Source organism: Enterococcus sp. M190262 (assembly GCF_005843965.1).
In the GTDB taxonomy this organism is placed as follows: domain Bacteria; phylum Bacillota; class Bacilli; order Lactobacillales; family Enterococcaceae; genus Enterococcus_D; species Enterococcus_D gallinarum.
This window is the reverse complement of sequence record NZ_CP040461.1, coordinates 3,217,058-3,332,400: the sequence shown is the minus strand read 5'-3', so window position 1 is coordinate 3,332,400 and position 115,343 is coordinate 3,217,058. Positions and strand designations below refer to the sequence as shown.

Annotated in this window: 94 protein-coding genes, 1 pseudogene and 1 riboswitch (1 of these 96 cut by a window edge); of the genes and pseudogenes, 72 read left to right on the top strand and 23 right to left on the bottom strand. The window is 41.5% G+C overall.

All coding sequences use genetic code 11. The annotated features are described in order from the left end of the window. Positions 1 to 247 precede the first annotated feature (247 nt). The 4 genes from FE005_RS15650 (at position 248) to FE005_RS15635 (ending at position 4,125) form a co-directional block, all read left to right on the top strand. A complete protein-coding gene (locus FE005_RS15650) occupies positions 248 to 1,573 on the top strand; it encodes an ABC transporter substrate-binding protein (protein ID WP_060813992.1) in 1,326 nt (441 codons plus the stop codon). Positions 1,574 to 1,695: 122 nt separating this feature from the next. After that, a complete protein-coding gene (locus tag FE005_RS15645) occupies positions 1,696 to 2,607 on the top strand; it encodes a carbohydrate ABC transporter permease (RefSeq protein WP_003125918.1) in 912 nt (303 codons plus the stop codon). Positions 2,608 to 2,647: 40 nt separating this feature from the next. Further along, the gene (locus FE005_RS15640; RefSeq protein WP_021150133.1) at positions 2,648 to 3,505 is read left to right on the top strand and encodes a carbohydrate ABC transporter permease; all 858 of its coding nucleotides are present in this window, start codon (positions 2,648 to 2,650) and stop codon (positions 3,503 to 3,505) included. Continuing rightward, on the top strand, positions 3,502 to 4,125 hold the full coding sequence (locus FE005_RS15635; RefSeq protein ID WP_081131503.1) for a DUF624 domain-containing protein: 624 nt from the start codon (positions 3,502 to 3,504) through the stop codon (positions 4,123 to 4,125). Before FE005_RS15640 ends, FE005_RS15635 begins: the two co-directional genes overlap by 4 nt. 104 nt (positions 4,126 to 4,229) lie before the next feature. On the opposite strand, the gene FE005_RS15630 is transcribed toward FE005_RS15635, so the two are convergent. Further along, complete coding sequence (locus FE005_RS15630; protein ID WP_138372172.1) at positions 4,230 to 5,414, bottom strand: amidohydrolase; 1,185 nt, start codon at positions 5,412 to 5,414, stop codon at positions 4,230 to 4,232. Between the two features lie 164 nt (positions 5,415 to 5,578). Between FE005_RS15630 and FE005_RS15625 the strand changes: the two genes are divergently transcribed. The 5 genes from FE005_RS15625 to FE005_RS15605 all read left to right on the top strand — a co-directional run bounded on the left by FE005_RS15625 (position 5,579) and on the right by FE005_RS15605 (position 12,876). Continuing rightward, the gene (locus FE005_RS15625) at positions 5,579 to 6,616 is read left to right on the top strand and encodes a LacI family DNA-binding transcriptional regulator (RefSeq protein WP_103299445.1); all 1,038 of its coding nucleotides are present in this window, start codon (positions 5,579 to 5,581) and stop codon (positions 6,614 to 6,616) included. A gap of 97 nt (positions 6,617 to 6,713) precedes the next feature. Continuing rightward, entirely contained in the window at positions 6,714 to 8,051 is a 1,338-nt protein-coding gene (locus FE005_RS15620) for a PTS sugar transporter subunit IIC (protein WP_003125924.1), read from the top strand. Between the two features lie 52 nt (positions 8,052 to 8,103). Continuing rightward, entirely contained in the window at positions 8,104 to 8,586 is a 483-nt protein-coding gene (locus tag FE005_RS15615) for a hypothetical protein (protein WP_137264333.1), read from the top strand. Beyond that, entirely contained in the window at positions 8,583 to 10,811 is a 2,229-nt protein-coding gene (locus FE005_RS15610) for an alpha-galactosidase (RefSeq protein WP_081131499.1), read from the top strand. The genes FE005_RS15615 and FE005_RS15610 overlap by 4 nt, the downstream gene beginning before the upstream one ends. Before the next feature lie 4 nt (positions 10,812 to 10,815). Continuing rightward, on the top strand, positions 10,816 to 12,876 hold the full coding sequence (locus FE005_RS15605) for a beta-galactosidase (RefSeq protein ID WP_138372171.1): 2,061 nt from the start codon (positions 10,816 to 10,818) through the stop codon (positions 12,874 to 12,876). 26 nt (positions 12,877 to 12,902) lie between these two features. On the opposite strand, the gene FE005_RS15600 is transcribed toward FE005_RS15605, so the two are convergent. Continuing rightward, entirely contained in the window at positions 12,903 to 13,730 is an 828-nt protein-coding gene (locus tag FE005_RS15600) for an NAD(P)H-hydrate dehydratase (protein WP_138372170.1), read from the bottom strand. A 170-nt stretch (positions 13,731 to 13,900) separates the two neighbouring features. On the opposite strand from FE005_RS15600, the gene pepV reads away from it, so the two are divergent. Then, complete coding sequence (pepV, locus tag FE005_RS15595) at positions 13,901 to 15,325, top strand: dipeptidase PepV (RefSeq protein ID WP_005470858.1); 1,425 nt, start codon at positions 13,901 to 13,903, stop codon at positions 15,323 to 15,325. A gap of 100 nt (positions 15,326 to 15,425) precedes the next feature. On the opposite strand, the gene FE005_RS15590 is transcribed toward pepV, so the two are convergent. After that, on the bottom strand, positions 15,426 to 16,160 hold the full coding sequence (locus FE005_RS15590) for an NADPH-dependent oxidoreductase (RefSeq protein ID WP_138372169.1): 735 nt from the start codon (positions 16,158 to 16,160) through the stop codon (positions 15,426 to 15,428). A 348-nt stretch (positions 16,161 to 16,508) separates the two neighbouring features. On the opposite strand from FE005_RS15590, the gene FE005_RS15585 reads away from it, so the two are divergent. After that, positions 16,509 to 19,166, top strand: coding sequence for a cation-translocating P-type ATPase (locus FE005_RS15585; RefSeq protein ID WP_138372233.1), 2,658 nt, complete (start codon positions 16,509 to 16,511; stop codon positions 19,164 to 19,166). Positions 19,167 to 19,262: 96 nt separating this feature from the next. Here the strand turns inward: FE005_RS15585 and FE005_RS15580 are convergent, their stop codons facing one another. From FE005_RS15580 to FE005_RS15565, 4 genes are read right to left on the bottom strand one after another with little or no spacing between them, the layout of a single operon-like run. Beyond that, a complete protein-coding gene (locus FE005_RS15580) occupies positions 19,263 to 21,416 on the bottom strand; it encodes a transglutaminaseTgpA domain-containing protein (RefSeq protein ID WP_138372168.1) in 2,154 nt (717 codons plus the stop codon). After that, entirely contained in the window at positions 21,413 to 22,441 is a 1,029-nt protein-coding gene (locus tag FE005_RS15575; protein WP_138372167.1) for a DUF58 domain-containing protein, read from the bottom strand. Before FE005_RS15575 ends, FE005_RS15580 begins: the two co-directional genes overlap by 4 nt. Continuing rightward, positions 22,441 to 23,379 (bottom strand): MoxR family ATPase, encoded by a 939-nt coding sequence (locus tag FE005_RS15570; RefSeq protein WP_003125938.1) that lies wholly within the window; start codon positions 23,377 to 23,379, stop codon positions 22,441 to 22,443. Before FE005_RS15570 ends, FE005_RS15575 begins: the two co-directional genes overlap by 1 nt. A gap of 58 nt (positions 23,380 to 23,437) precedes the next feature. Beyond that, on the bottom strand, positions 23,438 to 25,282 hold the full coding sequence (locus FE005_RS15565; RefSeq protein ID WP_138372166.1) for an FAD/NAD(P)-binding protein: 1,845 nt from the start codon (positions 25,280 to 25,282) through the stop codon (positions 23,438 to 23,440). 292 nt (positions 25,283 to 25,574) lie between these two features. Here FE005_RS15565 and FE005_RS15560 point away from each other — a divergent pair, with 292 nt between their 5' ends. Next, the gene (locus tag FE005_RS15560) at positions 25,575 to 25,955 is read left to right on the top strand and encodes a VOC family protein (protein ID WP_003125943.1); all 381 of its coding nucleotides are present in this window, start codon (positions 25,575 to 25,577) and stop codon (positions 25,953 to 25,955) included. Positions 25,956 to 26,064: 109 nt separating this feature from the next. Here FE005_RS15560 and FE005_RS15555 read toward each other — a convergent pair whose 3' ends face one another. Beyond that, complete coding sequence (locus FE005_RS15555; RefSeq protein ID WP_003125946.1) at positions 26,065 to 27,060, bottom strand: ROK family protein; 996 nt, start codon at positions 27,058 to 27,060, stop codon at positions 26,065 to 26,067. Between the two features lie 166 nt (positions 27,061 to 27,226). Here FE005_RS15555 and FE005_RS15550 point away from each other — a divergent pair, with 166 nt between their 5' ends. After that, positions 27,227 to 28,036: an HAD-IIB family hydrolase gene (locus FE005_RS15550; protein ID WP_138372165.1), complete on the top strand. Its 810-nt coding sequence runs from the start codon at positions 27,227 to 27,229 to the stop codon at positions 28,034 to 28,036. A gap of 10 nt (positions 28,037 to 28,046) precedes the next feature. Here FE005_RS15550 and FE005_RS16890 read toward each other — a convergent pair whose 3' ends face one another. The 3 genes from FE005_RS16890 to FE005_RS15540 all read right to left on the bottom strand — a co-directional run bounded on the left by FE005_RS16890 (position 28,047) and on the right by FE005_RS15540 (position 31,562). After that, complete coding sequence (locus FE005_RS16890) at positions 28,047 to 28,217, bottom strand: hypothetical protein (protein WP_156247947.1); 171 nt, start codon at positions 28,215 to 28,217, stop codon at positions 28,047 to 28,049. 78 nt (positions 28,218 to 28,295) lie between these two features. Continuing rightward, positions 28,296 to 30,473: a GH92 family glycosyl hydrolase gene (locus FE005_RS15545; protein WP_113849474.1), complete on the bottom strand. Its 2,178-nt coding sequence runs from the start codon at positions 30,471 to 30,473 to the stop codon at positions 28,296 to 28,298. 18 nt (positions 30,474 to 30,491) lie between these two features. After that, entirely contained in the window at positions 30,492 to 31,562 is a 1,071-nt protein-coding gene (locus FE005_RS15540; protein WP_103299463.1) for a substrate-binding domain-containing protein, read from the bottom strand. A gap of 155 nt (positions 31,563 to 31,717) precedes the next feature. On the opposite strand from FE005_RS15540, the gene FE005_RS15535 reads away from it, so the two are divergent. The 15 genes from FE005_RS15535 (at position 31,718) to FE005_RS17160 (ending at position 51,675) form a co-directional block, all read left to right on the top strand. Next, positions 31,718 to 33,007, top strand: coding sequence for a glycoside hydrolase family 125 protein (locus tag FE005_RS15535; protein ID WP_081131491.1), 1,290 nt, complete (start codon positions 31,718 to 31,720; stop codon positions 33,005 to 33,007). 32 nt (positions 33,008 to 33,039) lie between these two features. Further along, positions 33,040 to 35,724: an alpha-mannosidase gene (locus tag FE005_RS15530; protein ID WP_138372164.1), complete on the top strand. Its 2,685-nt coding sequence runs from the start codon at positions 33,040 to 33,042 to the stop codon at positions 35,722 to 35,724. Between the two features lie 5 nt (positions 35,725 to 35,729). Further along, the gene (locus FE005_RS15525) at positions 35,730 to 36,587 is read left to right on the top strand and encodes an ROK family protein (protein WP_005470873.1); all 858 of its coding nucleotides are present in this window, start codon (positions 35,730 to 35,732) and stop codon (positions 36,585 to 36,587) included. A 249-nt stretch (positions 36,588 to 36,836) separates the two neighbouring features. Next, on the top strand, positions 36,837 to 37,718 hold the full coding sequence (locus tag FE005_RS15520; protein WP_086269301.1) for a sugar ABC transporter permease: 882 nt from the start codon (positions 36,837 to 36,839) through the stop codon (positions 37,716 to 37,718). A 13-nt stretch (positions 37,719 to 37,731) separates the two neighbouring features. After that, entirely contained in the window at positions 37,732 to 38,652 is a 921-nt protein-coding gene (locus FE005_RS15515; protein ID WP_003125954.1) for a carbohydrate ABC transporter permease, read from the top strand. A 22-nt stretch (positions 38,653 to 38,674) separates the two neighbouring features. After that, on the top strand, positions 38,675 to 40,147 hold the full coding sequence (locus FE005_RS15510; protein WP_003125956.1) for an ABC transporter substrate-binding protein: 1,473 nt from the start codon (positions 38,675 to 38,677) through the stop codon (positions 40,145 to 40,147). Positions 40,148 to 40,353: 206 nt separating this feature from the next. Continuing rightward, positions 40,354 to 40,974 (top strand): YesL family protein, encoded by a 621-nt coding sequence (locus tag FE005_RS15505; protein WP_003125957.1) that lies wholly within the window; start codon positions 40,354 to 40,356, stop codon positions 40,972 to 40,974. Continuing rightward, entirely contained in the window at positions 40,967 to 42,712 is a 1,746-nt protein-coding gene (locus tag FE005_RS15500; RefSeq protein WP_138372163.1) for a sensor histidine kinase, read from the top strand. The genes FE005_RS15505 and FE005_RS15500 overlap by 8 nt, the downstream gene beginning before the upstream one ends. Beyond that, positions 42,696 to 44,186 carry a response regulator transcription factor gene (locus FE005_RS15495; protein ID WP_060813966.1) on the top strand — a complete coding sequence of 497 codons (1,491 nt, stop codon included), beginning with the start codon at positions 42,696 to 42,698 and terminating at the stop codon, positions 44,184 to 44,186. The genes FE005_RS15500 and FE005_RS15495 overlap by 17 nt, the downstream gene beginning before the upstream one ends. A gap of 107 nt (positions 44,187 to 44,293) precedes the next feature. Further along, on the top strand, positions 44,294 to 44,878 hold the full coding sequence (locus tag FE005_RS15490) for a YitT family protein (protein WP_003125961.1): 585 nt from the start codon (positions 44,294 to 44,296) through the stop codon (positions 44,876 to 44,878). Positions 44,879 to 45,246: 368 nt separating this feature from the next. Next, positions 45,247 to 46,458, top strand: coding sequence for a sugar MFS transporter (locus tag FE005_RS15485; protein ID WP_029486566.1), 1,212 nt, complete (start codon positions 45,247 to 45,249; stop codon positions 46,456 to 46,458). Between the two features lie 113 nt (positions 46,459 to 46,571). Further along, complete coding sequence (locus tag FE005_RS15480) at positions 46,572 to 47,891, top strand: APC family permease (RefSeq protein ID WP_138372162.1); 1,320 nt, start codon at positions 46,572 to 46,574, stop codon at positions 47,889 to 47,891. Continuing rightward, positions 47,888 to 48,853, top strand: a complete 966-nt coding sequence (locus FE005_RS15475; protein ID WP_096710677.1) for a D-2-hydroxyacid dehydrogenase — start codon at positions 47,888 to 47,890, stop codon at positions 48,851 to 48,853. The genes FE005_RS15480 and FE005_RS15475 overlap by 4 nt, the downstream gene beginning before the upstream one ends. A 340-nt stretch (positions 48,854 to 49,193) precedes the next feature. Then, the gene (locus FE005_RS15470; RefSeq protein ID WP_003125966.1) at positions 49,194 to 49,916 is read left to right on the top strand and encodes a metal ABC transporter ATP-binding protein; all 723 of its coding nucleotides are present in this window, start codon (positions 49,194 to 49,196) and stop codon (positions 49,914 to 49,916) included. Between the two features lies 1 nt (position 49,917). Beyond that, positions 49,918 to 51,675, top strand: coding sequence for a metal ABC transporter solute-binding protein, Zn/Mn family (locus tag FE005_RS17160; protein WP_081131482.1), 1,758 nt, complete (start codon positions 49,918 to 49,920; stop codon positions 51,673 to 51,675). A 66-nt stretch (positions 51,676 to 51,741) separates the two neighbouring features. Here the strand turns inward: FE005_RS17160 and FE005_RS15460 are convergent, their stop codons facing one another. Both FE005_RS15460 and FE005_RS15455 read right to left on the bottom strand, forming a co-directional pair. Next, positions 51,742 to 52,602, bottom strand: coding sequence for a metallophosphoesterase (locus tag FE005_RS15460; RefSeq protein WP_138372161.1), 861 nt, complete (start codon positions 52,600 to 52,602; stop codon positions 51,742 to 51,744). Between the two features lie 360 nt (positions 52,603 to 52,962). Continuing rightward, on the bottom strand, positions 52,963 to 53,643 hold the full coding sequence (locus FE005_RS15455; RefSeq protein WP_103299472.1) for a hypothetical protein: 681 nt from the start codon (positions 53,641 to 53,643) through the stop codon (positions 52,963 to 52,965). 187 nt (positions 53,644 to 53,830) lie between these two features. Between FE005_RS15455 and FE005_RS15450 the strand changes: the two genes are divergently transcribed. The 14 genes from FE005_RS15450 (at position 53,831) to FE005_RS15385 (ending at position 67,840) form a co-directional block, all read left to right on the top strand. After that, entirely contained in the window at positions 53,831 to 54,604 is a 774-nt protein-coding gene (locus FE005_RS15450) for a TatD family hydrolase (protein WP_081131481.1), read from the top strand. Then, positions 54,594 to 55,169, top strand: a complete 576-nt coding sequence (gene rnmV, locus FE005_RS15445; RefSeq protein ID WP_005470883.1) for a ribonuclease M5 — start codon at positions 54,594 to 54,596, stop codon at positions 55,167 to 55,169. The genes FE005_RS15450 and rnmV overlap by 11 nt, the downstream gene beginning before the upstream one ends. Then, positions 55,166 to 56,068, top strand: coding sequence for a 16S rRNA (adenine(1518)-N(6)/adenine(1519)-N(6))-dimethyltransferase RsmA (gene rsmA / locus FE005_RS15440; RefSeq protein ID WP_003125972.1), 903 nt, complete (start codon positions 55,166 to 55,168; stop codon positions 56,066 to 56,068). The genes rnmV and rsmA overlap by 4 nt, the downstream gene beginning before the upstream one ends. A gap of 255 nt (positions 56,069 to 56,323) precedes the next feature. After that, the gene (locus FE005_RS15435; protein WP_003125974.1) at positions 56,324 to 56,938 is read left to right on the top strand and encodes a hypothetical protein; all 615 of its coding nucleotides are present in this window, start codon (positions 56,324 to 56,326) and stop codon (positions 56,936 to 56,938) included. 212 nt (positions 56,939 to 57,150) lie between these two features. After that, positions 57,151 to 57,924 carry a C39 family peptidase gene (locus FE005_RS15430; RefSeq protein WP_138372160.1) on the top strand — a complete coding sequence of 258 codons (774 nt, stop codon included), beginning with the start codon at positions 57,151 to 57,153 and terminating at the stop codon, positions 57,922 to 57,924. 618 nt (positions 57,925 to 58,542) lie between these two features. Then, positions 58,543 to 59,496 (top strand): homoserine O-succinyltransferase, encoded by a 954-nt coding sequence (metA, locus tag FE005_RS15425; protein ID WP_138372159.1) that lies wholly within the window; start codon positions 58,543 to 58,545, stop codon positions 59,494 to 59,496. 321 nt (positions 59,497 to 59,817) lie between these two features. Continuing rightward, entirely contained in the window at positions 59,818 to 60,909 is a 1,092-nt protein-coding gene (locus FE005_RS15420) for an aminotransferase class I/II-fold pyridoxal phosphate-dependent enzyme (RefSeq protein WP_103299479.1), read from the top strand. Positions 60,910 to 61,175: 266 nt separating this feature from the next. Further along, positions 61,176 to 61,991, top strand: a complete 816-nt coding sequence (locus FE005_RS15415) for a MetQ/NlpA family ABC transporter substrate-binding protein (protein WP_103299481.1) — start codon at positions 61,176 to 61,178, stop codon at positions 61,989 to 61,991. A 15-nt stretch (positions 61,992 to 62,006) separates the two neighbouring features. After that, positions 62,007 to 63,587, top strand: coding sequence for an ABC transporter substrate-binding protein (locus FE005_RS15410; RefSeq protein WP_081131475.1), 1,581 nt, complete (start codon positions 62,007 to 62,009; stop codon positions 63,585 to 63,587). 310 nt (positions 63,588 to 63,897) lie between these two features. After that, on the top strand, positions 63,898 to 64,860 hold the full coding sequence (locus FE005_RS15405) for an ABC transporter permease (RefSeq protein WP_005470889.1): 963 nt from the start codon (positions 63,898 to 63,900) through the stop codon (positions 64,858 to 64,860). Next, a complete protein-coding gene (locus FE005_RS15400) occupies positions 64,857 to 65,687 on the top strand; it encodes an ABC transporter permease (RefSeq protein WP_003125985.1) in 831 nt (276 codons plus the stop codon). Before FE005_RS15405 ends, FE005_RS15400 begins: the two co-directional genes overlap by 4 nt. 5 nt (positions 65,688 to 65,692) lie before the next feature. After that, positions 65,693 to 66,565 (top strand): ABC transporter ATP-binding protein, encoded by an 873-nt coding sequence (locus tag FE005_RS15395; protein WP_103299485.1) that lies wholly within the window; start codon positions 65,693 to 65,695, stop codon positions 66,563 to 66,565. Then, on the top strand, positions 66,562 to 67,458 hold the full coding sequence (locus tag FE005_RS15390; protein ID WP_103299487.1) for an ATP-binding cassette domain-containing protein: 897 nt from the start codon (positions 66,562 to 66,564) through the stop codon (positions 67,456 to 67,458). Before FE005_RS15395 ends, FE005_RS15390 begins: the two co-directional genes overlap by 4 nt. Further along, a complete protein-coding gene (locus FE005_RS15385; RefSeq protein ID WP_060813947.1) occupies positions 67,448 to 67,840 on the top strand; it encodes an OsmC family protein in 393 nt (130 codons plus the stop codon). Before FE005_RS15390 ends, FE005_RS15385 begins: the two co-directional genes overlap by 11 nt. Positions 67,841 to 67,908: 68 nt before the next feature. Here the strand turns inward: FE005_RS15385 and FE005_RS15380 are convergent, their stop codons facing one another. After that, positions 67,909 to 68,565, bottom strand: a complete 657-nt coding sequence (locus tag FE005_RS15380; protein ID WP_003125990.1) for a Crp/Fnr family transcriptional regulator — start codon at positions 68,563 to 68,565, stop codon at positions 67,909 to 67,911. Between the two features lie 258 nt (positions 68,566 to 68,823). Between FE005_RS15380 and FE005_RS15375 the strand changes: the two genes are divergently transcribed. The 4 genes from FE005_RS15375 (at position 68,824) to FE005_RS15360 (ending at position 72,425) form a co-directional block, all read left to right on the top strand. Further along, positions 68,824 to 70,047, top strand: a complete 1,224-nt coding sequence (locus FE005_RS15375; protein WP_103299824.1) for an MFS transporter — start codon at positions 68,824 to 68,826, stop codon at positions 70,045 to 70,047. A gap of 20 nt (positions 70,048 to 70,067) precedes the next feature. Beyond that, complete coding sequence (locus FE005_RS15370; RefSeq protein ID WP_003125992.1) at positions 70,068 to 70,250, top strand: hypothetical protein; 183 nt, start codon at positions 70,068 to 70,070, stop codon at positions 70,248 to 70,250. Between the two features lie 182 nt (positions 70,251 to 70,432). Further along, positions 70,433 to 70,531, top strand: a riboswitch (THF riboswitch). A 26-nt stretch (positions 70,532 to 70,557) separates the two neighbouring features. Beyond that, on the top strand, positions 70,558 to 71,088 hold the full coding sequence (locus FE005_RS15365; RefSeq protein ID WP_029486579.1) for a folate family ECF transporter S component: 531 nt from the start codon (positions 70,558 to 70,560) through the stop codon (positions 71,086 to 71,088). A gap of 152 nt (positions 71,089 to 71,240) precedes the next feature. After that, positions 71,241 to 72,425 (top strand): glycoside hydrolase family 3 N-terminal domain-containing protein, encoded by a 1,185-nt coding sequence (locus FE005_RS15360; protein ID WP_103299491.1) that lies wholly within the window; start codon positions 71,241 to 71,243, stop codon positions 72,423 to 72,425. 106 nt (positions 72,426 to 72,531) lie between these two features. Here the strand turns inward: FE005_RS15360 and FE005_RS15355 are convergent, their stop codons facing one another. Both FE005_RS15355 and FE005_RS15350 read right to left on the bottom strand, forming a co-directional pair. Continuing rightward, entirely contained in the window at positions 72,532 to 73,419 is an 888-nt protein-coding gene (locus tag FE005_RS15355) for an Rgg/GadR/MutR family transcriptional regulator (RefSeq protein WP_103299493.1), read from the bottom strand. Between the two features lie 457 nt (positions 73,420 to 73,876). Next, the gene (locus FE005_RS15350; RefSeq protein ID WP_254696990.1) at positions 73,877 to 75,358 is read right to left on the bottom strand and encodes a helix-turn-helix domain-containing protein; all 1,482 of its coding nucleotides are present in this window, start codon (positions 75,356 to 75,358) and stop codon (positions 73,877 to 73,879) included. Between the two features lie 776 nt (positions 75,359 to 76,134). Between FE005_RS15350 and FE005_RS15345 the strand changes: the two genes are divergently transcribed. After that, positions 76,135 to 77,181, top strand: coding sequence for a hypothetical protein (locus FE005_RS15345; protein WP_138372157.1), 1,047 nt, complete (start codon positions 76,135 to 76,137; stop codon positions 77,179 to 77,181). Positions 77,182 to 77,431: 250 nt separating this feature from the next. Here FE005_RS15345 and FE005_RS15340 read toward each other — a convergent pair whose 3' ends face one another. Then, complete coding sequence (locus tag FE005_RS15340) at positions 77,432 to 79,117, bottom strand: histidine kinase (protein ID WP_138372156.1); 1,686 nt, start codon at positions 79,115 to 79,117, stop codon at positions 77,432 to 77,434. Beyond that, positions 79,114 to 80,631, bottom strand: coding sequence for a response regulator (locus tag FE005_RS15335; RefSeq protein WP_138372155.1), 1,518 nt, complete (start codon positions 80,629 to 80,631; stop codon positions 79,114 to 79,116). Before FE005_RS15335 ends, FE005_RS15340 begins: the two co-directional genes overlap by 4 nt. Before the next feature lie 168 nt (positions 80,632 to 80,799). On the opposite strand from FE005_RS15335, the gene FE005_RS15330 reads away from it, so the two are divergent. The 6 genes and pseudogenes from FE005_RS15330 (at position 80,800) to FE005_RS15305 (ending at position 87,004) form a co-directional block, all read left to right on the top strand. Further along, positions 80,800 to 82,086 (top strand): ABC transporter substrate-binding protein, encoded by a 1,287-nt coding sequence (locus tag FE005_RS15330; protein ID WP_138372154.1) that lies wholly within the window; start codon positions 80,800 to 80,802, stop codon positions 82,084 to 82,086. A 154-nt stretch (positions 82,087 to 82,240) separates the two neighbouring features. Beyond that, positions 82,241 to 83,116, top strand: coding sequence for a carbohydrate ABC transporter permease (locus tag FE005_RS15325; RefSeq protein ID WP_138372153.1), 876 nt, complete (start codon positions 82,241 to 82,243; stop codon positions 83,114 to 83,116). Further along, the gene (locus tag FE005_RS15320) at positions 83,113 to 83,934 is read left to right on the top strand and encodes a carbohydrate ABC transporter permease (RefSeq protein ID WP_138372152.1); all 822 of its coding nucleotides are present in this window, start codon (positions 83,113 to 83,115) and stop codon (positions 83,932 to 83,934) included. Before FE005_RS15325 ends, FE005_RS15320 begins: the two co-directional genes overlap by 4 nt. Before the next feature lie 25 nt (positions 83,935 to 83,959). Continuing rightward, positions 83,960 to 86,149, top strand: coding sequence for an alpha-galactosidase (locus tag FE005_RS15315; RefSeq protein WP_138372151.1), 2,190 nt, complete (start codon positions 83,960 to 83,962; stop codon positions 86,147 to 86,149). A gap of 355 nt (positions 86,150 to 86,504) precedes the next feature. After that, a pseudogene (locus FE005_RS15310) lies at positions 86,505 to 86,732 on the top strand ((4Fe-4S)-binding protein). Continuing rightward, a complete protein-coding gene (locus FE005_RS15305) occupies positions 86,732 to 87,004 on the top strand; it encodes a GNAT family N-acetyltransferase (protein ID WP_003126008.1) in 273 nt (90 codons plus the stop codon). Before FE005_RS15310 ends, FE005_RS15305 begins: the two are co-directional and overlap by 1 nt. A 78-nt stretch (positions 87,005 to 87,082) precedes the next feature. On the opposite strand, the gene FE005_RS15300 is transcribed toward FE005_RS15305, so the two are convergent. Both FE005_RS15300 and FE005_RS15295 read right to left on the bottom strand, forming a co-directional pair. Beyond that, entirely contained in the window at positions 87,083 to 88,837 is a 1,755-nt protein-coding gene (locus tag FE005_RS15300; protein WP_138372150.1) for an ABC transporter ATP-binding protein, read from the bottom strand. Beyond that, positions 88,834 to 90,558, bottom strand: a complete 1,725-nt coding sequence (locus FE005_RS15295) for an ABC transporter ATP-binding protein (protein ID WP_138372149.1) — start codon at positions 90,556 to 90,558, stop codon at positions 88,834 to 88,836. The genes FE005_RS15300 and FE005_RS15295 overlap by 4 nt, the downstream gene beginning before the upstream one ends. 414 nt (positions 90,559 to 90,972) lie before the next feature. Between FE005_RS15295 and FE005_RS15290 the strand changes: the two genes are divergently transcribed. The 13 genes from FE005_RS15290 (at position 90,973) to FE005_RS15230 (ending at position 106,222) form a co-directional block, all read left to right on the top strand. Further along, positions 90,973 to 92,034, top strand: a complete 1,062-nt coding sequence (locus FE005_RS15290; protein ID WP_081131461.1) for an LCP family protein — start codon at positions 90,973 to 90,975, stop codon at positions 92,032 to 92,034. A 559-nt stretch (positions 92,035 to 92,593) separates the two neighbouring features. Next, on the top strand, positions 92,594 to 94,006 hold the full coding sequence (gene arcD, locus FE005_RS15285; protein ID WP_135172042.1) for an arginine-ornithine antiporter: 1,413 nt from the start codon (positions 92,594 to 92,596) through the stop codon (positions 94,004 to 94,006). A gap of 11 nt (positions 94,007 to 94,017) precedes the next feature. Then, positions 94,018 to 95,133: an aminotransferase gene (locus FE005_RS15280; RefSeq protein WP_138372148.1), complete on the top strand. Its 1,116-nt coding sequence runs from the start codon at positions 94,018 to 94,020 to the stop codon at positions 95,131 to 95,133. A gap of 42 nt (positions 95,134 to 95,175) precedes the next feature. After that, positions 95,176 to 96,399 (top strand): arginine deiminase, encoded by a 1,224-nt coding sequence (arcA, locus tag FE005_RS15275; RefSeq protein WP_138372147.1) that lies wholly within the window; start codon positions 95,176 to 95,178, stop codon positions 96,397 to 96,399. A 51-nt stretch (positions 96,400 to 96,450) separates the two neighbouring features. Continuing rightward, positions 96,451 to 97,473 carry an ornithine carbamoyltransferase gene (gene argF / locus FE005_RS15270; RefSeq protein WP_171917423.1) on the top strand — a complete coding sequence of 341 codons (1,023 nt, stop codon included), beginning with the start codon at positions 96,451 to 96,453 and terminating at the stop codon, positions 97,471 to 97,473. 16 nt (positions 97,474 to 97,489) lie between these two features. Next, the gene (arcC, locus tag FE005_RS15265) at positions 97,490 to 98,425 is read left to right on the top strand and encodes a carbamate kinase (protein WP_003126017.1); all 936 of its coding nucleotides are present in this window, start codon (positions 97,490 to 97,492) and stop codon (positions 98,423 to 98,425) included. Between the two features lie 23 nt (positions 98,426 to 98,448). Next, positions 98,449 to 99,138, top strand: a complete 690-nt coding sequence (locus FE005_RS15260; RefSeq protein WP_230320935.1) for a Crp/Fnr family transcriptional regulator — start codon at positions 98,449 to 98,451, stop codon at positions 99,136 to 99,138. A gap of 184 nt (positions 99,139 to 99,322) precedes the next feature. Beyond that, positions 99,323 to 99,784, top strand: coding sequence for an arginine repressor (locus FE005_RS15255; RefSeq protein ID WP_225585845.1), 462 nt, complete (start codon positions 99,323 to 99,325; stop codon positions 99,782 to 99,784). 346 nt (positions 99,785 to 100,130) lie between these two features. Then, complete coding sequence (locus FE005_RS15250) at positions 100,131 to 101,075, top strand: cation diffusion facilitator family transporter (RefSeq protein ID WP_138372146.1); 945 nt, start codon at positions 100,131 to 100,133, stop codon at positions 101,073 to 101,075. 809 nt (positions 101,076 to 101,884) lie between these two features. Continuing rightward, entirely contained in the window at positions 101,885 to 104,539 is a 2,655-nt protein-coding gene (locus FE005_RS15245) for an HAD-IC family P-type ATPase (RefSeq protein WP_138372145.1), read from the top strand. A gap of 144 nt (positions 104,540 to 104,683) precedes the next feature. Next, entirely contained in the window at positions 104,684 to 105,085 is a 402-nt protein-coding gene (locus FE005_RS15240) for a MarR family winged helix-turn-helix transcriptional regulator (RefSeq protein ID WP_081131456.1), read from the top strand. A 14-nt stretch (positions 105,086 to 105,099) separates the two neighbouring features. After that, positions 105,100 to 105,738, top strand: coding sequence for a nitroreductase family protein (locus tag FE005_RS15235; protein WP_034704225.1), 639 nt, complete (start codon positions 105,100 to 105,102; stop codon positions 105,736 to 105,738). Positions 105,739 to 105,862: 124 nt separating this feature from the next. Then, positions 105,863 to 106,222 (top strand): DUF1304 domain-containing protein, encoded by a 360-nt coding sequence (locus tag FE005_RS15230; RefSeq protein ID WP_005470923.1) that lies wholly within the window; start codon positions 105,863 to 105,865, stop codon positions 106,220 to 106,222. Positions 106,223 to 106,403: 181 nt separating this feature from the next. Here FE005_RS15230 and FE005_RS15225 read toward each other — a convergent pair whose 3' ends face one another. Further along, complete coding sequence (locus FE005_RS15225) at positions 106,404 to 107,006, bottom strand: ECF transporter S component (protein WP_138372144.1); 603 nt, start codon at positions 107,004 to 107,006, stop codon at positions 106,404 to 106,406. A gap of 103 nt (positions 107,007 to 107,109) precedes the next feature. On the opposite strand from FE005_RS15225, the gene FE005_RS15220 reads away from it, so the two are divergent. From FE005_RS15220 to FE005_RS15210, 3 genes are all read left to right on the top strand, one after another. Continuing rightward, positions 107,110 to 107,706, top strand: a complete 597-nt coding sequence (locus FE005_RS15220) for a TetR/AcrR family transcriptional regulator (protein WP_003126028.1) — start codon at positions 107,110 to 107,112, stop codon at positions 107,704 to 107,706. 401 nt (positions 107,707 to 108,107) lie between these two features. Then, a complete protein-coding gene (locus FE005_RS15215; protein WP_138372143.1) occupies positions 108,108 to 109,472 on the top strand; it encodes an NlpC/P60 family protein in 1,365 nt (454 codons plus the stop codon). A 92-nt stretch (positions 109,473 to 109,564) separates the two neighbouring features. Further along, positions 109,565 to 111,169, top strand: coding sequence for a glucosaminidase domain-containing protein (locus tag FE005_RS15210; protein ID WP_138372142.1), 1,605 nt, complete (start codon positions 109,565 to 109,567; stop codon positions 111,167 to 111,169). Between the two features lie 214 nt (positions 111,170 to 111,383). Here the strand turns inward: FE005_RS15210 and FE005_RS15205 are convergent, their stop codons facing one another. Further along, complete coding sequence (locus tag FE005_RS15205; protein WP_138372141.1) at positions 111,384 to 112,007, bottom strand: hypothetical protein; 624 nt, start codon at positions 112,005 to 112,007, stop codon at positions 111,384 to 111,386. A gap of 392 nt (positions 112,008 to 112,399) precedes the next feature. On the opposite strand from FE005_RS15205, the gene FE005_RS15200 reads away from it, so the two are divergent. The 3 genes from FE005_RS15200 (at position 112,400) to FE005_RS15190 (ending at position 115,073) form a co-directional block, all read left to right on the top strand. Then, positions 112,400 to 112,762, top strand: coding sequence for a hypothetical protein (locus FE005_RS15200; protein WP_005470943.1), 363 nt, complete (start codon positions 112,400 to 112,402; stop codon positions 112,760 to 112,762). A 143-nt stretch (positions 112,763 to 112,905) separates the two neighbouring features. Then, a complete protein-coding gene (locus tag FE005_RS15195) occupies positions 112,906 to 113,676 on the top strand; it encodes a membrane protein (RefSeq protein WP_005470945.1) in 771 nt (256 codons plus the stop codon). Positions 113,677 to 113,879: 203 nt separating this feature from the next. Then, positions 113,880 to 115,073 carry a 3D domain-containing protein gene (locus tag FE005_RS15190; protein ID WP_029486609.1) on the top strand — a complete coding sequence of 398 codons (1,194 nt, stop codon included), beginning with the start codon at positions 113,880 to 113,882 and terminating at the stop codon, positions 115,071 to 115,073. A 106-nt stretch (positions 115,074 to 115,179) separates the two neighbouring features. On the opposite strand, the gene FE005_RS15185 is transcribed toward FE005_RS15190, so the two are convergent. After that, on the bottom strand, positions 115,180 to 115,343 hold the final stretch of the coding sequence (locus FE005_RS15185) for an L-lactate dehydrogenase (RefSeq protein ID WP_138372140.1). 769 nt of this gene lie beyond the right edge of the window; the window shows 164 of its 933 coding nt (coding positions 770-933); its start codon lies beyond the right edge, outside the window; its stop codon occupies positions 115,180 to 115,182.

Below are 115,343 nucleotides of genomic sequence, written 5' to 3'. Positions count from 1 at the left end.
TTGTTCTTTCTTAAGTGATAAAAAAATGAAAAAAGAGAACAATAGCTTAAGAAAAATCCTCTAAAACTATCATGCCTGAAAATAAATAAGATTTCAAAGAAAACGCTCCAAAAAATCTCCGGCTATGAAATTCGTTATTTTTTTTGATAAAAAAACAATGCTTATTGTTTGCTCATTACTAAGAGTCATGATACTTTAAAATTACAACATTATAAAATAATGATAAAAATGAAAGCAGGGATAAAAGATGAAAAAGGCACTATCAATAGGGTTGTTGCTGTTTTCGACCGCATTGGTGACAGCGGCTTGCGGCAGTAATTCGGAAGACAAAAATACTGACGCATCGGGAAAACAGACAAGTGATGGGAAAATAACATTAGATTTTTGGTCTTTTTGGGGATCGGGGGCTCGCCAAGAAGTCATCGAAGAGATCATCGACGATTTTAATCAGTCACAAGATGAAATCGAAGTGAAATATAGTTACCAGCCTTGGGGAGATATTTGGACGAAGTCTCTCTCGGCAATCACTGCAGGAAATCCACCGGATGTTATTGTTCAAGACATCAATTCAGTCGCGCAGCGTGCAGAAGCACAGCAAGCAACGAACTTGAGCGAGTACGTTAAAGATGGCATGTCTGATGAATTTTATCCTCAATTATGGGATACGGTAGAATATGAAGGAGACCCTTATGCAATTCCTTTCAATACCGATACCCAAGTGATTTTTTATAACAAACAAATTTTCAAAGAAGCAGGGATCAGTGAAGATCAGTTACCCCAAACATGGGACGAACTTGAAACTGTTGCACACAAATTAGATGTCAAAAAAGGCGATGATTTTGAGCGTATCGGATTCTATCCTTTATGGAACCTTGGCGCGGATGTTTGGGCATTGAACGCTGATAACGGTGTTAGTTGGTTTGACAAAGATGAAAAGGTTTCGATTGACACAGAAAATAAAGTGGAGGCTCTGGATTGGATTCTTGATTGGCAAGATTATTATGGGCAAGATACGATCAATCGTTTAGAAGCTGAGTTTGGCTCCGGTGTAGCAGATCCATTTATTTCTGGTTTGGTGGCCATGCGGGCACAGAATATCAATTATTACTCTAGCTTGATGGAAAATGCGCCAGATGACTTTGATTTTGGCGTCATCCAGATTCCAGAAAAAGAAAAAGGTTCTGGTCACTGGTCATGGGGAGGCGGCTTTGTCTTAGAAGTTCCTCAAGGAGCCAAAAATCCCGAAGCGTCCTACAAGTTTATCGAGTATCTTTCAACCCCAGAAGTTCAAGAAAAATTTGGTGAAAAGAGCTTTGATATTATGGCTAACCGAACAGCAAATGAAAATCTTGTCAAAAATGATCATTTAGATGAAAAAGGTCAAATGATCTATCAAATGGCGGATGAGAATTTTGCTAATACAGTAATCACTCCGGTACCATTGGATGCACCAGATTTCAGCAGTTTAGTCAATGAACAAATTGATCAAATTCTGCTAGGGAATAAAAAACCAGCAGAAGGATTAGCAGATGCTCAAAAAGCAGTGGAAGATCTTGTAGAACAAAATAAATAATAGATTGAGATAGGGAGTTGCGGCTAGCCGCATTCCCTTTTCTATCGTTACTGTTCTCATTGCATCATTGCTATTTTGCTGAAAAAAGATGGCAGAAAACACTTTACTAAAGGAGGGGAATTATGAAAAAGAAACGATCGAGAAGCAAAAGACAAGATGCCCTCTGGGGATATTTGTTTGTAGCGCCGTTTTTGATTGGTTTCATGGTGTTCATGCTGGGCCCTATGTTATTCTCGTTTATCGGCAGCTTTACGGATTACAATCTAACGTCAAAAATGAATTTTATTGGTTTTGGAAACTTCAAACGAATGTTTACGCAAGATGCACTTTTTTGGAAATCACTTTATAATACAATTTATTTTGTACTCTTTAATGTCCCACTGACGACCTTGTTCAGTGTCTTTCTAGCTACATTATTGAATCAAAAGATTAGAGGAATCAGCTTTTTTCGGACGACTTTTTATTTGCCAGCGATTTTATCCGGTGTGGCAGTATATGTGTTATGGATGCAACTGCTGTCGCCTTCCGCTGGTTTGATTAATACTTTTTTAAGCTGGTTCAACATCAAAGGTCCGGCCTGGCTGTTTGATCCTGAATGGACCAAACCGGCATTGATCCTAATGAAAATTTGGAGCTCTGGGGGGGCGATGCTGCTGTACTTGGCGACATTGCAGAACATCCCCGGAACGCTTTATGAATCAGCAGAGATCGATGGTGCTGGTATGTGGGCTAAGTTTAAACATATTACGATTCCATTGATTACACCAATTATTTTTTATGATGTCATTACGTCGACAATCGGTTCTTTCCAAATCTTCCAAGAAGCCTATGTTATGACGAAAAACGGCACTGGTGGACCTGCCAATTCGCTCTTGTTCTATAATCTCCATATGTGGAACAAAGCGTTTGTAGCTTTTGATATGGGGTATGCAATGGCGATGTCGATGATCCTTTTCTTAATCGTATTAGTCTTAACATTTATCAATCTGAAATTAGCTCCTCGTTGGGTCCACTATGCAGGAGGACAAAACTGATGGCTTCAACAAAGTACACTATCTCAGGAGGGCTGACTGTATGCAGATGTACAAAATAAAGAGCAATTCTCAACAGCAGCGGATCAAAAAGTTAACGAGTTATTTAGTGATGACTGTGATTGGCATCGTTCTGATTATTCCGTTGCTGTGGATGGTATTCACCTCATTAAAGCCAATGGAAGAGATCGTCCGTTATCCACCAACGTTTTTTCCAGAAGAAATCAATTTCTCAAATTATCTTGATACGATCAATGCGTTTCCTTTTTGGCAATATGCAAAGAACACCTTGTTTATCACGGTGTTAGTTGTGTTCGGCAACGTGCTTTCAAACTCATTTATCGCTTATGGATTTGCCAAGTTGGATTTTCCAGGGAAAAACCTGATTTTTTCTCTGGTCCTTTCAACAATGATGATTCCAGGATTTGTGACAATGATTCCACAATACGTGCTGTTTTCTAAAATTGGCTGGGTAGGGACGTATCTGCCGCTGATCATTCCCTCATTTTTTGGGAATGCCTTCAATATCTTTCTGATGCGGCAATTTTACTTGTCAATCAACAATGAACTGATTGAAGCGGCAAAAATGGATGGCGCCAATCATCTATATATCTGGAGCCATCTGATGATTCCTTTAACCAAACCTGCACTGATCACGATTGCCATCAATTCATTCAATGGTGCTTGGAATGACTTCTTAGGACCATTGCTGTATATTCAAAATCAAGAAAAATATACACTCCAAATCGGTTTGCAAGTTTTCCAAAATCAATCAACGACACAGTGGAACTATTTGATGGCGGGTGCAACACTGGTCTTATTACCAACGATCCTATTATTCTTTTTTGCACAACGCTACTTTATTGAGGGAATGGATCTGACGGGAGGAACCAAAGGATGAGAAAGATAGAGCCGCAGCGTTTATTCAATGGTCTGATCACTTGGATCAATTGGATGCCTAAATTGATTCTTCTACAATTTTTGTGGTTGGTTTGCTCAATGCCTTTTTTTACAGTGGCAACAGCGACAAGAAGTATGATTGCGGCGATTAAGCAGATCAAAGACACTCAAGAGAGGGCAGAACAAGAGAAAACGACGACGATTTTCTTTACGAAATTTTCTGAGCTGTGGCAACTGAATAAAAAGAAAGATATTGTATTCAGCTTTTATAGTCTTTTTCTTTTGATTGATCATTCCATTCTTAGTCGATTTCCACAACCGCTTTTTCAAGTCATGGCCACGATGCTGATCGTGATCTTCATGATCTGTAGCTTGATTTTTTTCTATCAGACGCTTTTAATGGGCGAAAAGAAGCAGCAAGTCAGCTTCTTTTATGCTTTTTATCAAGCCGGTCGCTCACCTAAACGAGTGTTGCTCCATCTTTTTTGGACGATTACGCTATTGTTGTTTTTTGGCTTCTTCGGTCCGGCGTACTTATTTTTGGTGGGAATGAGTGGTTGTTGTTTGATTCAGTTAATTATCTGTCCTGCTTCGATTACTTCAATCCAGATCTCTCATTAAAAAGAGTAGACATAAGTTGAGACAAAACGATACGATACCCTGCATGATGGGGACCGCCGTTTTGGGAACTTATGACTACTCTTTTTAACTGCATTGATTAGGAGCTAATCCATTAAATAAGCAATTGTAGCGGTACCGACCGCTTTGGCTGCAATCAAGAGACAGTCTTCATTCATCATGAAATCAGGACTGTGGTGAGGATGATTGAGATGATCTTCTGTCATACAACCGATATAAAAGAAAAGACTAGGTCGTTCTTGTGCATAGTAGGCGAAGTCTTCAGAGGGATCTTGAGGACCGCAATCAAAGATCTCCTTCACTTCAGGTAAGTGAGCTTCTTTGAGGGAATCAATCACTTGTAGTGTAAAAGCTGGATCATTATAAAGAACCGGATAATTGTCATCATATTCAAGACTGGTTTCGACCGCAAAAGTTTGTGCTAGACCATCTGCCATTCGCTGGATCTGTTGGTGAATCGTTTGACGAGTGGTTTCTTTCATCACACGAACATCTCCCTTTAGGGTCACAGTCTCTTTGATTGCATTAAAGGAACCACTCCCGTCAAAAGAACCAATCGTTAGACTTGCTGTGTCAAAAGGATCGATCCGACGAGAAACGATCGTCTGTAGTTGAGTAACGAAATAACTGCCTGCTACGATGGCATCATTTGCTAGTTGCGGCATGGAAGCATGACCACCTTTGCCACGAATGGTCAAAGTGAAATTTGCCCGTCCAGTTTGGGTTTCGCCAGAGTGGTAGCCAATCTTGCCTGTTTCCATTGAAGACATCACATGGACGCCAAGTACATGATCAATATCTGTTAAACAACCGTCGGCAATCATGCCTTTGGCACCGCCAGGAGATACTTCTTCAGCTGGTTGGTGGATGATGCGGATGCTTCCTTTTAACTGGTCTTTTAAGGTAATCAAATTCTTAGCCAAAACCATTAAATAGGCTGTATGCCCATCATGACCACAAGCATGCATCACACCAGGAACCTGAGATCGAAAAGGCAGCTGATTGTCTTCTTCTACAGCCAGAGCATCAAAGTCGGCCCGTAAAGCCAGCCGTTTTCCAGGTTGCTCACCGATGATATCAACGATCAGGCCATAGCCTTCGCCACATTCTGTGATTTGGCAGTCTAGTTTTTCATAGTAGGTTTTGATATAAGCGGCGGTTGCTTTTTCCTGAAATGAAAGCTCTGGGTGTTGATGCAAGTGCCGCCGAATCGCAATCATTTCCCCTTCGTCTTTTTCCAATTGCTGCATAAGTGTTGTTGTGATATTCATCTGAATCCCTCCTATTTCTACTTTTATCATACACGAAGCAACTATTTTTCTGCACGCGATAACCTAACCTGTTTTCTTGCGTAACAAGTAGGGATTGACAAAATCGCTGTTTCTCTCTATTCTTAAAAAGAGATTTAGTAAACAGTAAACAGCGGGGTGGCAGAATGGCAAGTATGAGGGATATTGCAAAATTGGCAGGGGTTTCCGTCGCAAGTGTGTCGCGAATCTTAAACAATGATGAAACATTTAGTATCAACGAAAATACCCGCAAACGGGTGATCGAGATTGCCAACCAGCTGAATTATTCTAAAGACAAGAGCTTGTCGAGTTCGCGAGAAGCTGGCGATAAAAATACGATAGCAATCATTACACGGCATAACAGTGAATCGGAGCGTAATGATCCTTATTTTATGATGATTCGTAACGGAATAGAGAAAGAGGCAGCCAAATGGCGTTTAAAAACGGTTCGTGTCTTCTCGATGCGAGACCAAGACAAAGATCTGACTCAACTGGCAAAGTATGGTGCTGTCATCATCATTGGGGAAATGACACAAGAGGCATTGCAAGAAATCAGCCGGTACAATCAACATATTATTTTGGTAGATAATTATAGTGAAAACGACGCCTATGATTGCATACAAACTGATTTTGCTCGAAAGACCCATCAAATTTTGGATATCTTAAAAGCAAAAGGACATGAGAACATAGCATTTATTGGTGGTGTTTCCAGTCGGGTAACGATCACAGGAGAAGTCGTTTATGATGAACAAGAAATTCGTGCAGAGAATTACAAAAATTGGATGCTGATGAACAAGCTGGAAGAATACAGTCATGTTTTTCAAGGAAAATGGTCTCCAGAGACTGGATTAGCTTTTGGCAGAAAAATCGCCGAGATGACCCCACGGCCGACAGCCATCATCGTTGCTAGTGATCCCATGGCAGTGGGGGTCTATAAAGCATTAAATGAACACGGATTGAAGATCCCAGAAGATATATCAGTGGTTAGTTTTGATGATATTCAAATGGCCCAGTTTATGACACCAGCGCTTTCTTCAGTCAAAATGAAAGCGGAAGAAATGGGTCAAATGAGTGTAGAGCTGGCGAAAAACAAATTATTGGGCGTTCGAACAATGCCAGTCCGAGTGATTTGTAAAAGTGAATTGATATTAAGAGAATCGATTGCCGATAAAAAAAGATCATGAAAAATGATCTTTTTTTATTTTAGAGTTGTGTAAACATTAACTAAACGATTATACTGATTGTAGTAAACGTTTACAGACAAATTAAAGGAGATTAGTTATGAAATTTATTGATAAATTAGCAGAGAAGATGGTTCCTTTTGCCCAAATCATTGCCAATAATAAGTATTTATTGAGTCTGCGTGATGGCTTTATGGTTGCTTTTCCCGCGACAATGTTTGCTTCAATCATGATCATTATTCAAAATTTACCCGCTACCTTTGGCTTATCTGAGAAACTGCCCGCAGGACTGATGACCTTTTTGAATGATTTCTTTGGTCCTATCGGGAACGCAACCATGAGTATCACAGCGATTTTTGTTGTTTTCGGGATCGGCTATCAATTGGCAGGAAAATATGGCCAGCCAAAACTTTTTGCCGGAGCAATCTCATTGTCCTCTTTCTTAATGCTTTTGCCCTACGGTTCTTCCGATGACCTGGGAACAGTGATTCCCCTTTCAAAATTAGGTGCGGAAGGGATGTTCGTTGGGATCATCACAGCGATTATCGCTACACAAATTTATTGCAAGATCAGTGCTTCTGGGTTAACGATCAAAATGCCTGAATCGGTTCCGCCGATGATCGCTGAGTCTTTCCTTGCTATCATTCCAGGTGCTGCGCCATTGTTTTTATTTAATTTGATCCGTTACTTGTTTACATTCACGTCATGGGGCAATGCGGTCGACTTTGTCTACGAAATCTTACAGAAACCATTAATGGGCTTGGGGGGCACGTTGCCTGCAGTCTTGATTGCCGTTTTATTTACTCAATTCTTCTGGTGGTTTGGGATCCATGGCACACTGGTTGTTAACGCCGTGATTGATCCGATCATGAATGCATTGGCGATTGAAAACTACGAAGCCTATAAAGCAGGTGCAGAACAACTGCCTCATATCATCAATACAACCTTCATGGGCGTTTTTGTAAACCAAGGAATGCAATTAGGGATCTCGATTACGATGGCATTTTTTATTGCTCGTTCGATTCGGATGAAGAAGCTGATGAAGACAGTCATTGCACCATCTGTTTTCAATGTGTCAGAGCCAATGACATTCGGGTTGCCGATCGTATTGAACCCGATTGCTTTTGTTCCGTGGATTTTGGCCCCGCTTGCTAGTACGACGATTTCTTATTTTGCAATCGCTGCTGGTCTTGTGCCTCGCCCAATCGGAGCAACGGTAGTCTGGACGACACCGGTCTTCTTATCTGGCTGGCTGGGAACTGGCTCTGTAGCAGGTGCCATTCTACAATTGGTAACTGTTGCTGTGATGACATTGATTTGGGTGCCATTCCTAATCGTGATGGATCGTGGCTATTTGAAAGAAGAAAAAGAAGAGCTAGCCAAAGAAGCGCTCGCACAAACTGGCCCTGCCATCGACGAAAGAATCAAAGAAAGCTAAGCTTAGTATTCCGTTCTGTCAGCATGGCAACTGAAAAAATGGAGGATCGAAGATGCGAACAGATACATTGACCTATACTTATCAGATGCGTACAACGCCGGAACGATTCTATCAAGTGATGATTGCGCAACAAGCGGCATTCTTTCGCTCAAAAGGAGCAGAAGAACCTTTCGGCGAGAACAGTCAAATTGATTTGATGATTCGCACAAAATCAGCGGCCACGCTGGTGCCAGCGGTGATGAAAGTCAAAAAAATCGCGCAAGATGAGATTGCTTTGATAACAGCCTATGAACAAGGAAAAATCTGTCAAAGGTATCGCTTTGTTCCTAGTGGAGCAGAAAAGATTGAGGTTACGTATTCAGAACAGAATTCTTTTGATCGTTCCCGCAATACGTATAGTTTCATGCTGGCAGCATTATTCTATAAGTTCTTTTTTAACAAAGGGGTCAAAAAACGCATGCAGTATTTGGAAACTGCATGCCAGAAATATAATGAAATAGACGAGAATAAAGTTGAAATTAGAGGAAAAAAATGATTGAGATAATAACCGATACGATTTTTCATTTATACAATGAAAAGATTAGTTATGTGATGCATGTTTTACCAAATCGACAATTAGGTCATCTGTACTTTGGTCCATCTTTGGGGCATTTGAGTGCCAATGACATGGACTATTTAACCAAAAAAGAAAATAAATCTGCCGGCACGGTCAAATTTTTTGAAAATGATGGCCTGTTTACGTTAGCAGATCGCTTTCAAGAGTTGCCAACCTATGGTTCTTCTGACTTTCGAGAAGGAGCCGTTACTATTTTTGCAGAAGACGTGCCTTTGTATGTGGATTTTAAAGTCGCAGAAGTCGAAACTTTCGCAGGAAAGGAACGAGAGCTGGCCAAACCGGCGAGTTTTGCCGAAAAAACAGAAAGCCAAAGCCTGCGAATAATGTTGATCGATGAGCAGCGGCAATTGAAAATGGAAATCACCTACACTATTTTTGCTGGTTTAGGCACGATTGCGCGCAATCAGCGGATCACCAATCTTGGCGCTGAGAAAAAACAACTTTCTTCGTTGATGAGCGGGGTACTGGAATTAAGAAATCAGCAATTTGAATTTGTTCACCTTTCTGGTGCTTGGCTAAAGGAACGCCAAATCAAAGCCACACCATTGACGCAAGGAACCTTTCGAGTGGGGTCTTTAAAAGGGGCCTCTGGGCATCAGCACAATCCCTTCGTGGCACTGAAGGCTGCCAATGCCACCAATGATCAGGGACGTGTCTATGGAGCAAATCTGATTTATTCAGGGAATTTTCTCGCTCAAGTCGAGATGGATGAGTGGGACAATGTCCGCTTGATGCTGGGGATTCATCCCGAACAGTTTTCTTGGACATTGCAGCAAGATGCAGTCTTTGAAGCCCCAGAATGTATTTTGACATTTACCGATGAAGGGTTGAATGGGTTAGGGCAAGAGTCTGCTGCGTTTATTGAAAAGCACGTGATTGCCCCTTATTGGCAAAAACGGCCGCGGCCGATCGTCTTCAATAATTGGGAAGCAACTTATTTTGATTTTGACCAAGAGAAATTAGTAGCATTAGCAGCAGAAAGTCAGGCATTAGGAATGGAATGCTTCGTCTTAGATGATGGCTGGTTTGGTAAAAGAGACAACGATCGCAGTTCTTTAGGGGACTGGGTACCAGATCCAGCGAAATTTCCTAATGGCATCGGTCATTTTGCAAAACAAATCCACGATCTAGGGTTGCAGTTAGGCGTTTGGTTTGAACCGGAAATGGTCTCTCCTGACAGCCAGCTTTATCAAAAACATCCCGATTGGGTGGTCCGACATCCTTATGAACGCATCTCTGTGGGGCGCGGCCAGTATGTCTTAGATTTTGCCAATCCGGCAGTCGTGGAGGCGATCTTTGCTGCGATCAAAAAAGTCATCGTCGAAACGGATCTTGATTATATCAAGTGGGACATGAATCGGAATATCACAGAAGCTTATTCACCTTATTTAGCAGATGAAGGGATTCCCCAAACAGAATTCTTTCATCGCTATATTTTAGGGGTCTATGCCCTTTATCAGAAAATATTAACAGAATTTCCGGAGATTTTGATCGAAGGCTGTGCTGGCGGCGGCGGTCGTTATGATTTAGGGATCTTGTTTTACAGTCCTCAGATTTGGCCGAGTGACGACAGCGATGCCGTGGAACGACTACAAATTCAAACCGGCACATTACTTGGCTATCCGATGTCTTCATTCAGCAATCATGTCTCCGCTTGTCCCAATCATCAAGTGGGGCGCAATACGTCACTGGCATTTCGGCAATCGGTGGCTATGTTTGGCCCATTAGGCTACGAGTTGGATCTTTTCAGTTTATCAGCAGCTGAAAAACAAGCAATCAAAGAACAAATCATTTTCTATAAAGCTCATCGACAACTTCTGACTTATGGCGCCTTCTATCGGATGACCGATTTGAGCCAAAAAAATGAAGTTGTATGGGGAGTCTCTCATCAAGAGGAAGCACTGATTGCCTATTTTCGGATTCTTGCTGAAGCAAATCCTGCAGCGGAAGCTTTTATACCGGTACCGTTCATTGATCCGGATCGAAGCTATCTGCTGGAGAATGAGCAGTTGTCTGGCAAGGTTCTGAAGCAAATTGGACTGCGCAAACCGTACTTATTCAATGCTGTCAATCACCAAACGGCGCAAGTAACAGGAGATTTCCAGTCATTTGTTTATCAAATCAAAGCAATCAAAAAGGAGTAAAAAGATGACGAATTATTTCTTTGATCAGCGGTTCCTGCATGGTGGGGACTATAATCCCGATCAGTGGCTTGATTATCCGGAAATCCTAAAGAAGGATTTGGCGTATATGCAAAAAGCCCACGTCAATACGGTCACACTTGGGGTGTTTGCTTGGAGTGCTTTGGAGCCAACAGAAGGGGTCTATCAGTTTGACTGGCTTGATGAACAGTTTGATGCGATCCATGCTATGGGGGGCAATGTCATTTTGGCTACCCCCAGCGGTGGTCGTCCCCAGTGGTTGAGTCAGAAATATTCGGAAGTCAATCGCACCAATGCGTATGGACAAAAACATACCCATGGCTTTCGCCATAATCATTGCTATTCTTCACCAATCTATCGCGAAAAAGTGCGGCAAATCAACACAAAATTAGCTGAACGCTATGGCGACCATCCGGCACTAGCCATGTGGCACATTTCCAATGAGTATTCAGGGGAATGTTTTTGCGAATACTGCCAAGAAAAATGGCGTGACTGGTTAAAGAAAAAGTACAAAAACCTAGAAGCATTGAATCATGCGTGGTGGATGAGTTTCTGGGGCAATCGCTATTCCGATTGGGAACAAGTCTTGCCACCATCACCTTTAGGAGAACATAAAGTTCATGGGATGGATCTGGATTGGAAACGATTCGTCACTGATCAGACCATTGATTTTTATTTGAATGAGATTGTCCCTATTCGGGAACGAACCCCTGATATCCCGGTAACGACGAATTTTATGGCGGAAGGTCATGCCACACAGGATTTCATTCCTCTGGAAGGAATCGACTATGGCAAGTTTTCTCAGTATGTGGATGTGGTTAGTTGGGATAGTTATCCCGATTGGAACAATCGCTTTGAAGCAATCGCTACAACCGCTATGAAGTCTGCCTATGTCCATGATCAGTATTGGTCTTTGAAGAAACAACCCTTTTTAGTTATGGAATGTACCCCAAGTTATGTCAATTGGCACCAATACAACAAATCGAAGCGCCCCGGGGTCCATGTTTTAAGTAGTATGCAGCAGTTAGCTCATGGGTCAGATAGTACCTTGTATTTCCAGTGGCGCCAATCTCGTGGCAATTCGGAGAAATTTCATGGCGCCGTTGTCAGTCATGATGATTCCACAAACAATCGAGTGTTTAAAGAAGTTGCTGAATATGGCGCTCGTCTCGAAAAAATCAGTGAAATCAAAGGAACCACTCGCAAGAAAGAAGTGGCGATTCTCTTTGACTGGGAAAGCAATTGGGCGTTGAAGCGCGGGGGAGGATTCGGCCGTCCTACGAGACGTTATCCCCAAACGTTGCAAGAGCATTATCAGGTTTTCTGGGAACAAGACATTCCGGTTGATATTCTGACTCCTGAGCAGGATTTTTCTGATTATCAATTAGTCATTGCGCCAATGCTATATATGATGACAGAAAAAACGATGCTAAAATTAACGAGCTATGTTGAAAAGGGTGGAATACTAGTATCCAGCTATTTCACAGGAATGGTCAATGAAACAGATTTGCTTTATATTGGCGGATTGCCTCAACCATTAAAGGCGCTCTTTGGCATTGAGGTATTAGAGCTTGAAACACTTTTAGAAGACGAACACAATCAGATTGATTTTCAAGATCAGCGATTTGTCACCAAAGACTATTCAGCAATCATTGACGTGTTGGATGCAGAAGTTTTAAGCCATTATCAGACAGATTTCTATCAAGGCACGCCTGCGGTTACGAAGAAGCCATTCGGTGCAGGGTCTTCGTATTATTTGGCTGCCCGAACGAACAGTGATTTCTTAGCTGCTTTTTATCAAAAGTTGATTGAAAAGTTGGGATTGAGAAGAACAGCGATTGCTGAAGCACTTCCTGAGGTGTCGATTCAAACGCGAGTTGGGACGCAACGAGACTATTCATTTATTATGAATTTTTCAGAGGAAGAACAGCATCTAGTATTGAAGCAGCCAGTAACCGATCTGGAAACCAATGGACATCTAGTGGGAGCAATCACGTTGGCACCCTATGAAGTCAGGATCGTATATCACCCCTCTGAAGTACACTAAGAAAAAAGGACCATTCGTTACGCCAATCAGCGCAACGAATGGTCCTTCATAAATGTAGGCAATGCTTCACTAATCTGTGTCGGCAAGACAACATAGTTCTCGGCAGCTAAATGTTCGCCAATCAAACTGTGGAGATAAACCGCTGCGTGGATCGTTTCTTCGGTTCGATCAAATTGTGCCAAAAAACTGGTAATGATCCCGGCTAAGGTATCCCCGGTGCCGCCAGTGGCCATAGCTGGCGTTCCTAATGGGTTTTCGACGATTTCTGTGCCATAAATCTGGGTGCGATGGCTTTTTAAGACCACGATACTGGCTAATTTTTTTTGGAAGGCTGCGTTTTTCTCCGGTGTTTGCTCACTGATCTCAATGCCGCTTAATCGTTGCCACTCCATTTGATGAGGGGTAAATACGACGTGACTGGGGTAAGGAAAAGTCAATGGGTATTTCGCAGCTAAATTGATCGCTGACCCATCAACAACTAGCCATTGATGGCTTTTTTGTGCAGCGACGACTGTTTGCAACAGATTGAAACTGGTTTTGCCTTCACCCATGCCTGGGCCAATCAATAGGACATCCGCAGATTCAGTGACCGTGCTGATAAGCTCAGTCTGGTCCCAAGAGACGAACATCGCTTCTGGCAGTCGCGCATGTAGCGCCGTACGATTGACAGGATCGGAGATCACCGTGGTTAGTCCAGTTCCGCCATAAACACTGGCTTGTGCCGCCATCAAGATTGCGCCTCCGTACTGTTGGTTACCGCCAATCACTACGGCACGGCCAAAGGTTCCTTTGTGACTTTCGACGGGGCGTTTGCGAATCACTGCTGCTAAAATAGTTTGCTCCAGTTGCTTCATACAATGACTCCTTTTCTGCTTCTTTCACTGGGCTCATTTTCTAGAATAAACCTATTGCTTTTATTATACTCGTTTTATGAAAGATATCGTCTGAAAATACACAATTTTTTTTCCTTTTTTCAGCTAAGAGTGTTATCATAAAAGGCGAGAAAAGAATTGGAGGGAATCGTATGACAATCGATTGGAAAAAAGAAGTCGAAGCGCGTAAAGACGATTTGCTAAATGACTTGATTGATCTTTTGAAAGTAAAAAGTGAACGAGAAGATGACAAGGTAACGGCAGATGCTCCGTTTGGACCTGGACCTCGTGATGCCTTGCTGCACATGTTGGCTTATGGGGAACGTGATGGTTTCGCTGTGAAAAATGTCGATAACTATGCTGGACATATCGAATTTGGTGAAGGAGACGAAACATTAGGGATCTTCGGCCACATGGATGTTGTCCCTGCTGGTGACGGTTGGGCGACAGATCCCTACGATCCTGTGATCAAAGACAATAAAATTTATGCTCGCGGATCTTCCGATGATAAAGGTCCTTCAATGGCTGCTTATTACGGAATGAAGATCATTAAAGAGTTGGGCTTGCCATTATCTAAAAAAATCCGCTTTGTCGTAGGATCTGATGAAGAAAGCGGCTGGGGTGATATGGATTACTATTTCGAGCATGAAGAAAAACCTGATTTTGGTTTCTCTCCCGATGCGGAATTCCCAATCATCAATGGCGAAAAAGGGAATGTAACATTAGGGCTTCATTTCCAAGGAAATAACGAAGGTGCTTATCAACTGCAACAATTCACTGCTGGTTTGCGGGAAAACATGGTACCAGGAACTGCGGTTGCAAAATTGACTGCCCCGTCTACAGAAGCTGCATTAGAAATGGAAAAAGCTTTTTTTGATTATGTCGAAGGTCAACCAGTGACTGGCACCATCGAAACAGAAAATGAAGAAGTTACCATTGAACTAGTCGGTAAAGGCGCCCATGGTGCAAGTCCTCAGTCTGGGATCAATGCGGGAACTTTCTTGGCAGTCTTTTTAGACAACTTTGCCTTTGGCGGCGGCGCAAGACAATTTATCCATACGGCGGCAGCTTATGTCCATGAAGATTTTTATGGTGAAAAATTAGGCGTGGCGCATGAAGATGAAAAAATGGGTAAACTAACCATGAATGCTGGTTTGTTTGCTTTTAAAGCTAATCAATCAGGTGTTCAAGCAGACAACTTTATTGCCTTGAATTTCCGCTACCCTCAAGGGGTAACTGCAGAAGGTCTGGAAATCGGCATTGAAAAAACCGTTGGCATGGAAGGCGCAACAGTGACTCGGAACGAGCGCAACATGGAGCCTCACTATGTGCCGATTGATGATCCATTGGTGAAAACATTGCTTGAAGTTTATGAAGAACATACTGGTCAAAAAGGCTATGAACAAATCATTGGCGGTGGCACTTATGGCCGTTTATTAAAACGTGGTGTCGCATATGGGGCGATGTTCCCAGGCTACACAGATACGATGCACCAAGCAAACGAATTTATGAGCTTGGATGATCTATTCAACGCGGCAGTGATTTATGCAGATGCCATCTACCGTTTGGCAAAATAAAACAACTCGAAACACCTCATGAAGAACTTCTTCATGAGGTGTTTTTTTGATGGAGATAGTCTAGCGACCGGTAACAAGGAGCAGGTGCTTGTTTTCGTAGTTACTGTGTCAAAAAGCCTTGCCTTTTCAAAAATTTTTCTACGTCCGGACGGCGAGGTTCTTGGAAAAAGCCAGTCATTTTGGTTTGCCAATCCGTTTTTTGTTGATTGCTTCTCCGATGGGCATAGTAGTCCGCGGTAGTTTCATTGTAGCGAGCAACGAGGTCTTCGGTCAGGGGCTGATAGTGGTCGACGCTTAACACAGCGGATTGCGGTAAGCGAACTTTCGGCTCATTTTTCGTTGCGGGATAACCGATAGTCAACCCAAACAATGGCAGTGTATACGGGGGCAGCTCCGTGAGTTCAGCGATACGGAACAAGTCATTCCGGATTCCGCCAATGTAACAGATTCCCAGACCTTGGGTTTCTGCAAAGGCTGCCATATTTTGAGCAACAATCGTGGTATCTACCACAGCAACTAGAAGGGCTTCCATATTCGACAACCCATCACTAGGCAAATTTGCTTGTTGCAACAATTGATGGTGTTTATATAAATCTGCTACGAACAGATAAAAGACACCCGTCTGTGTGATATAGTGGGGAGCACCGGCGATTTTCTCGATTTCTGCCAATCTTTTAGGATCTTTGATCTCGATGATTGAATAGGCTTGAACGAAATTTGAACTTGAACCGCTTTGTGCTACTTTGACAAGTTGTTGCTTCATTTCTGCTGATAAAGACTTTTTTTGGAAGTCTCTAACCGATGTGTGACTTGTAAAAAAATCAATGGTTTCCATTATTGTTCCTCCTCTGTCACGCTTGTTACGCTGTAGATTAGTGTAACAGAAAAAAGAAGCTTTTTTCAAAAAAATATATCTGAGAAAAGACAAATTTGTGCATAAAGGTTGCTATCTTCAAAAAATTTCGTTATGATGATTCTACATTCTGATAAACCCTTAGGGGAGTAACCAGTGGCTTCGGCTGCGATAATATCAACAGTAAGTAAACTGGCGACAGTTTTCTGGTATTATATGAAATGGTGAGACCTAAGACAAGCATCCACTTGTCTTAGGTCTCTTTTTTTCTAAAAAAGGACTCATGCAAGGGATAGCAACTATGAAGGAGAGAAATCATTGGCAAAAGAAATGTATCAAAAAGAAATCACAGAGGTTATGAACGAGGTAAACAGCAGTCCATCTGGATTGTCCCAGCAAGAAGCGGCAAAGCGCTTAGAAAATGGTTTGAATCAGCTGAAAGAAGCTCCCAAAAAATCAAGTTTGATACTCTTTTTAGAAACCTTCAAAGATGCGATGGTGATCGTTTTGCTGATCGTGGCTATCGTTCAGATGATCATGGGCGCCCATGTTGAATCGATTGTCATTTTTGCTGTTTTGCTACTGAATTCGGTTGTTAGTGTCATCCAAACGAAAAAAGCAGAAGGATCGTTAGATGCATTGAAAAGCCTCTCGGCACCCAATGCAAATGTCATCCGAGATGGAAAGGAACAAACGGTACCGGCAAAAGAATTGGTAGTGGGTGATATCGTTATTCTAGAAGCAGGGGACTATGTACCTGCTGATGGCCGTCTGATTGAAGAAGGGGCATTGAAAGTCGATGAAGGAATGCTGACCGGTGAATCGACACCTGCTGAAAAAGAGCTTGGGGTTATTGACCGCACAGCGCCTATTGGAGACCGCGATAACATGGTCTTTAGTGGAACGATCGTGACTTACGGCCGTGGCCGTTTCATTGTGACTGCCACAGGAAATGTGACAGAAATCGGGCAAGTCGCTGGTTTATTAGAAAACACAGTGGAACACAAGACGCCATTACAACGCGGGCTGGATCGCTTCAGCAAAAAATTGAGCTTGGCGATCCTCGTTCTTTCCTTGATTATTTTAGGTGTCCAAGTTGCTCGGCTATTTTTAGGTGATGGGTCTGGCGATATGACCGCCGATCTAGTCAACGCTTTTATGTTTGCAGTCGCTGTTGCGGTGGCTGCTATTCCTGAAGCACTCCAATCGATCGTTACGATTGTTTTATCGATCGGTACCAAACAAATGGCTCGTCAACATGCGATCATTCGTAAGTTGCCGGCAGTTGAAACACTAGGTTCTACTAGTATCGTTTGTACAGATAAAACAGGAACATTGACCCAAAATAAAATGACGGTCGTTGATTTTTATTTGCCAAATGGACAGACGGGTGAATTTTCTGAGAATCCTTCTGAATGGACATTGCCTGAACGTCGCTTGATCGAGATCAGTGTGCTTGCAAATGATGCGGCAATCAGTCCCGAAGGAGCTAAACTAGGAGATCCCACAGAGATTGCCTTTCTTGATTATACAGAAAAATTGAATCAACCGTATCGTGAGATTCGTCAACAATACCCGCGATTACAAGAATTGCCTTTTGATTCCGATCGGAAACTGATGTCCACATTGCATACCATTGATTCGGAACAACTCCTTTTGACAAAAGGGGGACCGGATATTGTGATCGGAAGAAGTACAAAGGTTCTTATCAATGACGAAATCGTTCCACTGACTGAGGAAATCAAACATCAGTTGCAGCATCAAAATGAAGAATTCTCTAAACGCGCGCTGCGGGTTTTGGCTTTTGCTTATCGTCCACTGACAGTGTCTGAAGACGAAGAGCTGCATTTAGGTCTCGAAGAAGAGTTGATCTTTGTTGGTTTGATGGCGATGATTGATCCCCCTCGGAAGGAAGTCAAGCAAGCCGTGGCAGACGCGAAATCGGCTGGCATCAAAACAGTGATGATCACTGGTGACCACAAAACGACGGCTGTGGCCATTGCTCAGGAGATCGGGATTGCGCAAGAAGGTGACTTAGCATTGACCGGTACAGAGCTTGATGCACTGTCGGAAGAAGAACTGACGAATCAATTGGAGAAAATCACTGTCTACGCCCGCGTCTCTCCTGAGAATAAAATCCGCATTGTGCGAGCATGGCAAGATAAAGGGAAAATCTCTGCTATGACCGGTGATGGCGTAAATGATGCACCAGCATTGAAGCAAGCGGATATCGGGATTGCGATGGGGACCGGAACGGACGTTGCAAAAGATGCAGCAGCAATGGTCTTGACAGATGACAACTTTGCTTCAATTATTCGAGCGGTAGAAGTTGGCCGCAATGTGTTTGATAATATCAAAAAGGCGATTTCTTATCTTTTTGCTGGTAACCTCGGCGCGATTATCGCCATTGTGTTTGCTTTAGTAATGGGCTGGGACAATCCATTTACAGCCTTGCAATTGCTGTTTATCAACTTAGTGAATGATTCGCTTCCTGCTATCGCTTTAGGGATGGAAAAAGCGGAACCAACTATCATGCAAAGAGAACCTAGAAATCCTGATGCTGGCATCTTTTCTGGTAAAACGCTGATCTCAGTTACTTATCGTGGGATCTTGATTGCGGCAGTGGTGATTATAGCGCAATGGATCGGGATGAATCAATCGCCGGAGTTAGGTGTTGCAATGGCATTCTCAACTTTGATCTGGAGCCGTACATTACAAACATTGCCTGCTCGTTCCAATACAGAGACTGCTTGGCAAGCTGGATTGTTTGCGAATAAAATGGTTTGGCTGGCGATCGTGGTTTGTGGTCTGCTTTATAGTGTGACATTGCTACCTGGAATTCGGGAAGTCTTTGCGATTCCAGAAACCTTTACAATGAACCATGTTGGGTTAAGCATAGCTATGGCAGCTGGTGCTGTCTTGATGATGGAAATCACAAAACTGATTATTTTAGCGGTACAATCTCGAGGGAACAACACGAACTCATGATACTTGCGGGAGTGTTTTCGCTAATCAGATGAACAAAATAAGAACCGAAGGCGCAGCATGCAGTACTGCGTCTTCGGTTCTTTTTCTTGCTTTCATTTAATGGACTTGATTGATTTTCTTTAATTGACTGATTTGCTGGGCGACATGAAGAATCAGCTGTTGTTGGCCGTCTATTGGTTTCCCACCGTAAAGATAATCTTCATAGGTTGCCGTCAGTTGGATAAAACTCCCGTGGAAAATAGGATAAACAGCTTCCAATCGGCTGGCGTACTCACTAAGAGGTTCCGAATCAGCATGGAAAAGAACTTTTGCTGCTTGTTTCATCAAGACAGGATAGGCGGTTGGTAATGGTTCGGAGCGAAAGCGAGCAATCAACCAGATGCGAATTCGGAAAAAGTAGCGGCGCAAAAGATACAGTAATCCCAAGAAAACCAAGCATGCGATACCTTGCAGAAAATAACGGATCCATTGCCATGTTTCAGGTGAGAAAAGGTGTTCTTCTGCTGGCGCAACAGTTGCCGTCATTGTTGTGGAACTGCTGGTCTCACTACTGCTGCTGGTAGAAGACTCGCGACTAGAACTGCTCGTTTCAGGTAATACTTCAGAAGAGACAGTTGTTGTTTGCAATTCGGGACGATCAGGATTTTGAAAGTTCGGCGTCGGCTCAAACGGTACCCAGCCAAAACCGGCAAAATAGACTTCCGCCCACGAATGCGCGTTGCGGTTTCTCACGGTAAATGTTGTCAGGCCATTTTCAGTTTGAGCATCTCCTGGCGAAAAACCCTTGACCCAGCGCGCCGGAATATCGAGCGTTCGTAATAATACCACCATCGCAGTCGAGAAATTATCACAATAGCCAACTTTTGATTCAAACAAAAATTGATCGACATAGTCTTGTTCTTCTGCTGGATAGACGGCATCCGTTTTTGAATAACGGAATTCAATTGAATTTTTCAAGTGATTTTCAATAGCTGTGACTTGTTCGAAGATGGTACTTTGATCTTCTGTGATTGAGCGCGCAAGCTGCCGAATCCGTGCAGGAAGGTTCTCTGGTAATTGTGTATAGTCAACAGGAGTATCTGGCTGTTGCAGCGGCAAGGATTGCAATGTTTCAGCGGCATAGTCCGCTGGCTGCCAAGCCAGTGAAACTTCAATCTGTTGTTGCGGCTCCATTAGATCGACTCGTTGAACCGCATCATCCACAATAAATCCAGTGGCTCCTTCTTTAATAGTCAGTTGACTACTTCCATAAGGTAATGGCAAATAATCTCCCTGATTCTGCAAATAAAGCTGGACTGTTTCTTCTTTAAGATAATCTTGTTGATAATTATCATCTGCAATCCGCAGGGAATCAGGCACTGTTCGCAGATCTTCTTCCCGTATCGTATTGATCCAACCCTTGCCAGAATAAAAATCTTTGCTTTCTACTCGCCAATAATGGCGGGTATCTTGTTGGGCTGTAAATAACACGGTATCATCGTCTAATAAAGGACCGCCTAATTGCCGATCATTTTCGCTAAAGCCTGTACGGGACCCGCTAGGTGCACCATGTTCTTCGATAAACTGATAAAAGCCGCGTTGATTCGCTTGTGTGCGTATACCAGTGGTAGCTGCTACCAAGCGATCGCGAATCGCGGTTCTTGGCAGCAGTGTTGCTCCAACCAACAGCAACGAACATAGCAGGGTGAGCCCCAGCCAGAACGACCATTCTCGTACTGTTTTCAGCTGTTGGGTTTTGATCAGGCTGCAAAGAACTCCGCAAAAACACACCCCCAACAAATGCCACGTTAGATTGAAATCATTAAAAATCACGACAGTCAGCAGATAGAGACACATTGCACCGTAGACAATATAAAAATGCTGGATGTAGATCGAGAACACAGCAAACAGAAGAATGCCGGTGACGATAATGGTCACTGCAACAAGTTCAGTGATATAACCAACTTTGCCAGCCAGAATCTCGCTGAGAGCTGTTTGCAAATCATAAAAATATCTTTGGAACCAAGTGAAGGAAAATCCTTCACCATAAGGAAAAAAACGGTAAAGAGTGACAAACCAGCCTACGATGTAAAAAGGCAGACTGTAGCGAAGACGAGGACTTAAAATACTCACGAAGCAAATCAGAAAGGCGTACAGAAGCAACGTAGTTTGGTGCCCCAAGTGGTAGACTGCTAAAAACGGCAGCACCGTCAAAATGATCGCAATGTAAGTCAGAGCTCCGATTATGGCTTTTTTGATCAAAGGATTCATTCAGACACCTCTTTGTTCGACAGTCGTTGGATCAGGTCATGATACGTATAAACTTGCAGCATGTTGCTTGGCGTCAAGGATTCCAGATAGACTTCTAAGGATTGCGAGACAGCCGGTGTGATGATAATCACCTGACGCCCTGAGATTTTGGGCAATGGTTCTGGGACTGTGATAAATGGCTGAATCGCTGCGAAAGCTCCAGCATGGATTTGATAAGGAGAATCCAGGCCCTCGCCGATCAATAGTTGCTGAAAAGGCATCTTTTTAAGCAAGAGATTTTGGAGCGAAAAGAAGATCGCCAATGTGTCTTCAAAAGCAGGGTGAGATTCACCCCAAAACAACAAAGTCAACTCCTGTTGTTGTTCCGTTTCATGTTCTCGATAAATCAGTTCTTGCTGTTTACTGGAGAGCTTCCAGTCAATATGCTTTAATGAATCCCCTTGCTGATAGTTACGGTAGTTTCGAATGGTGAAATTTGATTCCCCGTAAGTATATTTTCGCGGCTTTTTTTCAAAAAGTGTCATCAAGGATAGGACCTCGGGGCGATATTCTGGCAAAATGAGGATTTCTTGTTGGATTTTCATTTGCCGCCTTTTTCTGAAGAATCCCCAAAGTTCCTGGCTTGTGAGGGTCAATGGCAGTCCATTATATGCTCCTCGAGCGGTAGGAAGCCACAGCACCTCTAAGCGGATGGATTCGCCCCGATAAAAAGTGAGCGTCTGTTCCTGATTTTGAAAGAGCAAAGACAGCTTTGGGATTGGCAACAGCGTTGGCCGATACTTGAAAACTTGCAGCGGCAAAGGCGTTTCTTTGTTTATTTGTGTTTGGATCGATTCTTCAAGAGTCACTTGGATTTTATTAAGGGAAGGCAGAATGAATAACAAGTCTGCTAGTACCAATAAAGTAACAAAAAAGAGGAGACTCCAACCTGCTTCATTATTGAAAATGATACAATAGCTTAGTAAAAGAAAATAAGTAACAAAAAATACCAGATATTTTCCGAATAACCGCTGTTTGCTCATCATCAGCGCCTCACTGGTACAGGAACGCGTTGGATCATTTGCTTCATGATCTCAGAGAGACTTTCCTGGCTGGCAGTAATCCCGCCTTTTAATAATAAGCGATGACCAAAAACGGCTGGCAAAATTCGTTGCAAGTCTTGAGGTGTCACATAGGTTCTTCCTTCGGTCAAAGCCAATGCTTTTGCCCCTTTCAAAAAGGCAATGCCGCCACGAGGGCTGATGCCTAAATCAATGGCATTATGGTTGCGGCTAGCTTGGACCAGCTGCAGCGCATAGCGAGCAACTTGATTGTCCACGAAAACTTGATCGACCATTTGTTTCAATGCGGTAACTTCCTGCGAGGTCAATATTGTCTGAATTTGATTGAGGGATTGCTGGCGTTGTCCAATCAGTAAAGCAAGCTCATCTTGAAAAGCAGGGTAGCCAATGTGTAATCGAAACAAAAAACGATCCAGTTGTGCTTCCGGCAAAGGATAGGTTCCTTCATATTCGATTGGGTTTTGAGTCGCCAACACAAAGAAGTGAGGGCTTAGCGCGTAGGTTTGATTATCGATGGTCACGTGATTCTCAGACATTGCTTCCAATAATGCTGCTTGTGTACGAGGTGTTGTCCGATTGATTTCATCTGCTAATAACACAGAAGTAAAGATAGGTCCCGGTCGAAATTCAAATTGCTGGTTTTCTGAATTGAAGATCGATACACCTAAGATATCATTGGGCAAAAGATCTGGGGTAAACTGAACACGCTTATAGTCGCTTTGGATGGCTTTTGCCAATGATTTGACTAGCATCGTTTTCCCTACTCCGGGAATATCTTCAAACAAAACGTGACCACCTGCCAATAATGCCGCCACAGTTAATTGGATCACATCACGTTTTCCTAAAATCACTTTCTCGACTTCATTGATCAACGCATCGATCTTTTGTAGTTCATCTGCCATTTTTCAACCTCCTTGAGCCTTTTCTTTTATTGTATCGGTTTTTATTTGCAATCGCAATTTATTGAAGGCAGCGCCTATCCCCAAGAAGAGAACTAGTCAAGCAATGGGCAGCAATCTGATCTGCTTGTCGTAAATTAAAAGCATTGGTTCCCGGTTGTGCTGTGGCGGCGGTTAGCCAGTGAATGCCTTCTGTTGGGATACCAAAACAGTAAAGTCCTTCTTGAATCTGATCATTTGGATCAAGCAACTGGCTTGTGGCCGGATCAATCGCAATGGCACCTGTGTAAAACGGAGCCTCCTTAGGAATGTATAATTTATGAGGACTGGCAATGCCATCAGCTAGTAAGTGTCTTAACAATGGATTAGCGGTACGACGAATATCCGTCGATTGAATCCGAGCTTCCAATACCTGCTTAGCGGCGTATCGTTGTTGGGGATAGCTGGCTGAATAGGCCACAAAGGTGCCGCTTCCTTCAACGATCATCTTTGGACCAAGAATCGTGACGATATCCGCTTCGATCAGTGCGATCAATTCACGAATGCGCTGAAGCGGGGGGCCAATCGATAAAAAGGCGTTCAATGGAACGAAAGACTGCCAGAATTTTTCTTTTAATGCTTTTGGCGAAAACAATTGCTGATCAAGCATAAAGCGAACCGGATCACGCAAATCTTTTAACAATTCAAACATACTACTGATCGGACTTGTTAAATTTCCTTTGGCCGCTTCTGTAACATCCCAAGTAAGATAGGTCAACAGAAAGTCGCGAACCGATTGGCTTTTTTTTCTTTTGTAAGGATCGAAGATATAGCGCCAGTCCAACCAATTTTGGCGAGGAATTTGGAAGTCTGTCAAAACATCGACGGCGCCATTTTGGCGGACAAATTGTTCAGTAAAAGCCGCTTGATCATCTTCAGACTCTTGAGACAGCCAGCGTTGATAATAAACAAGTTCCATTTCTTTCTGCAAATAAAAGAAAAACTCAGTGGACTGATCTTGACCTTTCGCTTGCCAAGAGCGGAGTCGTTCCGTTGTCAAGAAGCGAGGCAGAATCTGTTCTGTTGGATGCTTCTGATTGGCTCCTCGTGCGTGGTATGGCAAACCTCTTCCTGATCCGGCAATGATTGTTGGTTCATTGCCAGAAGGAATGTAGCGAAGGTGATCAGTACCAATAAAGACACCGCCGCGATCAGTGGTCAAACGGGTGACATAATCAAAGAACGCCAATCCTAGACCTCGGAGAATAACGTGTTCTCCGCCTTTAACTTTATTAAAATCGACATCCGCTGCATTCTGAGGCGGAGAATACAAAAAGCCTTTTTGGCGGGCGAATTCGTTTAATCGATCTTCTTCTTCAGTGAGCGAGACTTGATGATGCCCAACTGCCAGAATCACTCGGTCCGATTGAAGAGAGTGCCTGTCTGTTTTTAGTAAATAGTGCGTTTGTTTCGGTATTAGGCCAATGGCGTTTTCCTGCAAATACGTGAATGTGATGAATGGGGGCAATGTTTCAACCAATTGCTGATAAAACCATTTCTGATACAGCCCGTATAATGCGCGAGAACAATGACCGTCAGGATCCAACTTGTCAATTTCTGATACCAGTGAGGGCTGATTTTTTTTAGCAAAATTCCTACCGTCTTTTTTTGCCCATTCGTAAAGACTGGGACCGGGGTTGATCGGGCCGCCAGTTTCTAGCGTTTCGTCAGTAAAAAGGGTGACTTGACTGGTCACAGAATTGAGTAGCAAACTTTGCGGTTGATTCGTTTGCCAAATAGCGCCTCCAGGGGGATAGGGATCAATCAATGTGAGAGATAGGGACTGCTGATTGATACTTGCTTGAGCAATCAACCTTTCACATAGTGACAGTCCTCGTGGTCCAGCACCGATGATTGCGATGTTCATTTTCATTCCTCCTTCGCAAACTGGAGAATCTTTTTTGATCGATGACTTATTTTCTTTCACTTTAGAGAAATTTTTGAGGAACTGCAACTATTGCGACTGGTTTCAGAAAAACCATTCAAGTAATGGCTTAAAATAAGAGGAAATAAGAAGAAAGAGGATTGCTCTGTGATAGGAATAAAATTGCTGGAAAGAAGAAACTTCGATACAATGAATAAGAGAAGAATTTGGATGTGCATGATTAAAGGACAAGTAAAGTGGATTCTTTTCATAAAAAAGCGAAAAGAGGGATACAATGTTTGTGGAACACATTGCCATTTGGGTTCGTGATCTAGAAAAAATGGCCGAATTTTATGAAACGTATTTTGGTGCCCAACGTTCTGAAAAATATCACAACACCAAGACTGGGTTTCAATCTTATTTTTTGCGTTTTGATTCTGGCAGTCGTATCGAATTAACGACAAAGCAGCATCTTCACCCTGGTGGAACAGATACACTGGGTTACACGCACTTAGCGATGGCTCTGAAAAGCCAAGCGGAAGTGGATGCTTATGCCCAACGTTTTGTTTCAGATGGCTTTCCTCTGCTGAGCGGTCCCCGCACAACAGGGGATGGTTATTATGAAGCGGTGATCCAAGATCCTGAAGGGAATTTGATCGAAATTACTGTTGCGTAAACAAAAAACGAACGGTGATCCCCTGATTTGGCGTAACTTTTCGCCTGCAAAAAGGAGAGATCTACTCGTTCGTTTTTTTGGCGCAACTCCCAATGCCCAACGGAAAGGTTTAGCAAGATAGATCGTAGGGGGTATTGCGGAAAAGCAGCCAGTGCATACCCAAGATCATGGCTTGGTCGAAGTCGTGAACAAAGGTATATACAGGATGATTCGGCTGTTTGGTAATAAAAGGGTCGTGAGTGATAGCCGCTAGCAAGTCTTCTTCTATTGCTGCTGTACTGGCAAAAACAAAGCGATCAGGAGCAAAAGCAGCATTATAAAAAGGCACTAAAGCAGATAAGCGGGCCACCAATTCTTGAGTACTTTTTGGAGCACCTTTGTCGATAAAGCCTGGTAAGTATTTTGCTTCTCCAGCAAGCGCATTTTGGCCTTCTAACAGAGAAGCATTGAAGATCAACGTGATCCCTGGCATGCTGTTTTCGGGATTATAAATACCTACGATGTTTTCCGAGAGAGAAATCTGCTTGGCGATACAATGGCCAACGGTCAGCAAATGGGCATCATTTTGATAAAAGCAAGGAATAGGCGTAATCTCCTTGAATAACTGGTCAAGATCCCATCCATCAAACTTTTCATACCAGCTGGAAGTCACGACACCCTCACTGATTTTTCCTGGCAACAGCACAGCGATCTGTTCGACATCAGCGAAAGCTTCGATAGATTGTCGGACAAGATTCTGAAAGGCTGTCGGTGTGATCTCGGAAAAAGCTTGGTGCTGCGCAGCTAAGATCGTTCCTTTCAAATCGATGTGGTAGCTTCTCAACTCCAATTGACGATTTACTTCTATCAAAGCGAGCAACAATGATTTTGAGTACTTATAGTTAAAGCAATATTCGATAGCTGGGCGCCCAATCTCTCTTTGAACGAGCTTGCCTTTCGTTACCATTCCCTCTGAAACAAGATCTTTTAATAAAGAATTGATCGTCACCATGCTGATGCCGGTCTCTTTTACCAGATCGGATGCAAAAGAGGTCCCTTTTTGAAACAATTCTTTTAAGACGACTTGAATATTCTGGTGGCGAATCAAGTTTTTATTGGCAGACATGTTATTGCCTCCTTTAGTGAACCTAGTTTATTAAGTATAGCGATGAAGCGCAGCAATGTAAAGAAAGTTCCTAAAGCGATTGACGGTTTTCAGTTAAATAAGTATATTTAATTAAGGTAGTTAAATAAATAGAGCGGCAGCGACGCGGCGAAGGATGTGGAATGAGATGATCAAACTGATCATTACAGATTTAGATGGAACATTTTTAAATAGCCAGGGGGCCTTTGATCAAACCTATTTTGATAAAGTCAGCCAGATGATGGAACAAAGAGGGATAGCCTTTGCCGCTTGTACTGGCAAGCAGTGCGAGCGCGTAGAAGAACTGTTTGGGGATCAAGCAGCGAAAATCTGGATATTAGGGGATAGTGCCACACGAATCAAACATCAAGGAGGCTATGTGTTTGAATCCTTACTCCCAAATGCATTGGGGCAGCGTTTGATCCAACGATTAGAAAAAATAGCAGATGACCATGTGATCATTGCTTGTACCCCAACAGCCGCTTATATCAAGGAAACGACAACGGAAGAAAAGGCAGCCCGGGTTCGAGGTTCTTATCGTGTTGTCAAAACGGTCACCAGTTATAGTGAGATCCAAGAAGACTTCGTGAAAGTGACGGTATATGATCCTAAGTTACGTTGTTTCGATAGCGTCAAGCAGCTGTCTTCTTTTGCAGCAGATGCCTACATCGTTGCTTCAGAAGCTGCGTGGATCGATATCACTAATCAAGGTGTCCATAAAGGGACAACAGTAGCCCAATTACAGAATTTGCTGGCAGTGAGTCCCCAAGAAACGATGGTCTTTGGGGATGGATTGAATGACAGCGAATTAATGGCCGCTGGCACCTACAGCTTTGCAATGAAAAATGCTTTTGAGGAAATCAAGGAAGCTGCAGCTTTTGTGACCCGCTCCAATGATGAAAATGGTGTGCTGCGAACCATTGAACTGATTTTGGCGTTACAGGAATCTAAGCATTGATCTAATCGATTTAGGCTATCGGTTCATTGATTGATAGCTGCAAAAGAGCAACCAGCAAAAAAAAGGTCTGCAACATAAGTTCTTCAACAAACTGACTATCTGAAGGTTGTTGTAATTGTCCTGCGGTCAGCAGGGTATCTCCATAAGTGGGAAATACCTCGCGCAATTCAATTACTGTCATTCAGATAGTTTAGTTTGGTTGATCCTTATGTCGCAACCTTTTTTTCTTTCGGTATTGCTCGTTCTTTAAAAAAGGTACCTACCGATTTTCATTATGGTCTTCATTCGACTCTTGACTATGCGACAGACTATAAGGATAAGCTTCCGCTGACCAAGTCTTACTGCGGGGAACGATGCCTAGAGTATAGCGGATCGTCGAACCAGCGATCAGTTCATCATGAGTAAAGAACAACCGAGAGTGTTGTTTACCATTTAGAGTCACATTGTCGATAAATTGCTGCTGCGGCTGATTTGGCGTGCTGTGGATTTTAAGTTCTTTTCCATTCGACAAAAAGAGTGTCGCTTCGTCAAGCAAAGGCATCCCCAAAACGTATTCGCCGGTACCAGGAGTGACAGGATAGAAACCTAATGCGTTAAAAACATACCAACCGGACATGCTGCCATTGTCCTCATCTCCAGGATACCCTTTTGGAGAATCATCGAAACATTGGGTCAGCAATTGTTTAATCAATGGTTGTGCCATTTCTGGTTTGCCAATGTAACTAAAGAGATAAGGATAGTGGAAACTAGGCTGATTCGAGATAGCTAACTGACCAAAATCCAAAGCCGCCATTTCACTCATTTCATGAATCTCAAAACCGTAGCCCTCGGTAGTATAATGGGGAGCTTGATTGCACAAATCCACCAGTTTTTGTTCAAAGGATTGTTTGCCGCCATGAGCTGCGATCAGGCCAGCAAAATCATGGAACACAGCAAAGCTACTTTGCCACGCACTCCCTTCTGCATAATCACGACCCCAACGATAGGAATCAAAATCCGTCCGAAAATCACCGGCTTTGTCTTTTGCTCGCATAAAGCCTGTTTCTGAATCAAAGATCGCTAAATAGTTTTTTGCTTGCTGCTGATAGTAGCTTGCTTCAGGGTCAGCCAGAGAACTTGCCACTTGGGCAATGCAAAAATCACTGTAACAATAATCAAGGGTATGATTGACAGATTCATGGTACTCACTAGGAACATAGCCGTATTTCAAGTAATCGGCAGTTCCTTGCCGGCCATAATTTGGATTTGGACTCTGAATGGAGGCTGCTTTCTTCATAGCTGTTAAGAACTCTGGCATCAAGTCAGGTCGAATTCCTTTGACGCAGGCATCAGCGATCACAGCATCGATCAATGTACCTGGCATCAGCCCTCGCTCATCAGGTGATAACCATTTTGGCAAGAATCCGCTTTCTTTAAAGCTGTTCAAAAATCCTTCCAACATATCTTCTAGCTGCTCGACCGCAATCAGAGAAAAGAGTGGGTAGACTGTTTTGTAAGTATCCCAGAAACCATTGTTTGTATAAAGCGGTCCTGGTTTGATGGTCTTGGCAAGTGTATCGTAATGGATTTTTTGACCAGATTGATCTCGTTCATAAAAAGTCTGCGGGAATAAAAACAACCGATAAAAATTATGATAAAAAGTTGAAACTTGTTTTGGATCGTGGTGCTTGATATCTATTCGATTCAAGTAATTTTCCCATGATTGCTGCGCATTAGACAAGTAGTCAGCTGTTGTTTGATCCAACTCACGGCTGAGATTCAGAAAGGCTTGCTGAGAACTTAAAAAGGATGTCCCAAAACGGATCGTTTGCTGATTTTTTTCTTCAAAACGAATCACCACAAAGCCATTTTCTCCTGATAATTCCCCTTCAATCGCATGAACAGCTGTTTCAAAACGCAAGATGAAGTGAAAAGCAAAGTCATTGTCTTCACAGCCAGAGTAATTGATGACCTGTCCTTTGACGGTCTGTTCGTCGACTTGCTGCAGCTGATAGCGCCCAGGCAAAGAGATTCCTAAGCCAGGATCAGTCACTGCACCATCTAGAGCCAGAATGCCTCCGTACATGCTTGGGATCAATGTTGTAGTGAGTTGGTAGCGTTGGCTTTTCACTTGTAAACAAGCTGGATTGAAGACACTTTCTTCTGGACGATAGGAACTTTGGGCATGAAATAGTGTATTTTCTGATAACTTCCCATTAATAGGCAAAAAAGTAAGGTGACTAAAATCGCCCATCCAAGGGCTTGGCTGATGGGTCAGTCGAAATCCTTGAAACGTACGGTCTTCAGGATGGAACCACCAACTTCCACGTTGGTCGCTTGTTTGAGGGGCAAAATAGTTCATGCCAAACGGAACCCCTGTATAAGGGAGACAGTTGCCGTGAGAAAAGCTGTATTGATTATCTGTCCCATGCCTCGTATCGATCATTGTTACTTTCATTTTGTTTGCTCCTTTATGTCATTGTTTTTGGTCAATTGTTGAATCTCTGACAACTAAAGTGACTGCGACTTTCTGATTCGCTGTTGCAGACTCATCTTCTTTGGCGAGCGTAGATAAGTCGGCAGCAGTTGACTGAATCAACTGTACTAATTTTGTACCAGCCAAACGACCCAACTCGGCAAAATTTTGTTTTACAGTGCTGAGAGGTGGATCCACCAATGCAGCCGCTTGAATGTCATCGAAGCCGATCACAGCAAACTCTTTTGGAACCTGAACCCCAACTTGTTTCAATTGGCGCATCAATTCGATGGCGACAAGATCATTCTCGCAGACAGCCCCAGTCAACTGATTCTCTTGAATATAACTAACAGCTGATGACAAAAGTGCCTGAGGATCATCAAGTTTTGTTCGAAAAGACGACTGTTGCTTTTTTAATTGATCCACATAGCCTAGATAACGTTGGCGGACAGACTGTGGATGGTGACGTTCACCAAAAATATAGCCAATGCGTTGATGACCTTGTGCCAAAAGATGTTCAGTCGCTAACTGTCCTCCTTCAAAGTTGTCTGCCAAAACAGCTGGGAATGAGAACTCATGCAGTGCTTTATCAAGTGTGACGACAGGGAACCCTTGTGAAGCCAGTTCGAAAAGCAGATCATAATTTGAATTCGTGTTGTTAGCGTAGTAGATCATTCCGTCAAATTCTTCTGTCAACGCTTCGGCCGTGGTTTGCTCTAGATAATCAACAGGTGTCAGCATCAATTCGAATCCCTGTTCCTGCATGACTGGATAGATGCCTTCCGTAAAATTGCCAAGGGAAAGGTCATTCGCGAAGGGTAAAATAAACAGCACTTTCCCCTTTGATTGAGGTTGGATCGGTCTACGAACAAAACTGCCACTTCCTTGAATACGATAGATCAGCTGATTTTGTTCCAATTCAGTTAAGGCTCGCTTGGAGGTGATGCGACTCACTTGGTATTTCTCTGACAATTCCTTTTCAGTAGGGACACGGCTTTCCGGAGCTAACTCACCGCTTTGAATCTGCTCATACAATTCGTGATAAATTTTTTTGTATAATGGTTCTTTCATGAGTTGATCTCCTTTTTTTGATATATCATATTCACAGGATAGCATATTCGTTCAAAATTGAAAATAGAGTTTTGTCAAATTGCACTAGACAATGCTGAGAAACATCGTTATACTGAATTCGTAAAATGATATATCAAATTTAGGACGGTGACCAAATGGCTTATCAAGAAATACCAAATTCAGTTGCAAACTTTATGCAGGAAATAACCGAACGTTGCGGAAGTGAACATGCGGATTGGGCAAAAAACTTCAATGCTGCTTTTGCTAACACATTGTTGACAACGGTCAAACGCCATGAAGATGGCACAACATTTCTACTGACAGGGGACATTCCGGCGATGTGGTTGCGAGACTCAACCGCGCAGGTACGGCCTTATTTAGTAATTGCCAAGGAAGATGAAGAGCTGGCAGCGATGATCAGCGGATTAGTCAAGAAGCAATTTTTTTATATCAATATCGACCCTTATGCCAATGCCTTTAATGAAGCAGCAAATGGCGCCGGGCATCAAAGCGATTTGACAGAGATGAATGATTGGATCTGGGAACGAAAATATGAGATCGATTCTTTGTGTTATCCCATTCAATTGGCGTACCTGTTGTATAAGAATACTGGCAGAACAGATCAGTTTAATGACGATTTTGTGAGCGGTATCAAAAAAGCCCTTCATGTTTTTGCCACGGAACAAAATCATCAAGAATCTCCTTATCGCTTTGAGAGAGAAACATGGCGTAAAGAAGATACCTTGATCAATGACGGGAAAGGAGCGCCTGTCGTACCAACTGGTATGACCTGGTCGGGATTTCGTCCCAGTGACGATGCATGTGCTTATGGTTATCTGGTTCCTTCGAATATGTTTGCTGTAGTGGTTTTAGGCTACATTGTTGAGATTTTTAGTTCTATCTTGAATGAACCAGCGATTGTTACTCAAGCAAAACAGCTCCAATCAGAGATCCAAGCAGGGATCGATGCGTTTGGCAAAACCACCAATCAAGCGGGTCAAACGATCTATGCCTATGAAGTCGATGGTCAAGGCAATGCCACTGTGATGGATGATAGCAACGTACCGAATTTGATTGCCGCCCCTTATTTAGGTTACGGATCAGATCAAGATGAAACCTATTTAGCCACACGCAAAACGTTGCTCAGTTCCGAAAATCCTTACTTCTATGAAGGAAAATATGCGAAGGGGATCGGAAGCTCTCATACACCAGAAAACTATGTGTGGCCGATCGCGATGGCAATGGAAGGCATGACGACACCAGATAAGGCGGAGAAAGAACGAATCCTCAATCAATTAGTTGCAACCGATGCTGGCACCCATTTGATGCATGAAGGATTCGATGTGGATGATCCGACGAAATATACCCGGGAATGGTTCTCATGGGCCAATATGATGTTTTGTGAGCTTGTCATGGATTACTTTGATATTCGAGTAGAAAAATAAGCATCTCCGGCAAAAACGAGAGGAGTTAGACAATGAAAAAACAAATTTATATCGTATCTCATAGTCATTGGGATCGTGAGTGGTATATGCCTTATGAGCAACACCATATGCGCTTGATTGAATTGATGGATGACCTATTGGAATTGTTTGAGATAGATCCTGAGTTCCACAGTTTTCATTTAGATGGTCAGACCATTATCCTAGATGATTATTTGGAAGTTCGTCCGGAAAAGCGGGCAGCGGTCAAACGAGCAATCGATCAAGGAAAATTACAAATTGGTCCCTTTTATATTCTTCAAGATGACTTTTTGATTAGTTCAGAGTCCAATACCCGCAACATGTTGATTGGGATGGCTGAAAGCAAAAAATGGGGAACACCCGTCATGCTGGGCTATTTCCCCGATACATTCGGGAATATGGGCCAAACGCCGCAAATGATGAAGCAAGCCAACTTACACAGTGCAGCTTTTGGTCGAGGAGTTAAGCCAATCGGGTTTGATAACGAAGTTTTACCGGATGATCAGTTTACCTCCCAATACTCAGAAATGAATTGGCGAGGTCCAGATGGCAGTGAGATCTTTGGTCTACTTTTTGCCAACTGGTATTCCAATGGCAATGAGATTCCGGTTGATCGGGAAGAAGCACACCAGTTTTGGACTCAAAAATTGCAAGATGTTGAGAAATTTGGTTCGACAAATCATTACTTGATGATGAATGGGGTGGATCATCAGCCTGTCCAAAAAAATATCAGTGAAGCGATCCGCTTAGCGAATGAATTGTTCCCTGATTATGAATTCAAGCATGCTGGGTTCACAGAGTACCTTGCAGCAGTTCAAGCGGATTTGCCAGCAGACCTTGGGACCGTGAGCGGCGAATTGACAAGTCAAGAGACAGACGGCTGGTATACGCTAGCCAACACGGCCTCCTCGCGGGTTTATTTGAAACAATGGAATACGCGCGTCTCACGTCAATTGGAAAATGTGGCTGAACCATTAGCAACGATGGCGTATGAGGTAACGAAGAAGTATCCCCACGATGTGCTGGACCACGCTTGGAAGCTATTGATGCAAAATCATCCTCATGACAGTATTTGTGGCTGTTCGGTGGACGAAGTGCATCGGGAGATGATGCCGCGGTTTGAAAAAGCCAATGAAATCGGCAAATATGTCGCTGATGAAGCAGTAGCACAGTTGCTAAATGCCATCGATACTTCCGCTTTTCCAAAAGAAAGCCGACCATTTGTAGTTTTTAATACCTCAGGGACGACACGTTCGGGCATCGTTGAAGTGGAAGTAGAACTGAGCCGGAAAACATTCCGAGAAGGGCTTCCTAGCCGGTTATATCAAGAGTTGCAGCAACAGCCTAAAGGTTCTTACCAAATCATTGATTCTGAAGGAAAGATCTTACCGGCAAAAATCAGCGAAGAAGAAGTGCTTTTTGACTATGAATTACCGAAAGACGCTTTTCGGATTCCTTTTATGAAGCGTTTTGTCAATGTACAAGTCCAAGTGGATCAAATGCCGGAATTTTCATGGCAGACCTTTGCACTGATTGAGGCTGACAAGCCACAAGTAGCATCTACGACAGAAAAAATCGTTTCAGCAGATGGTCGTGTTTTAGAAAACGCGTTTGTCCAAGCAACGATCACTTCAAACGGCAGTCTGACCATCAAAGAAAAAGCAACCGGGAAAGAATTGACGGATTTATTGGTTTTTGAAGATGTTGGCGATATCGGCAATGAGTATATTTTCAAACAACCTGAAGGGGACCGCGCCATTTACTCAACAGCTTTTCCTCATCAAATTGAGGTCATCGCAAATTCTGCTCTTTATGGCGTCGTTAAAGTAACGCAGATGATGCAAATTCCAGTATCGGCTGATGAGCAATTACTTGAAGAACAAAAAGCAGTCGTCGATTTCCGTTTCCGTAAAGCACAAAGGGCGCAACAAACAGTGCCATTTACCTTGGAAACAGAAATTCGCTTGGACTGCAACAGTAAACGAATCAGTTTTAAAACGACAGTGAACAACCAAAGCAAAGACCACCGGTTACGGGCGCTTTTCCCTACGGGTATCCATACGGATCAACATGAAGCTGATAGTATCTATGAAGCAGTTAGAAGGCCGAATAAAGTCTCTAGTCATTGGCAAAATCCGACAAATCCGCAGCATCAACACGCATTTGTTAATTTACATGAGGAAGATTTCGGCGTCACAGTTTCCAATACTGGTTTGAATGAATACGAGATCGTAGAAGACAAAATTTGTTTGACATTGTTACGATGCACAGGAGAACTTGGCGATTGGGGCTATTTCCCAACACCAGAAGCGCAATGTATCGGTAAGCATACATTTGAGTACGGGATTGAGTTGCATGCTCAAGCCAACGAACGCTACGAAACCTATCGACAAGCACAAGCAGCTCAAGTGCCTTGGATCGCCCGGCAAACAGCCATCCACTCAGGTCTATTAGAAAAACAGTCACAATTCGTGGAAGCCAATGGCGCTACAGTGGCGATCACGGCTCTTAAACGTCGTCGCCAAGATGACTTGCTCGTTCTAAGAGGGTACAATCTTGCCGATACAGCAACACCTTTTGTCGCGAAGAAAGAAAAGACAGATCGTTGCCTGCTTAATTTGTTGGAAGAAGAACAGCCTCAATCAGTCGGAGAAACACTGGCTGCTTATGAAATTCGCACAATCGGTTTGAAGGAGTGAAAAAGATGTTTTATGGTGCAATTGAAGCCGGTGGAACAAAAATGAATTGTGCGGTCGCTGATGAACGTTCTATCATTGATGAGTGCTCACTACCTACGACGACACCAGAGGAAACGATGGCTGCTATTTTTGCTTTTTTTGATAAGTACACCTTAGCCACCATGGGGGTAGGATCATTTGGTCCGATTGGGATCGATCCTCAACAAGAAACGTATGGCAAAATCTTAGCAACACCCAAAAAAGGCTGGCAGCAGTTTGATTTTTTAGGGACTTTGAAAAAACGGTATCCCGCCACTCGTTTTGCCTGGACGACAGATGTCAATGCTGCGGCTTTTGGGGAACTGAAACAAGGTGCAGCACAAGGAATGCGCAGCTGCGTGTATCTAACTATTGGCACTGGTATTGGAGCTGGAATCGTAATCAATGAGGAAATCTTCCAAGGCGCAGGTCATCCGGAAGTTGGGCATACTTTTGTGAAACGGCATCCGCAGGACGATTATGTCGGCACCTGTCCCTATCACAAAGATTGTCTGGAAGGGTTAGCAGCTGGTCCCTCACTGGAAGCACGGACAGGTATCAAAGGACAACATTTGCCAAAAGATCATGAGATTTGGGATTTACAAGCCTTTTATATTGGGCAAGCACTTGTGAATATCACTTTGACAGTTGCCCCTGATCGAATTGTATTAGGAGGCGGAGTGATGAACCAACCGCATCTTTTGACGAAAATCCACGATCAGTTTACTGAGCAAATGGCTGGTTACATGGAAACACCGACAGTCACAGAATACATTGTTGCTTGGGGGCTGCCGAACAAAAGCGGCATTATTGGCAGTCTGTTATTAGGAAAAGAAGCCCAATAAAAAAAAGAAAAACAAGCAGCAATACGTGCTGCTTGTTTTTTTGTGAAGAAAAATCGTCTTTTGATCGATGGGGAAAATCATACAAAAGATAATAGAAAAGACAAAATCTTTAATTTGTTTCTTTTTACCTTTAGTTTGTTCCTTAATTATTCACAATGAAAGCGTTATTCTTATAGCAGAAGGAGTTGATCAAATGTGAAGAAAAAGGGATTTTGGAAAAATGTGTGGCAATTTAAAGCACTTATCTTAATGGCACTTCCCGGTGTCATTTGGTTCATCTTTTTTTTCTATATTCCAGTATTTGTCAATGTCGTTGCATTCAAAGATTTTCGTCTTTCACCAGACGGATTTTTTGCCAGTCTGCAACAGAGCCCGTGGGTCGGGTTTGATAATTTCAAATTTTTATTTGCATCAAATGATGCTTGGCTGATCACTAGAAATACATTGCTTTACAATATCGTGTTTCTAGCATTCAATCTATTTTTTGCCATCGCCTTTGCGATCGTGATGAGTGAATTGCGGAACAAGCGATTGGTCAAAGTGTATCATACCATGTCATTGCTGCCTTATTTTCTTTCATGGGTAGTTATTTCCTATTTTGTCTATGCCTTTTTGAGCCCTGACAAGGGAATTATCAATCAATGGATCACCAACATGGGTGGTGAAGGAATCAACTGGTATGCCGATCCAAAATGGTGGCCATTTATCTTTGTGTTCATGAACGTCTGGAAGAGCTTGGGCTACAACAGTATCATTTATTACGCATCGGTGATGGGTATCGATCAAACCTATTATGAAGCAGCGATGGTGGACGGGGCCAATAAATGGCAGCAAATCAAAAACGTGACACTGCCGCAATTATTGCCGATGATCTCTGTCTTATTGATTTTGAATATTGGCGGGATCTTCCGGGCCGACTTTGGTCTATTCTACCAAGTTCCTCGCAACTCAGGTGCATTGTATCAAGTTTCTTCCGTTTTAGATACCTACATCTATAACGGCTTGACGGCCACAGGTGACTTTGGCATGACTGCTGCCGCCGGACTTTATCAATCCGTAGTGGGTATGTGCTTGCTCTTAGCTGCCAACTTAGTGGTACGTAAATTAGAACCAGATTCAGCATTATTCTAAGGAGGATGGACGAATGAAAAAGAAAGTAGCAAAGGTCGAAGTCCGTTCCTTTAATCCAACGGTCAACCTGATTTTCAATATTGTTTTGGCGCTATTTGCCTTTTCTTGTGTCTTACCATTTTTATTTGTAATTGCAATTTCTCTGACGAGTGAAACCTCGCTAGCTGAGAATGGCTACCGCTTTTGGCCCGGTGAATTTTCTTTTGCTGCCTATAGCTATCTCTTTAGTGGCGCCATGAGCAGTAAGATTTTTCAAGCATTTGGGATCTCCGTCTTTATCACCGTCTTCGGGACAGTCATCAATGCAACGATGACTTCATTGTATGCCTATGTGATTTCTCGTTCCAATTTCCCATTTCGGCGATTCTTTACGCTCTTTGCATTGGTAACGATGCTTTTTGCCCCAGGAATGGTAGCCAATTACCTAGTAATGGTTAATTTGATTCAATTAAAAGATACGATTTGGGCATTGATTTTACCGATTGCATTAGGTCCTTTCAATATTTTAGTGATGCGGACTTTCTTCAAGAAGACTGTGCCAGACAGTATTATTGAGTCAGCTCGGATCGATGGTGCCAGCGAAATGAAGATTTTCATCTCGATCGTCTTACCATTAGCGGTTCCAGGAATCGCTACGATCAGTTTATTTGCGGCACTTGGTTACTGGAATGATTGGTTCAATGCATTGTTATACATTCAAAAGGATTCACTAGTGCCGTTACAAGCACTATTGATGCGGATTCAATCGAACTTGGATTATTTAGCTAAAAGTACCGGTATGGCTGCTCAAGTTCAAGGTGGATTGGCCGCATTGCCAAACGAGACTGCTCGGATGGCAATCGTTGTAGTAGCAACATTGCCAATTGCCATTACTTACCCATTTTTCCAACGATATTTCGTGGGTGGCTTGACAATTGGCGGTGTCAAAGAATAATAAGGATATAGGAGGAAAACAAATGAAATCGTGGAAAAAAACAATGTTTGCAGGATTCGCTTCAGCAATGCTGTTGAGCTTAGCTGCTTGCGGGTCAAACGGGGAGTCGTCGGATTCTGATTCTAATAGTGCGGACGGCGTAACGACTTTGTTGATGTATCAAGTCGGGGACAAACCAGAGAACTTTGATCAATTGATGGAGATCGCCAACAAACGGATCGAGGAAAAAATCAATGCACGGATCGACCTACAGTACATCGGCTGGGGCGATTGGGATCAAAAAATGAGTACGATCATTTCTTCTGGCGAGAACTATGATATCTCTTTTGCATCTAATTTTGTGGCAAATGCCCAAAAAGGAGCATATGCGGATCTGACCGACCTCGCACCAAAATATGCTAAGGAAGCTTATGATCAATTAGATGAAGCATATATCAAAGGCAACACCATCGATGGCAAGCTGTATGCCTTTCCTGTTAATGGAAACGTGTATGCGCAACAAGTATTGACATTCAACAAACAATATCTCGATAAATACGACATTGATATCAGCAATATCAATTCTTATGCTGATGCAGAAGATGCCTTGAAAAAATTCCATGAGAAGGAACCGAATATTGCCAGCTTCGCAATTGGTCAAACCTTCAACATTTCAGGAAACTATGACTATGTCATGGGGAAAGACTATCCATTTGCGGTCAAACTTGACGGAGACACTACAAAAATCATCAACCCATATGAAGATGACGAACAAATGGCAAACTTGAAATTGATGCACAAATGGTATAAAGAAGGATTGATCCCAACAGATGCCGCTACCAATACCACTGGCTATCCATTAGAAGGAAATACTTGGTTTATGCGTGAAGAAACCCAAGGACCAATGGATTACGGCGATACAATCTTGAACAATGCTGCCGGTCACGAATTGATTTCTCGTCCGCTTACCAAACAATTGAAATCAACAGGGCAAGCCCAAATGGCGAACTTTGTAGTGGCAAATGTTTCTAAAAACAAAGAAAAAGCTGTCGAATTCCTTGGTTTGTTAAACAGCGACCCTGAATTGTTGAATGGACTTGTCTGGGGTGTTGAAGGAGAAGCATGGGAAAAAGTGGAAGGGCAAGATAACAAAATCAAATTGTTGGATGGCTACAAACCAAACACTCACATGGCGGCATGGAATACTGGGAACAATATGATCTTGTATACGCAAGAATCGATCACTGATGAAATGATCAAAGAACGTGACGAAAACATTGCTAAAGCCGAAGAATCACCAATTCTAGGTTTCAACTTTAAAACAGATAGTGTGAAGACTGAAATCACCAACATCGCCAATGTGATGAATCGTTATAAAGCAAGTCTAGCAACAGGGACCATCGATCCAGAAGAAAATGTGCCAAAACTAGTGGAAGAATTGAAAACAGCTGGTTGGGACAAAGTTCGTGATGAAATGCAAAAACAATTCGACGAATACCGTGAATCTGGAAAATAATTAGTTAAAATAAGCGGAGCAACTGCGCGTAGGAGCAGATGAGGAGTAGCCGATGAATGATTTCGTCACTCCTCATTTGTTGTACATAATAGAATAAGATAGAATAAGCGGCGATAAGCGACAGAAAAAGTAAAGACTCGCATTTTGAGAAGTGACAAAAAAACGCTATAATAAAACGGGCAAATACCAAGAGGGGATGAGGAAGAATGAAAGAGACAACAAGTGGAGGATTAGTGAAGGCTTTTCGTCTGATTTGGGCGGTCATTAAACTGAATCTTTTCTTCGTATTGTTTACAATGATGGGCGCAGTTTTGTTTGGGGTTGGTCCGGCATTTCAAACCATCAGTGATTTGATCGAAGAAGAGGGGTTATCTTACGAGGACCAAACGTTTAGGAAGGCCTTTCGCTGTTGGAAGCAAAACTTTTGGCGAGCCAACGCCCGTTTTTATTTATTTTTCGGTTTGTTGGCGATCGCAGCGTATAATTTGTATCTCTCCAGTCAGATCCAAGGACTACTGTGGCTGATGATCGACTTTTTGCTAGTAGTAGTAAGTGGTCTCTTGGTTTTACTGTATTTGTATAGTTTATTGTTTGAATCAATTTATGAAACCTCTTTATTGAATACGATCAAACTGGCATTTGTCAGTTTATTTCTAAATTTTGGCACCTTCGCTAAAGTCATTTTTGGTCTCGTAGGTATTTTGGTGTTTACTTGGAGCATGAAAGGATTGTTTTTATTTGGTACCTTCAGTTTGATCTTATTATGGGTCCATTCCGCTTCCCGGAAAGACCGTGCATTGATCGATGGAAAACTGCAATATGAATAAACGAATCTTAGCCCTTTTCAAGCGTGACTTCCTGATCAATCAATTGATGCAACTTTATAGTGCCTTGTTGATTCTGATTTCGATTTTGATCATGTTAGGGTTGAGTGTCTATACGGGTGTGGATCGGTTTCGGATGAGTAATCGACTCGTCGATGCAACAAGCACGTATTTAGATACGTATATCCAAGAGCGTAATACGATTGTTTCTGAAGTATTAGGAGAATTCACCAGTTCGGATGCCACCTTTGAATCATTGCGCAACTATTTACAGTTATCGATCGCCGATTATTTTTCCTATAGTAATGATATGTTTCGACAATCAGGACAAAATATTTATCTGCCAAATATCCTTTACCGTTTGATCAGCAGTCATCCTGACATTGAAGAAATCATCGTTCAATTGGATGAAAGCAAAGATTATTTAGTTGCTACACCAGACAGACCTTACGGAGAGAAACTGCGGGGCGACCAGATCCAATTGAAAAATCGCCTATATTTTGCGCGGTCGATCGCACAACCGAGTAATTTTGCGCAACCAATGGGACAAGTGTTTGTGGTATTTAATGAAGAAAACGTATTAGCTAATCGTAGTGATGAAAATAGAGAACACGGTATCAAAAGTTTCATATACACAAGCAGTGGACAGCGTCTCTATAAAGATGCACCGAATCTGAATCAGGCGATGATCGACAAAATCGATCAAGCAATGGCCAATAATCAAAAAGAGATCGTGCCGAAATTGTCCCATGATTTTTACATAAAAAAACAAGGGAATATCAACGGAGAAATCACGCTGGTTTTACTAGATAAGCAAGTGATTTGGCGGGATGTCCTAAATTATACATTGTTGATTTTTGGTTGCGGTACGCTGATTCTTTTTGTGCTGCTATTGATTTTGCATCGTACGTTCAAGCGTTACACCCAGCAGGTCAAACAGATCGTTCAAGCAACCCAAAAAGTCAGTCACGGAGATTTTAATGAGCGTATTGATACCACGGGGGTTCAACAAGAATTAAAAACAATCGCCGAGGCGATCAATCAAATGACAGGCAGTATCAATGACTACATTGAGGACATCTATACCCTGGAAATCAAGCAGCGGGATGCGGATATGCGGGCATTGCAGGCTCAGATCAATCCTCATTTCTTATACAATACACTCGAATACATTCGGATGTACGCATTGAGCCGCCAGCAGGAAGAATTAGCGGATGTCGTATACGCTTTTTCGGCACTTTTGCGCAACAATACGACACAGGAAAAGATCAAAACATTGGCAGAAGAAGTGACGTTTTGTGAGAAATACGTTTACTTGTATCAAATGAGGTATCCGGATAAAATCGCCTATCACGTAACTATCGAAGAAGACCTGAAACATCTGCTCTTGCCTAAGTTCACTTTGCAACCTTTAGTAGAAAATTATTTTGTGCATGGAATCGACTATCAGCGAAATGATAATGCCATCAGTATCAAAGCCTTCCGACAAAATGGCAAGATTCTTTTGCAAGTACGGGACAACGGAAAAGGAGCAGATCCAGAGCAATTAGCGATGATCCGCCAAGAGCTTGCAGATGACCGAGTCGTCGTACAAACATCCATAGGCATGAAAAATGTTCATGAACGATTAAGGGGGATGTTTGGCGATCATTATCAGATGGAAGTTGAATCTGAAAAAAATCACGGATTCAAGATTTCCATTGCGATCGATGAGGAGATGTTGAATGATGAGTTTATATAAAGCCATGTTTGTGGACGATGAGTACATGATTCTAGAAGGCCTAAAGATGATCATTCCTTGGCAAGAATTAGGCTTTGAAGTCGTTCACACAGCTAAAAGCGCTTCTGAAGCGTTGGAATATTTAGAAACACAAGCCATTGATCTACTGATCACTGATATTCGCATGCCGGAAATGAATGGGATTGATATGATCGCTAAAGCACAGGCAAAAGGCAATACCTTTTTTTCCATCATCTTATCTGGTTACCAAGAATTTGCATTTGTGAAGCAAGGCATGCAGTTAGGAGTCCGAAATTATCTCGTTAAGCCAGTCAACAAGGTCGAACTCTATGAAAGTGTGCAGGCAATTGCGGAGGAACTGGCACATCAGCAACGAATCGATGAACAAAATGACTTGTATCGAGAATCCAGCTTGTTGCTTTGGCTGAATGATGAATTAAATGAAAGTGAGTACCACTTATTATTGGAACAGTCCACACAACCCATCCATCCGCCTTATACGATTCTACAGCTGACAGGGACACCTGAAATCTTAGAAAATGGGTTTCGTTTTTTTGTCGAAAAAGAACAGCCATTGCTACTGCCAGGACGATTGGGAGAGAATCAGTTGCTGATCGTTTTTTATGGTGAACGTCAACGTCTCTGGTGTCTGCTCAAAGAACTGTCAGCGATTCTAGCAGGGGATTGGCAATTGGTGGTCAGTGAAACGATCAATGAATGGGAAAACTTATACAAAGGGTATGAGAAAATCAAGCAAGTCCAATCACTGCAGACCTTTTACCCGGATTTGCTGCTTAATGAACAAATCATTCAAGTCGATATCTTAGACCGCAACGAAGCGCTACCTTTTCTCTCTTTCAATAAAGCATTGACGATCGGGGATACAAAAACCGTTCAAGATGAATTAGACAAAATCTTTTCAAGTCTCGAGGGGATGCAGGCTGACCCTGAGCATGTCCGTTACGTAGCCTTTCTATTATTCAATGATATTTACCGCCAGTTCCCTGCTTTGACTAGAGAAAATTATGATCGGATCATCACTCGGATTCGAGCATCGAATACGATCCAGGTACTGCGGCAACTCTTCAACGAGATTTTGCAGTTGGCCAAAGACCAGCCTCAGCAAAAGCGTTATTCTGAGATTGTTCAAAAAGCGGTTGGCATGATTGAAGAGCACTATACGCAAGAGCTGACGGTTAAATCGGCTGCCGAAGCTCTGCATGTTAGTGTAGTCTATCTGGGGCAAGTGTTCAAAAAAGAAACGGAATTAAGCTTTAATCAATACGTCAATTTTATTCGGATCAAAAAAGCTCAGCAGCTTCTGCTGCATACGGGACAAACAATTAATGAGATTGCCGATGCGATCGGATACAATAATACGAATTATTTTTCAAAGATGTTCAAGAAATTGAATGGTCTGACGCCAAAAGAATTTCGAGAGAAGTATGAGCAAAGTTACGAATCACTGGATTGACCGCTTGAAGGGTTTTTTAGACAGATAAAAGAAATAGTAGTAATCTCTGAAACGGCAAGGTACACTAAGAGAGTCTAGAAAACTAAATTGGAAAAGAGAGTGATGTCGTGAAAAAAATTTGGCAAATCTTGTTAGGTACGTGTTTGATTGCGTTAGCAATTTCATTGCTGATCACTGCCCATCAGGGGTATGATACGATCAGTACATTTTTGCTGGGAATCTTGAATTATGTGTCTGTTCCGTTTTGGATCGCCAGTCTATGTTTTAATCTGGTCGTCTTATTGATCGTAGCTATTTTCGATCGCCAGGAGCTTGGAATCGGCAGTTATATCAATGGGATCGGTCTTGGTTTGCTGATTGGGATTTTTGAGCCGGTTATGGATAAGATTTTTGTTCATTTGCCATTCTATTCTTGGTTGGCGATTTTCATCGCCCCCATCTTGTTCGGCGTTGGGGCAGGGATCTATGTCTCTTCAAATCAAGGATCAGCAGCATTAGAAGCACTAACTGCGCTGATTTATAAACGTACAAAGCTGACCCAAAAGACGATCCGGATCGGCTTGGATGCAGCGATGGTCTTGATTGGCTTTGGTTTGGGTGCCAATGTCGGTATCGGTACATTGCTCTGTATCATCTTTATTGGACCAATTTTTGAAGCCACAGTCAAAATGCTGGCAGCACATTCCAACTAATCTGCTGTCTCGGAAAAGCGCAAGTATAATCCTTTTCGGACAACTTATTCAAAATAAAAGAACTGTTGGACAGAATTAGTACAACGACCAAGGATCTTCAGCCAGTAGAGATCTTCAATCGTTGTGTTTCAAAAAAAACGATATTTCCAGATTGCTGAAATCGGCAGGGGAGATTCGTTTTTTTTTTTATGATACTAGCACTTATCACCACTAGCTTTATTGAGATCTGACTTGCAATACCAGTAGGGAGCATTTTTCAACTGATAATACACCAAAAAAGAGAACATACTCTAGCAATTTGAATAGCATTTTCCATGGCGATTGTGAAAGTTCTCTTGCTATACTAAACAAATCTGGAGGAGGTAAAAATGAAAAATTATCAACGAACGATCATTGCTTGCTTTGCTGGGTATATTGTTCAAGCAATCATCAATAACTTTGCACCTTTATTATTTTTGACATTTCAAACACAGTATCAGATTCCGCTAAGTCAAATCACGCTTTTGGTTACATTTAATTTTCTAACGCAGCTGGGTGTGGACTTTGCAGCGATCTTTTTTGTCGATCGGATTGGTTATCGTATCTCGATTGTCGCGGCGCATTTTTTTGCGGCTGTAGGATTGATTGGGTTGGCTGTTTTTCCACTTATCTTTCCGACCCCTTTTACCGGTTTATTGACGGCAGTCTTCCTCTATGCAATTGGTGGCGGACTTCTGGAAGTATTAGTGAGCCCAATCGTCGAAGCTTGTCCAACCCCGAATAAAGAAAAAACCATGAGTATGCTGCATTCGTTTTATTGTTGGGGATATGTTGGGGTCGTCTTAGTCTCAACACTCTTTTTCTTTGTCTTCGGTATTGCTCGTTGGCCATTTCTTACATTGATCTGGGCTATTTTGCCGCTGGTCAATTTGGTTGTTTTTACTCAAGTTCCATTAGCACCAATCGTAGCAGAAGGCGAAGTAGGACTGAAGAATCGTGAACTGTTCTCATTGAAAAGCTTTTGGCTGTTTCTAGTCATGATGGTCTGTGCCGGGGCAAGTGAACAATCAGTTAGTCAATGGGCATCCACTTTTGCAGAGCAAGGACTTGGTGTGTCCAAAACGGTCGGTGATCTTGCGGGTCCAATGTTGTTTGCGATCATGATGGGACTTGCTCGTCTGTATTATGGGAAATTTGGCGAACGTATCGATCTACGGAAATTTATGTTTGCAAGCTTATTGCTATGCTTGGTGGCGTATTTGCTGATCGGGTTATCAAGTGTCCCAATTCTAGGCTTTATCGGTTGTGGATTGAGTGGATTTGCTGTCGGTATATTGTGGCCGGGAATTTTTAGTTTAACGACAAAATACATTCGTAATGGAGGTACAGCAATGTTTGCTTACCTAGCCTTAGCGGGTGATTTAGGTTGTTCATTGGGACCTTCATTGGTCGGTTTGTTGGCAGAAGGCAGCGACAAAGGTTTGCAGCAAGGAATTTTGGGAGCGGGGATCTTTCCTTTGATCTTGTTGCTTGCAGTTTTCTTAGTGAAACGAATGCACCAAAGGCGTACACAAGTTTTGGTTTCAACAGTAAATAAATAAAAGGGATAGCTGTTGAAAAGCAGCTGTTTTTTTGTGGTCCAAACGAATCACTCTAGCCAACAAAGCATCTATCCGCTATACTTTGATTTAGTCAAAAAAAGGAGCGTGAGTATTTGAAGAGTCAACTAAAGAAAGAAATCACTTTTTTCGGAGCACTTTCGACAGTCATGGGAACTGTGATTGGAGCCGGGGTGTTCTTTAAAGCGGCTGCAGTGGTCCAACATACGCAATCCTCTGGCTTAACATTGCTTGTGTGGTTGATTGCGGGCTGTTTGACGATCTGTGGCGGACTAACGGTAGCGGAGCTAGCAACAGCAATACCAGAAACTGGTGGTCCTATTCGCTACATTGAACGAATTTACGGGAAATTGCCTTCTTTCTTGCTAGGATGGGCTCAAAGCATTATTTATTTCCCTGCCAATATAGCAGCGTTGAGTATTATTTTTGCCACTCAGTGTTTGAATCTGTTTCATTTGCCCGCAAGTTATCTCTTGCCGCTATCGTTGATCACCGGTACCAGTGTTAGTTTGATCAATCTATTAGGGACAAAAACCGCCGCAGGCGTACAGTCATTTACATTATCAATCAAATTGATTCCCATCGCATTGATCGTTTTAGTGGGATTGATGACACCAGGACGAGTGTCAGTCTCGGTAATCAATTTTTCTAAAACAAGTGATGGTTCGATCATCGCAGGAATCAGCAGTGCATTACTAGCGACTCTCTTCGCTTATGATGGCTGGTTAGGTGTTGGAAATATTGCTGGTGAAATGAAGCGGCCGGAAAAGGATCTTCCGAAAGCGATTATCTTTGGATTAAGTTTTGTAACCTTGGTTTATCTCCTGATCAATCTTGTTTTCTTGAAAACATTGCCCTTAGAACAGATTGCTGGAAACTTAAATAGTGCTTCAGAAACCGCATTGCAGTTATTTGGTGATTTTGGGGGCAAACTAGTGACGATTGGTATTTTGATTTCAGTTTATGGCGCACTCAATGGGTATACGATGACCGGATTGCGGGTGCCTTATGCCATGGCACTCGAGAATGAAGTTCCATTCAGTTCGACCTTTGTTAAATTAACAAATAAAACCAAGGCTCCTTATGCGGCGGTTTTTTTCCAATTAGCAATTGCGTGTTTAATGATGTTGTTGGGTAGTTTTGATCTCTTAACGGATATGTTGATTTTTGTGATGTGGTTTTTTAGTGTGTTATTGTTTGTAGGTGTGATCTTGTTAAGAAAAAAAGCACCTGAGCTCAATCGTCCATACAAGGTTCCGTTGTACCCGATCACACCGATCATTGCTCTTTTAGGGGGCGGATTCATTTTAATAATGACGATACTTACGGCCCCTGTGCTTGCATTGATCGGTATTTTGATCACCTGTTTAGGGATTCCAGTCTTTTATTTCCAACAGAGAGGAGCAAAAAAATGAAAATTGTTGTTTTAGACGGCTATGCGTTGAATCCAGGAGATTTAGATTGGCAGCCATTAGCTGGATTAGGGGAAATCACGATTTATGATCGCACTTCCTATACAGATACGAAGGAGATCATTGAGCGAATCGGCAAAGCAACGGCTGTTTTTACGAACAAAACGCCCCTTACAAAGGAAATACTACAAGCATGCCCTAACATCGATTATATCGGCGTGTTGGCAACTGGCTACAATGTTGTGGATTTACAAGCTGCAGCATCTCAAGGGATTACCGTCACAAATATTCCCAGCTATAGTACGAATTCAGTAGCGCAAGCTACATTTGCTTTATTACTTGAGGTAACGAATCAAGTAGGGCGGCACAACCAATCCGTCCATCAAGGAGATTGGCAAAACAGTCCCGATTTCTCTTATTGGCAAACGCCACTGACTGAAATTGCCAACAAGACGATCGGTTTGATCGGCTATGGTGCGATTGCTCAGGCAGTCGCTGAAATTGCTCATGCGTTTCAAATGAAGGTCATCTATTACAATCATCGACCAAAAACGCCGCAGGCTGAATGGGCAGAACAAGTTTCGTTGGAGAGACTCTTTCAACAAGCAGATGTGATCAGTCTCCATGTACCGCAATTTCCCGATACTGAAAGGATGATTGACGCCCGTGCATTGTCTCAAATGAAAAAGGATGTTATCTTGATCAACACTGCTCGCGGTGGATTACTAGATGAACAAGCGGTAGCAGAAGCGTTGTCAGCTGGACAAGTTGCTGCTCTGGCAGCTGATGTTGTTTCGAAAGAACCAATCACGGCTGACAATCCATTGTTGCATGCGCCTAACTGCTATTTGACGCCGCATATTGCGTGGGCACCATTAGAGACCCGGCAACGATTGCTAGCTATCGCTGTCTCAAATTATAAGCATTTCTTAGAGAATCAACCAGTCAACGTAGTATCTGAGTAGTGACGAGTATATTGCCGACAATTGGTACTCCAGGTTGATTCTTCATCACAAATTTTGAAAAAAACAGCGAATGCTGATTAGAAAGTTTTCTTTTAAAAAGTTTCCCTCAAAGGAGTGGAAACTTTTTTTGTTTGGTCACACTAAAAGTAACGGCGAATGAATAAAACGATCTGCTAGGGGCAAGGAAGTTGAAGGGACACTTTATTTTTTCTTATTGGATTTTATTTGTGTAAAAAATCCCTTGCATTCAACAGGAGAATCGGTATAATTGGAAATAAGTTAGGCATACCTAAAAAATAAATAAACGATACTTTAACATAGATGTAAAGGAGCGCAAACTATGATCACATTTTCAAAAATTTCCGCCAGCTATGATGGGAAAAATCAAGCTGTCTCTGGAGTATCTTTCTGTGTTGATAAGCCGGCCATTGTAGGGATCATCGGACCGAATGGTGCGGGAAAATCTACCTTCATCAAAGCTGCACTGCAGCTGATCCCTTCTGAAGGACATGTCACATCGAATGGAATGGCACTCAATAAGTTCCAAAAAAAGATAGCCTACGTGGAACAAAAGACTGCAGTCGATTATACATTTCCGATTACAGTAAAAGAAGTGGTGTCATTAGGACTCTATCCGCAGCTTTCTCTGTTTCAACGAATAACGGCCAAAGATTGGCAGAAAGTCGCCGCTGCATTGGAGTCTGTCCAAATGGCTGACTTTGCTGAACGGCAGATCGGCGAACTATCTGGCGGTCAGTTCCAAAGAGTATTGATCGCTCGCACATTACTGCAAGAAGCGGAATTCATTTTTTTAGATGAACCATTTGTAGGAATCGATGCGATGAGTGAAGCAATTATTGTAGGACTTCTGCGTGAATTTCGCCAACAAGGAAAGACAATTTTTATTGTTCATCATGATTTAGGCAAAGTGACTGAATACTTCGATGAACTAGTGATGATGAATCAGCATTTAATCGCATATGGTCCGACGACGACTGTTTTTACTGAAACAAATTTGAAAGAAACATTCGGCGATACGATCATCGTGAAAGGAGGGGCTTAAGATGATTAGTCAGTTTATTGATGGATTAGTTCATTACCATTTTCTGCAAAATGCCTTGATCACCGCCGTAGCGATCGGTGTTGTTGCAGGGGTGATTGGTTGTTTTATTATTTTGCGGGGAATGTCATTGATGGGAGATGCCATTTCTCACGCCGTACTTCCCGGAGTAGCATTATCCTATATTTTAGGGGTGAACTTTTTTGTCGGAGCAATTTTCTTTGGTGTTCTTGCATCGATCATTATCACCTATATTTCTAACAATAGTTTGATCAAAAGTGATACGGCGATCGGGATCACCTTCAGCTCCTTTTTAGCTTTGGGAGTTATCTTGATTGGCGTAGCTAACAGTTCTACGGATTTGTTTCATATCTTATTCGGAAATGTGCTCGCAGTCCAAGAGGGGGATAAATGGGTCACGATTGCGATTGCTTTACTGGTCATTGCACTGATTATGATCTTCTTTCGGCCATTGCTGATCACTTCTTTTGATCCGATGATGGCAAAAGCTTTTGGAATGAATGTACAGGTATATCATTACTTGTTGATGCTGCTTTTGACATTAGTTTCCGTTACTGCGATGCAAAGTGTCGGTACGATCTTGATTGTAGCTTTGCTGGTTACGCCAGCAGCAACTGCTTATTTATTTACAAAACGCCTTAGCCATATGATGGTGATTGCAGGGATTCTAGGCGGTGCTTCTTCTGTGATTGGGTTATTTATCGGTTATTCCTTTAATATTGCAGCCGGATCAAGCATTGTCCTCACTGCAGCTGTTTTGTTTGTCTTAGGATTTCTCTTTTCACCAAAACAACAAACGAGTCCTGCCAAACGCTGGCTGACCACGGCAATGGTTTCTGCTGCCGCTGTTGCAGGAGGATTCTTGATTTATCAGCAAGCAGAGCAGGCGGCAACCGTTGATGACAAATTAAATGTTGTAGTGACCAATTCGATTTTAGCAGATATGACCAAAAACATCGCCGGGGACAAAATCAATCTCCACAGCATCGTTCCTGTAGGGCGTGACCCTCATGAATATGAACCACTGTCAGAAGATGTCCAAAAAGCCACTGATGCAGACATTCTATTTTATAATGGCTTGAATTTAGAGACGGGCGGCAACGGCTGGTTTACTAAATTAATGAACAACGCCAACAAAAAAGCGGGTGAAGATTATTTTGCCGTCAGTGATGGCGTGGAAGTCCTGTATCTATCGGATGATGCTGATCATACAAAGGCAGATCCTCATGCATGGCTTAATTTGGAAAATGGGATGATCTATGCGCGAAATATCGCCCAACAATTGAGTAAGAAAGATCCTGCAAATCAGGGGGTCTATCAAGAAAACTTGGAACACTATCTGCAGCAGCTTTCCGAATTAGACCAACAAGCGAAAGATAATTTTGCTTCAATTCCTGAAGAAAAGAAATTGATCGTGACAAGTGAAGGCGCCTTTAAGTACTTTTCGAAGGCCTATGGTGTGCCATCCGCTTATATCTGGGAAATCAACACCGAAGAAGAAGGAACGCCTGCTCAGATCAAGAATTTAGTCGACCAATTGCAAGCATCGGCAGTTCCTTCATTGTTTGTCGAGAGTAGCGTTAATACTCGCCCAATGCAAAGCGTGTCTCGGGATTCTGGTATTCCGATCTACGGCACTGTCTTTACAGACTCCATCGCTGAACCTGGACAAGATGGCGATAGTTATTATGCGATGATGAAGTGGAATTTGGAGACGATCTATAACGGATTACGCCAATAACGAAAACAAGCTCTTAAGTATCCTAACTATCCAAACGAAGATAGGAGGATCACTTAAGAGCTTGTTTTAGGCTACAGCATGTTTTTCGGCGGGCACGAGATGATAGTATGTGATTTCTGGCGGCACAGCAAAGCGCGCTGGAATCGCCGTGGTCCCCACACCATTGGACACACTTAGAAGTGTGTTCGCGGCCAAAAGATAGAGACCATCTGTGTATTTGAGGGCGCCTTTCGTTTTCACACGATAAAAGGGCACACGAATCTGGCCTCCATGGCTGTGACCGGATAGAACGAGATCATAGTCACGAATGTTGTCTACTCGAGAGACATAGTCAGGTTCATGGATCAAGAGAATCTGCCATTCTGCTAAGGTTGGCTCGTAATGGTAGTGGGCACTTTTGCTTGCACTATCGATCCCTACGATATTCATCGAGGTTTTCTCATCAGAGCCAAATACAGATTCATTGTCCAACAAGGTGAAATTGGCGTTTTCATACACTTCATTCACAAAATATTGCCCATCATTCAAATGATCATGATTTCCTAACACAGCGATTTTCCCCATTGGCGCATTCAATTTCTTTAACTTTTCAATGAGGCGGCTGGTTGAACGGTGAGGCCACTTACGGTAATTGTCGATCAAGTCACCCGTGATGATGATCAAATCAGGTTTGTTTAAGATCGTGGAACGGATGATGCGATTGATGCGTTGCGGTTTGAACCAACGAGAAAAGTGTAGATCACTGATATGTGCGACTACTACATTCTGTTCATTTTGATAAAGATCATAGGCTTTGGAAATATCAAGGACCGTTTGCTTTTCTTTTTTGATCAAATAATGCCGCTGTTTTAATCGGCGCGGCTCAATAATAAAGGCGTAAAAAAGCAAGCCCACAAGGAAGGAAAAGATAAAAATGAAGGTCAGCATAGCGGGTCTCCTTTTTTGTTTAGCTAACTAATAGCATAGTAGATTCACCCCAAAAAAGCAATCAAACAAAAGACATTCAGTAAAAAATTTTTTCCTTTTTTTTATTGATTTTCAAAAAATAAAAAAACAAAATCACTTTTTCCATTGTTTTTGTTTAACGATGAAAATATCCAGCTTAGATAACAAGAGCAGCAGTCAAGCACATCTTAAATAATAGGCGAAGGGCTCCTGCATTGCAGAAGCCCTTTGTAGGAAGTCTAAGTGTTCATGTCCGCGTCCTTTTCCACTAGGCATGCATCTTAAATGTTGGCAAATCAGTTTCAATGTCAGCGTGGAATCAAGATTTAGGTTCCGCAAAAATCATTTGTTTCGCAGCCGTTGTAATCGGCGTCCTTTCTTTGAAGGAATCAATGCAGTCAAACAATCATAAGGAGTGGTGATCAGTCGCCAAGCAACTGCTTTACTAGAGGCAAACTCATAATTTCGCTTGAACAAAAGATGCCCGCTGATCAAGGCAAAAATAACCGCTGCAATCATGATCCATTGATCATCGAATGTTGTAAAATGATGAATCGCTGTGATCAAGAAAGGGTAGCTGTAAAAGTACACGGCTGTAAAAATAAAGGTCAAGTTTCTTGTCAACTGTCTGAGAGTGAGCAGAAAGAAAAGCGCTGAAAGCAACAAACCAAGAGGAGGAAAGAGTGTCACTAGAAACGAATAGACAACTCCCCAGAGAATCATTCCAGGACCTTTGACTAGTGCTGCAATGACAAAAACAAATAAAAGAAATAAGAGCTGTTGGGTAAATGTGGCTACAGTCACTAAACTAAATAGAATCAGTAAGAACCAGTGAGAAAATGTCGCTGTTTGATCTTTGGCAATCGGCTTTTGCTGCAATTTAAGCCAGTTAGCAAAACTTGGGAAATCTTTTTGGAAGTTTTGTTGAAAATTCCCGTTAAATTGTTGATGAGCATTTTGCTGACGATAATAGTGATAGCGTTGCCGTAAAGTACATTTTGTAAATGGTTTTGATTTTTCCATCTTTTCACCTCCGAATCTGATGGATCATAGGTTTATTATAATCGACTGGCTTTTTTTCTCCCTCCACCTTTGGGCTGATTTTTCTTGATTGCTGAAAACTTTCTTTAGCAAATGAAAAAACAAGAAGGATTCGTTTCTTAAAGCCGCAAAATATGCTAGAGTATAGAGGAAACAAGGAGGAAGTTTTATGATTTTTGATTCACATACGCATTTAAATGCAGAACAATTTAATGAAGAGATTCCCGAAACGATTGCCAGAGCTCACGAGCTAGGAGTAACGAAAATGGCAGTTGTCGGATTTGATCAACCTACGATTGAAAAGTCATTGGCATTAAGTCAAGAATATGATGGGATATACAGTATCATTGGATGGCATCCAACAGAAGCGGGATCTTACACAAAAGAGATTGAGGCATTCATCCAAGAGCGCCTGACACAACCCAAAGTTGTAGCTTTAGGAGAAATTGGATTGGACTATCATTGGATGGAAGATCCAAAAGAGGTACAATCGGCTGTCTTTCGTCGGCAAATCGCGATCGCTAAAGAGATGCATTTACCTATCAGTATTCATACCCGAGAAGCGATCGAAGACACGTACCAGATTTTAAAAGAAGAAAAAATCACTGATATCGGCGGCATCATGCATAGTTTCAGTGGTGATGGTGAATGGGCAAAGCGCTTTTTGGATTTAGGTATGCACATTTCATTTAGTGGTGTAGTGACCTTCAAAAAGGCGTTGGATGTCCAAGAAGCTGCGCAAGTGGTTCCGATCGATCGTCTATTAGTGGAAACTGATGCACCTTATCTTGCACCAATGCCTTACCGAGGAAAACGCAATGAACCAGGGTATACCCGCTATGTAGTCGAAAAAATCGCGGAACTGCGTCAGATGTCTTTTGAGGAAGTCGCCAAGCAAACGTATATCAATGCTGAGAAGTTGTTCAACCTTTATGAAGGATAGATGGAGAATCGAAGAGATCATTGTCGTCGAAGGGAAAGACGATACGCGCCGATTGCAAGAAGTGTTTGATGTCGATACGATTGAAACGATCGGATCAGCGATTGACGAAACCATCTTAAGTCAAATTGAACATGCCCAAGAGACTCGTGGCGTGATCGTTTTTACAGACCCTGATTTTTCGGGTGAAAAAATTCGTAAAATCATAATGGAAGCTGTCCCGGCTGCCCAACATGCCTTTTTGCCTCGAAGCCAAGCTGCACCAAAGAAAAAGGGCAGTTTAGGAGTGGAACACGCTAGTGATGAAGCGCTTAGAGAAGCACTTCGCAAAGTCGTCACGCCAGTCAGTCAGCAAGATGAAGACGAGAGTGAGAAAATTTCTCGTCAAGTTTTAGCAAGCTATGGGCTGATTGCTGGTGAGCAAGCACGAGCAAAACGGGAAAAACTCGGAGATGTTTTACGAATCGGTTATACGAATGCCAAACAGTTGGAAAAACGTCTTGCCATGTTTCGTATTACTGAAACAGAATTGGCTGAAGCAATGAAGATAGTGGAGGAAGAATTGTGAAAGAACAAAGGGATATTGCAACCCCATCAAGAACGAAAGAAATATTAGCAAAACATGGCTTTACCTTCAAAAAGAGCCTGGGGCAGAATTTCTTGACTGAACCTAATATTTTGCGCAAAATCGTTGCGACTGCTGCAATCGATGATCAAACAAATGTGATAGAAGTCGGACCGGGGATCGGCGCTCTGACCGAGCAATTGGCGAAACATGCGCGTCAAGTCCTGGCTTTTGAGATTGATGACCGTTTGATTCCAGTTTTACAAGATACATTGGCTCCTTATTCGAACATTCAAGTGATTCATCAAGATGTTTTACAAGCAGACTTGTCTACAATGATCAGAGAAGCTTTTACCGATGAACGGCCAATCAAAGTCGTAGCGAATCTTCCTTACTATATTACGACGCCGATCATGATGCATTTCTTAGAATCACAGGCACCAATACAAGAAATGGTTGTCATGATGCAAAAAGAAGTGGCTGACCGTATTTCAGCTGTTCCAGGAACGAAAGCGTATGGCTCTTTATCGATCGCTGTCCAATACTACATGGAAGCAGAGCTTGCTTTTATTGTCCCTAAGACGGTTTTTGTGCCCCAACCAAATGTGGATTCCGCAATCTTGAAGCTGACTCGTCGTGCAACTCCTGCGGTTGAAGTAACAGATGAAAAAGAATTCTTCAAGTTGACGAAGGCAGCCTTCCAATTACGACGGAAAACGTTGTGGAATAACCTGCAGAATTCCTATGGAAAAGATGAAAAAACGAAAGAATGGCTTAAAGCGAGTTTAGCTGCCAGTGAAATTGATCCAACTCGTCGCGGAGAGACATTGTCATTAGCAGAATTCGCACGTTTGAGCAATGAAATGCTGGCGCACAAAAAGGGACTTGAAATAAATGAATAATGAAACAGCAGGGGCTGTGGCATAAGTGAGGCAACAAACTGAATATCTGAAGGAAAGGGGAAAGGACCTATTCCAACCGTATCGTTGGTTCAAGGGGCACTTTTAACAGAATTCGCTACCTTATCTCCTTCAGGTATTTTTGTCTGTTCATACTTAGGTCATCGTTCTGTTTTTTTTGTGTCTTGACACCTTGGTGTTTTCAAGCTACAATGAGCGAGATAAATGTGTCAAGACACATTGAAGGAGGAATTATTCATGAAGAAACATTCAGTACGTCATTTAACGATTGCAGCACTTTTGATTGGTATGGGAATCGTTATTCCAATGGTGATGCCCAAGATCGTCATCGGGCCGGCTTCCTTTACTTTAGCTAGCCATGTGCCATTGTTTGTGGCGATGTTCTTTTCACCAGGGATGGCGATAGCAGTAGCTTTAGGTACCACATTTGGCTTTTTTATCACATTACCGCCGATCATTGCTTTGCGGGCATTGTCGCACGTTGTTTTTGCCGTGATCGGGGCATTTTATTTACAAAAAAATCCAAGTATTTTATTAAAGAACGGCAAGCCAACATTATTCAATGCTCGTTTTCAAGCCTTTAATCTTGTGATTGGCCTTATCCATTCTATTGTGGAAATGCTTGTTGTAGCTGTTTTCTATTTTACCGGCAATGTACCAGGCACCGCGTTTGATGGCAATTTTTACTACTTCTTGTTTGTCTTGATGGGTATCGGTGGCTTGATCCATAGTTTGATAGATTATAACTTAGCCTATTTTGTTGCCGGGGCACTAAGCAAACAGTTTGATATTCGTTCCTTTTCAAGCGCAAAAAAACTATTACTAGGAAAAAAGAAACAAGTCCTTTCTTAGAATTAGACAACAAATACAAAGCGTAATGGTAAATGCTAAGGGAACTTTCTCCATGTTCTCTTAGCTTCTTTTTATGCTCATTTAGGGATGGTCTAAATCATTGGATTCAACGCTTTGAGAAGCATTGTTTTCCTAAATTATGGTTCTAAAACATAAATTCTTTTCGTTCCTTTGACATTCAAGGTATAATAGTCAAAGAAGAAAGGAGTAAACTGATGAAAAAGAAAAGCATTCGTTTGCTTTTAGGTCTGCTCACCTTTAGTTTGTTCTTTATCTTGCTTTTCTATGATAAAGCTGGAGCAACTCCTTATGTGAAGAAGCAAGAACAAGCGGCACAATCGGTGACTTCGATATCAGGACTGGATCTGACTGCAGAAAAAGAAGAGCCCGTGATTCGATTAGATGTACCATTGGAAAGCCAATTTGATCCAGAATATTTAGGGAATGGCTGTGAAGTCACTGCTTTATCCATGCTGTTGAATTTCTACGGGTATGATACAAATAAAAATGAGCTGGCTGCCAAATTAGACTATGTCCCTGTTTACGCAGATGAAACTCATCGAGGAGACCCACGAGAAGGTTTTGTGGGGAATATTTATGGCGGCGATGGAGCAATGGGGGTTGCGGTAGAACCAATCGCCAAAGTTGCGAGCCAGATGGTAGGGGCATCCTATCAAGTGGTAAGTGGTCGAGACAAATCTTTTGATGAGATTATTGAAGTTTTGGAGAAGGGCACGCCTATCTGGATGATTGCTACCCTTGAATTGCAAGTACCAACCAATGCTGATTTTTTTGAGTGGCCGACGCAATCGGGAATGATCTACGAAACGACATTGATCCATTCCGTTGTTATTACTGGAATAGATGGAGACAAAATGTATGTCAACGATCCTTATGGCTACAAGGATCGTGAAGTTTCACGAGATGATCTGCAAGAAATCTATGAACAAATGGATCAACAATATCTCTATCTTTCAGAGAAATAAGCCAAAGTCTTAAAAGCGGATTGACATTGAATGGAAGAACGATTATAATTCTTAGAAATTACAAATAGAGATGAAACGTTGAAGAGAAGAGTAAGCGCTACGTTGAAGGTACAGAGACTCCGGTTGGTGAAAAAGGAGACATGAGACAGGCGTTGAAGATGAGCTCTGAGTTTTTATTTGGTTCACGCCAAATAGACGGTATGCGCCCGATAACGCGCCAAGTATCATTGGTACTGTTGAGGTGCACGCCTGCAAAGGCAGCACGAATTAGGGTGGTAACACGAGTCAGTCGTCCCTTTTATCGTTAATGTAACGATAAAAGGGACGACTTTTTGCTGTGAATCACTGCGACTGACATGCAAGTCCTTCTTAGCGAACTATGCTTAGAAGCGACTGTAGGCGAAGCACAGAGTAGACGAGCAGATGATGAACAGTACTAGGGGACCGAAGGGAACGTAGTCACCACGTCCCGAATCACTGCGACTGACATGCAAAGCATGGCATGCAAGTCACACTGAACCAACCATGTTCAGAAGCAACGATAGGTAAAACCACGAGAAACGATAAGGTAATAAAAAGTAAATGTTCATAGGAGTCGATTGAAAAAGGAGTGAGAAGATGCCAATCATCATCCCCAAAGAATTACCGGCAGCAGCTATTTTGCAGCACAACATTTTTGCTTTACAACAACAGCGAGCTATCAAACAAGAAATTCGCCCTTTGAAAATTGCGATCGTCAACTTGATGCCGCAAAAAATCACTACAGAAAATCAATTGTTGCAGCTTTTGTCCCAAAGTCCTTTGCAAATCGAAGTAACATTATTGAAAATGCAGCAACATGAAAGCAAAAATACTAGCTCGACTCATCTAGACAAGTTTTATGTCGCATTTAAGGCAGTCAGTGAGGAACGTTTCGATGCCTTGATCATTACAGGAGCACCAGTCGAAAAAATGCCTTTTGAAATGATTGATTATTGGCAGGAACTTCAGGAAGTCATGGCTTGGAGTCAAACAAATTGCACATCGGTATTGCATATCTGCTGGGGAGCACAAGCTGGGCTGTACTATCATTATGGTATCCAAAAAGTGCTTCATAAGCAAAAACTTTTTGGTATTTTTGAACAGCGAGTGATCGAGGCTCATCCGCTGATACGAGGGTTTAATGATTCCTTCATGATGCCCCATTCTCGTTATACGGGGATCAATGAGGCGCAGCTGCCACTTGCCCCTCTGAATGTGCTTGTTACAGGAATAGAGACCGGTCCAGCACTCTTAGTTTCCCATGACCATAAAAATAGTTTTCTTTTAGGGCATTTGGAATACTATACAGAAACGTTGAAAGAAGAATATTTGCGAGATAAAGCCAAAGGGCTCAAAACGGCACTCCCCAAAAATTATTTTTCCGACCAGCAAGGAACGGTCATCAATCGCTGGCGAGGGCATGCGTCCTTGTTTTTCAGTAACTGGATCCACGAAACCTACCAGCGCACGCCTTATGATTTACAGATTCTGCCAACGCGTACTGGTTATTATATAGGTAATGAATGGGAGGGCGGACATAGGCGGCAGTGACTTTAGTCAATGTTTTTTTCAGTGAAAAAAAAGAGCGCTAGACAAAGAAGGTTGATCTGAAAAGCCCGCTAGTTTTAAACCAGTTACTGCTGTACTCATTTACTGCTACCCTCCATCAATGGTCAGGTTTTCCACAGCGAATGATCAAAACAGCTCATTTTGCTTCATTGTTTCACAAAAGGCTATGATTGCTTCATTCTACTCATCAACGAACAATTTGGCAGTTAAGGCAACTAGTTTCACTACTATCGTCAGAATCTTGCGACAACGACTTTATCCCGCTTCATTGAGCACACTAAACAAAGAAAGGAAAATACGATTATGACTGTTGATATGACGACTTTTTTAGCACAACTAGGCAATCGTTCGGATCAAGCGACGGGAGCTGTCAGTGCACCAATCTATCTCTCTACCACCTATGCGCATCCTGAATTAGGTCAAAGTACCGGTTATGATTATACACGTACCAAAAACCCGACGAGAGAGCTATTAGAATCCGGACTGGCTACCTTAGAAAATGGCGCTCGAGGAATCGTCACGAGCTCAGGTATGAGTGCGATCGCATTGATTTTTGAACTTTTCCCAAGCGGTAGTGAATTTCTCGTATCAAGAGATTTATATGGGGGTAGTTATCGTTTTTTTGAAGAGTTACAAGCGCGCCAGATTGCTTATTTTCATTATTTCAATACGCTAAACGAACTTGAAGAACAAATCAGTTCAACGATTGCGGCGGTCTTTTTAGAAACTCCGACAAATCCATTGATGACAGAAATCGATGTGTCTGCGGTCGCCGAGATCGCGCATCAAGTCAATGCTTTACTCATCGTTGACAATACTTTTTTGACACCATTGAGACAAAAACCGTTGGAACTAGGCGCAGACCTCGTTCTTCATTCTGGGACCAAGTTCCTGACAGGTCACAATGATATTTTGGCTGGTGTGATCATTGCAAAAGAAGTCTCCCTTGGTGAACGCTTGACCTATCTTGCCAATAGCACTGGCCCAACTTTAAGCAGCTTCGACTGTTGGTTGTTCATTCGCAGTTTAAAAACGTTGCCGTTACGGTTTGAAAGACAAGAGCAAAACGCAAAAGAAATCGCTGCGTTTTTAAAACGCCAACCAGCAATCAAAGACGTACTGTATCCTGGTGTAGGAGGTATGATCAGTCTTCGGTTAAAGGAGGCAGTGAAAGTCCGTTCATTTTTGAAGGAACTCTCAATTTTTACATTTGCTGAAAGTTTGGGCGGAGTTGAAAGTCTCATCACTTATCCTACGACGCAGACACATGCAGATATCCCTAAAGAGTTGCGGGAGTCCTATGGTTTGACGCCGGATCTCTTGCGGCTCTCTATTGGGATCGAGAATAGTCAGGACTTGATTGCGGATCTTACGCAGGCATTGTCTTACATCTAAAAAAACCCCTTTTTGCGAGTACTATAGAAAGATATAGCGCAAGGCTTTACTAGAGTTTCTTTATTGACAGTTTTTGGTGTATAAGATAAAGTTACACTACATATGAATAGTTAGTCCGATGATCAACTGACTACAGCAGGAAATGTAAAGTTGTAGTTAAGTACTAAGTATTCTATCCAGTCATTGCGTCTATTTGCGACAATCACAAGAAAGGGATCGTTGCTTCTGTAGGCTTCGCTCAAAGGGGGAAAAAGGGGAAGAAAAAAATGAAAATAAGTTGGAAAAAATGGGTTAGCGTATTTTTAGGCGTATTGGTTTTTGCTTTGGCAGGCTGCAGCAAACCTGCCTCAGAGGCAACTACAGTAAAGCTTGGGGTTGTTGGAGAGCAAAATGAAGCTTGGGAATATGTTCAGGAACAATTGTTGGAAAAAGAGCAAATCAATCTACAGCTCGTTAAATTTACTGATTATCGTCAGCCCATCCTGGCACTAGAGGACGGTTCGATTGATCTGCACGCAGCCTTGACAGAGATTTTTATGGATAATGTCAATCAGGAAAGCGGATATTCCAATACAACGATTGCTTATACCACACTCAATCCACTGGGGATTTATTCAGACAAAATCAAAGACATTGCTGAATTGGCTGATGGTGCTACTGTCGCGTTACCAAATGACGTTTCAAATGAGAGCCGCGCATTATTGTTGCTGCAGACGGCCGGGGTGATCACATTGGATCAATCAAAAGGTCTGCTGCCAACGACGAATGATATCACCGATAACCCGAAGCAGCTGACGTTCAAGTTGCTGGATGCCAATCAGACCGCGCGAGCAATAACGGATGTCGATATTTCATTGATTAACAATGGGATGGCTGTTGATGCCGGATTTGTGCCAACAGAAGATGCGATTTTCTTAGAGCCTGTCGCAGATTCGTCCAAACCGTATTACAATGTGATCGCGGCCCGAGCGGAGGAAAAAGAAAATCAGACGTATCAGACGATCATTGAGTATTATCAAACAGATGAAGTCAAAGAAATTATTGATAAAGTAACAAAAAAATCAAGTATACCTGTATGGTAAGAAAGTAGGAGAACGATGAAAAATTGGAAAAAAGGATTGATTGGGACGGCGATTATCAGTATAGGTTTATTCTTAGCTGCGTGCTCCTCATCCAGTACACAAGATTCAACAACAAAAACTTCAACTCAAGCAGGAGATAAAGACACGTTCACTTATGCGATCAGCGGTGATCCAACGTCAACGAATCCAATCAATACGAGTGACCGTTGGGGGCTGACTGTCACCAACATGATCTATTCTCCTTTAGTGATTGTTGAAGCGGATGGAACAACCCAAAATGCACTAGCAGATTCCGTTGAGCCAGCTGAGGATGGCTTGTCCTTGACGGTTCATTTGAAAAAAGATGTGAAATGGTCAGATGGCGAAGCCTTTACCGCAGAGGATGTTGTTTTTACTTATGAACAAAAAGTGAAAAAAGAAAACGGCAATGCAGATGCGTTATGGGTAGATGGAAAACCGGTCAGCATTGAAAAAGTTGATGATTATACAGTGAAGTTTGTGTTACCTTCTGCAAGTGCAGCAGCATTAAATAATATCGCAACTGAAACGTATATCATTCCTGAACATATTTATAAAGATGTGACTGATTTTTCTGTTAGCGAATTGCCTGAAACCCCCGTAGGAACAGGGCCTTACAAATTAAAGGAATACAAGCGCGGCGAATATTTTACTTTTGAAGCCAATGAAAACTATTACGGCGGCGAAGCAGCAATCAAAAATGTGACGTTGCGGATCATTGAAAGTACTGATACGGCTAAAGTCGCTTTACAAAAAGGCGAAGTAGATGCGGCAGTTGTCTTGCCTTCTGATATTGAAGATTTGGATGAATCAATGATCTCAGTATATCCTTATACTGAAAATCGGGTTGGTTATCTAGGATTGAATACTCATTCTGATGCCCTCAAAGATGTCAAAGTAAGACAAGCGGTTCTTTATGCTTTGAACAAAAATGAAATGAATCAAGCAGCGTATTTGAGTGATGAATATTATGATACGCCATATTCTTTCTTGCCACCGAACAATCCTTACGCGACCGAAGACGTGGAAAAATATGAAACAAATGTGGAAAAAGCCAAAGAACTTTTGCAAGAAGCGGGTGTATCCAATCTCCAACTGAATCTAGCATTTACTTCAACGGATCCTGCACAAACGATTCAGGCAACATTGATTCAACAACAATTACAGCAAGCAGGTATCAACGTTTCATTGGAAGGCGGCGATGGAACAGCGATCTTTACAGAATTGAAAAAAGCCGGTTCGACAAAATACAATTTATTTTTAGGCGGCTATATCATGGGAAATGACCCAGATCTTTATGGTATGCTTTTCAAAACGGATGGCAGCTCAAATTATTTCCAAACACAGAACAAAACTACCGATGATTTGTTTGCTAAAGCAGCGGTTGAGTTAGATGAAACAAAACGGAAAGAGTTATATGACCAGCTGCAACAAGCCATTGCCGATGATGCTCGAATCTATCCTATCGTAGATAATAAAAAGATTTTAGCTGTCAACAATCGCATTGCCAATGTAGAAGAAGCTGGCTTGATTCCAATCTACACATTTGAAGATATGTCAAAATTGACAATCAAGTAACATGAATGGTTGTGACAGAAGTCAAAGAAAGACGGAAAACATAGACGGATTCGCCTTCTTTAAAGTTGGCGGATCTGCACCAAGAAGTTGGGCTGTGCCCTAAGTAACATCCAGATGAAAATGCCTGAAATGGTTGAGATAGAGGTAGACGCTGAAGGTACAACCGCTCTTGTATGACAGGAGCCATCTCAAGTTTCTTCGGATATCAGTTGGATGAAATACTTAGGTTCTTGCTCCTCTGGTGCATGCGATTTGTTATCTGTCTAGCGGCCTTCTGTCATGATTTTTTTTGAGAGAAAGAAGGGAAACCATGTTCCGATATATTATGAAGCGAGTATTGCAGGCTATTCCTCTGCTATTCGTTATTTCATTCATCGTTTTTTCACTGATTCATATCGCACCTTATGATGTGATCGATTCAATCACAACGCCAAATATGACACAAGAGCAAATTGATCTGTTGCGGCAACGCTATGGATTGGATCAACCATTTCTAGTGCAATACTTTCTATGGATCAAAAACATCCTTACAGGGAACTTGGGATTTTCATTAGTATCCCAGAACAGTATCGCTCAAGAATTAGCGGTCAGAATCCCTAATACGATTCGACTGGTTCTGCCAGCGTATCTGACTGCATTGTTGTTAGCAATTTTACTCGGACTGTTGGCGGCAGCAAACAAGGGAAAAGTATGGGATCGTCTGATCGACGGTATTGCTTCTTTAGGAATCGCGGTGCCTACATTCTGGTTTGCAATGATTTTGATTTATCTTTTTGGGTATCGGCTGAATCTGTTTCCTATCATTGGGATGTATACTGTTGGAAAAGAAGGAGATTTCAACGATTTTCTGCAACATTTTATTTTGCCTTATGCAACACTGACGGTCGCTTTTTTCCCAGAATTAACTCGGTACATTCGCGCCTCAGCTACGCAACAAGTATCAGAAGATTATGTCGTTGTACAGCAGGCATTTCACGCTACGAAATGGCAGATTTTTAGCCGTCATATCAGTCGCAATGTGTTGATCCCGATCGTGACGCAAATTGGTTTGGCACTGCCAATGCTGGTCACAGGAGCAATCATTACAGAAACCATCTATGGCTGGCCAGGGGTCGGTCCTTATTTGATGAGTGCTACGAAAAGTTTGGACTATCCCGTGATCATGGCAATCATGTTGCTGTCAGCGACCTTAGTTATTTTAGGCAATCTATTGGCGGATGTTCTTTATTCGATTGTTGATCCAAGAATACGTAAAGGAGGGAATCGTTCATGAAACGATTGAAGAAAATCAGAAAGGCGATTTTCTCTTCTCCAGTTTACGCCTTTTCTTTTATCTTTTTGACGTTGCTGATTTTGTTGTCATTAGCGGCACCTTTGATTCCAATCGATCCGAATGCGACGGATGTCAGCAATATGTCCCAAGCACCTAGCTGGGCCCATCTGTTCGGAACGGATGAAGTTGGACGAGACTATTTCATTCGAGTTGTCTACGGCGGTCGGGTCTCGTTATTAGTGGGAGTACTAGCGATGATTACAGCGACATTGATCGGCACGATGGTCGGTTTAGCTGCTGGATACTTTGGTGGTTGGGTGGACAGTCTTTTGATGCGTCTTGTTGATGTCTTGTCTTCCATTCCTTGGTTGGTATTAGTGATTGTTTTAAGTGTCTTTCTGCGTCCGGGATTGACGACGATCATTATTGTGATTGGCGGCTTTTCGTGGATGAATATCGCTCGTCTGATTCGGGGAGAAACACTTGCTGCGAAAGAAAGAGAATATGTTGTCTATGGTAAGTTTATTGGTCGGACATCCTTTAGTATTATTTTCCGCCATATTTTTCCAGCAGTTTTACCTACGCTGATCGTGGCAGCTTCTGCCAGCATCTCAGGAGCGATCATGACAGAATCTGCGTTGAGTTTTTTGGGAATGGGAATCCAACAGCCAATGGCTTCTTGGGGGAGTTTGCTGCAAAATGCCCAAAGCAGTTTGCAACGAGCCCCTTATATGGCAATTCTGCCCGGCTTATTCGTGATTTTTACCATCTATTCATTTAATAATCTGGGGGACATGATCAAACGTGTCTTGCAGCGGGAGGTGTAGCAAGCATGACAGAGCCATTACTTACGGTGAAAAACTTAAATGTGTTTTTTCATAGAAAACAAGGAGATCAGCAGCTGCTGAAAGAAATCGACCTAGTCATTCCTAAAGGACAAGTCGTGGGGATCGTCGGTGAATCAGGCAGTGGCAAGAGTATGACGATGAAAAGCGTGATGGGGATCTTACCAGAAAATATCTCCGACTCCTTTGACTCGTTTGTTTTTGAAGGCAAACCAGTTGTTGATCGCAGCAAATTACCGCTAGCCATGATTTTTCAAGATCCAATGACATCATTGAACCCTTTGCGAACCATCGGGTATCACTTGATTGAAGTCATTCGCAGACATCAGAAAATGTCAAAAAAAGCTGCGCAAACAATTGCCATTGCGGAGTTGAACAAGGTAGGGATCCCCCTTCCTGAACAACGGATGAAGCAGTATCCCCATGAATTATCAGGGGGGATGCGGCAGCGGGTCATGATCGCTATGGCACTGTTGGCACAGCCGAAGTTGCTGATTGCAGATGAACCAACGACTGCATTAGATGTAACGATTCAAGCTCAGATCTTGGCATTGATCAAGCAATTGCAGCGAGCAGAGAACCTTTCGGTCGTTCTGGTGACCCATGATTTTGGGGTTGTCGCTGGCATGTGTGATTTTATCAAGGTGATGTACCAAGGAAGAGTGGTAGAGGAAGGGACTACTGAAGAAATTTTCTATCAACCTCAGCATCTCTATACGAAGCAACTGCTCGAGGCCGCCCACTTAGGGGATAAAGAAGAAACAGTTGTCTTTGACTATCAGGAAGAACTTCCTGATGTGTTACACGTTCGGGAAATCTCTGAGACGCATCGTGTTTGGGAAGGAGGAGCAAGCAATTGAAGGAATTGATACGAGTCGAAGAGGCCAGCAAAACGTTTCGAAGCAAAAACTGGCGTGGTGTAGTGACAGAAGTGCGCGCAGTAGAGAATGTTAGTTTGACGATCCATCGGGGCGAAACTCTAGGCCTTGTAGGAGAATCAGGCAGTGGTAAAACAACATTAGGCCGTAGTATTTTGAATCTGGAAACTTTATCTGCAGGCAAAGTCTTTTTTGAGGGACAAGAGCTGGCAAGTTTGTCACCAGAGGAACAAAAGAAACGCTATCAGCAGATGCAAGTAATTTTTCAAGATCCTTATTCTGCGTTGAATCCACGAATGACTGCTTTGGAGTTAGTGATGGAGCCTTTACTGAAAGAAACGAAAGACGCTGCACGAGCAAAGGCTAAAGAGATACTTGCGATCGTTGGAATCAAAGGAGAGGACATCCATAAATTTCCTCGGAATTTCAGTGGTGGACAACGTCAACGGATCGGGATTGCTCGAGCAGTCGTTAATCGACCAGCCTTTGTCTTGTGTGATGAACCAACTTCTGCATTAGATGTGTCGATTCAAGCGCAGATCATTCAATTACTTCTAAAGCTGCAAAAAGAATTTTCATTGTCCTATTTATTTATTTCCCATGATTTGTCCGTGATCCGTCATATCAGTGACCGCACCGCAGTCATGTATCAAGGAAAATTGGTTGAATTGGCGCCAACAAAACGACTCTTTGAAAGCCCTCAGCATCCTTATACAAAGAAACTATTGGCAGCAGCACCAATCGCTGATCCAATTCTGGCTCGAGCAGCAATGGATCAGAAAGACATCCAAGAAACGATCACTTTAAGTCCTCTTTTTGAATGGATAGAAGTAGAAAAAGAACATTATGTAAGGAGAGAAAAAAATGACAGTTGAAACCTTAACACTGGTTCAAGGAAAAGATAAATTAGAATTACCACAGCAAAATGGCAACTGGGTCTTGGCTCGAGAACTAGGATACTCACCGGTTCAGATGCTTGTAACTGCAGCCGCAGCTTGTGGCGGTTATGTGTATACTTCTGTTTTGGAGAATTCTCATGTGCCTGCTGAGATTGAAAAAATCGAAGTCAGTTATACGAGAGATTCTACGAAGAAAGCAGAGCCGATCTCTTCGATCCAGATCGATTTTTATGCGCGGATTTCAGCGGAATATCAAGAAAAAGCCATTCGCTGTCTCAAACTCGTTTCTCCGAATTGTCCAGTCATCCAATCATTAGATCCAACGATCACGGTAGCAGAAACAGTTCATTTCATTTAATTCAAACAACACAAAACACGTTAAACAAAAAGGCAGCTAGTCAAAAGAAATTCGACTAGCTGCCTTTTCTAATAAATAATATTTTCGCGAATTGACCCGATATCTAAAACCAATAGTTTCCGGTCTTGAGTCTTGATAGCACCGCTTTCTCTCAACCGCTGCATCATTCGATTGACACTACTTGCTGAAGTGATACCGCAAAAGCGGGCGATTTCCTCATTGGTTACCTCAAAATCAATCAAGGTTCCTTCACCCACTGGTACCCCAAAGGTTTCGTATAATTCATTCAATTGTGTACAGACCGCACCAAATTTGCCATTCATCAGCATTTGCTGCATTTTTTTCATGGAGTACATTAGATTTTTGCGATAGTACTCTTTGACATAATCTTGTAACGCCCGATTTTGATTGACATCTGTCCAGAATTGATCGCGCACGATCTTATATAATTCGGCTTCTTCTGACTCGACACGCACATTGAAGGGCGCTTCGACTTCTTGTGAAGATTCATCTTTAAAAAGAGAAACAATATCGAAATCATTCATATAGCGCAAATTAAATTCACGCCCCTCATGAGTGACGACACTTGTCTTGATGATCCCTTTTTTCAAAATATAGACATAACGATCAGGGATTCCTTCATACGTCAAATAACTTCTTTTTTTACGTATGACTACTGGAATATTATTTTGTTCTAAATAGTCCATTAATAGCTGTTTTACCAAACAAAGCACTCCTCTTATTCCTATAGTGTTTCCTTTTCAATGAACAGTCACATTCGCCAAATCTGGGTGAATATTCTTTTTTAATTAAAGAACATTCTAACTCAAAAAGCAATAACAAATGTTAATGTATTATGTTTTTGCGTTTTTTCAGCAACAAAAGCGAATTTGCGCTCTTGAAATATCAGGTATAGTTAGACCTGTCATCTGAGAAAGAGGATGATGAAACAAAGAAACAATAAAAAAGGAGCAAAACACAACATGTCAGAACAGGAGCAACAAACAGAAAAACTATGGAACAAAGGTTTTATTACTATTACATTGATTAATTTTATTGTTTTTCTGGTCTATTATTGTTTTGTCGTCATCACGGCAAAGTTTGCTACGCAAGAATTAGGGGCTTCCGCTGCACAAGCTGGGTTTGCAGCAGGGATCTATATTATAGGAACATTGATTGCCCGCTTGTATATTGGTAAGGTATTGGAGCTAGTTGGACGAAAAGCCATCTTACGTTGGGGAATGATTTTTTATGTCATAACTACGGCGGCTTATTTGATTTCATCGAATATCATGATTTTGGATGGTGTCCGTTTCTTGAATGGTTTCGCCTATGGAGCAGTGTCTACAGCGGCAAATGCAATTGTTACGGCGTACATTCCCTCTTCAAAACATGGAGAAGGAATCAACTACTATGGATTAAGCACGAGTTTAGCAGCTGCTGTCGGTCCATTTATCGGAATGCTGCTGTTACCCTCTTTTGGTTTTGATTTTATTATCCTATTAGCAACTGCTCTTTCGATAGTAACAGCCATTGCTTGTTTCGCTTTCCCAGTGAAAAATATTTCCTTAACACCAGAACACCGAGCAGAACTAAAGAAATGGTCATTCAGCAGTTTTGTTGAGCCAAAAGTCTTGTTTATTTCAGGTCTGGCCTTTTTGATTGGGTTGTCTTATTCCAGCGTATTAGGTTTCCTTTCTATTTATGCCGGAAACCTTGGCCTAGAAACCGCAGGCGCATTCTTCTTTGTTGTTTATGCATTATCCGTAACCTTCACTCGTCCAATGACAGGTCGCTTGTTTGATCGTCGTGGTGCAGATGCAGTGATGTATCCAAGTTTTATCTTCTTGACATTAGGATTGTTCTTGTTGAGCATTACTGGCAATAGCTTGATGCTGTTGATTTCTGGCTGTTTTGTTGGACTTGGCTATGGTACATTCATGTCTAATGGACAAGCCGTATGTCTAAAAGAAGTCGATTCTCATCGGATCGGTGTTGCACTTTCTACTTATTTCATTGGTCTAGACTTAGGATTAGGTGTCGGTCCTTATGCATTAGGTAGCTTAAACGGGATGTTTAATTATTCTCAAATCTATATCATTTGCGGAGTGATTCCGGTCGTTGTTATTGTACTGTACAAATTCTTTTATAAAACAAAAAAAGTCGTCGAAAGCGCCGCTATTTCAGAACGTTCGAGAGAAGAATAAAGACAAGGAGTGTAGGAATAATGGACAGTAATCAATTGATTTTAGAAGCACTGAAAAATTTGGTAAACAATGTCAATGAATTGAACAAAGAAATCCATTCGATGGAAGAAGTAAATCAACGTTTGACGATCGAGCAAGTTGAGATTGCTCACGAATTGAAAAACATCAAGCGTGTGTTGATCAACGATAATATCATTGGCTGATCAACGTTAATCAAAGTGGCAGAGCAGTGGTATTGGGTTCCATTACTGCTCTGCCTTAATTTTTGCCCAAGATACGGCAAAAAAACGAACGATTCTTAAAAAACAGCTGTCATTAAAGGGACTAAAATTGAAGACCACTAGAATCTGTGCTATAGTTTGTCTGGGTAGAGATACCTAAATAAATCAGAGTAGGAAATAAAGCGTTAAGTGCCGAAAGGATGGGATGTTGCCTTTTGGACGAAGAACGATTCGTTCGCGGTTTTATTTTCGCATTCGCTGCATGAATTTGTAGCAGCTCTAAAAGGAGATGCTCGTTATGAAAAGAAAAGTCGACGCACACATGATCGCGGTCATGGGGCTTTTGATTGCCCTGATGGTGGTCTTGTCGCAAATCTTGGGGTTTGAAACAGCCTATTTGAAACTCACCTTCACTTTTGTTCCTGAGTTGATTATGGGGATGCTTTTTGGGCCATTCTGGACTGCTGTAGGGGCTTCGGTCGCTGATATAGCAGGAATGATTTTATTCCCTAAATCCGCTTATTTCTTCGGATTTACGATCAATGCATTCGTAGGTGGGTTGATCTACGGTTACTTTTTTTATAGAAAGGAAGTAACTTGGAAACGGGCAGCAACAGTGGTCTTGCTGAATACCCTTCTGATCACATTGATTTTGACACCGATCTGGTTGGCAATGATGCTGAATATTCCATTAACAAGCTGGGCAATTTGGTCGGCTCGATTGATGAAAGCTGTTATCATGTTTCCTATTCAGACAGTTTTGATCTACTTTGTTGGGCGCGCAGTGCCTTATAAACGCTTGACTCGGCGTTTTACCTAATCATTTTAGCAACAAAAAAAGAATAAAAAACAAACATCCATTAAAGCGAACAGTACACTTGAGTGTGTCGTGTTCGCTTTTTTTACCTTAAAAGGCATGCTAAAATAGGCTGATGTAAAATAAGACGAGGAATTGATGAACTGGAGGAATTTATGAATAAAAAAGGAATCCTTATGGGTGGCTTTATTTTGCTTCTGTTGCTCATTATAGGAGGAATGAAGTGGCTGATGGACCAACAGTCAAATGGGGAAGAACCGACAAACGCTTCACAAACAACGTCAACAAGTTCTCTAAGTACCGAGTCGAGTATTCCCGAACAATCAACTGAGGAGGAAACGACGATTGATAAGCGGATTGACCAAATGAGTCTAGAAGAAAAAGTCGGGCAACTATTTTTTGTACGAGTGCCTGAAATCAATCAAGTCGAAGATATACAAACCTATCATTTAGGCGGCTATGTCTTATTCGGACGTGATACGGAGAATGAGACAGCTGAGACGTTGAAGCAAAAGATTGCTGATTATCAGCAAGCCAGTTCCATACCTTTGCTGATCGGAATGGACGAAGAAGGGGGAACTGTCACTCGAATCAGTCGCAACCCTGCATTGGTACAAACACCATTTTTATCCCCTCAGCAACTTTACCAACAAGGGGGCTGGCAAGCAATTGAAGAAGATACTGCTCAAAAGGCAGCTATTTTCCACGAATATGGCATTTCTACCGGTCTGTTTCCAGTCGCCGATGTATCCACTGACCCTAATTCATTTATCTATGATCGGACCATAGGTTTAGATGCAGCAGGAACCAGTGAATTTGTTCGTAGAAACATTGCCGTTTTAAAAGAGAATCGGATTGGTTCGACATTGAAGCATTTTCCGGGTTACGGCAATAACCGTGATTCACATGTAGAGATCGTTACCGATGATCGTCCGTTAGAAGAGTTGGAAACGAATGATTTCTTACCTTTTGAAGCCGGGATCAAAGCAGGAGCTGACAGTATTTTAGTCTCACATAATATTGTCACAAGTATTGATGACAGCGCACCAGCCTCTATCTCGAAGCCTGTCCATGAATTATTGAGGAAGCAGCTGGGGTTCAAAGGAGTAATCATGACGGATGACATGGATATGGCGGGTCTAGCTGACTTTATTTCTCAATCAGAAGCAGGGCTGAGAGCATTAGAAGCAGGGAACGATTTAGTGATGTCATCTACCTATCAGCAACAGATCCCAGTGATTGTGGATGCTGTCAGAAGTGGTAATTATCCGGAAGCAGCCATCGATGCTTCCGTCAAACGAGTACTTGAATGGAAAGCTTCCATTGGGTTAATCAATTAAAGAAAACGATCTGAAAGACACTCTTTTCTGCTAACAAGTATTGGCGCAGAAAGAAGACTTTCAGATCGTTTTTTTTTATCCTATACAGATTTTTCCGGCAGCAACATTATAAAAAAGGTTCTTCAGATGGTGCCACTGTCAAAAGGACGTTGGTTGCTAATTCTGATAGTTCAGCAGCGTAGGCAGATTGACCTAAAAAGTGTAGGATCTCAATTGCTTTCGTGATTGTTTGTTTTCCAGTTTCGATTTCACCATGGAAGATCGCGATGATCCCTTCGAAATAGCGGATCATCAATCGAATCCGGTCGTTATCCAATGGAATATTTTTGGTCATATAAAACAAAATTTGTTTAAGATGATCGATCTGATTGCGGTCAATGAAAAGAAAGGCAGCGTTAGTCAACAACTTAGAATAAATATGATAATTGAGACTAAGCAAATTATTATAAAATTCCTGCTTGTTTAGTTGCTCGATTTGAAACAAAATATATTCGTCCGTGAAAAGAAACATTAGATTTGCAAATATGGTAATCTCAAATTTTCCCCAGGTTTCTATTTTGTCGAGGTAGCTCTTTATCGCTGCCTCGATTTTTTCTGTTTCATCGATGGTATGTAGAAAACCCTTTTTCTTTAGGATCAAATAGTACTGGCTATAAAGAAGATAGTAGAAAAAGTCTTGTGTTTCTTGGTAGGTTGTTTTTGACTCGTCAATCAAGATTGCTAGCTGATCATAATCATGTTGGTAATAAGCATTGTGAAATTGTTTCGAGAGTTGCTTCTTTTCATTTAATTGATTGTTTGTCAAATGATACTCAAATTCTTCGAGAGTCACATTCAAGCGATCAAGGTATTTGTAAAGAATATCAAAAGCAATTCGATGACCTTTTTGTTCAAAAGTAGCTAACGTGCTCCGCTCAGATATATCGGCTGCTAACTTTCTTTGGGAAAGATTACGTTCAGTACGTAACTTTTTCAGTAATAGATTGGCTTCCAAAAAAGCACCTCCTAAATGCACCTAGAAAATAGGTGGACGAAAAAATAGTCCAAATCAACTATAGTACTATTTTCCAATTAAACTGAAGGAAAGTCAATTAAAGGAGGAAAAGAAAATGTTTCAATTATTTGGGTTTCCATGGGAAGTTGTTGAAAATATGATCAACATTTTTTCTTTCCTACGCTAAAAGTTCGTTCAGTAAATCTGATCAACATCAGATTTCAGTAACGCAAAAATAGGTGGTTTCTAGTAATAATTTACTATTTGCTCCTCCAAGGTCGTTGACCTCTCCCCAAAGTCCTGCTTAGCAGGCATTCCAGGCTGTCGATCTTAGGAGGAAACAGGAACTTGAAGTAGGAAAAAGCAGGAAAACAGCGATTTCTGCTTTTTCCTATGTTTAAATCAAGAATGATAGACAGAAAACCAGTGGCATTCCAAAAAGGAAGCCACTGGTTTTTTAGTTTATCGAAAAGTCGTTGATTGTCAGATATTCCTCCCATAAAGCGTCAAATAATGGCGACAACTCTTTTAGAGTCTCAGTTTCTTCCATGACATAAGCAGGATACTCAATTGCTGGCAACAATCTATTTGCTGAAACGATGTAATAGTCAAAGTCTTTTTCGTGGTTTCTTACGATATCATAGTCCACAAATTGAATTTGATCCAATAAAAAACTGATTTGCTGAATGGCTGATAAATTCAATGAAGGAATGATTCCCACCTGTAATTTTTGTAAATGATGCTGTTGATAAAACGGATATATGAAAAAAGTCAGATAGTCTAGGACTAGCGATTTGGCTTTTTTGAGCCATTCATAACCAACACGTCGAGTGTATTTTGTCAAAAATGGACGAATCTTTTTCTGTAGATTTGTAAATCCTTTCTTTTGAAAGGATAGATTCAACTCATTTTGAGACCAAAAATCAATCAATAGGCCATTGTTTGCATAAAAAATATACAGAATAATGAAGCTATCTTTTTGAATTTCAGAAAATACTTCTTCATCAAAAGGGATCCCAACGATTTCTGGTAATAATACGTGACTAAAATCAGCCATAAACTCATGAAAAATAGGATCATCTTCTTTGATCTGTTCATAGAAATCACAAAGTAGAGTAGCTCTTTCTGGTGTTGGCTCAGCGAAACGGACTAGAAAGAACAGCATTCCTTTGACATAATTGATCTGATAAGTTACTTGCTTTTCGTCAGTCATAAATGCCGTAAAATAATTTTCTAGAGGATGGTTCATCTTTGAAAATAATTTTTCAAAACCATTGATTGGGTTAAGCAAATAGCCTTGTTCGAATCGAAGTTTGGATACAAATAAAATGACTAAGATCAGTCGTTGGTTAACAGGAGAAAACTTTTGTAATGCTAATTCGTTGATCAAAACCGTTTGATCACTGAAGTCCGTTAAGTAATCCGCTTCTAATGGTGAGTTCTCTAGATAAGTTAAAATTTGAACGTAAAATGAACGGATATTGATTTCATTTCCAGTCAGTTTCAACTGAGAAACATTCAAATGGATTTCTTTTCCCAATAAATAAGTCTTCAGTGGTTTAAGTGCCCGGGTGATCGTTGAATGACTGACAAAATGAACAGTTGAAAAATCATTGATGGTCATTTCCGGGTTCATGATCGATGTAAGTAGAAGTTGGAAAGCAAGGCTTTCCTGAATCAAATACTTCTGATAAAGTGAATAGGAAAGTGGTTCTTCTAATGAACGAACCTTGAAACCTTTTTCACATAACGAAACTTGATAAAGCGCTGAAAACTCTTGTTGCATTTCCTCTATGAGTGGTGCTATCCCGTGATAAGACAAGCCCAGATGCTCGGCGATTTTACTGATATTGATTGGTTGATTGGTATTCTCATTTAAATAAGTCAAAATTGCTAATTTTTTCTTTGCATGATTGGTGAGTAACAGATCTTCAAACATAATCATCCTCCTTTTAAAAATATTATCATAAATATTATTTAATAATGAATCAAAAATGTAAGTTTGAGATGCCAATTTTTGATTAAAAAAGTTCTTCTTTTGTCGTGTTGTGTAATTAAATAATCTCGGTGTAAAATTATCATTGGATTTTATGTGAAGAAAATCGCTATTCAAAAATAGCAGATTTTCTCTTTTTTTTATGCGTTTTTTTAGAGTAAAAGAATCACTATAGAATAATTATTCGGTCTTTAAATATATGTACGTAATTAATAAACGAACGATATAAGAAGATTTTTTGTTTTTAAAATAACACATAATACCTGTTCCTACAAGTTAAAAAACAGTGACAAGTGCGTGTACTTATTTTTATCCATGTGATTTCAGTAAATAGACGATGCTGATCCTTAGGAAATCCTACATGCTGAACTTAGAAAAAGGCGGTACAAAAGCTTTTTGACGATTATTCTTAGCGAACAAGAGAGATGTTAGTTGTGCTTTTTTGTTTACATGGAAATAATCTGAAAAATTGTTGTCCATTTAGGAGTGAGAATGGTTAGGAGACAATTGAGAATGGCGTGGGTTTCTTCAAAAACGATTATTTTTATTATCTATCAAGAAATGGTGACAAAACCTAATAAATATAAGTTGAAAAGCTAGTGCTGATGAATAGAAAAACAAATGTATTTTTACTTCTGGGCGAGGGATAAGTCGTCTTGATTGATAAAAAAACGTAGGGTTGTTAGACTGGTTTTAGAGGAAAAAAAGGAGGACGTAAAATGAAACACGGATTTAGAGATTATTTAGGAGCAAATGAGCGGGAGGCCGGTTATAACTTATCCTGGGGCTCAATTTTCGCAGGAGTCGTGACGTTTATTGCATTATTCATGACATTTTCATTAATCGGCTCAGCGATCGGCTTTGGAATGGTAGAACCTACTTCAAACAACCCGCTGGATGGTGTGGGAACAGGCTTGATGATTTGGACTGTTGTGACACTGATTCTTTCATTATTCGGCGCAGGATTTGTTTCTGGTGTAGCAGCTAGACGCGTTGGTTTGGTACATGGATTTCTTACTTGGGCAACCAGTATGATCGTTACGATCGTTATGTTATCATATTTAACGATTGGGGCTTTTTCTGTAGTTGGTTCACTATTGGGCAATATCGCTTCAGCTGTCGGAAGTGGCGTAGAGAATGTCGCATCGGGAACAGCAGATGTCGCATCAAAAGCCTTTGATGAAATTACAGGAAACATGGGAGATATTGATACAGATCAATTGCAAACGGACGTCCGCGACGTATTAAAAGACACTGACGTTCCTGAATTGCAGCCAAACTATTTGCAAGATCAAGTTTCTGATGCAACGAGTGATATTACCGATGCAGGTAAGAAAATCGCTACGGATCCAAATAAAGCAGACGAAATCATCGATGATCTTTCAACAAAATTACAAGATCGGGCAACGAAAATCAGCGATTCCGTTGATGAAGATGCCATTTCAAATGCGGTAGCAAAAAATACCGATCTAAATCAACAAGAAGCACAAGAAGCTACCCAAAATATTGTTAATGGGTTGCAAAAAGCTTCTGACGAAGCACAACAGCAAATTGAAACAGCACAACAAAATCTTGAACAAGCAAAACAAGATATCGATCAAGCAGTCAAAGATGCGCGTAAAAAAGCTGATGAAGTAAGTGATGCAACTGCTAAAGCATCAATTTGGGGCTTTGTAGCAATGGTCTTAGGACTAGCTCTAACATCGATCGGCGGCATGGTCGGAGCGAACTTAGTCAAAACTGCCGATCATGAAAATCGGATCTAAAGGAAAAAGACAAACACGAAAATAGTAGTGAGTGACCAATCATCAATGCAGTATCTCCATGGGAGACGGATCATTGATGGTTGGTTTTTGTATCAACAAGTCATTGCCTCCAATGGTGAAAACTTAAACGATTACTATCAAAATATATCCAACCATAAGCCCTCTGAAGAAGCTGTTTTTCTAAAAGTTGAGAAAAATAGCCGGAGTGCTAATGGTTGGATTTTTTATGTTCTTTCAATAGTTATACTGCTTACTGGTTTGGTAGTAATAGGCGTACAGTAGTTCCTTCATTGACGCGAGAGACAACGGTCAAGCCATATTTTTCCCCGTAGAGTAACTTGATTCTTTGATCGATATTCTCCAATCCGATACCAGAATAATGTTCGATCGACTGATTCTTATTCAACGAGGATGCTTCATCAAAGCCGATACCTGTATCAATGATTTCGATGATTAGCCCTGATTTACTGATGCGAGAAAAGATTTGAATATAGCCTTTTTCTTCTTCAGGAAACGCATGCAGATAAGCGTTTTCGATGATTGGCTGCAAGATCATTTTAGGAACCAAACAATTTTCACATTCTTCTGCGGAGAAGATCGTTGATTGAATCCGGTCACCATAGCGAACGTTCATCAGGATCAGATACTCTTCTACGATGGCTAGTTCATCCTTTAATGGAACGATCTCTTTGCGGTTGAATGTATGGCGAAGCAATTGAACGAAACTATCGATGGCTTGAGTTGCTTTCTCTTGTTCATTTTGCCAAATCAAAAATTTGATTGCTGTTAGTGTATTATAAACAAAATGGGGTTGGATCTGCATCTGTAAGGAACGGATCTCAAATTTGCGTTTTTCCGCTTCGGTGATCATCAAATGGTCGACATAGGATTCTAAATCCTCCAGCATCAAATTATAGGCACGACCTAGTTCTTGCGTTTCATACGTGCCATTGATTGAGACTTTATTGCTGAAATCACCTTGTGTGACTGCCGGCAGCTTGTCGATCAATTGATAGATAGGTTGTGTGATTGTTCGAATGATCCAGAAAGCGAACAGACTAAAAAGCAAAATACTAAGAAAAGCGATCAGTACGGCTGGTTTGATCAGATTCATATTGCGTACTAAATGAGATTCATCTAGCAGATCATAAAATGTGAATTGATAAGAATAAAGAGGCATTTGATTAACAGAATCATTTTTCACTTCGATCATTGCTGGATCAAAAGCTGTTCCTAGTTTTTGTTCTTCAGAAGTGGACAAGATCTGTCCTTGATCATTGACCACGTAGATGGTATGCAATGTTGTGTCTAACAACTGCCGATAAATAGAAGAAAAATCAGATTCTTTCAAAAAAATCAATGCGTAACCGAATAAAGCATCGTCTTTCATTAATTTCCGCACGTACATCAGTCCTGGTGAATGGCTCGTAGAAGTGCTCAACCCTTGTTCCAGAAAATAGTATTGACTAATAGCCTCATTTTCATTGATTTGCTGCGTAAATTCACTTGCCAAAAAAGTTTCAACCGACTGGTTTCGGACAGCATCATTTTGAAAGAATGATCGTCCGTTCGTTCCAATCAATACCAAGTTGGAAGGAATCGTTTGAAAAAGCGAGCGAGTATCTTTCAACTGTTCATTGAGTTCTAAAATCGTTCTTCCCTGATTTAGCTGTCCTTTTAAATAATTTTCTACGGCTTTGCTCTCATCGACGACATCAAAAATACGATTGATATTCTCATTCAAGCGCTCATAATCTTCCTGGATCTTATCCAAAAGCAAGCGGTTCGAGCTCTGATACGAAGCCACATAAGCATCTTTGGACCGTCCATAGATAACGATCACTGTCAGTAAACAAACACTGATTACTCCTACCACAACAAACAAAAAGATTCGGCTGAACAATTCATTTTTTTTGAGCCACTGTTGGATTCTCATAATTGGTTCAACCGCCGATACTTAGAAGGAGTGACTTGAAATTCTTTTTTAAAGATTCGAGAAAAATAGCTGATATCGGAATAACCAACTGCTTCACTGATTTCTGACAAATTCAACTCAGATTGGGTCAGCAACTCTTTGGCTTTTTCTAGACGTGTATTTTTTAGATAATCAGAGAAACTCATTTTTAATTTTGAAGAAAGGAAAGCTGACAAGTAGGTATAACTAAAGTGGAACGTTTCTGCCAACTCAGATAGTGAGAGGCTCTTCATATAATTGTCTTGAATGAAGCGCTGGATCGAGACCAGTAAGTCATCTTCATCCATAGGGGAAAGAGTCGTCAATTGCAGACGTATCTCATCGATCGTTGACAATAACAAATCGGAAAAATCTTCTAAATACAAGACATGACCGATCTCATGGAGAAATTCCGCTCGCAAGCGACTAAAGCGGGAAGCTGTTGGAAATTCTTCTTCTAAGCGGGACAACAGCGTATAAAAAATACTGCTGGCCTGCTGCTTCAGAAAGTTAGGATCGACATTTGATAGAATCATTTCATTGAAATAGTCTTCGATACGTGTAATCCCCAATAAAAAATTATTGTCTAATAATGCCCGTAAAAATTTTTTTGTATCAAAACGATCACTTTCCATATACAAAAAAAGCTCTTGTTCCAAGACAAGCCGCTGCTGCTTATAAAAAAAGGATTGTTCACGACTTTTATCTTTTAGAGTCAGAAAAGCCGAACGCAAGTCTTCAATCGATTCAAACGGGCATCCAAGGGTAAAAAAGGCATTCGGTTCGGTATAGTTCAACTGGTCCAAACAATTTTTCAAAGAAGCAAAAAAATCACTTTCTTCTGCGTAACTGATCAATAGTCCCGCATCATTATTACTGGTCTTGAACGCCAATGTTTTCAAGCGAGAATTCGATTGCGAAAATTCTGTCAATGCATGAAAAAGCTGTTCAGTGGAACGAAAATAACTGACATTCGTATAAAGAAAACATAGTTGCTGTTTCATAGCTATTTCAAGATAGTCAGCAAAAGGAGTAAGTGGTTCTTCATACCCAGCCAGATAGCGATTCAAAGATTCTTGCAATGGGACCTCAGCGGTTATTTGGCGGGTATCAGATATTTTTTCGCGGATGGTGTTTAGGGCTTTCATCAACAAAGCAGGCGTCAATGTTGGCTTTAGCAAGTAATCAATGGCACCGTTCTTAAAAGACTGACTGACATAGTGAAAATCATCATAACTGCTCAATACCAGAAAATGGATAGATGGGTATTGTTGTTGAATGATGGTTGTTAATTGGATGCCGTCCATTTGCGGCATTTTTAAATCTGTGATCACGATCTCTGGCTGTAATTGCTGGATCAGGGTTAGAGCCTCCTGTCCGTTTGCTGCATCTCCTAGCAAGCGAAAACCTTCTTGCTCCCAACGAATCATATGTTTTAAACCATCACGAATAGTGGTCTCGTCATCCACAAGCAAGACTGTATGTAAATGATGCATGGTATCCCCCCTATTTCTTTATTCTAGTATAAACGCTTTCATAAAAGAAAGGTATTGGTAAAAATTTTCTATTTTTGGACTATTTTAGTAAGCTCTTCCACGCGTATTGTATCCGTTTACAACTCCGGTGTATAGTAAAAATGTAATTAAAAGGAAAGAGGGAGAAAAATGAAAAAATTGCTTGTATCACTTGTGACTGCCGCTACTGTATTGACATTGACAGCTTGTGGCAGCAACAACGAAAGTACTGGTGACACTGGAGGTTCTTCTGATAAGGTTACAGTTTGGGCTTGGGATGAGACTTTCAATATCAAAGCTGTCAATGAAGCGAAAAAGGTTTACGAAAACAAGGATGTTGATGTGGAAGTAGTGACCATGTCACAGGATGACATCGTTCAAAAGTTGAACACTAGTCTAGCATCAGGCAATACGGATGGCTTGCCAAATATCGTTTTGATCGAAGACTATCGTATTCAAGGCTATTTATCTTCCTATCCGGATGCTTTCAGCGACTTAACTGATATTGTCAATGAAGATGACTTTTCCAGCTACAAATTCGCCGTCAACAAAATCGATGATGTGATCTACGGTGTACCTTTTGATAGTGGGGTAGCAGGGCTGTTTTATCGTACAGATTATTTAGCAGATGCAGGATATGAAGCTGCTGATCTCCAAGATATTACCTGGGATGACTTTATTCAAATTGCCAAAGATGTCAAGGAGAAAACGGGACATGCCATGATGTCTCTGGATCCAAGCGATTTGGGATTGGCACGGATCATCATGCAGTCAGCTGGTGAATGGTATACCGGTGAAGACGGCACTACAGTAACGATTAAAGACAACGAATCATTCAAAGCCGGCTTGAATGTATTGGCGACACTACTGAATGAAGGATTAGTTGAACAAGTCTCTGATTGGGATGGCGGCGTCAATGCAGTCCAATCCGGAAATGTTGCTGCAGCACCAACAGGTGCTTGGTATTCTAGTACGATTCAAGGGGCTGAAGATCAAAGCGGCAAATGGGCGATTGCACCGATTCCGGCACTAGCTGGTGGCAATTCAGTGAACGCATCAAGTATTGGCGGAGCAGGATGGTATGTCATTAAAGGCGTAGCTGGTGAAGAGAATGCGAAAGACTTTTTAGCGAAAACGTTTGCTTCAAATAAAGAATTGATGGGAACATTGGCAACTGAAATTGGGCTGGTTTCAACGATGAATGCTGCCGAAGAGACAAAAGAATATACTTCAGGACTTGATTTTTATGGAGGACAAAAAGTTTTCCAAGACTTCTCTCAATGGTCACAAGAGATCCCGGCCGTCAACTACGGCAATCATACTTATGCGATCGAATCTGTATTGACAGAAAGCTTGCAGCGAGTAATCAATGGGGAAGATATCGATAAAGTACTAGAAGATGCACAAACACAAGTAGAAGCACAAATCGCAAACTAAGCAAATCATTTAGCTATGGTTTCATAATCAACAAATCAGATACGAACGATAGCTGCTGGTACCAATAATTTCCCATTAGAGGAGATTGTTAAGCAGCAATCGTTCGTATAGTCATTAGATTGGTGCCATAGTGTCGTTTGAAGGAGGAATCACCATGAAAAATAAATCGAAAAATTGGTTTGCGAATGGAAACGCGTTTATTTCTTTGCCTGTGATCTTGATTACACTATTAGTATTTGTTCCTATGATTTCAGCTCTTTTTACGTCTTTCCAGTCGGGACCGCCGACAACGATGTCATTCAACGGTTTGGGAAACTATCAGCGGATGCTGAGTGACTCAACCTTTAAGAAAGCTTTTGGTAATACATTTTTATACTTATTGATCCAAGTACCGATCATGCTGTTTTTGGCTTTGATCGTCTCGAACATACTAAATGACAAAAAATTAAAATTCAAAGGTCTTTTCCGAACGGCCTTGTTTTTACCTTGTATCACTTCATTGGTCTCTTACTCGTTGATCATGAAAAGTTTATTCTCAGCGAATGGGTTAGTCAATAATTTATTAATGCAAATTCATTTGATTGAGGTGCCGATTCAATGGCTAACGGATCCTTTCTGGGCAAAAGTCTTGATTATTTTTGCCATTACTTGGCGCTGGACAGGCTATAATATGATTTTCTTTATTTCTGGTATGCAAAACATTGATCCTAGCATCTATGAAGCTGCTGAAATTGATGGTGCGACTAAATGGGATCAACTTTTCAAGATAACTATTCCTAATTTGCGGCCAATTATTTTATTCACGACAATTACTTCAACGATCGGAACATTGCAATTATTTGACGAAGTACAAAATATTACAGGTGGGGGACCTGCCAATGCAACCACCACGCTCTCGCAGTACATTTATAATTTAAGTTATAAATTCACCCCGAACTTTGGCTATGCGGCGGCAGTATCCTTTGTGATCGTGATCGCTATTGTGGTCTTATCCGTCATCCAAACAAAATTAGGAGGGAAAGAAAATTGAAAACACTCTCTTTAAGCTTAAAGTATCTTTTCTTAGGTCTTTTGGCCTTTATTTCCGTCTTTCCATTTGTCTGGATGGTATTGGGAATGACCAATCAAACCTTTGACATTGTGGCAGGAAAAATCATGATCGGTGATCAGCTGGTGATCAATTTCCAAAATTTATTTGCTTCTGAACTGAACTTTACTCGTGCTTTGGGCAACTCTGCAGTGATCGCGGTCATTACGACCGTCTTCGCGTTGCTGTTTTCTTCCATGGCGGGCTATGGGTTTGAGATCTATCGAACCAAAACAAAAGATCGCATTTTCAATATTTTACTCTTATCGATGATGGTTCCTTTTGCGGCTTTGATGATTCCGTTATACCGCATGTTTAGTCAGCTTAGCGGAACCCCAATCGGAATCAATACTTTTGCAGTGGTCATTTTACCTTCTGTTTGTACAGCGTTCCTGATTTTCTTTTTCCGCCAAAATATCAAAGCTTTCCCTAAAGAATTAGTAGAAGCAGCCCGCATTGATGGGCTAAATGAGTTAAGTATTTTCTTCCGAGTCTATATGCCTACTGCTAAAAATACTTATGCAGCAGCAGCGATCATTACCTTTATGAATAGCTGGAACAACTACTTGTGGCCATTAGTTGCCTTGCAATCACCGGATAAACGGACAGTTCCGTTGGTTTTATCTGCGATGGGGGCTTCCTATACACCGGATTACGGCATGATGATGTGCGGGATCGTGATCGCCACTTTGCCAACAGCGATTATCTTTTTCGTATTACAAAAACAATTCGTACAAGGCATGTTAGGTTCTGTGAAGTGAAGAAAAGAGAAAACGAGGAAATGAAATGATCCATTTTGATAAAAAAAACCATATTTTTCATTTAAGCAACAACAAAATCAGTTATGTGATGCAGATCGAAGAAGGTGGAAATTTAGCGCATATCTACTTTGGAAAGAAAATTACCCATTATTCTGGCCATTATCGTTACCCACGATTAGATCGTTCTTTTTCGCCGAATCCAGCAGGCAGCAAGGATCGCTTATTCTCGCTGGATACGCTGATGATGGAATTTCCTGGGAATGGGTTCGGTGATTTTCGTGAAGCGGCATATGATATCCAACTGCCAAATGGCAGTCATGTTGCGCATTTTATCTATCAAAGCCATGAAATCAGTCAAGGCAAACCAGCACTTGCGGGGTTGCCTCAAACTCACGGTGCTCCGCAAGAAATCGAAACGTTGCAAATCATATTGCGAGATGAAGTTGCCGCGCTTGAATTGATTTTGAACTATAGTATTTTTACTGATACATCAGCAATCATTCGTTCAAGTGCCTTAAAAAATGACGGTCTTGAACCAATCGTTATCCATCAACTAGCCAGTCAATCACTGGATTTTCCCAACCGACCGCTTGATTTGATCCAATTGAATGGTGCATGGGCGAAAGAACGGCAAATCAGTCGAGAACCAGTTCAGACAGGTATCAAGAAATTGGACAGCAAGCGAGGTTCCAGCAGCCATCAACAGAATCCTTTTGTTATTTTGGCAGATCCCGCTACAACAGAATTCTCGGGAGAATGTTATGGCGTTAGTTTACTGTATAGCGGCAATCACGAAATGATTATCGAAAAAGATCCTTATGATCAAACGCGGCTCATCATGGGCATCAATAGTTATCGATTTGCCTGGACAGTACCACCTCAGGAAAGCTTCCAATCACCAGAAGTGGTTACAGTTTATAGTAATCAAGGGCTCAACCAAATGTCACAAACCTATCATCGCTTTTATAATAGTCATCTTATTCGTGGACAGTATCAGCTGACTGAACGTCCGACGTTGATCAATAACTGGGAAGCCACTTATTTTGATTTCGATGAAGAAAAACTGGAGCAGATCGTCGATGAAGCGAAGGCATTGGGAATTGAATTGTTTGTTTTGGATGACGGTTGGTTTGGTGCACGAGAAAATGATTTGACTTCTCTGGGTGACTGGTATGAGAATGAAGGAAAGTTAGCTTCTGGTCTGCGAGGGTTTGCGGAAAAAGTCCATCAGAAGGGTTTGAAATTCGGTCTCTGGTTAGAGCCGGAAATGATCTCAGAAGCGAGCGAGTTGTATCGTCAGCACCCCGAGTGGGCCTTAAAAGTACCTGGACGTTCTCCCGCATTAAGTCGCAGTCAGTTTGTACTGGACTTTTCTAGAGAAGATGTTCGGAAACATATTTTTGATCAGTTAGCCCTTCTATTTAACGAAGTACCCATTGATTATATTAAGTGGGACATGAATCGCAACATGACGGATGTCTATTCATTGTTGTTAGATCCTACCCAGCAAGGGGAGGTGTTCCATCGCTATATTTTAGGTCTGTATGACTTTTTAGAACGATTGACAGCTGCTCATCCCACTATTTTGTTTGAAGGATGTTCTGGCGGGGGTGGTCGTTTTGATGCAGGTTTCTTGTATTACATGCCGCAGATATGGACGAGTGATAATACCGATGCGATAGCCCGTTTGAAAATCCAATATGGAACCAGCCTGTCATACCCGGCTTCTAGCATGGGTTCGCATGTTTCAGCAGTGCCTAACCACCAAACACAGCGGATCACTGACTTAGCGATCCGCGGAAACGTTGCAATGTCTGGTGTCTTGGGCTATGAGCTGGATTTGACGACAGTGACCGATGAAGAAAAAGCAGCCATCAAAGAGCAAGTTGCCTTTTATAAAAAACATCGACAACTCTTCCAATATGGCACGTTTATTCGCTTGTTGAGTCCTTTTGCAGGAAATGATACTGCGTGGATGTACGTTTCTGAAGATAAACAAGAAGCGATTGTTTTCTATTTCCGTGTATTAGCCGAAGCATCTGCACCGCTAATCACTCTCAAATTGGCGGGATTAGCGGCAGATACAGTGTATCAAATGGGGGGATATAAAATCGGCGGCGATGAATTGATGCAGATCGGTTTCTATATTGATCCTGCTTTATCCGGCGACTATGCAACACAAATGGTTCATCTAACAGCGATCAATAATGACTAAGGTTCTTTTCAGTAATCACTATCAAATGAAATCAAACGAATAGAGCTGTAACAGAAGCAAAAGCAGACGAAATGATCCAAACTGGACTTGAGAAAGAATTCTTCTCTCTGTGACTAGGGACGAGGATCGGATTGTAGAGAGGATTCGATGTGTCTTCGGATCGTTTGTTTGTTGAAGTGCTTATGTTGCAGTTTTTTCTAGTAGAGCTGTTTTTTCTGCTAAATCTTTTACGTATAAATGGCGATTGTTTTATTTTTTTGTTGATTTAGCTTATGATGAAGGCGGTCAATAAAAGTCAAGCAGTGACGGAGGGAAAACAACGACAGAGCACTTAAAAGAACACGCAGAGGAACAGTTGCTTGCTGATGGGTATCGCAAATATCATGGCTCAGCATTCGATGTTTATTCTCACAAAGACATTTGTATTCACAGTGGAAAGTGTGTTTGAGGTAATCCAACTGTTTTTGAGGTAGGACGTCGACCGTGGGTCATTCCCGATAATGCTCAAAAAGAACAAGTTGCTCAAGTGAACCAATCTTGTCCAAGCGGCGCATTAAAATTTATTCAAAGGGGAGAAAACTAATGGAAATCAAGGAAGAAAAAAATCGTTTTGCCTTATTAGACGGCGAGAAAGAGATCGGCGAAATGACTTGGTCAAATGCAGGAACAAAACGAATGATCATTGATCATACTTTTGTCGATCCAGCCTATCGTGGTCAAGGACTGGCAGAAAAGTTAGTGGCAAAAGGGGTAGAAAAAGCGCGTGCGGAAAAGAAAACAATCATTCCACTCTGTCCATTTGCAAAAAAAGAGTTTGAACGTAAACCGGAATATAGCGATGTTTGGAGTAAATAACAATTCTCAATTTTAAAAAAAGAAGTGGTTCTTTTAGGGAACCACTTCTTTTAGCGTTAATCTATCAACATGTGCCTGTTAATGTTGAAATTGAGCATGGTAGAGACGGTAATAATACCCTTTTTCCGCTAACAATTCTTCATGAGTACCTTGTTCGACGATTTGACCGGCATCCATAACCAAAATTTTATCAGCCGCACGGATCGTTGATAAGCGGTGGGCAATGACGAAACTGGTTTTTCCTTCCATCATTTTCAAAAAGGCATCTTGAATTTTCTTTTCTGTCAGTGTATCGACTGAACTGGTGGCTTCATCGAGGATCAGCATCGGGGGATTACTGATCATAGTACGAGCAATGGTCAGTAATTGTCGCTGCCCATCGGAAATCTTGATGCCTTGTTGCCCAATCGGCGTATCCAATTTATCTGGTAACCGCATAACGTATTCATACATATATGCATTTTTTAAAGCATCGTATATTTCTTCATCGGTAGCCGTGTCATTGCCATATTGGAGATTCTCTCTTAAAGAAGCATCGAACAGCCACGTGTCTTGAAGGACCATACCAAAACTCTTTCGTAACGCTGTTCGCTGCAATTGACGAATATCGACGCCGTCTACTCGGATAGTTCCCTGATCAACATCGTAGAAACGCATCAGCAAATTGACTAGTGTCGATTTACCGGCACCAGTCTTTCCGACAATTGCCACCGTTTCACCTGGTTCAGCTGTAAAAGAAAAGTTTTCGATCAGTTTTTGTCCTGGATCATAAGCAAAAGCCACATTTTCAAAGTCGATTTTACCTTTGATTTCCTTCATCGTTTGTGTTGCTGTGTCATCCACACTTTCTGGCACTTGATCCAATAACTGGAAGGTTCGTGCCAAACCAGCTAATGCAGTCTGAATCTGAGTGGTGATGCCTGACAGTTCAATAAATGGTTTTGAAAATTGGCTAGAATAGATCGTAAAGCTTGAAATCATCCCAACTGTTACCAGCCCCGAGCCTGAAAAGTACAATAAACCACCGACGAAGCCGACAGACAGATAGGAAAGATGGTCAACAAAACGGGAAAGCGGATTGGTCAACGAGGAAGAAAACTGTGCTTTTCGGCCACGAAGGTTTAATTCGTCATTGATCATTTCAAACTGTTCTTGGTTGATTGCTTCTCGTTCAAATGCTTTGACAATTTTTTGATTGCCTATCATTTCGGTAACGAATCCAGAAATTTCACCGACGATCTCTTGTTGACGCGCAAAATCTGCTTGTGATGTTCGTGCCACGATCCAATTGACTAAAAAGATGATCGGTGTTGAAACAAGAACGACGAGAGTCAGTGGCACACTCATCTTAACCATGACTACCAAGGCAATCAGCACGACAGAGATACCGGAGAATAATTGGTTGAAGACAGCAGCAACCGCAATTGAGATATTATCCATGTCATTGGTAAAGCGACTGACGATATTCCCGTGAGACGTTTGATCGTAATAACGCAAGGGTAGTGTATTTAAATGAGCAAAACCTTCTTTGCGCAGATCAGCAACAGACAGATAGGCTACTCGATTCCCTAATCGTTGGATCAGCCATTGACTGACAACAGTAACGATCACTACACCGCCAAACAACGCGAGAATGCGATAAAGTTCTTCGAAATGAACCTTGCTAGGACCAATCATTTTATCGACAGCCTGACCTATTTCATAAGTCATAAAAACCGTTGAGATGCCAGCAGCGATCCCTAAAACGACAGCAGTCCAAGTTTCTTTGGCATACACAGCGAGATAGGGGAGGTAGCGGCGGAAGGCAGACCAATCAAATGATTTCTTTTTCATTCTTCTTCCTCCTCTTGAGATGCCACAATTTCTTGATAAGCTTTGGAAGTGATCATCAACTCGTCATGGGTGCCTTTGGCGACCAGATTTCCCTGATCTAACACTAAGATCTGCTGTGCGTCTTGAATCGAACGAACACGCTGAGAAATGATGATGATCGTTCCGCGAATTTTTTCTTTTAAAGCCATCCGCAGATCCAGATCTGTTTGGTAATCTAGCGCACTTAATGAATCATCCAAAATCAATATATCAGGTTTAGCAATAATTGCTCGAGCAATCGTTAAGCGTTGCTTTTGCCCACCAGAAAAGTTCTTGCCTCCTTCAAAAATCGGCGTATCCAACTTTTGCGGTAGTGCTTCGACGAAGTCGCGACTTTGGGCGATCTCTAATGCTTGCCAGCATTCCTCGTCTGTCGCATCTTTTTTTCCCCATTGTAAGTTTTCACGAATCGTACCAGTGAACAGAACCGCCGTTTGAGGAACCATGGCAATTTTTTGTCTTAATTGTTTCAGCGGCCACTTGCGTACATCCTGTCCATCAACGATCACTTTACCAGCAGCTGTGTCATAAAATCGCGGGATCAGTTGCGTTAATGTCGATTTCCCACTGCCAGTTGGACCAGTGATGCCCAAGGTTGTGCCAGGAGCAATCTCAAAATCGATATTTTTTAATGCTAAGCCATAGTTAGGTGAAAAGCGAAAGTCCACATGTTCGAAACGAAGGGCACCTGCCTGTTTTTGTTGATCCATAAAAACCTCAGATAAACTATCATCAATCGACGGTTCTGTATCAAGAACTTCATTGATCCGTGAAGCCGAAGCAGCAGCGCGAGTAAAAATGATGACGAGATTCGATACAACGATCAGTGCCAACAGCATTTGGTTCATATAATTGACCAACGCCAGTACTTCCCCCTGTTCCAAGTTTCCGATGTTCACTTTGAAACCGCCAAAGTAAAAGAGTGCAATAATTCCTAAATTCATAATCATGGTTGTAGCTGGGGTCAATAATGCAGAAAGATTGGTCACACGAATATAGACATTGGTCAAATCATCTGTGGCTTGGTCAAAACGTTTGGTCTCAGTTTTTGTTCGAGCAAAAGCACGAATCACACGAATACCGCTCAAATTTTGGCTGACTAGTTCATTTAGTTCGTCCAAGCGGATCTGGACTTTCTTATATAATGGCACTGTCTTGCTAATGATCCAAAATAAAATGATACAAAAAAGTGGCAGCACACATAAGAAAATCAAGCCCGCTTGCCAATCGATGACAAACGCCATGATCACTGAACCAATACTCAAAAAAGGTGCTCTGACGACTAAACGGATCAACATAGCCAATGCAACTTGCATTTGGTTGATATCATTGGTCATTCGAGTGATCAACGTATCTGTTCCAAATAGATTCAATTCATTGTGGGACAACAAATTGATTTTTTTCATTAATGTATTGCGTAATTCTGTGCCAAAACCTTGAGAAGCAGTGGCTGCATAGTATTGACAGATGACCGCACAGATCATCCCGATGACAGACATCGCAATCATCCAGAGGGTCATTTCAACTACTTTCGACCAATTGTTTTGGCGAATTCCATGGTCCACGAGTGCAGCCATTTGGAGTGGCAAAACCAGTTCAAACACAGCTTCTAAAAACTTAAAAAAAGGACCTAAGACGATCTGTTTACGATAGTCTTTGGCATAGCGTAATAATCCAATCATAAAAACCTCCTGTAAAAATAAAATAGTCAATGAAAGAAAAAATGCATCCGGAGAGGAATTCTCCACTGTGAATTTACGAATAAAAAATCTTTCGTTTCTAGCATATCTTACCATAGTTCCAAACTGAGGGGGAGCAATCAAGAAAGAAAAGAAAGTTTCATTTTTATTTCAGAAACAAACAATTAGTTTTCAATTTTTTTGATAATTATACGATAAATACTGCGTATGATACTTTACTTGGCTATGATCTTTTTAGATTTTTTCAAGGAAAAATCATAGGGAAATTTTTTCGAACAAATTTGCATTAGCATAAAAATTCACAGCAAAAATATAAAATATCTTAAAAAAATAGGCGCTGAAAACAAAATCTGGTACAATCGGGGAGAGTGAAGTAGGAAACATGAAGGAGGCACTATGGATAGAAAGTCGAAATTTAGCAAACAGCGGGCCCGCAAAGCTCGTAATAAGCGCCGAATCATAGGAGGCGTCGTACTTTTTGCGATTGCAGGAGTCTTTTTATTTGCAGGATATACGTATTATGCTGCAAAAAATTCTGTGGATAAAATGTTTAAAGAATCCGCTGTGATCAAATCCAATAAAGAAAAAGACAATTCATTGAAATCAGCAAATGTTGATTCTAAATTTGGGATCCTGTTAATGGGGGTCGACAATGATGCTGAACGAGAAAAGAAAGAGCATCTAGATACGACTCGAGCAGACAGTTTGATCTATATGGTCTATGATGGCGAAAATAAAAAGATCGACATGGTAAGTTTACCTCGAGATATTTGGACAAATATCTACGATGGTACCGGAAACGGGACGGTCGTCAACACGGCAAAAATCAATAGTGCATTTGCGATTGGTGAGGAAGATGCAACGATTGAAACGGTGCAAAACTATTTGAACTTGCCAATTGATTATTATGTCAATATCAATTTTACAAGTTTTGAGAAGATCATTGATGCAATCGGCGGTGTTACCGTAGATGTTCCTTATGACATTAATGAAAAGTATACTTCGGACAATTCTGGTAAAACACTGATTCCAAAGGGCCGACAGTCGTTGAATGGAGAGCAAGCATTGATTTTTGCTCGAATCCGTAAAATGGATACTGACGTGGACCGTGGCAATCGGCAGCAAGAAGTCATTGAAGCAGCCATTAGTCAAGCATTGAAAATCAATAATGTCACAAAATATCAGGAGATTCTTGACTCTGTCAGTGACAATGTCAATACCAACTTTAAGTTTGAAGACTTGGTTTCACTAGCTGGGAATATGCTTTCTGGTTTTACTATCGATAAACATACTTATGAATGGTATGATGGTGAATCTTATGATGGCCAGTCAATCGTTTATATTCAAGATTACTCCTATAATGAGATCCGTAATGATATGCTGAAAGCATTGGGTCAATTAGATGAGACGACATCAGAAAATCAAGGGACGACTACGGATACAAGTACAAACTATTAATGAAATGATGTTCTTTTATAATAGGAAATAATAAAAAAAGAAACGCTGCGGCGTTTCTTTTTTTTGTTTCTAAAAGGGCCGTTTTTGGCGGTCGTATGCAATAAATTCATAGGTCTTTGAGAAGAGAGTGGTTTTGGACATGTAGCTAGAAAATGATTGATTTTCTTCAAAAAATAGACACTATTCAATTTTTCTAATGAAATTCTTAGAAAAAAATATCTGAATGATTATGAGTTAGAGGAGAAAAAAATGGGTAAAAAAAGAGGATAAAAGCGATTATTCATTACGGATGAATAATGCCAATTTTTTGGCATTGGAAATGATAACTGAACCACAATGTAAGCGTTTTTAACTCGTTATCATATACATGTACCTGATAAATAATTGTTATTTCTCAGGAAGAAGAGTGATTGATTTCAGCTGAAAAAATCAATAAATAAAAGGAAAGAGGCGAGAGAGTATTTCATTTAGCTAGATTGGTTTTAATGATTTTTGTGATTTTTTTTGCAAGTGGGATTTATGCAAGTTACTACACAATACTAAAGAAAGTTGGAGAACAATGGAAAAGAAAAGAGGAATCAGTAAAATCGGCTTGATTGCCTTAGTAGTCAGTTCATCCATTGGTAGTGGAATCTTCGGTATCACGAATGACTTAGCGATGTCCGCTGCTCCTGGACCTGCAATCATCGCCTGGATCATCGTCGGAATTGGCATTCTTGCATTAGTTTTATCATTGAATAATTTAGGCGCCAAACGACCAGATTTAGACGGCGGTATTTTTGGGTATGCAGAAGCGGCATTTGGGAAATTAGGAGGTTTTATCAGTGGCTGGGGCTATTGGCTCTCTGCCTGGCTGGGAAACGTCGCCTTTGCGACAATGCTCATGAGTGCAATTGGTGAATTTATACCCGCATTCAAGGGAGGACAAAACATTCCGTCTATCTTACTAGCAAGTGTTTTTATTTGGGTATTGACCTTTCTGGTGAATAACGGAATTGAGAGCGCTTCATTTATCAACACAATTGTTACGATCTGTAAATTAGTTCCTTTGTTTTTATTTATGGTTATCGCACTCGTTAGTTTTCATGTCGATATTTTCTCAGCAGATTTCTGGGGAAATGTCAGCAGCTCACTACAAAGTGGTGCTTCTGTCAGTCTCTGGTCACAGATCAAAGGTTGTCTAATGGTGATGATGTGGGTCTTTGTTGGGATTGAAGGGGCAAGTGTTTTAGCCAATCGTGCGGAAAAACGGTCAGATGCCCAAAAAGCATCAGTCATCGGTTTGCTTTCCTTGCTAGTCATCTATGTGCTAGCTTCCTTATTGCCATACGGCGTCATGTCGCAAGCTGAATTGATGGCGTTACCACAACCAGCAATGGCCAACATTTTGCGCTATATGGTTGGAGAGTGGGGTGCAGCCTTTATCAATATCGGTCTGATCATTTCCATCATTGGTTGCTGGCTGTCATGGACGATGTTACCAGTAGAAACAACCTTATTGATGTCCCGCGATGGGATGCTGCCAAAAAGTTGGGGCAAGGTCAATCGAAAACAAGCACCAAGTTATTCATTGTTTATCACTGCTGCATTGACGAACGTGTTCTTGTTAACGTTCCTTGTGACCGATTACGCGTATCAATTTGCTTATTCAATGTGTACCGCAGCGATTTTGATTTGTTACTTGCTCGTGGGGATCTATCAAATGATTTATTCCTATCAGCAAAAAGACAATAAACAATTGTTTATTGGTGCAGTCGCAACGGCCTTTCAGATCATTGGGATCACATTAGCAGGCTTTGCCTATGTTCTCTTATGCAGCATCGCCTATTTACCAGGATTCTATTTCTACTTACGGGCATGTAAAGAGAACAACTATCAAATCAGCAATAGGCAAAAAATTGTCATGGCTGTGGTCAGTTTAGCAGCAGTATTATCGATCGTAGCAATCGCTACTGGAATGATCTCAGTATAAGGGGGTTGATTATGGATATTGCTAATTTTGGTGTCGAGGAATGGTTGAATATCTGGGAGAAAAAAGCAACCTATGACATTGCCCAAAGTTCTATCGAAGCACTGACGCTAGAGGAAATCATGGCCTTCAGTGGCAAAACGAGTACAGATTTTTTGAAACGTGTCGCGCAGCAGCCTTTAGATTATGGCTGGATCGAAGGATCGGATCGGTTCAAAGAACTCGTCGCTTCATTATACCAACACATGACACCAGCGAATATTTTACAGACAAACGGAGCTACAGGAGCAAATTTCCTGGCACTATTCGCTTTGATCGAAAGCGGGGATCATGTTGTCTCCATGCGGCCAACGTATCAGCAACTCTATGATTTGCCAAAAGCATTTGGGGCAGAAGTAGACTTTGTTGAATTAAATCAAGCAAACTGGCAGCTTGATCTAGCAGTTTTGAAAGCCAAAGTGAAACCTGAAACAAAAATGATCTGCTTAAATAACGCGAATAACCCCACCGGTACGCTATTTGATCAAGAGCAATTACAGCAGATTGTCGCCATCGCTAAAGAAGCGGATGCCTACATTTTAGTAGACGAAGTCTATGCACCATTAACAGAAGAAGGCACATTTTGTTCCATCGTCGATTGCTATGAGAAGGGAATTGCCACCAACTCTTTGTCAAAAACCTACTCAACGCCAGGCATTCGTATCGGTTGGACTGCCGCTAGTGAAGAACTCACGGAACATTTTCGTAAATACCGAGATTATACGATGATTTGTGGCGGTGTTATCGCTGATGAAATAGCGATTCAAGTATTGGAAAACAAAGAGCAGATTATCGCACGAAACAAGAAAATCGTCGCAGAGAATCTTGCCATTGTCAGGCAGTGGGTAGACCAAGAACCGAAAGTGGAATTAATCGTTCCCCATTATGTTTCTACGGCATTTATCAAGTTGAAGATCCAACAAGAGGACTATCAATTCTGTGTGGATCTATTAGAAGAAACTGGGGTCTTGCTTGTTCCGGGAACAGCTTTTGGGGTACCAGGGCACGCCCGCTTAGGTTATTGCTGTAAGAAAGAGACGCTAGAAACTGGTTTGAGATTACTCTCAGACTATTTAAAAAAAGTTTCATAGAAAAAGGGAAACAAATTGTATAGGAATGAGGAGGATGAAAAAATGAATGAACCTATTCACGTTTTTTCAGAGATTGGACGATTAAAACAAGTGATGCTTCATCGTCCAGGAAAAGAATTGGAAAATTTAATGCCGGATTATTTGGAACAATTGCTGTTTGATGATATTCCTTTTTTACAGCAAGCGCAAAAAGAACATGATTTCTTTGCCGAAACATTGCGAAATAAAGGGGTTGATGTGCTTTATTTGGAAGATTTAGCAGCTGAATCTTTGACCTCTACAGGACTCAAGGAACAATTTGTTGCAGAGTACTTGCAGGAAGCAAACATCCAAAGTGAAAACACCCGCAAAGTGATTGAAGAATATTTACTATCGATCTCTGATAATCGTGAACTGATCGACCGAACGATGGCAGGATTGAGAAAAAATGAAATGAAGATCGCTAGCCATCAGAATCTGACCGATCTTGTAGACGATCAGTATCCGTTTCTGATCGATCCAATGCCGAACTTGTACTTTACCCGCGATCCATTTGCTACGATCGGAAATAGTGTTTCCTTGAACCGAATGTATTCAGAAACGAGACGAAGAGAAACATTGTACGGCAAGTATATCTTTAACTATCATCCAATTTTCAAAAAAGAAGCCGAGCATCTTTTATACAATCGGGATGAATCCACACGAATCGAAGGTGGCGATGAATTAGTCTTGTCATCAAAAGTGTTAGCTGTTGGGATTTCACAACGTACAGATGTCGCTTCAATTGAAAAATTGGCGAAAAAATTATTTGAGAAAGAACCGACTTTTGAACATGTGCTAGCTTTCAATATCGGTGAAGAGCGTAAATTCATGCATTTGGATACGGTCTTTACAATGGTGGATTATGACAAGTTCACTATCCATCCGGAAATCGAAGGCGAGTTAACGGTTTATTCCATCTCCAAACAAAATGACCAAATCAAAATCTATGAAGAAAAAGAAACATTGGAACGGATTCTTTGCCGCTATCTTGATTTAGATGCAGTGGAACTCATTCGTTGCGGAGGTGGAGATATCACAGCAGCTGCCAGAGAACAATGGAATGATGGTTCGAACACGTTGACGATTGCACCAGGAGAAGTAGTCGTCTATGACCGAAACTTGATCACGAATGAAAAACTAGTCGAAGCAGGGGTCAAACTTAATTACATCCCAGGAAGTGAACTCGTTCGCGGACGTGGCGGCCCTCGTTGTATGAGCATGCCATTTATCAGAGAAGATCTTTGAGCAACCTGAAATTTACAAAAATAAAGACTAACGGTATCATAGGAGGAATGAATAATGGAACAAGTATTTCAAGGAAGAAGTTTATTAGCAGAAAAAGATTTTACGAAAGAAGAAATCGAGTATCTGATTGACTTTTCGATTCACTTAAAAGGACTCAAGAAAAAAAATATCCCGCACCGCTATTTAGAAGGAAAAAATATTGCCTTGCTCTTTGAAAAAACATCGACTCGGACACGGGCGGCCTTTACGACAGCTGCCATCGATCTAGGTGCTCACCCAGAATTCTTGGGCGCCAATGACATTCAGCTAGGTAAAAAAGAATCTGTTGAAGACACAGCGAAAGTGTTAGGCAGTATGTTTGACGGAATTGAATTTCGCGGCTTCAGCCAGCAAGTCGTCGAAGATTTAGCGAAGTATTCTGGTGTTCCTGTATGGAACGGATTAACAGATGAATGGCATCCAACCCAAATGATCGCTGATTTCATGACGATCAAAGAGAACTTTGGCACGTTGAAAGACATCACGTTGGTGTATGTGGGAGATGGCCGTAACAATATGGCGAATAGCTTGTTAGTTACTGGTGCGATTCTTGGGGTCAATGTTCGAATCTGCGCACCTAAATCCTTATTCCCAGAAGACGACGTCGTTCGTTATGCCAATGAATTTGCCAAAGAATCTGGCAGCCAATTGATGATCACAGATGACACTGCTGAAGGTGTTCGTGGTGCGAATGTCCTTTATACGGACGTGTGGGTATCAATGGGTGAAGAAGACAAGTTCACCGAACGAGTCAATTTGCTAAAAGACTATCAAATCAATATGGATTTGATCAAAGCGACAGGTACACCAGACGACCGCTTGATTGTTTTACATTGCTTGCCTGCCTTCCATGATACGAATACTGTCTACGGAAAGAAAATCGAAGAAGAATTCGGGATCAAAGAAATGGAGATCACTGATGAAGTCTTCCGCAGCAAATATGGCCGTCAATTTGAAGAGGCTGAAAATCGGATGCATTCGATCAAAGCAATCATGGCCGCTACTTTAGGAAATCTATTTATTCCAAGAGTGTGAGAGGACGAGGGATACCATGACGAATAAAAGAACAGTAGTCATCGCATTAGGTGGAAATGCGATCTTGACCGATGATCCTAGCGCAAGAGGGCAGCAACAGGCGCTTAGACAAACAGCCAAACATTTAGTATCTTTGATCAAACAAGAGATCCAAGTAGTGATCACCCATGGAAATGGACCGCAAGTTGGGAATCTCTTATTACAGCAACAAGCAGCAAACTCTCCCAAAAATCCTGCGATGCCATTAGATACCTGTGTCGCTATGACTCAGGGAAGTATCGGTTATTGGTTGCAGAATGCATTAGAAGAAGAATTAGCAGCAGAAGGCTTACCAACAAAGGTAGCAACGCTGGTCACTCAAGTAGTAGTCAGTGAAAAGGATCCAGCATTTGCCGATCCGACAAAACCAGTAGGACCTTTCTTGACTGAAGAGCAAGCCCAGCAGATGATGACAGAAACCAATGCGATCTTTAAAGAAGATGCCGGTCGCGGTTGGCGCAAAGTCGTTGCCAGCCCGAAACCGATCACAATCCATGACCAAGCCAGCATTCGTGCATTGGTCGACAACGATTTTATTGTCATTTGTGCAGGTGGCGGAGGGATACCCGTTACTGAATCAGGACAAGGAGTCGAAGCCGTGATCGACAAAGATTTTGCTTCAGAGAAACTGGCAGAGGTCTTGGAGGCAGAAGAGTTGATTATTTTGACAGGTGTCTCTAAAATTGCCTTAAACTATGGAAAAGACAATGAGCAATGGTTAGACCAAGTCAATTTGACAGAACTGGAACAATACATCCAGGAAGGTCACTTTGCGCCAGGAAGTATGTTGCCAAAAGTTCAAGCAGCGATGGATTTTGTACAGGTTAGCAAAAACAATGTTGCGATCATTACCTCGTTAGAAGACCTAGCTGATTTTGATCACGAAACAGGGACTCGTATCATTTCTGATTAACTGGCAAACAAAGTATTGGAGTGATGGATATTAGTGGAAACATGCGAGAATACGTAAAAGACAATTTTGATTGTCTAAAAGTGCTGACGCAAGAAAACAGGGAACGATTGGAAGAAAATATGTATTGCCGAACCTTTCCTAAAGGGCAGATTCTATTCAACGATGGAGATTTGCGTGATCGTATTTTTGTTCTGTGTAGCGGACTGATTCGTATCGAAAAAAATGATCAAACCGATTCTTTCTTTTATACGGATTTCATCAGTGAAGGTGAACTGTTTCCGGTAAATGGCCTTTTTGAAGCAGCGTGTTATGACTTTTCTGCCATTGCGGTGACAGAGATCGAAGTCGCGTATGTGGCAACTGCTGTTTTGGAACAATTGATGGTAGCGGATCGAGAATTATTGAAAATGATCGTTAAGAAACAAGGTCGAGTACTGGAACAGCAAGTGACCAGAATGCAATACTGTATTACTTCCAGTGCCCATGATCGTGTCATCAATACACTAGCGATCCTTATGAAAAAGCATGGAAAGCTAGATGAGTCTTGGTATATTCCTTATCCGATCATGATCAACGATCTTGCGAAATTCAGCGGTACGACGAGAGAAACGGTTAGTCAAGTGCTGAAACAATTGATCAAACAGAAAAAAATTTCCTACCAATATAAAGAATTGATATTTATCGATGATGCGTTTTTCCAATTAGATGAATAATAAAAGCACTGTGACGACAATCATTAAAGGGTGGGATCGATTTTCCAAACAACTACTGTAGCAAGCAGCTGATTTACGGATGATCGATCTCGCTTACTTTTAAATGACTCGAGTGTCCATCAGTGATAATTTTTTGAATGCGGATACATGACGTATCCGCAGATAATGGATAGAGTAGAAGCAGGTGATCATTTTGAAGAAAAACCAGCGACAAGCGATTATCAAGCGTTTGATCCTCAACCAAGAAGTAGAGACACAAGAAGAATTGATGCGCTTATTGAACGAACAAGGCGTGTGTTCCACACAAGCGACCATTTCAAGAGATATGCGGGAGTTGAATATCGCAAAAACTTATACGAAAGAAGGCAAAACGAAGTATACGATGATTGCTACGGCGGAAGCAGATGTGACCGAAAAGCTGAAGCTATCGATGAATGAATACTTGAAATCAATTGAACAAGTGGAGTTCATCACAGTGATCCATACTGTCAGCAATGGGGCAGATGTTATTGCGAATTATCTAGATGAAATGGATCTTGAAGGGATTGTTGCCACGATGGCTGGCTTTGATGTATTATTGATTCTCTCGCCATCTAAAGAGCAAGCCACACAGTTGATTCATCATTTAGAAAAATATATCGACTAGCGGCGACGATGCCCATCACCAATGCTTGACCACCATTGCCTCTCGGCACGAACAAGCATGGAACAAATGAATACAGAATCAACCAGAGACAAAAAAGCAACGCGATTCACTCGGAACGACAAGCCAGAGAATGACAGTTACTGTCGCAATCCTCTCACTTGTAGCTAGCTTTCGAAGGAGAATGCAACGCTCACTTGTCTCTTTTTTTGTATTAAAAAAGTTAAATTCTATTTCTGGGCCTCGTCAGCGCTAAGCGCAATTGTTTTCCTCCTCTATTGGAAGGTGCTATTCTTAAATAAGCAGAAAGAAACACTTGATAAAAGTGGACAGAACGGAGACATAGAAAATGAAAGAGGCCGATCAAGAAAAACGACAGGCACGAGGGATTGTCTTAGTCACGCATATTATTGCAGCAGTGGTCAAAATCATTGGATTTCTTTTCAGCGGCAGTGCGGTGTTGATGAATGAAAGTATTCATAGTGTCATTGATTGTCTCAATCAGGGATTACTAGCAATCGGCGAAAAACGAGCACGGCGCGGCCGAAGTGAACTTTACCAATTTGGTGAGGGGCGCGCGACTTATTTTTTTAGTACGGTTGTGGCAATGACGGTCTTTTTCGGTGGCGGCCTGTTGGCAATCATGGAGGCAAGTCAGGATCTTTTGGATCCTACCCACGAAGTGGAGAACATCCAACTAGTTGCAGCCATTCTTTTTGCTGGTTTTTTTATTGAAAGTTCAGCAGTCCAAAGTGGATGGCAAGAAATCAAAGAGCAAAACACGGATAAACAGCCGTTGATCGCTTTTTTGAAAGAAAGCCGAGAGAGCGAGATCCTTTTAGGCTTTACAGAAGACTTGTTTGCATTGATCAGTGTGAGCATTGCATTGGTGGGTATTTTATTGACAGCAATCACCAACAACCCCATCTTTGATTCTTTAGGGGGTGTCATTGGTGGGGTCCTTCTAGTGATCGTAGCTGGTTTTTTAGGGAAAGAATTTTATAGTTTATTGATCGGAGAGAGTGCTTCGAAAAGTGATCTGAAAAAAATTCGTCAAGTATTATCATCTAGGGAAGTAGGTGAAGTGATTGACCTGCGTACTCTGCATTTAGGTCCAGATGAATTACTGATCGTTGCTGAATTGACGATTTCTCCTAAAGTAACTTCGAGTGACTATGAGGTGATCGATCAATTGGAACAAGAAATTCGCACAGTATTAGCTCCGAAAAAAACATATATTTACTTAGAGACAGAAAGACAGCAGCAAGAACAGGTAAAAAAACCGATTCCATGAGGGGAAGAAGACCTCAAAGGAATTGGTTTTTTTACTAAGCAGTGGTTAGTTTTCCTCTAGATGATAAATATCTGGGGTTAAATGATCTTCTGCTACTCTCAAACCCGTTCGTAGTATTTCAAATGAATACTTGCGGCAGGCTGATTTCTTCAAGAGGATCACTTCTTTTTCTGGGTTGACTTGGATTGAATTGGGTTGACTTAAAACGAATAAATTCAGGTGGAAAAGCGCGAGCGAAAGAAATTTCTTATTAAAAAAAGTTGTTATTTTTTTTATTTATTTCACAAGGAAAGGGATTGCTCTATCAGATTTATTTGTGAAAAGAAATCGGAAATCTTGATTCTCTTTATTTTAGATTCAAATTTACATAAATTTTGTTCTTTATCTTAATGATATTGATATTTTTCAAGCAAAATAATTTACCTGTCTTTTATTCCATGATAACTTAAAGATAGAAAGATAGTTTTTTTCACAAAGTAAACATCCTTATCTGCAGACACCCTTTTACGAAGTACCCAGATCTCCCTTTCTAAAACCAATGATTTTCAATTGCTGTGTTCCAATCAACTCGTAAAAAACTTGTGGAGGCGTTTTCCCATCTGTATTCGCATTCGATCAAGATTACAGACACCCTCACAACATACGAAAGAAGCAATCCTTGCTTGATTTTTCCGTTTTGTCAATCATACGCCCTGACTCCAAGCACAAGTGACACAACTTTACTTGAAGCCATAATTTGTCATGGACAAAATCTCACTATAAAAACAGAGCTATAGACATAGAAGATACTTATACAAGGAGGAGAATAGATGGAAAATTTTTATCAACGAACACCGACAGAAACACTTGAATACTTTCATTCAGATCAGACGAAAGGGCTTAGTAAGCAAGGCGCAAAAGAGGCGCTAGATACATATGGTGAAAATACGATTCAGCAGCAAGAATCGACCTCCCCTTGGAAATTGTTATGGCACAATTTAAATAATCTAATCGTTTATTTATTACTAGCCGCCGCATTGCTCTCTTTTGCGATGGGAGAAACGATAGAAGGAATTGCTGTGTTGATTGCGGTGGTAATTGCCGTGATGACTGGTTTTGTGACAGAGTTGCGTGCACAAAAGTCAATTGATTCCCTTCAGGAAATGATTTACACTACCGCAAAAGTGATTCGTGATGGGCAAGTGATGGAAGTCGAATCTGCTGCGATCGTTCCAGGGGATATTCTCGTTTTGGCAGAAGGTGATGCGATCGCTGCCGATGCACGTTTGCTGGAAAGCCGCAATTTAGCCTGTATTGAGTCCGCATTGACGGGCGAGTCCGAAGCTGTAGAAAAAAATGCGGCAGAACAATATGATGAAGACGTCCCCTTAGGTGATCGCCGCAATGTTGTTTTTGCAGGAACAGCAGTGACAAGAGGAAATGGCTATGCCGTCGTTACAGCCATCGGGATGAAAACGGAAGTCGGAAAAATCAGCGATATGCTGACTGGAAACAAAAGCGCGAAAACACCTTTGGATATCGAGCTGGATAAATTAGGGAAAGCAATCATTATTGCGGCACTCTTTGCCGCCGTGACGGTCCTAATTGCAGGTCTTCTAACGGATCAGCCTTTGGTAGAAATGCTGCATATCTCAATCATCCTTGCAGTAGCAGCCATTCCAGAAGCAATGCCCGCTGTCTCAACCATTACTCTTTCTCGCGGCATGCGGATCATGGCTGAACACAAAGCATTAGTCAAAACCCTCTCAGCGGTTGAGACTTTGGGCGCTACGAGTATCATTGCCAGTGATAAAACCGGGACATTGACAGAAAATCAGATGACGATCGCTGAGATCATTCTAAGTAATGGAGAGCACTACACTGTGACCGGTAATGGGTACGAACCGATGGGGAGCTTCCATAAAGAAGGACAAGAAATCTCAGTCAATGAAGAGCCAGCACTTCAAGCGATGATTGAAAACGGTGCACTATGTACGTCCGCTTCTTTGAAAGAAACGGATGGCCAGTTTGAGGTCCTAGGAGATCCAACCGATGGAGCGTTTGTTGTATTAGGAAAAAAAGAAGGCATCGATCGTCAAACACTGATGGATCAAGGCATTGAAAAAATCGCTGAGCTTCCTTTTGATTCAGAAAACAAATTTATGATCACCGTCTATGAAAAAGAACAGCGAACGTTGATCATGAAAGGTGCACCGGATGTTTTGATTGAGAAAGCTGCCGTCGATCCGTCTGTGAAAGAGCAGTTGAACGACATCAATCATACACTAGCTTCCAATGGGCAACGAGTGATTGCGGTGGCACAAATCAGTAACTATCAGGGTGGTTTGTCGGAGTCTGAGCTGACAGAATCATTGGATAATTTAGAGATCCAAGGTTTTGTTGGCATCATTGATCCCCCACGAACAGATGTTAAAGAAGCTGTCAAAATCGCTCAAGAAGCGGGGATTCGTGTCAAAATGATCACAGGTGATCACCCGCAAACTGCCTCCATGATCGCACAAGAAATTGGTTTGATCGATTTTGATAAGACGATGACGGGAAAAGAGATCGACGCCTTGGCAGGTAAAGAAGCGTTTAATGAACGGATCGAAGAAGTGGCTGTATTTGCTCGGGTTTCGCCGGAAAATAAACTTCAACTAGTCAAAGCACTGCGGGAAGAAGGAGAGACCGTGTCGATGACTGGTGATGGCGTGAATGACGCTCCTGCTCTTAATGGTGCCGATATTGGGATCGCGATGGGCATTCGCGGCACGGAAGTAGCTAAGGAATCTTCTGATATGATCTTGACTGATGATCGCTTTGGGACGATCGTCGACGCAATCAAAGAAGGAAGAATCATCTTTGACAATATCAAAAAATACGTTTCTTTCCTTTTTTCTTGTAATATGGTCGAAATCGTGACAATCTTTCTAAGTGTCATTTTTCTTCTTCCCATGCCGATTCAACCGCTGCATATTTTGTTCTTGAATCTAGTGATCGATATCGCTCCTGCGATGGCGTTGGCCTTTGAACCTGCAGAAGAGGACCTGATGAAACGTCAGCCTCGTTCCAAAGAAGACAGTTTGGTCAATAAACGATTCTTAGGTCGAATTATTTTAAGCGGGATAGTGATCGGATTGACGGCATTTGGTTTTTTTAGTTTTTTGATACAAACAAATCATGAATTAGCTTATGCCCAGACCGCTACGTTTACCTTTATGGCAATCGCACAACTGATGCATATTTTTAATGTTCGCAAGCAAAGCGGATTTGGATTAGACAAGTCTTTCTTTAAGAATAAACCGTTGATCGGCGCACTGATCCTTTCGATGGGATTGCAGTTGTCAGCTGTTTATCTCCCTTTCATGAATGAATTATTAGGGACTTCACCATTGCAAGCTGGCACATGGGGAATCATTTTCTTAGCGGCTAGTCTTTCCACACTGGTTGTAATGGGATTAAAAAAAGCCTTTCAGTTGAAGTGAAAAAAACAGCAAGAAAACCAACGATGATGTTGGTTTTTTTGTTTGCTTTTTGTCTATCGCAGGAAATTATTTACAAAAGCAAGAAAAAAAGTTATTATTGACGAGTCAACGATTGATGAGTCAATTATTAGAGAGGAGTATTCCATGCAGCTAAGAGAAATCAGCCGCCTGCTTTATCAGTTGAAAATTGCCAATCAAGAATTGACGGCAACTTTTGAAAAAAGCACCGGATTCAGTCTGACCCGATATGAATTAATGATGTTCATCAAAGAAAATGGACGTTGTTCGCAATCTGACTTACAGACTGAATTGAAGATCGATAGTGCAGCAGTTACAAGACATCTAAAAATTTTAGAACAAAAGAATTATGTAGTGCGGGAAAGGAACAAAGACAACAATCGTGAAGTCTTTGTGGAAATAACACCTAAAGCCAAACAAGAGCTGTCTGCTTGCGAGAAACACCAAGAGAAGGAAGCATTCGCCCTATCGCTGACCGAAGAAGAAGCAGCTGCGTTTTTGCAGTTGTTGAATAAATTAATGAAATGAAAGAGGCTACTAATATGTCAACCAATAGAGTAAACAACGATTTTTCAGATATCACTTTTGGAAGAAAATCCGTCCGTGTCTATGATGAGACGGTCAAAATCTCTCATGAAGAAATGTTAACGATGATTCAAGAAGCAACGACTGCCCCCTCATCTGTTAACATGCAACCATGGCGTTTCGTTGTCGTTGAAAGTGCTGAGCAAAAAGCAAAACTAAAACCACTGATCCGCTTCAACACACGCCAAAACGACACATCGGCAGCCATGATCTTGATATTTGGTGATTTAGCTTGTTATGAATACGGGGAAGAAATTTACAATCAAGCAGTTGAAGCAGGAAAAATGCCGGCAGAAGTCAGAGACCAACAATTGGCAACGATCATTCCTTACTACAAGAGCTTCACGAAAGATCAAATGACCTCCATCGTAAAAGTTGACGCCAGCTTAGCGGCAATGCAGCTGATGTTAGTCGCGCGTGCCCATGGCTACGAAACGAATCCAATTGGTGGCTTTGAAGCAGACCAATTAGCAGAGGCTTTTGATGTCGATCCAGAACGCTACGTTCCAGTTATGATTCTATCAATTGGTAAAGCTGAAGAATTAGGCTATGAATCCATTCGTTTGGATGCAGAAAAAATCACGACATTTAAATAAATCTACTCTTACTTTCTATGTGGTCTTCCGTTTGTCTTTGTGTTCGCTAGAAGCATGAAGGACGGAAGATTGCTTGGTTTACTTTATAATAAAGAAAACCAGATTTAAAAAAGGAGGAAGCAAAATGTCCACTATTACTATAGGTTTAATCATGTTCGTTGCACTTGAATTTCTATTTATCATGTATTTGGAAACTTTTGCGACTACTTCAAAGAGAACACAACGGGTTTTCAATTTATCAAAAGAAGAATTAGAACGCCCTTCACTGAATACATTGTTCAAAAATCAAGGAATCTATAATGGGTTAATCGGCATCGGCTTGCTCTATAGCGTGTTTCTTTCCGCTTCTCCTGTCGAATTGAGTCGCCTGCTTTTGATTTATATCATTTTAGTTGCTCTGTATGGCAGCATCACTAGTGACAAAAAAATTATATTGACACAAGGCGGTTTAGCAATCCTTGCATTGATAGCAACTTTTTTCTGATTTCTGAAAGATAATCAAAATGACCTCTCACAGTTACGTGTTCCATTAAATGATGGAACCGTTGCTAGTGAGAGGTTTTTTTGTTGATTTCATTTGTTAAATGAGAGGACAAGTTTGCACTTGTCGTAAAAAATGATAGGATAAAGCTAACGATACAAACCTAAAAGAATCGGACTTTTGCTCAGCGGTTTTCTGGACGTAAACTGGTGGCTGCGAAAAGCGCTTTGACTAATATTGGTGTCAGGATCACTGCTGTGATCACTTCAGAAACGCCGTTAGTCACTGCAATAGCTCCTAATGTGACAAACAAAGCGGAAGCATCAACACCATAGGTAGTGGCCACCAAACTAGTGTACAGGGTTCCCATCAACGTTAACACGAGAACCGTGTTGGTAAGGGTACCAAAGATGGCTGCAACAATAGAAGCAAGGACGACTTTCTTTGTTTTACGATAGAGCCAAGTAAACAATACACCAGCGACGAGACCTACTAAGACCCTTGGCAGGACTGAGATGATCGGATTAGTGAATACTGTGATATCCAAAGGGGTCGTAGGGGAAGTGAATGCCCGAATAATCGTGAAAATCCCCCAAACCAAGCCGATAAACATCCCATCTTTCGTTCCTAAAACAATGGCAGCAACAATGACCGTGATATGAATGATCGTCAGACTAGTGATGCCGATAGGAATAAAGCCAAGGAAAGGTACCATAGTTTGTAAGATAATGATTGCGGTTAGAATTGCACGGATCACTAAACGATACGTTTTGTTTTTTGTGTTCATGAGAAAACACCCTTTCTTATATAATGACACTCGTGTCATTTTTATGTTAGGATGATTATACAATAAAATGACACAGGTGTCATTAATAAAGTGAGGTGGAAGCATGAAAAAGCCGATCGAAGAAAAAAAACGGCAAAAACGAGAAGCGATTTTGGAAAGTGCCAAAGTAGTATTCAGCAAGAAAGGATTGATCGATGCGACGATGCAAGACATCATCGAAGAATGCGGCATTAGTCGCGGCGGGATCTATCTGTACTTTCAATCGGTGGATGCGATTTTCTTAGAAGTGCTGCAACAACGTTCGCAACGACGGTTTAATGAAGTTCGAGCAATGATCAAAGCGAATGCTTCTTTCGAGACTATCTTGACGAAATATTTTGAAGATCATAAATACCGATTGCTTCATAGCATATCCGACAGCATGCTGCGAGCGACGTATGAGTATTATTATACGCATAAGTCAGTTGAGACGAGTTCGTTGCAGCAAACGCAGTTGACTGAGACGAAACGCACGATCCAAGAGATTTTTCAAGTTGGAGTTGCGCAAGGCGTGATTGCCGATCGGAATCTGGAAGCAATCGCAGAGAACTATATGTTTGTTATAGAAGGTCTGGGTATTTTAGCTTTGACGGGTCATATTCAAGAAGAACAAATCGATCATCAAATTCAAGTGATGCGAACACTGTTGCCGTACCAATAAAAGTTTTTAGAAGCTGTGATAGAAGATAATACAAAAAATGGAGAAATAGCCTTTCTCAAGTTCGATTGAGATCGAACGATCTCTGGACTTTTTTGTAGTGAATTCTTTTGTTACGGCTTTTTTCTACGGCTTTGTAATCTTTTTGAAATCAAGAACGGTTTGTATCTTACAGATACTGCTTGATTTCATAAACTCACCAACTTAGATGTCTTTTCGAAAAGTGATCATAATGGAAGGTTGAGTGTTTTTTAAGAAACTATCGAGAATTAAAAAACAATTGATTTCACTTGTAATGAAAATGTAAACGGAAAATCAATTGGGTTGTGAATAGGAGTATGTTAAAATGATAAATGTCAAATAAATGTAATTTGATGATCAAAATTGACGAATTGGAGGAGAAAATGAAAAAGAAACTTGCATCATCTTTGTGCATTTGTGCAATAGCGCTGACAAGTCCTGTCATCCCAACCGCCGTGTTCGCCGATGATTACGATCAATTGATTCAGCAAAAAAATAACGAAGCAGCTGAATTGAAACAACAGCATCAATCGGTGCAGACACAAATAGATCAGTTAACAAATGAAGTGTCTGACATCAATGAACAAGCAGCTGAATTAATCGCTCAGCAGAAAAAACTAGGGAATGAAATCAATGATTTAGAAAAAGAAGTGACTGATTTGGAAGCACGGATCGAGAAACGACAAGTAGCGATCCAGAATCAAGCACGAGACACTCAAGTCAATGGGAAAAGTGATCGCTTTATTTCCGTGCTTTTGGATTCCGAATCTTTCGGTGACTTTGTTCAGCGGTTCCACGGAATGACGACGATCGTCAATGCCAATAATCAGATGATCCAACAGCAACAAGCGGACCAAGCAGCTGTTAAGACAAAGAAAAATGAAGCAGAAACCAAAATGGCGGAAATGCAGCAAATGCAAGGCCAGCTGGAAGCCCAAAAAGGGAAGCTGGCGTCCAAGCAAGCAGATCTGAATGTCTTGCAGACAAACCTTGCTTTACGGCAAGCAAATAAAGAAAGTGAAAAGGAAGCATTGCTCGCTCAAAAAGAAGCCTATGAGGCAGAACAAACTCGAATAAGAGAAGAATCAGAGCGGGTCGCAGCAAGACAGCAGGCAGCAGCTGAAGATCAGCTCATACCAACGACTACCGAGTCTTCTGAAAATTCTTCGATTTCTGAAGCTGATTCTTCTGAAACCGAACGTTCTGCTCAAGGAGAATCCACTGATGTTCAAGGGGATATCCAAGAAACACCAACAAATAATGAAACAAGCCCCGTAACTACTCCAGATTCTTCTTCGACGACAGCAAGTACGGAAAGCAGCAGAAATCCTGCTCCTCAGCCTGCCCCTAGCTCTAAGCCTGCACCTCCGACACCATCTGCGCCAATTGGGAACGTTGGAGCTGCGATCGTAGCAGAAGCTTACAATCATCTCAATAAGCCGTATGTCTGGGGAGCAAAAGGACCAGATAGTTTTGACTGTTCAGGATTTACCCGTTATGTCTATTTACAAGTAACCGGAAAAGATATCGGTGGCTGGACAGTACCGCAAGAAACTGCTGGTACAATGATTTCTGTTAGTCAAGCGCAAGCTGGTGACTTACTGTTCTGGGGTGCTGCCGGCAGTACCCACCATGTAGCCATCTCTTTAGGAGGCAACCAGTACATTCATGCCCCTCGTCCAGGACAGACAGTTTCTGTGGGGAATACAGCATACTACACTCCGAGCTTTGCAGTTAGAGTCAATTAATTATTTTATCTTTATAAACACTTGATCCAGTGGACTGATTCTCATTGAACCCAATTGGCAGAATGAATCAGCGCTAGTAGAAGGAGAGAAAAATGAAAAGCAGAAAACAGATCCGCAAAGAGTTGCAACGGCAAAAACGCAGTCAATTGTACCGAAAAGGAGCTGCTACCACTACCGCTCTCGTTAGTACGCTGAATTTAGTACCGGTTAGTGTGCTCGCAACTTCTGTTGAAGAATCGAATGACACAGGTGTACAAGTGGTTGAACAGCCTACGGTAGCTTCGTCGGATGATACAGCCGATTTACACGATTTAGTAAATGAATCACAAGCGAGTCAAGCAACAACCACCGAGGATACTGGAACCGAAACATCGTTGACTGAGGACACAGATCCCACAGCATCATCAAGTGAGTCAGCAACCAGCGAGTCTTTAGAAGAACCTCTAGGAACGGAGCCTGCCAGTGACGTTGATTCTGCAGAATCGACAAGTGAGATCCCAATGTTGTCAGAGGCAGAGCGAATTGCATTAGAAACAAAGATTATGCCTAATATCGATCGTGTGATGGCAAGATCTAATACACAACAAGCCTTCATCCAGCAAGTAGGACCAATGGCGCAACAAGTAGCAAGTGTCAACGATCTTTATGCCTCCGTCATGATAGCACAAGCGATCCTTGAATCAGGATGGGGACAATCCACACTTACGACGCAAGCAAACAATATGTTTGGGATCAAAGGTTCATACAATGGTCAATATGTTGAGATGCGAACAATGGAAGATGATGGCAACGGCAATCTTTATGAGATCGTTGCAAAATTCCGCAAATATCCGTCTTTAAAGGAATCATTTGAAGATAATGCCCATGTCTTAAAAACGACTTCTTTTTCACCAGGCGTTTATTTTTACAGTGGGGCTTGGAAATCCAATACCTCTTCCTATCGTGATGCCACACAATGGCTTCAAGGGAGGTATGCGACAGATACGACTTATGCCGGCAAGCTGAATAATTTGATCGAAACCTACAATTTGACACAATTTGATTCCGCGACCGGTGGCGGCAGCGGGAATGGCAACAACACCAATAATTCAGAACAAACGATCAACAAGCAATTCAAAACCACGGCAGCGCTGAATATTCGTTCAGATGCTTCAACCAGTGCCAGTGTAGTGGGGTCATTAGCCAATAATACGACCTTCAAAGCAGTAGCCCAAAAACAAGGAACCAGTGTTAATGGCAACAGTACTTGGTATCGGGTGGAAGGCAAAGGCTGGGTCAGCGCTGCGTATGTGACGGAAGTAGGATCCAACAATAACAGCAATAATTCAGAGCAAACCATCAACAAGCAATTCAAAACCACCGCAGTTTTGAATATCCGTTCCAATCCATCAACTAGTGCTAGTGTCGTAGGGGCATTAGCGAACAATGCGACTTTCAAGGCAGTGGCCCAAAAACAAGGAACCAGTGTTAATGGCAACAATACCTGGTACCGGGTGGAAGGCAAAGGCTGGGTCAGTGGTGCCTATGTGAAAGAAGTCAGCAGTACCTCTAGTTCTAAGACATATACCGTAAAATCAGGAGATACCTTATGGGGAATTGCACAGCGCTATGGGGTCTCAATCAATCAGCTGATGCAATGGAACAATATCAGCGGCTCATTGATTTTTGTGGGACAACGATTGATCGTCAGCAAATGACCCTAATAATAGGCAATAGATAGAAACATTAAGATGAAAGTACAATGATAAAGGCACAAGAGGGCAATATTCGAATAGCTGCCAGATAAAAGAAATATGAGAAAAAAATCAGATGTAAAAAATTTCCAAACGAAGGAAGGAGACCGCACAATTTTTGTGTTGGTCTCCTTCTTTCGTTTGAGTTTAAAGCAACGGCTGTTCTGCATTCATGCCTTTATTGAGGGATCTCTTGGAAACTATCCATGATCTTTGTTAGTTCATCTTTTGAGGAATCAAAAAGACTTGCTAAGGTCCAACCATACAATTGAACATAATTATTATCGGTTTCTGTTACATAATATAAGTAATGTATGTTCAACCCTTCTACAGTTGCAGCAAAATCAACCATTTGGGTTTGAGTATCAGGAACCGGTAAAAATGTCGCGTTGGTACCAAAATTCGATGCTAAACTGTCTTGAACCAATGCAAGATAACTGTCGAAATCTGCAAAGTCTTGTTTAGACTCCACAACAGCCGCCAGAAATTTTGTTTGTAACGAATCAGAAAGCATAAAATCATTATCTGGATTTAGTGACTCAAAATCGGCTACAGTTTGCCAATTTGTCGGCAGTTCCAGCGAATAGGAATAACCGCTTACACCAGTGATCGTCTGCTTCTCAACAGGAATCACATTTTCTGAAGTGCCAGTGCTGGCTGTTTCAGAAGATCCTACAGTGGAAGAAAATTGTGTAAGCTCTTTTTCTTTTGTGGAAGAATCAACCGATCCCGATGGTTTTTCTGTACATCCTGCTAAAAATAACCCAAACCCAACTAAACCTAAAACCATGTGCTTTTTCATTTTTTTACTCCTTCTAGTTTTTTTAAAAAACTTATTTTATTTATCCTATAATAAGCTCGTAAATAAGGCAATAGAAGAATCTTTCTAAATAAGCACTATTGAAAGTAGTTTATCGAATTTTAAAAATTCAAGTTTCGTTTATCTGCTGGCTAAGTCTGGATAGTATAGGAGATTGTACACATTTTTCCTTACATGATGCAAAAATTGATTATAAAACCCACAAATCATTTGCTATGCTATATAAAAAGTGAATGCATCCCTCGCTGCTCAGGATGATTATTGTCGGAAAGGTACACTTGTGCTGTCATCGGCAATCAGAACTTTTTGTTAGCTGTCGATTATCCATTGATAGTCTCCTAAGCAGGGAAATGCTAGAAAACAGAGGTGAGTGGATGTTTTATCCAGATGTCAAAGAGTATTTGCGAAAGATGCGTGGGAATATTGATTTTGCGGTGATGAAGGAACGTCTGCCATTGGTCCATAGATACTGGCAAGTGACGGAAGCAGAAGTAGAAAGAATTGTTCGCGAAGAATCTGAGGAAGATTTCTGGACAAGTGTACAACAAATCATCTTACTCGATGCCAAATTGGTCCTTTTGCGAAGCTATATCAGCGAATTTGATTTCCAAGGTTTTTCAGAGGAAGAAATCATCGAGAATATCGAACTAGATCATAGCACCTATACAAAAGAATTGTGCGGTTACAATTTAACAGATACAGGACATCCCTCGATCCTTTTTGGAAAGGGCAGATGACTCGATCAGATTAACGCAAATCTTTTCTTTAACGACAAACGAAGCGTATACTGGAATAAGAAAGAAAAGTTTTCTACTATTATATTGCTCTTTTATAATGCTTTTCCAAAAAAGATATTTACCATTCGTTAGGAGAGATTTCCATGACTGAATTTACTCAGATCGTTTTGCTGTTTTTCTTGTATTCTTTTGTGGGGTGGCTGTGGGAAACGGTTTACTGCTCGATAAAAGCCAGACATTTTGTTTATCGAGGATTTTTGGTAGGACCGATCACTCCTATTTATGGCTTTGGAATTTTAGGTGTCTTGTATTTACTGCGACCGTTACATAACCAATTGCTGCTGCTCTTTTTTGCAGCAGCTGTTTTAGTGACCTTATTAGAGTACGTGACGAGCTTTTTATTAGAAAAACTGTTTCATGCTTCATGGTGGGATTATCACAATGTTTTTTTGAATATCAATGGTCGCGTGGCTGTCCCAATTTCAATCTTTTGGGGCATTTGCTGTGTCTTGATCGTCCGCATCGTTCATCCGCAAATGTTGATCATTGTCCAAATGTTGGCTGAAAGATTCAGTTTTTATCTACCTGTTGGATTGTTGATGGCGATGTCGTTGGATATGGGCTATACATTGGCTAATCTTGCTGCTTTTCAACGAACGGTTCAACGACTGGATCGTGCTATTGAACAGCAGAAAGCCACTTTATCAGAAAGTTTGGAACAAAAGAAAAACAATTGGCAGGAACGTATTTCTGAACTGCCAATCGATTGGCAGCAATTGCGTGAAACGTTACCGAAGCTGAATTTTCATCAGCGAAGACTTTTAAAAAACTTTCAAAAACTGCAAATCAATGAGATTACCAATGTTCAAGACTTACGGCGGTTTGTGGAAGAATTACGCAAGAAGAGAGAGTAGTATTACAAAAGTGTTACAAGAAAAAAAGCCTTTTCAAGGCTCTGATTTCCCACTTTCACGTGAATTATTTTTTAATAGACTCTTATTTCTCCCACTTTGGCTAAAAATTGTAATAAATTGTAAAAGAGTTGCAATATATCTTGCCCCCAGAATTTGTATAATAATAAGCGTTGGAAACCATAGTGAGAAGTGAGGGAATTTTTTTGAAGGCAAAGAAATTACGTACCATGGTCGTCGCAGTCTTTGCGGCAGGTATCGTTTCGCCGATCTTTGCGCAGGCTGAATCTCTGGAATCATTGAAAGAGAAAGAAAGTGCCGTTATGCAGCAAAGTCAGCAAATCAGTACAGAAGTACAAATCGCTTTGACCGATGTCAATAATAAATACAGCGAGGTTGAAGCATTAAAAGCACAAATCGCTAACAATGAAGAAACGTTGGCACAAACCAAAGAAGAAATAAAGGCAACTCAAGAAACGATTGAAAAACGTGAAGCTGTAGTTGCAGAACGAATGAAAGACATTCAGGTCAACGGTGGAGTAACCAGAGATTGGACAGTCTTGTTGGAATCTTCCAATATCCAAGATTTCATCAACCGGGCTTACGCCATGACAATGCTCCAAAATCTAGAAAAAGAAAAAATCGACTCGTTGACATCTGAAAAAGAAAAATTAGAGTCTCTGCAAGAAAAAGCCGAGTCTACCAAAGAATCCTTACAGCAGGATCAATCCTCTTTGGAAGCACAGGCGCAAGAGTTGGATAGTAAGATCGCCAACTTGCAGACACAGTTGAAAGAAAACGAATCGACCTTAGCAAAGATTGCTTCCAGCAAAGAAGCAGAAGAAGCTCGGATAGCTGCTGAAAAAGCAGCCAAAGAAAGAGCAGCCAAAGAAGCGGCCGAACAAGAAGCTAAAGAAAAAGAAGCGAAGGCAGCGGCAAAAGCAGCGAGTGAAAGCTCAAGTCAAGAGTCGTCATCTTCAAGTGAGAGCGCGCAATCAAACAGCAGTTCAAGCAGCAATTCAGCTTCAAGCAATACGAGCAGCAGTTCGACGAATAATAGTTCAAACAACTCGAATAACAGCTCCAACAATTCGGGTAGCAGCACACCTTCCAGCGGCAAGACAATGATCATGGAATCAACCGCATATTCTTATGCAGAGAAAGGTGCTAGCCACCTGACTGCCAGCGGAACAGATCTTCGCAGCAATCCAATGGCGGTCGCAGTCGATCCAAGTGTGATCCCATTAGGTACCTTGGTGAATGTTGAAGGATATGGCGTGGCGCTAGCGCTAGATACAGGAGGCGCGATCAAAGGAAATATCATTGATGTCCACTTTGATAATGTAGCCAAATGTCTGCAATGGGGCCGACGTCAAGTAAAAGTAACGATTCTAGACTAATAAACGAAAAAGCGTATCTTGTAACCCTACCATCATTCATGATTGATGGTGGACAAGATACGCTTTTTTATTTAGTGGGTAAAAGCATCATCTAGAAAAGCTCGTTTCATTCCTGCAGCTGTGCCTGCATCGTTTTCAATGTTTGGATGGAATCGTACATTTGTTGTTGCTCGGACTCATTGAGAGGCATTTCAATAATTTCGCGAATGCCTTGACTATTGATGATTGCAGGGGAACTAATACAGACATCGGTTGCTTGATACTGTCCCT

Coding starts and splice junctions, on each gene's coding strand:
- FE005_RS15650 (WP_060813992.1), top strand. CDS start 248: ATGAAAAAGGCACTATCAATAGGGTTGTTGCTGTTTTCGACCGCATTG.
- FE005_RS15645 (WP_003125918.1), top strand. CDS start 1,696: ATGAAAAAGAAACGATCGAGAAGCAAAAGACAAGATGCCCTCTGGGGA.
- FE005_RS15640 (WP_021150133.1), top strand. CDS start 2,648: ATGCAGATGTACAAAATAAAGAGCAATTCTCAACAGCAGCGGATCAAA.
- FE005_RS15635 (WP_081131503.1), top strand. CDS start 3,502: ATGAGAAAGATAGAGCCGCAGCGTTTATTCAATGGTCTGATCACTTGG.
- FE005_RS15630 (WP_138372172.1), bottom strand. CDS start 5,414: ATGAATATCACAACAACACTTATGCAGCAATTGGAAAAAGACGAAGGG.
- FE005_RS15625 (WP_103299445.1), top strand. CDS start 5,579: ATGGCAAGTATGAGGGATATTGCAAAATTGGCAGGGGTTTCCGTCGCA.
- FE005_RS15620 (WP_003125924.1), top strand. CDS start 6,714: ATGAAATTTATTGATAAATTAGCAGAGAAGATGGTTCCTTTTGCCCAA.
- FE005_RS15615 (WP_137264333.1), top strand. CDS start 8,104: ATGCGAACAGATACATTGACCTATACTTATCAGATGCGTACAACGCCG.
- FE005_RS15610 (WP_081131499.1), top strand. CDS start 8,583: ATGATTGAGATAATAACCGATACGATTTTTCATTTATACAATGAAAAG.
- FE005_RS15605 (WP_138372171.1), top strand. CDS start 10,816: ATGACGAATTATTTCTTTGATCAGCGGTTCCTGCATGGTGGGGACTAT.
- FE005_RS15600 (WP_138372170.1), bottom strand. CDS start 13,730: ATGAAGCAACTGGAGCAAACTATTTTAGCAGCAGTGATTCGCAAACGC.
- pepV (WP_005470858.1), top strand. CDS start 13,901: ATGACAATCGATTGGAAAAAAGAAGTCGAAGCGCGTAAAGACGATTTG.
- FE005_RS15590 (WP_138372169.1), bottom strand. CDS start 16,160: ATGGAAACCATTGATTTTTTTACAAGTCACACATCGGTTAGAGACTTC.
- FE005_RS15585 (WP_138372233.1), top strand. CDS start 16,509: ATGTATCAAAAAGAAATCACAGAGGTTATGAACGAGGTAAACAGCAGT.
- FE005_RS15580 (WP_138372168.1), bottom strand. CDS start 21,416: ATGAATCCTTTGATCAAAAAAGCCATAATCGGAGCTCTGACTTACATT.
- FE005_RS15575 (WP_138372167.1), bottom strand. CDS start 22,441: ATGATGAGCAAACAGCGGTTATTCGGAAAATATCTGGTATTTTTTGTT.
- FE005_RS15570 (WP_003125938.1), bottom strand. CDS start 23,379: ATGGCAGATGAACTACAAAAGATCGATGCGTTGATCAATGAAGTCGAG.
- FE005_RS15565 (WP_138372166.1), bottom strand. CDS start 25,282: ATGAACATCGCAATCATCGGTGCTGGACCACGAGGACTGTCACTATGT.
- FE005_RS15560 (WP_003125943.1), top strand. CDS start 25,575: ATGTTTGTGGAACACATTGCCATTTGGGTTCGTGATCTAGAAAAAATG.
- FE005_RS15555 (WP_003125946.1), bottom strand. CDS start 27,060: ATGTCTGCCAATAAAAACTTGATTCGCCACCAGAATATTCAAGTCGTC.
- FE005_RS15550 (WP_138372165.1), top strand. CDS start 27,227: ATGATCAAACTGATCATTACAGATTTAGATGGAACATTTTTAAATAGC.
- FE005_RS16890 (WP_156247947.1), bottom strand. CDS start 28,217: ATGACAGTAATTGAATTGCGCGAGGTATTTCCCACTTATGGAGATACC.
- FE005_RS15545 (WP_113849474.1), bottom strand. CDS start 30,473: ATGAAAGTAACAATGATCGATACGAGGCATGGGACAGATAATCAATAC.
- FE005_RS15540 (WP_103299463.1), bottom strand. CDS start 31,562: ATGAAAGAACCATTATACAAAAAAATTTATCACGAATTGTATGAGCAG.
- FE005_RS15535 (WP_081131491.1), top strand. CDS start 31,718: ATGGCTTATCAAGAAATACCAAATTCAGTTGCAAACTTTATGCAGGAA.
- FE005_RS15530 (WP_138372164.1), top strand. CDS start 33,040: ATGAAAAAACAAATTTATATCGTATCTCATAGTCATTGGGATCGTGAG.
- FE005_RS15525 (WP_005470873.1), top strand. CDS start 35,730: ATGTTTTATGGTGCAATTGAAGCCGGTGGAACAAAAATGAATTGTGCG.
- FE005_RS15520 (WP_086269301.1), top strand. CDS start 36,837: ATGGCACTTCCCGGTGTCATTTGGTTCATCTTTTTTTTCTATATTCCA.
- FE005_RS15515 (WP_003125954.1), top strand. CDS start 37,732: ATGAAAAAGAAAGTAGCAAAGGTCGAAGTCCGTTCCTTTAATCCAACG.
- FE005_RS15510 (WP_003125956.1), top strand. CDS start 38,675: ATGAAATCGTGGAAAAAAACAATGTTTGCAGGATTCGCTTCAGCAATG.
- FE005_RS15505 (WP_003125957.1), top strand. CDS start 40,354: ATGAAAGAGACAACAAGTGGAGGATTAGTGAAGGCTTTTCGTCTGATT.
- FE005_RS15500 (WP_138372163.1), top strand. CDS start 40,967: ATGAATAAACGAATCTTAGCCCTTTTCAAGCGTGACTTCCTGATCAAT.
- FE005_RS15495 (WP_060813966.1), top strand. CDS start 42,696: ATGATGAGTTTATATAAAGCCATGTTTGTGGACGATGAGTACATGATT.
- FE005_RS15485 (WP_029486566.1), top strand. CDS start 45,247: ATGAAAAATTATCAACGAACGATCATTGCTTGCTTTGCTGGGTATATT.
- FE005_RS15475 (WP_096710677.1), top strand. CDS start 47,888: ATGAAAATTGTTGTTTTAGACGGCTATGCGTTGAATCCAGGAGATTTA.
- FE005_RS15470 (WP_003125966.1), top strand. CDS start 49,194: ATGATCACATTTTCAAAAATTTCCGCCAGCTATGATGGGAAAAATCAA.
- FE005_RS17160 (WP_081131482.1), top strand. CDS start 49,918: ATGATTAGTCAGTTTATTGATGGATTAGTTCATTACCATTTTCTGCAA.
- FE005_RS15460 (WP_138372161.1), bottom strand. CDS start 52,602: ATGCTGACCTTCATTTTTATCTTTTCCTTCCTTGTGGGCTTGCTTTTT.
- FE005_RS15455 (WP_103299472.1), bottom strand. CDS start 53,643: ATGGAAAAATCAAAACCATTTACAAAATGTACTTTACGGCAACGCTAT.
- FE005_RS15450 (WP_081131481.1), top strand. CDS start 53,831: ATGATTTTTGATTCACATACGCATTTAAATGCAGAACAATTTAATGAA.
- rnmV (WP_005470883.1), top strand. CDS start 54,594: ATGAAGGATAGATGGAGAATCGAAGAGATCATTGTCGTCGAAGGGAAA.
- FE005_RS15435 (WP_003125974.1), top strand. CDS start 56,324: ATGAAGAAACATTCAGTACGTCATTTAACGATTGCAGCACTTTTGATT.
- metA (WP_138372159.1), top strand. CDS start 58,543: ATGCCAATCATCATCCCCAAAGAATTACCGGCAGCAGCTATTTTGCAG.
- FE005_RS15420 (WP_103299479.1), top strand. CDS start 59,818: ATGACTGTTGATATGACGACTTTTTTAGCACAACTAGGCAATCGTTCG.
- FE005_RS15415 (WP_103299481.1), top strand. CDS start 61,176: ATGAAAATAAGTTGGAAAAAATGGGTTAGCGTATTTTTAGGCGTATTG.
- FE005_RS15410 (WP_081131475.1), top strand. CDS start 62,007: ATGAAAAATTGGAAAAAAGGATTGATTGGGACGGCGATTATCAGTATA.
- FE005_RS15405 (WP_005470889.1), top strand. CDS start 63,898: ATGTTCCGATATATTATGAAGCGAGTATTGCAGGCTATTCCTCTGCTA.
- FE005_RS15400 (WP_003125985.1), top strand. CDS start 64,857: ATGAAACGATTGAAGAAAATCAGAAAGGCGATTTTCTCTTCTCCAGTT.
- FE005_RS15395 (WP_103299485.1), top strand. CDS start 65,693: ATGACAGAGCCATTACTTACGGTGAAAAACTTAAATGTGTTTTTTCAT.
- FE005_RS15385 (WP_060813947.1), top strand. CDS start 67,448: ATGACAGTTGAAACCTTAACACTGGTTCAAGGAAAAGATAAATTAGAA.
- FE005_RS15375 (WP_103299824.1), top strand. CDS start 68,824: ATGTCAGAACAGGAGCAACAAACAGAAAAACTATGGAACAAAGGTTTT.
- FE005_RS15370 (WP_003125992.1), top strand. CDS start 70,068: ATGGACAGTAATCAATTGATTTTAGAAGCACTGAAAAATTTGGTAAAC.
- FE005_RS15365 (WP_029486579.1), top strand. CDS start 70,558: ATGCTCGTTATGAAAAGAAAAGTCGACGCACACATGATCGCGGTCATG.
- FE005_RS15360 (WP_103299491.1), top strand. CDS start 71,241: ATGAATAAAAAAGGAATCCTTATGGGTGGCTTTATTTTGCTTCTGTTG.
- FE005_RS15350 (WP_254696990.1), bottom strand. CDS start 75,358: ATGTTTGAAGATCTGTTACTCACCAATCATGCAAAGAAAAAATTAGCA.
- FE005_RS15345 (WP_138372157.1), top strand. CDS start 76,135: ATGAAACACGGATTTAGAGATTATTTAGGAGCAAATGAGCGGGAGGCC.
- FE005_RS15340 (WP_138372156.1), bottom strand. CDS start 79,117: ATGAGAATCCAACAGTGGCTCAAAAAAAATGAATTGTTCAGCCGAATC.
- FE005_RS15335 (WP_138372155.1), bottom strand. CDS start 80,631: ATGCATCATTTACATACAGTCTTGCTTGTGGATGACGAGACCACTATT.
- FE005_RS15330 (WP_138372154.1), top strand. CDS start 80,800: ATGAAAAAATTGCTTGTATCACTTGTGACTGCCGCTACTGTATTGACA.
- FE005_RS15325 (WP_138372153.1), top strand. CDS start 82,241: ATGAAAAATAAATCGAAAAATTGGTTTGCGAATGGAAACGCGTTTATT.
- FE005_RS15315 (WP_138372151.1), top strand. CDS start 83,960: ATGATCCATTTTGATAAAAAAAACCATATTTTTCATTTAAGCAACAAC.
- FE005_RS15305 (WP_003126008.1), top strand. CDS start 86,732: ATGGAAATCAAGGAAGAAAAAAATCGTTTTGCCTTATTAGACGGCGAG.
- FE005_RS15300 (WP_138372150.1), bottom strand. CDS start 88,837: ATGAAAAAGAAATCATTTGATTGGTCTGCCTTCCGCCGCTACCTCCCC.
- FE005_RS15295 (WP_138372149.1), bottom strand. CDS start 90,558: ATGATTGGATTATTACGCTATGCCAAAGACTATCGTAAACAGATCGTC.
- FE005_RS15290 (WP_081131461.1), top strand. CDS start 90,973: ATGGATAGAAAGTCGAAATTTAGCAAACAGCGGGCCCGCAAAGCTCGT.
- arcD (WP_135172042.1), top strand. CDS start 92,594: ATGGAAAAGAAAAGAGGAATCAGTAAAATCGGCTTGATTGCCTTAGTA.
- FE005_RS15280 (WP_138372148.1), top strand. CDS start 94,018: ATGGATATTGCTAATTTTGGTGTCGAGGAATGGTTGAATATCTGGGAG.
- arcA (WP_138372147.1), top strand. CDS start 95,176: ATGAATGAACCTATTCACGTTTTTTCAGAGATTGGACGATTAAAACAA.
- arcC (WP_003126017.1), top strand. CDS start 97,490: ATGACGAATAAAAGAACAGTAGTCATCGCATTAGGTGGAAATGCGATC.
- FE005_RS15260 (WP_230320935.1), top strand. CDS start 98,449: ATGGATATTAGTGGAAACATGCGAGAATACGTAAAAGACAATTTTGAT.
- FE005_RS15250 (WP_138372146.1), top strand. CDS start 100,131: ATGAAAGAGGCCGATCAAGAAAAACGACAGGCACGAGGGATTGTCTTA.
- FE005_RS15245 (WP_138372145.1), top strand. CDS start 101,885: ATGGAAAATTTTTATCAACGAACACCGACAGAAACACTTGAATACTTT.
- FE005_RS15240 (WP_081131456.1), top strand. CDS start 104,684: ATGCAGCTAAGAGAAATCAGCCGCCTGCTTTATCAGTTGAAAATTGCC.
- FE005_RS15235 (WP_034704225.1), top strand. CDS start 105,100: ATGTCAACCAATAGAGTAAACAACGATTTTTCAGATATCACTTTTGGA.
- FE005_RS15230 (WP_005470923.1), top strand. CDS start 105,863: ATGTCCACTATTACTATAGGTTTAATCATGTTCGTTGCACTTGAATTT.
- FE005_RS15225 (WP_138372144.1), bottom strand. CDS start 107,006: ATGAACACAAAAAACAAAACGTATCGTTTAGTGATCCGTGCAATTCTA.
- FE005_RS15220 (WP_003126028.1), top strand. CDS start 107,110: ATGAAAAAGCCGATCGAAGAAAAAAAACGGCAAAAACGAGAAGCGATT.
- FE005_RS15215 (WP_138372143.1), top strand. CDS start 108,108: ATGAAAAAGAAACTTGCATCATCTTTGTGCATTTGTGCAATAGCGCTG.
- FE005_RS15210 (WP_138372142.1), top strand. CDS start 109,565: ATGAAAAGCAGAAAACAGATCCGCAAAGAGTTGCAACGGCAAAAACGC.
- FE005_RS15205 (WP_138372141.1), bottom strand. CDS start 112,007: ATGAAAAAGCACATGGTTTTAGGTTTAGTTGGGTTTGGGTTATTTTTA.
- FE005_RS15200 (WP_005470943.1), top strand. CDS start 112,400: ATGTTTTATCCAGATGTCAAAGAGTATTTGCGAAAGATGCGTGGGAAT.
- FE005_RS15195 (WP_005470945.1), top strand. CDS start 112,906: ATGACTGAATTTACTCAGATCGTTTTGCTGTTTTTCTTGTATTCTTTT.